Source organism: Brucella pituitosa, assembly GCF_003049685.1.
GTDB classification, from domain to species: domain Bacteria; phylum Pseudomonadota; class Alphaproteobacteria; order Rhizobiales; family Rhizobiaceae; genus Brucella; species Brucella pituitosa.
The window spans coordinates 2035001-2147244 of record NZ_PYSY02000001.1 but is presented as its reverse complement, the minus strand read 5'-3'; the positions used below and the strand labels follow the sequence as shown (position 1 = coordinate 2147244).

The following is a 112244-nucleotide window of genomic DNA, read 5'->3' as shown; positions in this document are numbered from 1 at the left end:
GGCCGGTTTTTTGCACGCGCATGGCCATATCCGGCACATCAAAACGTGCATTCAGCTTCCAGCAAGGCTGTCGGCCTTGCGAAACCTCCACGAGCGCTGTGCCAATGCGGAAGCGGTCGCCGATTGCAACATTATGCTCGGTCAGTCCGGTCGTTGAAATATTCTCGCCAAAAGCGCCAGATGCATCAAGACGAGGATTGTCACCTACGTCCTCACGCCAATCATCATAATGATCGTGGGGATAGTGATGGACGGCTTTTTCCGGACCGCCATGCACTTTTTTGTCGCCTTGCTCATCGCATTCGAGACCGTCACGAAGAAGCTTTGCAGGACCGGAAACGGGCTTCTTATCAATGCCGCTCGGCGCCTGTCGTTCTCCCAAAGGAGCGATCTTTCCGGCAAGCAGTGCACTGATACGGATTTCCATTTCCACTTTCGGGGTGATCCTTATTCGCTAATGAGTTTTACCCGATCACCAACCGACACCGTCGCGCCAGCAGACATCGCATTGAGCAGGCGGAACAGTTCAAGCTTGCGCGTCGTGCCCTGCATGCGTGCGGAAAGGCTCGCCATCGTATCGCCCGGCTTCACAGTAACGACGCGAATGCGCAATGGCTTGATCGCATTCTGCTCGGCAGGGGACAGTAAGCGGAACGACTGGGTTACGGTCTGCGAAGCAGGCAGTAAGGCATTGCTCCCCTTAGGCGCTGCAGTCAGGAACCGATAAACCTTATTGTTTGCGCCGATTACCACAATATCGAACTGCCAGCGGTCGGCACTTGCGCGTGCGGTGGCGGCAGGCAGGCCATTGATTGTGATCGGACGAATCGAGCTTTCATCGAGGCCTGTTACCCAACCCGATTTGATATAATCGGTGAGGTTTGAGCCTGCGGGCAGGGATGCGCCGTCAAAACGGATTGCTACTTCACCCGGACCGCTCGCCATGACGGCATTCGCCGAATTGTCGATGGTGAAGCCTTCAGGTGCGGTGAAGGTTACGCCCAGTTTTGGATGGATGAAGGTCTGTTCACGAACATAGCCTTCATTGGGCGAGTCGCCATAAAGAAGCCCATCGATTCCGTTGAGGAAGGAATCGCGATCTGTGGTGCCAACCCCCGGTGCGCCAATGCGGCGTGCATGTCCGAGCGCAAGCTGAATGCGCTGCGGGGTGGCTGGATGGCTTGCAAGAAAGTCGAGGCTTGCATCTGTTGCGCCAGAAACTGACCGGAAATCCGTATAGGCTTCCATCGATTGCAGGAAGCGTGCGGAAGCAAACGGATCGTAGCCGGCTTCACCAATCATCTTGATGCCAATGGCGTCGGCCTGCAGTTCCTGATTGCGTGAGAACTGGGCAAGGCGCAGTTTGCCGCGAATGGTTGCTTCCCGACTTGCGCTCTCGTTATGCAGGACTTCGGTCGCGACACGTCCGGCAATCGCCGTCTCGGCTTCCTTCTCCTGACGAAGGATACCGTGGTTGGCGACGACATGGCCCATTTCGTGAGCAATGACGGCTGCAACCTCCGAGGAATCGTTGGCTAGCGCCAGCAAGCCGCGCGTCACATAAAGAAAGCCGCCGGGCAGCGCGAAAGCATTGATATTGGGACTATCGAGAATAGTGATGCGATAGGTCTGATCCGGTTTGTCGGAAACGGTCGTCAGATTGCCAACGATCTTGGCAACCATGCGCTCGAGTTTCTGATCCTTGTACTCTCCGCCATAGGTCGCGAGGATACGCGGGTGCTGTTGTGCGCCGATCTGTGCCAGACGGTCGTTACGGGTGACGTTTTCGACCGTTACCGGATTTGAGGACGGCTGAAGGCCAAGATCCTTGCTCGAATTGATCGACTGACAACCTGAAATCAAGGCAACAGCAAGCAAGCCAAGACCGATGGCTGGTTTCCGCCAATTGCGCTGCATCCGTTCTGGCAGAGAGACTGGAAGACACAGGGAGGCCCGGACACGGGTCTGTTGACGGATCAGTATTTTACCCTCGCAATTGAATCAGCGTCGATATCGTGGCGCAAATCTAGCTACAGACTGAATAGCCCACAAGAAGTAGATCAGTGTTCTAAGCCGTTCTTCAAGCTGATTGCGAACAAAATATGTCCACAACCGTAACATTCAGAGCGCGTTTCGATGAGCATGTTATCCGAAAATCGTTTCACACTTTTCGGGATGCTCCCCAACAGCGTTTCCAGTTGTGAATGGAATCACATGAAAAGCTTCATTTGAGCTTCGGTGCCTGCTCACCGATATAGTGCTTCAATGCTTCCGGTCCAGATGATGACAGCAACTCAACGGCGGGCCCTTGAGCGGAAATCCGACCATTGTCGAGAAATAGCAACAATGCGTCGAGATAAAGGGCATCTTCTGGCGTATGGGTGACCATCAACACGGTCATGGCGTTTTCCCGCTGTAATTCACGCACCAGATCCAGCATTTGGTGACGCAGCGCTGGCCCCAGTGAGGCGAATGCCTCATCAAGCAAAAGGACGGGGCGTTCACGCACCAGCGCACGCGCTATCGCCACGCGCTGACGTTCGCCGCCGGAAAGAGCTTCGGGTTTACGCTGCTCTTTCCCCCGAAGCCCGACGCGGCCAAGGGCGCTGGCAATGGCTCTCCGGTCTGCTTCACTGAGCTTCAGATTGGGCGAACGACCAAGCCCGACATTCTGCTCGACCGTCAGATGCGCAAAAAGATTGTTTTCCTGAAATACCATGGAGACGGGCCGGGATGCTGGCGGCAGGTGGGTGACATCGGTTGTGCCGATTAAAACTTGCCCAGCCTGTGGCGTCTCGAACCCTGCAATGAGGTTGAGAAATGTGGATTTTCCCGAACCACTTGGGCCGACAATCGCCGTGATAACGCCGCCCGGCACATTCACATCGAAATGCATGTTGGTTTCGCCATAGCTGAAACGAACATCTTCAAAGCGGATATTTGCCAGATTGGTCTTAGGCGGCGGGACATTCATGAACGGGGCGTTTCCTTTCGGACTGCGGCGCGATCTGCAATCATCATCAGACCAAGACATAGAAGACCGAGAATAAGCGCAAGGCCTGCTGCGTCGAATGTGCGATAGCTACCCATACGCTGAAACAGAAGATAGGGCAGATTCAGCAAGGCATCGCTGCCGAAAAGGGCGATTGTGCCCAGATCGCCGAGAGACAGCGCCATTGCAAAGGCAAAGGCCATTCCGAATGGCCTGCGGACCGACGGCCAATCGATAAGTCGCAGTCGATTAAAACCTTTGATGCCAAGCTGAGCGCAAAGCCTGTTGTGGCGCGCGGCTGATGTATCCCATGCGGGTCTTAGCAGTCGCACGGCAAATGGCATGGCCATAGCGGCATTCACGGTCACCACCATCAAGGGAGCCATTGCGAATGGGTCAGTGAAATGACGCAGCAGAATGAACCATCCCGCTCCAAGGACGATAGGTGGCATCACCAATATGAGACTGGCGCCTGTGTCAAAGAGGTTGGCGAGCCGTATGTTCCGGGTCGCCTCGCGCGCGATAACAAGTGAGAGCGAGAGGATGACGGAAAGCAGGGCAGCGGAAAAGCCGAGCGCGATGCTGGTAGAGATTGCGCGCCATACGGTTCGTTCGCTCAACAATCGCACCAGATCTGCGGCAAGGCCCGAAATGACGACACCTGAAACAGGCAGCGCCACATAAAGAAAGCCGATCACAATCGCTATAATATTGAAAACACGTTCTCGCGTAGATGGTTTGCCATAACGTCTGGCTGTCGTTGCAAGCGTGAAGCCCTCTTCTGACGGACGCCCGGTCAGACGCAGTGCCAGCAGGATCATCAATGTCAGCGCGAGCTGTGCGAGCGTGAGTGCTACAGCACGTGCCGGATCAAAATCGAAATGCAGGCTTTGGTAGATTGCGACTTCAAGCGTTGTTGCGCGAGGGCCGCCGCCCAGTGTCAGTACGGTGGTGAAGCTGGTGACGCAGAGCATGAATATGAGGCCGGTCATGCCCGGCAAGTTACGCCGGATGGCAGGCCATTCGATGAGACGAAAGCGTGGCGTGCTGTGCATACCGAGTTGCGCTGAAAGTTTCCAGTAATCGGCGGGGATCGTTTCATACGCGGCAAGAATGAGCCGGACCGCCAGTGGCATGTTGAAAAACACATGCGCAATAAGAATGCCGGTGATGCCGTAAATATCGGGCGAGACCGGGTAGCCAGCCGATTGCGAAAGCTGCGCAATGAAACCATTGCGACCATAAATGCTGGTGATGCCAAGCACAGTCACAAGGGCGGGCAGCGCCAGCGGCAGAGCAAAGAGACGCAGAATGAAGCTGCGTCCCGGAAAGCTCGCTTCCGAGTAAAGCGCGCGCGCCACAGGAATTGCGAACAGCACGGATAGAAGGCTTGATGCTGCCGCTTGCAGGATCGTGAAACGGGCTACCCGCAGTAGGTAGCTATCGAAATAGACGTCAGTGCTGAAGCCACTGGCTTCCATCGCCAGAGCCAGCAGCGAGCCGCCGACCAGAACTGCCAGAAAGCCAAGCGCCAGTATGCCTGCGAGTGGTTTGATCGCAGGCATTTGTCTTGGATGGCCGATGGTCAGCGGTTTGCTCATTTGCTGGAGGCTGCAAGCCATTCATCAACCCAAGCTTTGCGGTTTTTCGCAACTTCATCGGCTGGGATCAGAAGTGTTTTTTCAGGCTTTGGCAGCTTGTCGAAAGCCGGAGCAAGTGGCTGTGAAGTCTTGCCTGCCGGATACATCCAGTTGGTTTCAGGGATCACATCCTGAAAACCGGGACCAGTCATGAAGGTAAGAAACTTCTGAGCCAGTGGGTTTTTCGCACCGGTTGTGGTCTGTGCAGCAAGTTCAATCTGAAGGTAATTGCCTTCCGGATAGGCCAGTGCCTTGTAGCGCTCGGTGTTTTCCGCAATCATGTGATAGGCAGGCGACGTTGTGTAAGAGAGCACCATCGGCGCTTCGCCCTTGGTGAAGAGACCATAGGCTTCCGACCAGCCCGGTGTAACCGTCAGGATGCGCTTTTGCAGTTTTTCCCAGGCTTCACCCGCCTGATCGCCATAGACCGATTTGATCCACAGCAGAATGCCAAGGCCGGGTGTTGATGTCCGCGGGTCCTGAATGACGATTTTCTGTGACGGATCACCTTCGATCAGTTCTTTCAGGCTTTGCGGCGGGTTGGGCAGTTTTTCGGAATCATAGACGATAGCGAAGTAGCCATAATCATAAGGCACGAAAGCATCGTCCTTGAAGTCACCCGGCACTTTGACATTGGACAGATCAATGCCACTTGGCGCGAAATAGCCGGTGGCATGTGCTTCTGTTGTCAGGTTCGTGTCGAGACCGAGCACGATGTCGGCTTTTGTATTACCGCCTTCGAGCTTCAGACGGTTGAGAAGGGCGACACCGTCAGCTGATGCAATCCATTCCAGTTCGCAATCGCATTCCTTCTCAAAATTTTCCTTCACCTTGGGACCTGGACCCCATTCGGAAACGAAACTGTCATAGGTGTAAATGGTGAGCTTATCTTTTGCCTGAGCGTGAGGCGCAAAGGCGAAAGCCGCAGAGAGCGATAAGGTGAGCAGAGATAAAAGCCGCATAACGGCAAGTCCTTTCTTTTATTTAAAGGATTGAGCGCCGTTATCGATAAATCGGGCAGCATCTAATCCCTCCGCCGGTACAAGCCGGATCAGGTTCAGCGGGTTAGCCGGAGTGCGGCTTCTCAGCCATTCAATGGTTGAATGGCACCCCGTTAGAGCGAGGTCGACAATAGTGCCTTGCAAACAGAAGGGCAAGAGATGGCGATGATCAAGATGCAGGCTTTCGAGGACAAATGCCACGTGTTATGAGCGACTTATGAGCACATTTGTTATTCTTCTCGGCGGCGATCTCGTCGTCACTGAACGTTTGAAACGGCAGATAGCTGGTGCACGGGTTCTTGCCGCGGACGGCGGTATGCGCCATGCGGAAGCCCTTGGTGTTGAGCCTGAGCTTTGGTTGGGAGACTTCGATTCGACCTCGGGAGCATTGAAAGAAAAATATGCGCATGTGCCGCAAAGAGCCTTCCCCGCTGCCAAGGATATGACGGACGGTGAACTTGCACTTGAGGAAGCCTTTGAACGCGGAGCGAAGAAGGTCATTCTCTGTGGTGCATTTGGTGGCTCGCGCACGGATCACACGCTTCTGCATCTGACGATGGCGACGGCGCAGGTGGCAAAAGGCAGAGACATTCTTCTGTCGAGCGGGGTTGAGGAAGCATGGCCATTGGTTGCGGGAGACCATGTTTATGATTTCCCGGACGGCACGTCATTTAGTGTTGTGAATTTCTGCACCGTTGAAGGGTTTTCAATCACAAATGCCGAGTGGCCGTTAGACAATGTGACCTTGCCGTTCGGGTCGTCATGGACGGTATCCAATATTGTACGTGGAACTCTTTGTGTTTCCGCACGTTCAGGCCTTGCGATACTTGTAGCGAACTTGAGTGAGGAGGCTCATTTTCAGGGCAGCTGCTAACCTTAAAAATTGAAACTGCTTGACGCTGACAGTCGAAACGTATTGTAAATGGATCAAGCGGGTATGATCTGCTTTACGCCGAAATTGGGGACGCAAAGTCGGTGTTGGTGTAACTCTAGTAGGAGATTGTTTCATGAAATCACGTCTTTCCATGATTGCAATCGTCGGTGCGCTTGCGTTCTCAACGGCAGCATGCACGACGGCTGAACAGCGTACCGCTGGTTATGGTGTTGGTGGTGCTGCTCTTGGTGCGCTCGCTGGTGGCGCAATTGGTGGTAACGGTCGCGGTGCTCTGACCGGCGCTGCCATTGGTGCTGTCGGTGGTACGCTTCTCGGTGCTGCGACAACCCGTAACAATGTTCAGTATTGCCGTTACCGCGATAATTACGGCCGCGTTTACGAAGCGCCTTGTAACTAAGACGCTATCGACCGTTTAGCGGTATCAAAGTTTAAAGAACAGGCCGGGGAAACCCGGCCTGTTCGTTTTTTGACGGTTCTATTTGACAGAATGATTTTTGTCCCCGACAAGCAGGGCGGAATTTTCAACCGCTTTTTTCAAAGAGAACCATGGCACCTCCGCTTCTTCGCCTCGACCAGATCAAGCTCACCTTTGGCGGGACACCGCTTTTGGAGGAAGCTGCCCTTTCTGTGAGTGAGGGCGACCGCATTGCGCTGGTCGGCCGAAATGGTTCAGGCAAGTCCACTTTGCTGAAAATCGCGGCCAGCATGGTCGAGCCAACCTCGGGCGAAGTCTTCAAGCATCCGGGCGCGACGGTGCGTTATCTCCCGCAAGTGCCGGATCTCGATGGTTTTGCCAATGTGCGCGCTTATGTCGAAGCTGGTCTTGGACCGGCGGATGATCCGCATCGTGTAACTTACCTTCTTGAGCATCTGGGCCTGACCGGCGAAGAAAAGCCCGATCATCTGTCCGGTGGTGAGGCACGCCGTGCGGCCCTTGCACGCGTGATCGCGCCACAGCCTGACGTGCTGTTGCTGGATGAGCCGACGAACCATCTCGATCTTAACACCATCGAATGGCTCGAAGACGAGCTGCGTCAGATTCGTTCGGCCATCGTGCTGATCTCGCACGACCGCCGTTTTCTCGAAAATGTCAGCCGTTCGACGGTGTGGCTTGATCGCGGTATTACGCGTCGTATCGATCAGGGCTTTGGGCATTTTGAAGAATGGCGCGATAAGGTTCTTGAAGAAGAAGAGCGCGATCATCACAAGCTTGGCCGTCAGATTGCGCGCGAAGAGAATTGGCTGCGCTATGGCGTAACAGCACGTCGCAAGCGCAATATGCGCCGTCTTGGCGAGTTGCACTCGATGCGCTCGGAGTTTCGTAATCATCGCAAGGCGCAAGGCACTGCTGTTCTTGCAGCAAGCGATTCCAAGGAATCCGGCAAGCTTGTCATTGAAGCGAAAAAGCTCAACAAAGCTTATGATGAGCGCGTACTGGTCCGAGATTTTTCGACTCGTGTTCAACGCGGTGACCGGATCGGGCTTGTTGGTCCTAACGGGGCAGGCAAGACCACACTTTTGTCAATGCTTACTGGCAAGCTTCAGCCCGATTCAGGCACTTTGCGCCTTGGTGTCAATCTCGAAATGGCCGAGCTTGATCAGAAGCGTGAAAGCCTCAATCTGGACGATACACTGGCGCATTATCTGACCGATGGTCGCGGCGAAAGCCTCATCGTCAACGGTGAGCAGCGCCATGTCGTTTCTTACATGAAGGACTTTCTTTTCCAGCCTGAACAGATACGTACGCCGATCCGAGAACTGTCAGGTGGTGAAAGAGCGCGTCTCATGCTGGCGCGTGTTCTGGCAAGACCGGCCAATCTGCTGATCCTCGATGAGCCGACCAACGATCTTGATATGGAAACGCTCGATCTTTTGCAGGAACTGGTTGCAGGCTTTCCGGGCACAGTCATTCTCGTCAGCCATGATCGTGATTTTCTTGATCGTACCGTGACCTCAGTGATTGCGCCAGAAGGTGATGGTAACTGGCTTGAATATGCCGGCGGCTATGCCGATATGATGGCCCAACGCAAAGAGCAGGCCTTGGCACGACGCAATGTGAAGGCAGCTGCCGCACGCGCCGACGACAAGGCTGACGACAAGGGCAATGAGGCTGTGCAGCCCAAGCGCGAGGAAAAGCGCAAGCTTTCCTACAAGCAGAAATTTGCACTTGAAAGCCTGCCCGGCAAAATGGATGTGCTGGCTAAGGAAATCACTGTGCTGGAAGGGAAGCTGGCCGATCCGCAGCTTTACGCCAAAGACCCGACGCTTTTTGCTAAGACCGCCGATCTTCTCGAAAAAAAGCGTTCTGAACATTCAGCCATGGAAGAAGAATGGCTGGAACTTGAAATGTTGAGAGAAGAGATCGAGGGATAGTTTCTTATCCCTCGACGACAGATTCTAGGCACTTGCCTTGTTGAGCAGCGCGATAGCTTCTGCATCCAGTTTGATCTGCGTTGCATCGATCAGTTCACCAAGCTGAGCAGAACGCGTTGCGCTGGCAATCGGTGCTGTGATCGCCGGATGAGCGATCAGCCAGGCAATCGCAATCTGCGCAGGGGTGGCATCATTTGCACGGGCCACCTGGTCGAGCGCCGCAATGATACGCGACCCACGATCGGTGAGGTATTTTTCGACGGCCGCGCCGCGCGCACTCTGTCCAAGATCATCCTTTGAACGGTATTTACCCGTCAGGAAGCCGGATGCGAGCGAGTAATAGGGAATGACGCCCAGCTCATTATCGCGGCAGATGGCTTCAAGCCCGCTTTCAAAATCAGAACGATCATAGAGATTGTAAAGCGGCTGCAACGTTTCATAGCGTGGCAGATTGTGTTTGCTCGACGTATCAAGCGCCTCAGCAAGACGTTGCGGCGTGAGGTTGGATGCGCCGATAGCGCGCACCTTGCCCGCTGCGATGAGCTCTTTATAGGTTCCCAGTACATCCTCGAAGGGTGTTTCCGGATCATCCCAGTGGGACTGATAAAGATCGATATAGTCGGTTTGCAGCCGCTTGAGGGAGGCGTCGACGGCTTTGCGGATATAGCTGGGAGAAAGGCCTTTTTCGTCCGGCCCCATTTCTGAGCCGACCTTGGTAGCGATAACGACTTTATGGCGCAGGCCGCGGGATTTCAGCCAGTTTCCGATAATGGTTTCGGATTCTCCGCCAACATTGCCGGTCGCCCATGCGGAATAGACATCCGCTGTGTCGATGAAATTAAGTCCTGCGTCGACAAAACGGTCGAGAAGCGAAAATGACGTTGCTTCGTCGACCGTCCATCCAAATACGTTGCCGCCAAAACAAAGCGGCGAAACCTCGAGTTCAGTACGTCCGAGCTTTCTAAACTCCATGGACCCTATCCCCTTCCTGAGCATACGGTTCCTCACGGACCCGCAGGGTTACGATTTCAGGAAGAGAGTTGGGCCCTTAAAGTCAGCCCATGCCCAATGCATCCATATAAAGCTGGAGCATGGCTTCTTCTTCCTGACGTTCATGGTCTTCTTTTTTACGCAGACGAATAATGGTCCTTACGACCTTGCTGTCAAACCCCGAACCCTTCAATTCCGCGTAAACTTCCTTGATATCGTCGCCGATGGTCTTTTTTTCTTCTTCAAGACGCTCAATGCGCTCGATGAAAGCACGCAACTGGCCAACAGCAATTGTCTGGGCTTCGCTGGTAATGTCGTCGCTCACGGGTTTCTCCAATTCAAAGTCGATTATGAATGCAAGCAATAGCGGTTTGTTTCGACACGCGTATCGTCACCGGAAAGCCGGTTCCAACTTTTCTGCGACATGCTGTAGAGGAACAGCGCGGTTGTCGAAAGTCTGAAACGTTTTTCCTGCGAGTCGCAGGCAAAATTAAGAGGCTTTGCGGCCATTTATCGTCTTTTGGCTGTGGATAGCGGGTAAAGGCGATTAATCGATAGGCCCTGTTCGCGAACCAAAATGCCGGATTTCATGGATTTCCGGCAGTGCGTTGATGGCGCTGAGCATCGGCGCCAGTCGCTCGGCCCACTCGGTCGCGCCAGCTTTTTCTGCAATCAGATCCTGTCGTACTTCAATGAGCACATGTGCATAGCCGCGGCTGGTTGCATGACGATACATGGCATCGTTTTTCAACGCGCCATTATATGGCTCGTTGTCACCGACGATGAGGCCGGGTTCGTCGCGTAGCATAGAAAGGAGCGGAGTAATCGCGCGCGGATCGGAATCCCATAGAAGACCGATGTGCCATGGCCGATCCTTGCCACGCCAGTTTGGCGTGAAGGAATGGATGGAAACAACAAAAGGCGCTTTGCCACTCGCAAGTGCGACCTGGGTGCTCACGGATGCGACTGCGTCATGATAGGGACGGTAGAAGTTATCGAGGCGTTTTTCGCGCTCGTCCGCTGTCATCGGATAATTGCCGGAAATGACCGCGCCGTCCGACAATTGCATGATGAGGGTCGGGTCATCTTCACCGCGATTGGGATCAATCAGCAGGCGCGAAAAACCGCCCATGACCGCAGGCGCACCAATCTTTTCTGCCAGTTGCCGTGTTAATTCCTCAACGCCGATATCATAGGCGATATGTCGTTCAAACTCGCTTTGGTCCAGACCCAGACTGCCATATTCAGTCGGCAAATCGCGGCGTGCATGATCGGCGGTCAGAAGGAGGCCGAGGCTGAGATCGCCATTGATCTGGTGGACGGGGGAAAAGGACGGGTCAGACGACATCGGAGCAGCTTCTTGAGTAGGATTTTTGTCATAAATCACAAGTAGTTTCAGCTCTGTCACGAGAAAGTCGAGATTGCAACGCTCATTCTCAAAAGAAAAAGGAAGCAGTTTCCGGCTCGATGCATGGGTGCGAATCTAATCGTTTAAATTGCGCTGAAATCGCTATGCAGTTTGATTGGAAATGCTGTAACTGATTTGTTCTCTCCGGGATTGCGTTGACATCAAAGGTGAAACTGCCGAAAAGAGAGCGACCGAAAGAGGATTTCCTTGCGTGAGACAAAAGCGATTGCGGGCTGAAGGAGTTCGGCGAATGCGACTTCCACTTTTCTTAGGTTTGTTCTCCAGCGTGCTTATCGGTACACTGGGTATAACATCTTTGGAAGCGCGTGCTGATTTTCGAGTATGTAACTCAACCCAGAACCTGGTTGGTGTCGCCATTGGCTATAGAGCCAAGACAGGCTGGGTAACTGAGGGCTGGTGGCATATTGACGGTTCGACCTGCAAGACGCTGCTCGAAGGACCGCTCTCGTCGCGCTTTTACTATCTTTACGCTGAAGATTCCCAGAGTGGCGGCCGCTGGGAAGGCAAAGTGAACATGTGTGTTGCGGAAAAGGAATTCCGTATCACGGGTGTTCAGGATTGTTTTGCGCGGGGGTTCCAGCGCAATGGCTTCCAGGAATACGATACCGGGGAACAATCGAGCTGGATGGTACAGCTTACCGACGAAACGCCGTTAGAAAACTCCACAGTTACAGGAACTAATAATCAATGAAGCGCAACCGCAAGGTCAAGATTCTCGCCACACTCGGCCCGGCGTCCGGCGAGGAATCTGTCATCCGTCAGCTTTTTGAAGCCGGAGCAGACGTCTTCCGTATCAACATGAGTCATGCCGATCATGACACGATGCGTACGCTTGTTAAGCGCATCCGTAATGTCGAAAAAGAACTTGGCCGTCCTATTGGAATTCTGGCGGATCTTCAGGGACCCAAGCTGCGCGTTGGCAAGTTCAAGAATACCAAGGTTACGCTCGTCGCGGGTCAGACCTTCACGCTCGACAACAATGAAGAGCTCGGCGACGAAACCCGCGTTTATCTTCCGCATCCGGAAATTCTGGAAGCTGTCGAGCCTGGCCATCGCCTTCTCATCGACGACGGTAAGCTGGAACTGATCGCCGAAGCCAGTGATGGCAAGTCGATTCGTTGTAAGGTTATCGCCGGAACCAGCATTTCTGATCGCAAGGGCGTTAGCCTTCCGGATACGACGCTGGGTGTCGGCGCGCTGACCGAGAAGGACTACAAGGATTTCGAGGCCGTTCTGAAGGAAGAAATCGACTGGGTTGCCCTGTCGTTCATTCAGCGTCCTGAAGATCTGATCGAAGCCCGCAAGTTCTCTGGCGGCAAGGTCAGTCTGATGTCGAAGATCGAAAAGCCGCAGGCCGTGACCCGTCTCGATGAGATCATCGAACTCTCCGACGCTATCATGGTTGCGCGTGGTGACCTTGGCGTTGAAATGCCGCTGGAAAGCGTTCCGGGCATTCAGAAGCAGATGATCCGCAGGGCACGCCGCGCTGGTAAGCCGGTTGTGGTTGCAACGCAGATGCTTGAATCGATGATCACCGCACCGGTTCCGACCCGCGCTGAAGTGTCGGACGTTGCAACTGCTGTATTTGAAGGCGCTGATGCTGTCATGCTTTCGGCAGAATCCGCTTCCGGTCAGTATCCGGTTGAAGCCGTCGCAACGATGAACCGCATCGCCGAGAAGGTTGAGCGCGAGCCGACCTATCCGGGCATTCTCGATGCGCAGCGAGCGATCCCTGAACCAACTGGCGCTGACGCGATTTCACTTGCGGCTCGTCAGATTGCAGAAACGCTGAACCTGTCGGCAATCGTCACTTATACAGCTTCTGGTACGACAGGTCTTCGTGCGGCGCGTGAGCGTCCGCGTACGCCAATCATCGCGCTTTCGCCGGTTGTTGACACCGCACGTCGTCTTTCGGTTGTCTGGGGCCTGCATTGCGTCGTTACTGAAGATGCACATGATCTGGAAGATATGGTCGATCACGCTTGTCAGGTTGCCTTCAAGGAAGAATTTGGCAAGGCTGGTGATCGTCTGATCATTACCGCAGGCGTACCATTCGGAACGCCGGGTGCGACCAATCTCCTGCGCATCGCCTATATCGGTGCTGACGGTCAGTCTACAGACTAAACTGGCGGTATTCGGCTTCTGGTGGCCTGCAAATGACTTGATTTTTCGCTTCCGGTGCTCACGTACGTTAGAGCGCGTTTCGATCTGATTGGATCAGATCGGCGCTCTAATCATTTATTTTTACGCGCATCTTTTCCGAAAACCGTTTCACACTTTTCGGGATGCGCTCTAAGTACGCTGCGCGCCGGTTCTCAAATCCCACCATTTTCGGCTCACCATAGTCCCGAATCCCATCCAGTTGGGTGCCTTATGAAAGCAACAAAAACGCGCTCTGAAAAGAGCGCGTTTTTGTTTGACCTAGAGCATGTCTCCCGAAAGCGGGAACCGGTTTCGGGATAAAGACACGCTTAAAGACAAACAGATAGAGCATTTCCAACGATTCAATCAAAACAGGAAATGCTCTATTGAGGGAAAATCAGGTGCGGGTGTCGCTCAACTCTTCGGTGAGATCGAAGAAGCTCTTCTGAGCGTCGCGCATCATCGGATTGATCTGCAGTGCCTGTTCATAGGCCCGCATTGCCTGTTCTTTCAGTCCGCGTGCGCGCAGAATATCTGCCATGCCGGTGAGCGCCCCATAATGGCGTGGCTCAAGCTCCAGCGTACGATTGATGTCATACATGGCGTGGGCATAGTCGTTACGCAGGTAATAGACCGTCGCACGACGGTTCCATGCCTCAGCATAGTCCGGATCGATTGCTATGGCTTCATTCAGGAAATCGAGTGCTGAAGTGTAGCGCTTTTCAAGCATAGCGCTACTTGCCCATTGCACGAGTAGGTCTACCGTAGCGCTGCCTGACTGCGACCAGATTTGATTGATCTGAACGGTGATGCGGCGCGCCTTTGTCTCGTCGGATGTGCGCTTGAGATCAGCAAAAAGCTTGTCGAGGCGCTCTTCAGGCGTTTCCCGCTGTGGCTTTTGTTCGCTGTCAGCGCCAACCTGAACAGACAGGATAGGGGCTGTGAGCGATGGCTTTGTTGTACCAGCAAGGGCAGGGCTTGTAACAAGCAAAGCTGCGCCAAAGGCTGACAAAAGCGAGAGGTAACCCAGATGTGCAAAAACGTTCCGCATGCACATAATCTTTATCATGCGCAGCGAAACGTCAAATGCAAAATCAAAAATAAGATTAGCCCTGACGAGCCTTGAAGCGCGGAGCAGTCTTATTGATGATGTAAACGCGGCCCTTGCGGCGAACGAGCTGGCAGTCACGATGACGAGCCTTGAGCGCCTTGAGCGAATTCTTGATCTTCATGTCAATCACCGGTCTTGGTTGGCCCATCGACAGGACATGCCGCCGGGCTGCATAAAAACAGGCGCCCAAGGCGCCAATTGGTTACAGGCAGTATTCCTGCCCGAAGGGTTGGCCGAAATACACAATATTCCAGCCAAATGTCAACTCCTGCGCGGCAGATTCACGAAGCTCTGTTCTGAAAATCTTGCCGCAGAGGCCTGATAGCAGGGGAATCGGATGGATTCCCCTATATTACTCAACTTGCGCGGGGCTTTATACGGGTCACATGGCCCATTTTACGACCCGGGCGAGCTTCCTTCTTGCCGTAGAGATGCAGCACTGCATTCGATTCTGCGAGAATCGCTGGCACCTGCTCAATATCGTCGCCGATCAGATTCTCCATTACACAGTCCGAATGGCGAACTGCATCGCCCAATGGAAGCCCTGCGACTGCACGAATATGCTGTTCGAATTGCGAAATGGCGCAAGCGGCCTCTGTCCAGTGACCGGAATTATGCACGCGTGGCGCAAACTCATTGGCAAGCAGGGTGCCGTCCGCAAGAACGAAGAACTCGAGGCCGAGCACACCGACATAATCGAGTGCGTGCAGAAGCGTTTCGGCGGCCATGCTCGCAGCTTCGGCAGTTTTCTCAGAGATGGCAGCCGGAACGGTTGAAGTTGCCAGAATGCCGTCCTTGTGGACGTTCTCAGTGATATCGAAAATCGCAACATTGCCGCTGCGGTCGCGGGCTGCGATAACCGAAACCTCACGTTCAAACGAAATAAAGCCTTCAAGGATAGCAGGCGCGTGCTTGATAGCTTCCAGTGCCTTGCGGGCTTCGTCTTCGTTGAGTGAGGTCAGGCGAACCTGTCCCTTGCCATCATAACCCAGTCGACGGGTTTTCAGAATTCCGCGTTCACCAAGCGCACCAAGAGCTGCAATGAGCGTTTCTTCATCATCGACCAGACGCCAAGGCGCGGTTTCGATGTCGCTCTCATTGAGGAACTGCTTTTCGGTAAAGCGATCCTGCGAGATTTCAAGTGCCGCAGGTGGAGGGAAGACGAGGGCCGATTCTGCAAGTTTGTCGGCGGCTGAAACCGGCACATTCTCAAATTCATAGGTGATGACGTCGGAAGCCGCTGCGAGTGCTGCAAGGGCTGCCGGATCATCATAAGCTGCAACGATCTGGCGATTTGCCACCTGTGCCGCAGGACAATCGGCCTGCGGTTCCAGAATGATGGTCTCATATCCGAGGCGTGCAGCCGCCATTGCCAGCATGCGGCCGAGCTGACCACCGCCAATGATACCGATTGTCGACCCTGCTTTCAGGCCTGCTTTCAGTGCTGAATGTGCCATATCAGACCTCATCGGATGGACGTTCTGCAACACTTTCGGTCTGCGCTGTGCGCCATTCGTCCAAACGTACTGCGAGTGCATCGTCATAAAGTGCGAGAACGGCTGCGGAGAGAAGCGCTGCATTCACAGCACCTGCGCGGCCGATAGCCAGAGTGCCGACGGGAATGCCCGCAGGCATCTGGACAATCGAAAGAAGCGAGTCCTGGCCCGAAAGGGCTTTGGATTGCACGGGCACGCCAAATACCGGAAGAGACGTCATGGCCGCGGCCATACCCGGAAGATGAGCTGCTCCGCCAGCACCGGCGATCACGACCTTGAAGCCCTCGGCCTTTGCACCTTTGGCGAAAGCGACAAGGCGGTCTGGTGTGCGATGCGCAGAGACGATGCGGGCGTCAAAGGAGATGCCAAGAGCCTCCAGTGTGTCTGCTGCATGGCGCATGGTTTCCCAATCGGACTGGCTGCCCATGATGATGGCGACGTCTGCACTCACGCTCATTGATCTTTCCTGCTCCGCTTCCGTAGTTCGGTCGTTGGTATACTAAAAACAAAGCCGGGCGGACCCCGGCTGTAAGCTCTTTGTTATCTAAAGCTCAGGCGATGATGTCAGGAATGACGTGATCTTCCATTTCCTGCAGCTTGTCTTTGATAGCGAGCTTTTCCTTTTTCATACGCTGAATGCGCAGCTGATCGCAGCCCACCTGCATCATCGCGTTGATGGCTGCATCGAAATCCGCGTGTTCCTGTTTCAGACGTGCGACGGCCAATCTGATTTCGGCCTGTTCCTGATCGGACATGCGGTTTGCCCCGTATTGTTCAGAATAATATTACGGGCCGTACCAGCGCGGCACAGACCCGTTTCGAGAGCAGCCCTTATCACATTTTTCGTGATTGGAAAATGCTACCACGACAAATTCGACTTTCGACCTCACTCATGCCAAAGTGTCATGGTTCTGTCATGAGCGGCTGTCAACGGGCTGCGGTTCATGACAGTCGGGACTGCGTAACTGGCCCGAAAAAACAGGAGTATTTTGGGTCTTTGCGCAGTGTGAGCGGGTGAAGCTTTGCGGTTGGCAGGTACTTCGCGCACGGTTTCATCCTTTGGGAAATCAATCAAAGGAGAAATGATGATGGCTATAGAGTCCCATCTTGCCACGCTCGAAAAAAAGCACGGCGCTCTGGAGCAGGAAATTTCCGATGCCATGGCGTCACCGGCAATGGACAATCTTCACGTTGCATCTCTCAAGCGTAAAAAGCTCGTGCTCAAGGAGCAGATTGAAAAACTGAGAACCCAAGTCACTCGACATTAAAGTAACCCGTCAATAGAGCGCCGTGCGCCCTGTTGGGCGCACAAAGGTCGCTCTCACAGTTTAACTATGCAGTAGAGCGTGTTTCGATCGAGTAGGGTCGCTACCCTAAGATTTTGAAATCCGGAAGCTCTGCAAGCAGTACGCAATCGCCATTGGTGACGGCCAATAGGACGGTACTGTTGAAGATGTTGGCGGCTGTGCATCAGCCGCCGAGCATCCTCCCGCATCCAATATTAGACGAATTTAACAGCACTATGAAAAGCAGCGATTATTCGCTGCTTTTTTGTTGGCTATTCCCAGAAGACCCTAACGCGTGTCGCGCTTTAAGTATTTGTTTTTACGCATGTCGTTAACGGAAAAACGGTCCCCACTTTTCCGCGACATGCTCTAGTTTTCCGTCTCGGCTCTTGGGTCGAGATTCATCGCTTCAGGTGTTGCGCTTTTGACTGATGGCATGCTTTTGAACTGTTCTTTTTCGGCCTTTGGTACTGAGGCGCGCCTGCGTGACCGGAATAGCGCATAGCCTGTGATCGAGATGTGGGCGAGGGCAGTTATGGCGAAAAGACCGGACGGCCAGAAGATGTCCATTGCGGCTGCCGCCAGCAGCGGCCCAAGCATGGTGCCGAAACCGTAAAGCAGCAGCAGGCCACTTGATACTTTCACGAAGCTTTCAGACGAAGCGTGATCGTTCGCATGGGCGACGGCGACCGGATAGAGCGCATAGGCGAGCGCGCCGTAGCAGCCCGTCATGATGATAATGATTTTACCGTTTGATGGCCCGATTATGAAAGCCATGAGCCCGACGAGAGCTGCAAGTGATGCAACGCCCGCCAAGACATAGCGCCGGTCAACGAGGTCGGAAATGCGCCCAACCGGAATTTGCATCAAAGCGCCGGCGGCGATGGTAACGCTGACCATCAAGGCGATTTCCGTAGTCGAAATGCCGGATTTCGCGCCAAACACAGCACCCAGCGTGCCCCATGCGCCATTGGCAATACCGATCAGGATACAACCCACGAAGGCTGCGGGTGAATTGCGGTAAAGCGCTTTGAGATCAAGTTGGACCTCGGTAAGCGGTTTTGGACTGACAGCCGTCGACATGGCCGTTGGGATCAGCGCCAGACAGAAGAGAATACCGGTGATCATAAACAGATGATCGCTGCGGATATCGCCGTTCGCTACCATCATCTGGCCGCTCATCGTGGCACCGTAGTTGACCATCATATAAAGGCCAAAAATCTTGCCGCGGGATTCATTGGTGGCGCGCTCATTGAGCCAACTTTCGATCACCATGAATGCACCAGCCATGGAGAAGCCGGTAAAGGTGCGCAAAATAATCCACGATATCGCATCAATATAAATGCCGGACAGGAGGGCGATGACAGCCGCAGACGATGCAAAACAACCGAAAGCGCGGACATGACCGACGCGTCGCACCAGACGGGGTGCAAACAGGCAGCCAGCGACGAAACCGCCCGCCCATGTTGTGCCGAGCAAACCAAGAGATGCAACGGAGAAGCCTTCAAGGCCGCCGCGCAATGGCAGCAGCAGACCATGGAGACCGGAGGCCATCAGAAGAAAGGCTGTGCCACAAAGTAGCGCCAGAACCTGAATGTAAATACGCAAGATCACGTTCCCGGGATTTTATGAAGTCGCATGAGACGCGACTTCGCTCTATCGTTGATGATCAGGCTGAGACGATATCTCAGCGGAAAAGCGCTTCGGCGGCAGCGCGGCTGTCGCCTTTTCTATGCCTTTCAGCCTTCAGGCGCTCAATTTCGGATTGTAGCAAAGTGATGCGTTGGTCGATCTCCAGGACCGAAAGCAGAGATAGCTCATCTTCACTCAGAACCACACTGTCGCGCGGCTTGCTTGCATCTTCGTCGATACCGCTCATGGCCTTCCTCCGGAGTCTATGACGGAACTATAAGGGCAGAAAAGATTTAACACCTTGAATCTTCGCATATATATTTCAAGAAATCGATGATGATTTCCCTAATGAAATGCGTTGCACTCGACGTGAGGCATTTCTGCGACGCATAAAGGGTAATCCCGTTGCGGACCAATCGGCGCCATGGGCGATTTGAACAGGAGTTTAATCATGATGGCCGAACTGCCTTCCCAGATGACAGCAATCGAAATTGCGGGCCCGGGTGGCGCGCATATGTTGCGCCCGATCCAGCGTTCGGTGCCTGAACCAAAAGCAGGGGAAGTTCTGGTTCGGATACGTGCAGCGGGCGTCAATCGCCCTGATGTGCTTCAGCGTGAAGGACACTATGCGCCACCGGCGGGTGCATCGGATATTCCGGGGCTTGAGATTGCGGGGGATATTGTTGCGCTTGGCGAAGGCGTCGAGCGCTACAAGATCGGCGATCAGATTGTGGCGCTGCTTGCTGGTGGCGGCTATGCCGAATATGCGGTTGTACATGAAACCAACGCGCTGCCTCTGCCTTCCGGCTATGGCTATATTGAAGCCGCCGCAATCCCCGAAACCTTTTTCACTGTCTGGCATAATGTGTTTGAGCGTGGGGGCCTGAAAGAAGGCGAGACATTGCTGATTCACGGTGGTTCATCGGGCATCGGAACAACAGCTATTCAGCTCGGCAAAGCATTCGGTGCCAATGTGATTGTTACAGCAGGTTCGGTCGACAAGTGCGAGGCCTGTCTGAAGCTTGGCGCGGACAGGGCCGTGAACTATCGCGACGAGGACTTCGTAACGGCCGTCAAAGATGCGACCAAAGGCAAAGGTGCCGATGTCATTCTCGATATGGTGGGCGGCGACTATGTGGATCGCAATTACAAGGCCGCAGCAGACGATGGACGCATTGTACAGATTGCGTTTCTGAATGGTGCCAAAGCGACAGCAAATTTTGCACTTCTGATGACGAAACGCCTAACCCATACCGGTTCGACATTACGTCCGCGGTCTGTGGGCTTCAAAGCAGAGATTGCGCGGGAACTGGAGGTAAAAGTCTGGCCGCTTCTGGCAGCACGCAGCGTCTCGCCAGTCATGGATATGATTTTTCCGCTCAAAGACGCATGGCGGGCACATGATCGGATGGAAGGTGGTCAGCATATCGGCAAAATCGTCCTCGACGTAGCATGATGCCGGAGACGCTTTTTTGTATCCGATAGAGAATAGGGGATGTGGTGGAAGCGCTTTCTTGCTCTATGGTCAAAAAAAATATATATAGGCCGTGATTTCCCGGAATTTGTGGTTTTTCCCACGTCCCGCGCCACCGGAGCGGACGAACAGAAGGATTATATCTAATGGCCACCCAGCTTCTTATGCCGAAGGCAACGGCCGTCTGGCTCGTCGATAATACGGCTTTGTCTTTTGATCAGATTGCTGCTTTCTGCAAGCTGCATCCGCTTGAGGTGAAGGCAATTGCTGACGGTGAAGCTTCGCAGGGCATCAAGGGGCTTGATCCAGTTATCACCGGCCAGATTTCGCGCGAAGAAATTGCCAAGGGTGAAAAGGACCCTTATCACCGCCTGAAGCTTTCCGACCCGAAGGTGCGCGTACCGGAAGCCAAGCGCAAGGGACCACGTTACACGCCGCTTTCCAAGCGTCAGGACCGTCCAAATGCGATTCTCTGGCTGGTGCGTAACCATCCTGAACTGAAAGATGCGCAGGTTTCCCGTCTGATCGGCACGACTAAGTCGACCATCGAACAGATTCGCAACCGCAGCCACTGGAATTCAGCCAATCTGACGGCGATGGATCCTGTGACGCTCGGCCTTTGCACACAGATCGACCTCGATCTTGAGGTCGAACGTGCAGCACGCAATCGCCCGGCACAGGAATCTGATAGCACATTGCTGCCAGCATCTGCGACCGAAAACTTCGATTATCGTGATGAGGCGCCTGAAGAGGAAGAGCTGGATGCGGACAAGGTATTCGCAAAGCTCTCTTCGCTGAAGAGCTCAAACACCGACGAAGACGAAGAATAAGCTTTCTTCGACAAGACAAAAAAACCCGCCGATCTGGCGGGTTTTTTTAGAGCACAATTCCTTAAACTTGGATCAGTTTAAGGTAAAATTATGCTCCAATTTTAAAGCGTTAGAGCGGCCTTTGCACGCCCAATAGGGCGCCCGGGGCTCTAATCCTTGAATGCGTTGTATTCACTGAGTTCCATGAGACGGTAGAAATCGGCAAGTGTCTTGCCGCGTTCGGAACGGAATGTGCGACCTGCATTGCCAGCCGTAAGAATACGGTCTGTGCGGAAAGTGCGGAAAGCGTTGCGCAACTCGCACCAGCCAATCACTGTCCAGACCTTGCCCCAGAACCAAAGGCCCAGCGGACGAATATCGCGCTCGCTCTCTTTCGCTTCGAGGTCGCGATAGCGGATATTGAGAACTGTGCCTTCATCGACAGCACGTTCGACCGCATCAATGATGCGGCGTTCGCTTACGCTGATGCTGGCCGAGGGCGCGTGAATCTGAGTGCCGGTAATACGGGCGCGTTCTTCCTTGGGCAGAACGGCCTCGATTTTTACCAGCGCTTCTTCAGCGCCGCGCGCCATGGAAACGCCGCCCCAGGCGCGGATCAGGCGCGCACCTGCCACAAGCGCCACGATTTCATCGCGCGTGAACATGAGCGGCGGCAGTTCAAATCCTTGGCGCAAAATATAGCCGACACCCGCCTCGCCATCGATGGGCACCCCGGTCGATTGCAGGTCGGCTATGTCGCGATAAATGGTACGTTCGGAGACTTCAAGCCGTTCGGCAAGTTGGCGCGCGGTGACAAGTCTGCCACCGCGCAGGTGCTGAACAATCTGGAAAAGGCGGTCTGCGCGGCGCATTCCGGGTTCATTCTCCGTTGCATTGTTTGGCTTCGCGCTGTTCCAGATAGCGATCTGGCCAGCCCATATCCTTACGCAGGTCAAGCGGAAGATTGTCGAGCGCGCGTTGTGTGAGGATGAAGCGTCGACGTTCGTCCTGTCTGCGCATGTATTCTTTCAGAACTGCGAGCAGTGGTGCGATTGCGAGTGCCATGGTGAATCCCTCTTCTCTGGTGTGGCAAACCCGAAATTCGTCTCGTCATAATGTAAGCGTTGGAACGAATTTCGGGTTTGAAGCCACACCAGCGGCCTATCAAATCCATCACACTAGAAATGCACTATGACACAGGGCTCCTGACAGCTATCTGTCAGGATGATTGCATTATTATCATCCTAATATTAGTACGCCGCAATGACCTGATCAGGCTTTAAATCGTGGTACGGCGGTATTGCTGAGCGGCAGGCGGCCACCATCCGCATAGATCGTCTGGCCGGTGACATAGCTCGAATCACGAGATGCCAGAAACGATGCAATCGCTGCGATTTCAGAGGCTTGACCGATTCGCCCAAGTGGTGTGCGCTCGATGATCTTTTTGCGCGCTTCGGCATCGGTGTTTACGGCCGACAGCATATCAGTTTCGATGGAGCCCGGACCAATTGCATTGACCCGAATCCCCCATTTGGCAAGTGCCACTGCCATCGTGCGTGTCAGCTGGTTCATGCCGCCTTTGGAGACGGAATAGGCAAGCTGTTCCGGTAAGCCGAATATCGCATTGATCGATGACATGTTGATGATGCTGCCAGCGTCTCCCCCTGCTTCAACGCGGGCGACCATGCGTTTGGCGACAGCTTGACCGCAGAGAAAAGCCCCCTTGAGATTGACGCGCATCACGCGGTCGAAGTCGTCTTCCTTGAGATCGAGAAACTCAGCCTGATGCACGATGCCTGCATTGTTGACGAGGATATCAATCTCACCAAGATTGGTGGCGGTATAGGTCATGAGATTATGGATATCGAGTTTGTCGCCAACATCACAAGCGATGGCGAGAACCTTGCCATACTGTTCCAGATCCCTGACGGCCTTTGATGCTCCTGCACCGTCGACGTCCGACACAACAACGCTCGCACCATCCATGAGGAAACGCTTGGCAATGGCATAGCCAATACCGCGGGCAGCACCCGTGACGATTGCCACCTTGCCTTCTAACTGCATCAATCAATCTCCGAATTTTGCGGGAGAGTGGACCGGCGATTTTCGCCGGTCAAGAGTATGAAGCGCGATTAAAAAGTTCAGGCAAAGGCCAGACCGATATGCCGCTCCCGCAGAACCGAGCTGATCTCATCCAGAATTGCCGGGTCATCAATGGTGGCAGGCATTTTCCAATCGTCACCGTCTGCGATTTTCTGTATCGTTGATCGCAATATCTTTCCCGAGCGGGTCTTGGGCAGGCGCTTTACGGTCAAAGCCAGCCGGAAAGCGGCAACAGGGCCGATGACATCGCGAATCATGCTGATGCATTCTTTTTCGACCTCGTGCGTATCGCGGTCGATATTGGATTTCAGCACGAGGAAGCCGCAGGGCACCTGTCCCTTGACGGAATCAGAAATGCCGAGCACCGCACATTCGGCAACATCGGGATGGCTGGAAAGCACTTCCTCCATGGCACCCGTCGAAAGACGGTGGCCCGCGACATTGATGATGTCGTCGGTGCGGCTCATGATATAGAGATAGCCATCTTCATCCATGTAGCCAGCGTCGGCCGTTTTGTAATAGCCGGGGAACTCGTTGAGATAGGCTTTGCGGAAGCGATCATCAGCGTTCCAGAGCGTCGGCAGACAGCCGGGCGGCAATGGCAACTTGATCAGGATATTGCCGAGTTGGCCGCGCTCCACTTCGTGGCCTGCATCATCGAGCACCCGAATATCATAACCGGGCAGGCAGACCGCAGGCGAGCCATATTTGGTTTCGAGCAGTCCAAGACCAAGTGGGTTGGCAACCATCGGCCAGCCGCTTTCCGTCTGCCACCAGTGATCAATTACCGGACAGCCGAGCAGATTTTCCGCCCAGTGGATCGTGTCAGGATCAGCGCGTTCGCCAGCAAGATACAGGGCGCGGAATTTGGAAAGATCGTAGCGGCGCACGAAATTGCCGTCCGCATCTTCCTTCTTGATAGCGCGCAAGGCGGTGGGTGCGGTGAACATCACTTCAACGCCATGTTCAGCGATAATGCGCCAATAGGTTCCGGCATCGGGTGTTCCGATGGGTTTGCCTTCGAAAAGGATACTGGTCGCGCCTGCAATCAGTGGCGCATAGACGATATAGGAATGGCCGACCACCCAACCGACATCGGATGCTGCCCAGAACACTTGCCCCGACTCAATACCGAAGACATGTTTCAACGACCATGCGAGCGCCACCATATGTCCGCCATTGTCGCGTACCACGCCTTTGGGTTCGCCGGTGGTGCCTGATGTATAAAGCACATAGAGCGGATCAGTGGCTGCTACCGAAGTACATGGCACATGGCGGTCACGTGCAGCATCGATTGCCGTTCGATAATCGATATCGCGACCATCAATGAGATTGTGCAGATGCTGTTCGCGCTGGAGGATGATGCAATGGCCGACCTTGTGTCGGGCAGTTGCAATCGCCTTGTCTAGCATCGCCTGATAGGGCACGACGCGCGTGGGTTCGATGCCGCATGAACCGGCAATGATCATTACCGGCTTTGCATCATCGATACGGGTCGCAAGTTCGTTGGCGGCAAAGCCACCGAAGACCACCGAATGCACGGCTCCGATTCGGGCACAGGCCAGCATGGCGATGGCTGCTTCCGGCACCATCGGCATATATATGAGAATGCGGTCGCCTTTCGTCACACCATTATCAAGCATGACTGCCGAGAGGGCTTCCACCTCTTCGAGCAATTCGGAATAGGTGAATTTGCGCGCTGAGTTTGTGACAGGGCTATCATAGATGAGTGCCACCCGATCGCCGCGCCCATTGGCGACATGGCGGTCGAGCGCGTTGTAACACGTGTTGCATTCAGCACCTTTGAACCAGCGGCCGTACACACCTTCATCGCTTGCGAGAACCTGATCCCATGGCTTGAACCAGTCGATGGCTCTGGCTGCTTCAGCCCAGAAGCCTTCAGGGTCATTCTGCCATGCGGCGTAGGTTTCGGCATATTTCGATGTCATGCTGTTCCTCCCAGAAGCACACGCTCTATCGGACCAGATGATCCTCCAAAGCGTCGCGATAACGTGCTGGATGAAAGCGCAAGACAGGCCAATTTGACCCTGTCTCCTCCACGCGCTTTTCATCTCCTCCGGTGGCTAGTGTATGCTGACGATTAAAGCCTCGTCCATGAAACTTAAGATGAATAAGTATATCACAACCACTGCATAAATTGACGAGGCTTGCAGGATGCTGATCGCTGGGCCACAAGGGGGCCACAAGGGGGAATGAGAGGTGTTTTGTGACCAAAGTCCTGCCTGTGCTGCTCATGGTCCTCATGGGCTTGCACATCATCAAGCCACTTGGCTTGCCGGGTTTGAAGAAGCGTGGCGATTTCTGGAAGATCGCGGCGTTTGCGATATTTGCCATGGCGATGGCGGTCGGGTTTCATTTCGCTGAAAACTAAAAGGCCCGGTCGGCTCATGCTCTAAACCGGGCCTTTTATCATGCAGCATAGTTCAGGCTGCTTTTTCGAGATCTTTCTTCCAGCCGCCGGTTGCAGCAAGACCGTTCATCTTGGCGCGATGAGCAAAGGCGCGCTGGCCAGCGGCAACATTCTCATCCTTGCCGCTCCATGCTTCCAGTGAAGCTGCTTGCAGCGCGCGCCCATAGGAGAAGGTCATCTTCCACGGCATGTCGAAGCTTGCATTCATTGCCGACAAATGTGCGGTTGCTTCTTCGCCGGTCTGACCGCCGGAAAGAAAGGCAATGCCTGGCACGGCAGCAGGGACCGTGTTGCGGAAGCAGCGAACAGTCTTTTCGGCCACTTCTTCAACAGAGGCTTTGCGCGCTTTCTTGCCGTCGATAACCATGTTCGGTTTCAGGATCATGCCTTCGAGCCTGACGCGTGCGTCGTAGAGTTCGGTGAAGACGGTCTTGAGCACCCATTCGGTGACTTCGTAGCAGCGGTCGATGGAATGATCGCCCGGCTTGCCATCCATCAGCACTTCCGGCTCAACGATCGGCACGATGCCTGCTTCCTGACAGAGCGCTGCGTAACGGGCGAGGGCCTGTGCGTTTTGCTTGACCGCTGCCCATGTCGGCAGCCCATCAGAAATCGAGATTACGGCGCGCCATTTCGCAAAGCGGGCGCCAAAGCCATAATATTCGTTGAGGCGTTCACGCAACCCGTCGAGACCTTCGGTGATGGTTTCACCCTCAAAGCCTGCAAGTGGCTTGGCACCGGCATCCACCTTGATGCCCGGCACAGCACCTGCCTTGCGAATGAGATCGACAAGCGGCGTGCCATCCTTGGCTTTCTGACGGATGGTTTCATCGTAAAGAATGACGCCGGAAATGTAGTTTTTCATCGCCTCATCAGAACGAAACAGCATCTCGCGATAATCGCGGCGTGATTCCTCAGTTGAGGCGAGGCCAATGCTTTCAAACCGTTTTGCAATGGTGCCGGAGCTTTCGTCCGCAGCCAGAATTCCCTTGCCGTTTGCGACGAGTGCAATTGCAATATCTTCAAGACGTTCGGTCATATGTAAGCTCCTTTAAACCCTTACGGGGCCAATTATGGGAAGCTCAACAAAGAGCTTCAGCTGCTCTCAAGGCACATAATCATTGTCGATAGCAGAAGAGTTGGGTCAACAAAATGGCAGTACAAGTTGTTGAAACGATTGAAATTTTTTCAAACGATTTAGCCGAGGCAAGTTTTCTTGCCGACTGTCAGAACTCTGCTCCAATTCGCATGCAGAACGAATATTCCAGATTCGACAGACGAATATGCGATTTCATCGCGATTTGGTTTTGACATGACGCCTGAGAATCCCATCTAAAGGATATCAATTAAAAGGAGGAGAGATGCGAAGTGCCCTACTAAGCCTGCCATTCATTCTGGCTGCATCGATGATCGCCCTTCCGGCTCAGACCGCGTTTGCGGAGAGCATCAATGCAGGAAGCAGGGAAGCCACCACTGAATTGCCTTTCAATGTCGCAGCAGTGGCGGAATTTGACACACCATGGGCGATTGCATTTCTGCCGGGCGGCAAACTGATCCTCACCGAGAAGGGCGGCAAGATTTTTGTCGTAACCGGAAAGGGTGAGAAGACGGAAGTTTCAGGCGTGCCGGAGGTTTTGTTCAGCGGCCAGAACGGTTTGCTGGATGTTATTCCTGCGCCTGATTTTGCCAAGAGTAAGGCGATCTATTTCACCTATGTCATGCCTGAAAATGGTGGAGGCGCGCTCATATTGGCGCGTGCTACGCTGTCCGAAAGTAAGGGCAAGGCAGAGCTTAAGGATCTCAAGGCAATCTGGCAGCAGGGCACGGCCGCCAAGGGCGGGCAGCCCGGCGGCAAGATCGCGTTTGCGCCTGATAAAAAGCATCTGTTCCTGTCGGTTGGCGATCGCATGTCGCCCGCAACCGCACAGGATGACAATGCGCCGATGGGCAAGATCCTGCGTATGAACCTCGATGGTTCTGTGCCAAAGGATAATCCGATGGCTTCCGAAGGCGGCGTCAAGGCCCTGACATGGTCAACGGGTCATCGCAATCCTTATGGGCTTGCTTTCGCGCCTGACGGCAAATTGTGGGAACATGAGATGGGGCCGCGTGGCGGTGACGAGTTCAATCTCATCAAGCCCGGTCTTAATTACGGATGGCCGGTGGTCTCCAACGGCGATAATTATAGCGGCCGACCGATCCCGCGCCACAGCACGCGGCCAGAGTTTGAAGCACCGATGCTGTTTTGGACACCGGTGATCTCGCCGGGCGGACTGGCATTCTACAAGGGCAAGATGTTTGCCGACTGGAATGGCTCTGCGCTGATCGCTGGCCTTTCGTCGATGGCGCTGATCCGTGTGACGATCAACAGCGATGGTCAGCCGAACGAAACCGAACGCTTTGCCATGGAAAATCGCATCCGTGACGTAGCCGTTGGACCAGATGGTGCGATCTGGGTGATCGAGGATGACAATCCGGGTAGGTTGTTAAAACTGACGCCTAAGCCATAAAGAAAAAGGCCGCTGGTTTCAGCGGCCTCTCTTTTTTACTTCTTCAGCACATCAACGCCGGGAAGTGGTTTGCCTTCCATCCATTCAAGGAAAGCGCCGCCAGCGGTCGAGATATAGGTGAAGTCGTCGGCAACGCCTGCATGATTGAGTGCCGCAACGGTGTCGCCGCCGCCGCCGACCGATACCAGCTTGCCAGCCTTGGTGCGGGCAGCAACATGCTTGGCGGTCTTGACCGTTGCTGTATCGAATGGACGCAGCTCAAACGCGCCGAGCGGACCGTTCCAGACGAGCGTTGCTGCATCATCGATGGCCGAGGCGATCAGATCAGTCGAAAGTGCGCCTGCGTCGAGAATCATGCCGTCGCTTGGCACGGCATCGACACCATAGGTCTGGTTTGGCGTGTCGGCAGCAAAGTGCCAGCCTACAACCGCATCAACCGGCAGGATGATAGCGCATTTGGTCTTTTCAGCCTTGGCCATGATTTCGCGTGCGGTATGGGCAAGGTCATGCTCGCAAAGCGATTTGCCGACATCGTGGCCCTGTGCTGCGAGGAAGGTGTTGGCCATGCCGCCGCCGATCACCAGTGCATCGACCTTTTCAATCAGGTTCGAGAGCAGGTCGAGCTTGGTGGAAACCTTGGCGCCGCCAACGATTGCCACAACCGGACGTGCTGGCTGGCCGAGGCCCTTTTCAAGCGCTTCAAGTTCTGCCTGCATGGCGCGGCCTGCATAGGCTGGCAGCACATGTGCCAGACCTTCGGTCGAAGCGTGGGCGCGGTGCGCCGCCGAGAAGGCGTCGTTGACATAGATGTCGCCATTGGCTGCGAGTGCTGCGACAAACTCCGGATCGTTCTTTTCTTCGCCCTTGTGGAAGCGGGTGTTTTCTAGAAGCAGAACATCACCGTCTTTCAGCGCATCGACTGCGGCCTTTGCCTTGTCACCAATACTGTCTTCCGCAAAATGCACGCTATGACCGAGCACTTTCGCCAGCGGTTTGACGACATGCTTCAACGAGTTTTCATCGGAAGCAACGCCTTTTGGACGACCGAAATGGGCGAGCAGAATAACCTTGGCGCCCTTCTTCGACAGTTCCGAAATAGTTGGAACGATGCGTTCGATACGGGTGAGGTCGGTTACCTCGCCGTTAGCCATCGGCACGTTGAGGTCAACACGAACCAGAACGCGCTTTGATTTGACATCGGCATCATCGAGGGTACGGAAACTCATGATATTTCTCCCGGGCCTTTTTCCGGTCGCCTGCAGGTCTTCGTCTTTCAGACAGGCAGGCGCTGGAACAGGGTTGGGTAATCAGTGACAAGCCCGTCTTCATCGACAGGCAATTCAGCGGTGAACGTGCGATCAGCGGCAGCGTAACGGTAAAGCTTGCCTTCCTTAAGACAGGTATATCGTTGGCTGTCGCGCAACGGGCGGAAATTATTGAACGGTACGTAAAGCATGTCGAGCTGCACTGTTCCGCTTTCGGGCGTCAGGCCCAGACGGCGGATAGGCAAGCTATTGGTGAAGGGTGTCCCTGCCAGATCAATGTCTATGCAACCATCAAACTCGGGTAGTGCGTCTCCGGCCATCGTGGTCCAGTGCCCATTTCCATCGGATTTGAGTTCGAGCCTTAAGCCGGATGTCGTTTCGATGAGGAAATGGAATACGCGCCAGTCGCTCGCGCAATCGATGCTATAACGGGCACCGTAGGGAACATCGCCACGCTCGCCGATAAGAACGCCAGTGGCGTTGAAAGTGTTACCGGCGGGCGTGATATTGAGATGTTCGAGCCCTTCTCCTTCCAGCGAACGCCAGCGCGCAACGGTGGGGAGAAGGGAGCGAAACATTGAAGCTGCTTAGATCAGCTTGCCGAAAGCGACTGCAGTGTCGCTCATGCGGCTCGAGAAGCCCCATTCATTGTCGTACCACGACAGGATGCGCACCATGGTGCCGTCCATGACCTTGGTCTGGTCGGTGTGGAAGATCGATGAATGCGAATCGTGGTTGAAGTCGTGCGAAACCAGTGGCTCATCGGTGTAACCAAGGATGCCCTTGAGGCGGCCATTGGCTGCTTCGCGGATCGCATTGTTGATTTCTTCAACAGTGGTCGTGCGCTTGGCAACGAAGGTCAGGTCAACAACCGAGACATTCGGGGTTGGAACGCGGATTGCAACGCCGTCGAGCTTGCCTTTCAATTCTGGCAGAACCAGACCAACAGCCTTTGCAGCACCCGTCGAGGTCGGGATCATGGAAAGAGCTGCTGCGCGAGCGCGGTAAAGATCCTTATGCATGGTGTCCAGCGTCGGCTGGTCGCCAGTGTAGGAGTGGATCGTGGTCATGAAGCCCTTTTCGATGCCGATGACATCGTTGAGAACCTGAGCCACTGGCGCAAGGCAGTTGGTGGTGCAGGAAGCATTGGAAATGACCAGGTGGTCCTTCGTCAGCTTGTCGTGGTTGACGCCGTAGACGACCGTGAGGTCAGCACCGTCGGCAGGAGCCGAAACGATGACGCGCTTGGCGCCTGCTTCAAGATGAAGAGCAGCCTTGTCGCGTGCTGTGAAAATGCCGGTGCATTCCAGAGCGATATCGACGCCTTCTTCCTTCCACGGCAATTCAGCCGGGTTGCGAACAGCGTGTACCTTGATTGGACCGTAACCAACGTCGATGGTGTCGCCAACGACTTTTACTTCCTTTGGAAAACGACCATGAACGCTGTCATAGCGCAGAAGATGCGCATTTGTTTCTACAGGGCCGAGATCGTTGATTGCAACGACCTGAATGTCGGTGCGGCCCGATTCGACGATAGCGCGAAGGACATTGCGGCCGATGCGGCCAAAACCGTTGATTGCGACGCGAACTGCCATTTTCTCTAAATCTCCCGAAAGGGTTCTGCATATGCAGTGGCTTGATAAAACAGTTGAACGCGTTTGGGAACGCCTCAACTGGAAACATAAACGCCGGCGTGTTTAACGCCGGCGTTTGATAATTATGCGGCGGCGTTGAGTTTCTTTTCCGCAGCTTCAGCAGCATGTTCAGCAGTAATGCCGAAATGCTTGTAGAGATCGTTGATCTCGCCAGAAGCGCCGAAGCCCTTCATGCCGATGAAGATGCCGTTTTCGCCGATGAAGCGTTCCCAGCCGAGGCCGAGCGCTGCTTCGATAGCGATCTTGACCGGTGCATCGCCGAGTGTTGCCTTCTTATATGCATCGCTCTGCTCTTCGAACAGTTCAAAGCAAGGAACGGAAACAACGCGGGTTGCGATGCCCTTGCCTTCGAGAAGGTCGCGAGCCTTGAGTGCGATTTCCACTTCCGAACCGGTTGCGAAGATCGTGACCTTGGCGTCGTTGCTTGCAGCTGCAAGTTCGTATGCGCCGAATGCGGAGAGGTTTTCTTCGCGATGTTCGGTACGCACGACTGGCAGGTTCTGACGGGTCAGAGCCAGCGTCGAAGGGGTCTTTGTCGACTTGAGGGCAAGCTGCCAGCATTCTGCTGCTTCCACTGCGTCTGCCGGACGGAAGACGTTGTGGTTTGGAATTGCGCGCAGAACAGCCAGATGTTCGACCGGCTGGTGGGTAGGACCATCCTCGCCAAGACCAATGGAATCATGGGTCATGACATAGACGACGCGGATGCCCATCAGCGACGACAGACGCATTGCCGGACGGCAATAGTCCGAGAAGGTCAGGAAGGTGCCGGAGTAAGGAATGACGCCGCCATGCAGTGTCATGCCGTTCATCGCAGCAGCCATGCCGTGTTCGCGGATACCGTAGTGGATGTAACGGCCACCGTAGTTTTCTGGCGTAACAGCCTTGGTCTGGCTGGTCTTGGTGTTGTTGGAACCGGTGAGGTCGGCTGAGCCGCCGATGGTTTCAGGAACAACGCCATTGATGACTTCCAGGGCCATTTCCGACGATTTACGGGTCGCAACCTTCGGCTTTTCAGCGGAAAGCTTCTTCTTATATTCGTTGATTGCGTCGTCGAAGTTTGCAGGCAGATCGCCACGCATGCGGCGTTCGAATTCTGCACGGGTTTCAGCATCGACATTTGCGAGACGCTTTTCCCATTCCTGACGCTTCTTGGCAGCGTTCAGTCCAGCAACGCGCCATGCGTCGAGAACCTCAGCAGGAACCACAAATGGTTCTGCCGACCAGCCAAGTGCCTTACGGGTCGCAGCGATTTCTTCTGCGCCGAGTGGCGAACCGTGGACCTTGTTCGTGCCAGCCTTGTTTGGCGAACCGAAGCCAATGGTGGTCTTGCACGCGATGAGCGTTGGCTTTTCCGAAACCTTGGCCAGTTCGATAGCCTTGGCAATCGCATCCTGATCATGGCCGTCAACAGCAAGCGTATTCCAGCCGGAAGCGGCGAAACGTGCAGGCTGGTCGGTGTTATCGGAAAGGGAAACGGCACCATCGATGGTGATGTTGTTGTCATCCCAGAAGACGATGAGCTTGTTAAGCTTCAGATGACCGGCAAGCGCGATGGCTTCCTGGCTGATGCCTTCCATGAGGCAGCCGTCACCAGCGATCACATAGGTGTAGTGGTCAACAAGGCTATCGCCGAACTGCGCGTTCAGGATGCGCTCGGACAGTGCCATGCCGACAGCATTGGCAATACCCTGACCAAGTGGGCCGGTTGTGGTCTCGATGCCTGCGGCATGACCATATTCCGGGTGGCCTGCGGTGCGCGAGCCCAGCTGACGGAAATTCTTGATTTCGTCGATGGTGATGTCTTCGTAGCCCGAGAGGAAGAGCAGCGAATAAAGAAGCATTGAGCCGTGACCTGCTGACAGCACGAAACGGTCGCGATCTGGCCAATGTGGGTTCTGCGGGTCGTGCGACAGGAAGCGCGTATAGAGCGTTGTCGCGATGTCGGCTGCGCCCATCGGCAGGCCGGGATGGCCTGAATTAGCTTTCTCGACCGCATCGATCGAGAGAAAGCGGATGGCATTGGCCAGCTGGTTTTGCTTGTCGGAATTCGTCATGGTCTCAGCCGTCTTTCCAGAGTGGTTTTAACGGGGTTGCGGCGATGCCTCGGGACTGAAGCACGAGCTCCTTATACTAAACGATTTAATCAATTTAAACCGATTAAATTCTGTAGATGCTCGTGCGACAGAAGGCTTTGGGACACATAGCACCTGTTACCGAGGAGTCAACAAAACGATGACTTTTGAACGATAAACAGTCTGCGATTGCCTGGGGGAAGCGGGCAATTTATGGGCTATTCATCACTGAAAAGCCTTTTTTGAGCGGATAACGGTGCATGAACGGCCAGTCTGGCTCGTCATTTGTTGCTTATCGGGCGGTCGATTATTACAGTCTTTTCAAAGATGCCCGTCCGGCAGGCGCGATTCGATGTCTGTGATCTGGCATTGGAAAGGATATGGATGGCACCCGAAACGACCCTCAGGCAGGTCCTTGAACGGCTGGAAAAGGCACTCAATACGCTTGAACAAGCGGTGGACCTGCGGCTGGACAAGGAAGGCGATTTCGCCGAAGCCGAGGAAGAGGTGCAGCGCATGAACGCTGACCGCAGCCGTCTTGCTCAGGAACTCGATCAGTCTGAGGCGCGCGCGGAACGGCTGGAAGCCGCAAATCGCGAAGTCTCACGTCGTCTTGTGACGGCTATGGAGACCATACGCGCCGTTCTGGATCGATAGGGGAATAAGCATGGCGACTGTTACCGTTACAATCGACGGCAAAGCTTATCGCATGGCCTGTGACGAAGGGCAGGAGGAGCATCTCTCCGGTCTGGCTGATCGTTTCGACCAGTATGTTACCCATCTCAAGTCGTCTTTCGGAGAAATCGGCGATCTGCGTTTGACGGTGATGGCTGGCATCATGGTGATGGATGAGCTTGCTGAAACGCAAAAGCGCATCAAAGGCCTTGAAACCGAGATTGAAACCTTGCGTCGATCCCGCGATGAGGCGCTGACCAGTGCTGACAAGAACGATGCGGCGATTACTGGCATGCTTTCGGATGTGGCCGCTCGTCTGGAACAGGTTGCCTCGCGCATTGCGCCGCGCCCAAGCTCTTCGTAAAGAAAATATAATAGCTCATAACAAGGAAGCTACTGGCGCTCACCTCTGACAGGGCCTATATAGGTTGTCGGCGTACTGCGCTTCCCGACAGGTGTTACAGCATCCCCGGGGCCTTATTGATCTCTAAGGGAGCTGTCCCTGTGAAGGCCTGTGGGCTTTCGCATATGGCGCCCACCTACGTTGTAGGTTCCCGGGATCAATCACAACCATCGGTCGTCGTGGTCGCCACTTTCCTTTTACTTATGCATTTTTCCTAACTTATGCGTTGTTCGGCCCAAAGTTGCCTCGCGCTTTTGGCACGAATGCTCTAAAACGCGTTATCCTTCAAAGATATGTGCGTTTTTCGATGAATTCTTCTCCTCCCAATTCACCCGGTTTTTTTGAACGTTTGCGCGTTGCTGTTCCAGTGGCAGTGGCTTACGGGCTGATGCTCTATATCCTGATCTGGGTGAACACGGCGCGGGAATGGATGCCGTTCATCGGCGGGCTTATGCTTTTGCCGATGGCGATATCGAGCCTTGCTTCTAGCCTCAGTGATCCACGTGCAGAAAAAGGCCTGTGGCGCCATGTAAGAATGGGCTGGATGATTATCGGCGGCCTGGTTGTTGTCAGCATGGTTGGGTTCAGAGAAGGTGGCATCTGCGTGGTGATGGCCTCGCCATTCTTCTGCGTTTTCTCTGCACTGGGTTCCTGGGTGACGCTTTCGCTTATTCGTCGTTTCCGCACACCGCGCTCCACGATGCTTGTGGTCGCGCTGCCGTTGCTGTTTTACCCGCTTGAACCATTGCTGAAATATGAGCCGCATGATGGGGCTGTGACGACGATCATCGATATTGCAGCGCCGCCGGAAGTGGTGTGGCGGCAGACTGTCGAGATCCGCGATGTTCGTCAGGACGAGCTGTCATGGACATTCAGCCATGGCATTGTTGGCGTTCCGCAGCCTGTGGATGCGCGCCTTGAGGGCAAGGGAATCGGTGCCGTACGTCAGCTGGAATGGACGCGGGGCGTCAAGTTTCAGGAAATCGTGACGCGCTGGGAAGAGAACAGGCTTCTGGCGTGGGATTTTCGTTTTTTACCTGATTCGATCCCGGCGGCTGTCGAGGCCCATATTGATGTGAACAGCGACTATCTCAAGCTTGCCAATGGCGACTATCGCCTTGAGCCTCTGCCCAACGGTCACACGCGTCTCACACTCACCACCCGCTATCAGATTGCGACGCCGATCAATTTCTATTGTGACCTGTGGGGCAAGGTTTTCCTGAATGATTTTCATGGTGTTGTGCTGAAGGTCATACGGGATCGTTCAGAGCGGATTGCAGCTGCTTCTTGACGGATGCCGTCATTCCGGTTCCACTAGCAAAGTAACTGGAGGGCGCTGTAATGAACGATGACGGACAGCAGCAGGGTGACAACAAGCAAGTGCTGAGGCGTATGGTGCTGTCGCGCCGCGACTCACTTGACCCCCGGTTTCGCTACGAGGCTTCCTTGTCGGCTGCGAAAAGGGCCGAAACGGCCATCGTAGCTCTCAAAGGCATGATGATCGCAGGTTATTGGCCTATCCGTTCCGAGATCGATCCACGTCCGTTGTTGTCTTTCATGCGTGAAAAGGGTGTAAGGCTCTGCCTGCCTGTCGTGCTCGATAAAGAGACCATCGCTTTCCGTGAGTTTCTACCCGATGCTGAACTGGTTCAAACCGGGTTTGGGACTATGGGGCCAGACAAAAACGCTCCGCTGGTCGATCCTGCGATCATGCTTATGCCGTTGGCCGGTTTTGACAGCCGCGGTCATCGGCTGGGGTATGGCGCCGGACATTATGACCGGGCGCTGGCGCGCTTTGCCGAGCGTGGTCTGGAGCCGCTGTTGGTCGGAATGGCGTTTGACTGTCAGGAGGTGCCGCGTGTGCCCAATGAGCCGCACGACATTGCTCTTCACCATATACTGACCGAGACCGGCTTGCGCTCATTCAATCAGGGCTGATAAAGACGCATTTATGAGATTACTTTTTCTTGGTGACATGGTGGGCCGGTCGGGGCGCACGGCGGTCTATGAAAAGCTGCCGGGGCTGATTTCTGATCTCAAGCTGGATTTTGTGATCGTCAACGGTGAAAACGCCGCTGGCGGCTTCGGCATTACCGAAGAGATTTTCCACGACACGATCCGCGCGGGCGCGGATGTGGTGACGACGGGAAATCATGTATGGGATCAGCGTGAGGCGCTGGACTTCTCCAAGCGTGAAGACCGTTTTCTGCGTCCGGCCAATTTTCCGAAAGGAACGGCTGGTAAGGGCGAGGGGCTTTACATCGCCAAGAACGGAGCGCGCGTGCTGGTTTCCAACGTGATGGGCCGTGTGTTCATGCATCCGGACCTCGATGATCCTTTCATCGCTGCCGAGAAGATTCTTGAAGCCTGCCCGCTCGGTGAACAGGCGGATGCGGTATTTTTCGATTTTCATGCGGAAGCAACCAGCGAAAAGCAATGCTTCGGCCATTTTGTCGATGGCCGTGCCAGCGCTGTTGTTGGAACGCATACCCATGTACCGACCGCGGATTGCCAGATCCTGCGCAACGGTACGGCCTATATGTCTGATGCAGGCATGTGCGGCGATTATGACTCATCGCTTGGTATGGACAAGGAAGAGCCGCTCAACCGCTTTCTGTCGAAGGTGCCCAAAGGTCGTTTTGAAGCGGCCAGCGGGCCGGCCACGATTTGCGGTGTCGGGATAGAGATATCGGATCGTACAGGACTTGCAGAAAAAGCGGCCCCTCTGCGTATCGGCGCAAGGCTTGAAGAGACCATTCCATCGTTCTGGAAATAAAGCATTTGAGCCAAAAGCGGGAACCGCTGTAACGCTTCATTTTTTGCTGATTTACGAAGTTATCGTCAATCGGGCTGCTGATTGCAGATAGGTGATCGCCGCCGGTTGAACGTTTTTGCGGAGTTCCTATTTCCTGGCGATGAGCTTTCGTAAGGGGACACGACTCAATGGAATTTTTTGCCGAGCATCTGGCATTTCTTTCAAGCCCAGGCGGATGGGCCGCACTGATCACGCTGGTGACGATGGAAGTCGTCCTTGGCATCGACAATCTTATTTTCATATCGATTCTGACCAATAAGCTTCCTGCCGAGCTGCAATCCAAAGCACGGCGCATTGGCATTGGTGCAGCGCTCATTTTGCGTCTGGCATTGCTGTTTACGATCTCGATCATCGTGCAGCTTAAAGAACCAGTCTTCCACGCTTTCGATCATGGTTTCTCCTGGCGCGATATTATTCTGATCGCCGGTGGTCTTTTCCTCGTGTGGAAAGCGACCAAGGAAATCCACCATACTGTCGATCCGGAAGACGGCAAGGAGAACATCGGCGGCAAAGTCGTTCAGCTGACGATGGGAGCTGCCATCGTGCAGATATTGATCCTCGATCTGGTGTTCTCAGTCGATTCGATCATTACCGCCGTCGGTATGACCGACGAGATTGCAATCATGGTGATTGCAGTGCTTGCCGCTGTTACCGTCATGCTGCTTGCTGCTGACCCGCTGTCGCGGTTCATTGCCAACAATCCGACCATTGTGATGCTGGCGCTCGGCTTCCTGTTGATGATCGGTATGACGCTGATCGCCGATGGCTTCGGCTTCCATGTGCCAAAGGGCTATATCTATGCGGCTATGGGCTTCTCGGCGCTGGTCGAAGCTCTCAATATGCTCGCCCGGCGTAAGCGAAAACAGGGATAGTTGTCTGAAATGAAAAGCCGCCCTTTGATGAAAAGGGCGGCTTTGCTTTATCTTATGGCAATTTTGACATTCGCATAGTTGTCGGTGACAGAAATGCGCGTGCAAAGATCAGACCATTCGCAGGAGCGGCAGGCTTTGCGGAGGCTGCCTTCGGCAAAGGCTGCGCGCATCTGAGCGAGCTTCTCTGTGTTGAGGTCAAACAATGTACCTGCAGAGAGCTTTGTGCCCAACAGATCGGACACTGCCTCAAGCGCCAGCTTGTCACGAAAGACGACGCTTCTGTTGAAGCAGTGACAATCACCTTCGCAAAGCAGAGGTTGGCAAATATCGTCAGGCCCAGTGATGAGCTCGATATCTTCTCCATGCATGATCCGCCCGGCAATCGTGTCATAATTTTCCACGAAAGCCGGACTGTAGCCTTTGCCTATATAGGTCAGCATGCAAAGAAGATGGTGGCCGCGCAGGCGCACAGTCATCGTTTCGTATCAGGCCTTCGCCGATGCTTTGAGAATTGCAGCACCGAGCGCCGACTTAATGAGCGCGCCGATGAGGAATGGCGTTACGCCAAACGCAACAGCCTTTTCAATGCCGATAGCGCCTGCAAGCCACGCTGCACCCAGTGCGAGGCAGAGAAGGTTTGCAGCGAGAAACGATACGAAAGCAAGACCAACGCGTTTGCCGTTCCAGCCACGTTCTGCCAGATAGCCTGTCATGGCTGCGATGATCGGAAACGAGACGAGATAGCCCGCCGTCGGGCCAGCAAAATGCTGAACACCGCCTGCTCCACCAGCCAGGACAGGCAAGCCGATCATGGCTTCGCCGAGCCATGCCAGAACGGTAATGAGGCCAAGACGCCAGCCATATAGCGCACCAATCAGTGGAACGATCAGCGTTTGCAGCGTGATCGGAACCGGAATCATCGGCACCGCGACCTGTGATGAAATCGCCAGAACCAATGTGCCGAATGCAACAGCTGCGAGACGCATTGCCGGTGAACGGGATTCCAGATTGAGTGGGCTGAACGTTGCGCGGGATTGCGTGATGTTTATCATAGCGTCCTCAAATTATAGATAAAAACTAGATTCGATCTATTTAAACTCCTGCGAAATGGTGGGTTTGGCAAGTGCGAAATTCATAAAATATATAAATCGCCATTCCCGAGGCTTAAGCATCGGGAATACAAGGAACAATTGACGTGTTTTTGAATTGGTCAGCCGACGATAGCAAAGGAATCGCGTGTTTTGCCGGAAGCAGTCTTGACCGGACGATGGCCAATCCACTGCACATGACGGGCAAGAATCGTGGCTGCAACGTCGACATCGTTTTGCCGGAGTGCTGTTAGAATCGCGCGATGATCGTGATCTGTCCGGGTTTCCCATTCCGAGCGCCAGGTGGCAAACAGAAAACGCGCACTGGCCGCGTGAAGATCATCTATGGCGGCGAGCAGGCGGGGCATTTTGCAAGGTTCGAGAATCAATCGGTGAAATCGACGATTGGCATCTTCCCAGCTTTTCACATCGCGCGATTTATCGCCCTCAAGGGTTGCCTGTTCTGCAGCATCGAGTGTGGCGCGGGTGATATGAGGGGCCGCGTGACGCAGTGCCAGGACTTCCAGTGCTGCCCGCATTTCGGCTACTTCATGGAGTTCGCTGATATCAAATGACGCAACACGCACACCCCGGCGCGGTTCCGAAACGGCAAGTCCTTGCGCCTCAAGCCGCCGAAAAGCCTCGCGCACAGGCACATGGCTGGTCTCAAATTCTTCGGCAATATGATCCTGCCGCAGTTTGCTGCCCGGCTCGATCTCGCCCGCAATGATACGGTCCGCGAGGATGCGGCTGATGCGGACGGCTATGGTTTCGCCGGGAGTATCACTGGAGCGCTGATTCATGATTTTATAGATAATTTGTTTGCAACATCACGTCGAGGCTTAAGTGCATTATCGACATAGGAAACAGCAAATTAGCGCTTTTGCTGGACGAATGAGGCTCAATTCCTTATAACGCGCGCATTCTGCACGGAAAGCACGGTGGCCCGAGCTGTGGCCTGCCCTATTCTCATGTGACGCTTTCTCCGTGCGCTTCATTAGAACAGAACAGGGGTGCCATGGCTGGCCATTCACAGTTTAAGAATATCATGCATCGCAAAGGGCGCCAGGATGCCGTGCGGTCGAAAATGTTTTCCAAGCTCGGACGCGAAATTACTGTCGCGGCCAAGCAGGGTCTGCCTGACCCATTGATGAACCCGCGCCTGCGTCTGGCAATTCAGAACGCCAAGGCGCAGTCGATGCCGAAAGACAATATCGAGCGCGCCATCAAGAAGGCCGCCGGCAATGACGGTGAAAACTATGATGAAGTGCGCTACGAGGGCCGCGGCCCGGGCGGCGTTATGGTCATCGTTGAAGCGCTGACTGACAACCGTAATCGCACCGCATCCAATGTTCGTGCTGCTTTCACCAAGTCGGGTGGCGCGCTGGGCGAAACCGGCTCTGCAGCTTTCATGTTCGATCGCGTTGGCGAGATCGTTTACAAGATTGCTGTTGGCGATGCCGACAAGGTCATGGAAGCGGCTATTGAAGCGGGTGCCGATGACGTTCAGTCCGGCGAAGAAGAGCATGTGATCCTCTGCGCCTTTGAAGACATCGGTGAAGTGTCCAAGGCCCTCGAAGCCTCATTGGGTGAAGCCGAATCGATCAAGACGATCTGGAAGCCACAGACCAATACTGAACTCGATGAGGAAAAGGCACGTTCCGTCCTCAAGCTTCTCAATGTTCTCGAAGATGATGATGACGTTCAGAATGTCTACAGCAACTTTGAAGTCAGCGATGAAGTTATGGAAAAGCTGAGCGCCTGATTTTAAGCTACAGCACACGAGATGAAAACTCCCGGCTTGTCCGGGAGTTTTTTATTGGGCGCGTTTCTTGAAATTCGGACAACAAAAAACCTCGCTAGAGCGAGGTTTTTCGTAAGTTCATCAATGACGGTATTAGATACCGAGATTGCCGAAACGGTTCTTGAACTTGGTTACGCGGCCGCCGCGATCAAGCAGGGTCTGCGAACCACCGGTCCAGGCTGGGTGCGTGGTCGGGTCGATATCGAGGTTCATCGTATCGCCTTCTTTGCCCCAGGTCGAGCGGGTCGAGTATTCGGTGCCATCGGTCATCACGACCTTGATGGTGTGGTAGTCGGGATGGATATCAGCTTTCATCTTCTCAATCCTGAAAGTCTGGGAAGAAAAGCCCAGCTCTAATGTTTAAAACTGCGGCACTTTCGCCCAATGGCAGATATGAAGACCCGTTACTTGCAGGCAACGGCTTCCAAAAGGGTTGGCGAGCCTATACATCAGGCGCACAGCAATAACAAGGGCGCAATCTCAAGAATGGCCAGCAGAGACAGTCAAATTCGCATGAATCCCGATTTCGATGCACAGGAAGGCCGTAAACGCCGCTCGCTGAAGCCTCTGAAGCGTATGGTTCCCTTCCTCTCGCGCTATAAGATTCTGGTGGTGGGCGCTCTTTTCTCGCTGGTTCTGGCTGCCGTGACGACGCTTGCTGTACCAGTCGCTGTGCGCCGGATGATCGATCACGGTTTCACGGGCGCTAATGCGATCTTCGTCAATAATTATTTCGGCATGCTTGTGGCACTGGCGCTCATTTTGGCCGTTGCCTCGGGGCTTCGCTATTTCTTTGTTATCTCGCTCGGCGAACGCGTGGTGGCTGACTTGCGCAATGCGGTGTTCTCGCACGTCACCAGTCTTTCGCCGGAATTCTTTGATCGCTCGCAATCGGGCGAAATCGTATCGCGCCTGTCGGTCGATACCACGCAGATCAAGTCAGTTGTTGGCGCGACCGCTTCTGTTGCACTGCGGAACCTTATTCTCGGCATCGGCGCGCTCATCATGATGGTGATCACAAGCCCGAAGCTCTCTGCGCTGGTGATCGGAGCCATTCCGCTGATCGTTATCCCGCTGATTGCTTTTGGTCGCTCTGTGCGCCGTCGCTCACGCATGACGCAGGATATGCTTGCCCATGCCAATGCCTATGCGAGCGAACAAATTGGTGCCATGCGCACTTTGCAGGCCTTCACCAATGAAAATATGGTGGTGGGCCGCTTTGCGGGCGCTGTCGAAAAGGCCTATCAGGCCGCACGCTCCTCGATCAAGGCACGCGCAATCCTGACCGGGTTTGCTATTTTCCTGATTTTTTCCAGTGTTGTCGCCGTCCTTTGGTTCGGTTCGCGTGATGTGCTGTCCGGCACTATGACGGCGGGTACATTGGGTCAGTTCGTTCTCTATGCTGTTTTTGCGGCCAGCGCATTCGGTGCACTTTCGGAAGTGGGCGGTGAACTCGCGCAGGCGGCTGGAGCCACAGAGCGTCTTGCAGAGATTCTCGATGAGAATCCCGATATTGCAGCGCCTTTGAAGCCAGTCGCATTGCCAGAACCGCCGCGCGGGGAATTAAGCTTCGATAAGGTGCATTTCTCTTATCCGACACGTCCTGATGCTCCTTCACTCAATGGCGTGAGCTTTACTGTAAAGCCCGGTGAGACGGTTGCGATCGTTGGGCCATCAGGTGCAGGTAAAAGCACGATCTTCTCGCTGGTGATGCGCTATTACGATCCACAGGCAGGTTCTGTGCTGATGGACGGTGTGGTGCTGCCTGAAGCGGATCCTGTCGCTGTGCGTGCGCGTATTGCTGTGGTGCCACAGGATGTAGCAATCTTTGCAACCAGCATTCGTGAGAATATTGGTTTTGGCAGGCCGGGTGCGAGCGACGCCGACATTGAAGCGGCCGCGAAAGCCGCTTTGGCGCATGATTTCATTCTGGCGCTGGACAAGGGCTATGACACAGAGGTTGGTGAGCGCGGTGTCACGCTTTCCGGTGGTCAGCGTCAGCGCATTGCCATAGCGCGCGCTATCTTGCGAGCTGCGCCAATCTTGCTGCTTGATGAAGCGACGTCTGCGCTGGATGCAGAAAGTGAAATGCTGGTGCAAAAGGCGCTTGATAGTCTGATGGATAATCGCACGACGCTTGTCGTGGCTCACCGTCTGGCGACCGTGCTTAAAGCCGACCGTATTCTGGTGCTCGATAAGGGCCAGATCGTGGAAGAAGGCACGCATCAGACTCTTGTTGCACAGGGCGGCATTTATGCGCGCCTCGCCAAGCTGCAGTTTGAGGCCGGCGCAGGCGTTTTCGGCAAATGAAAAGGGGGCCATTGAGCCCCCTTACTTATTTTGCGCTCATCTTATCCGAAAACCGCTTCACACTTTTCGGGATGCGCTCTTTTATCTCTCAGTGAGTTTCAGCTCGATACGGCGGTTTCTGGCGCGGGCATCGGGCGCGTCTGAACTATCGAGTGGCTGATATTCGCCAAAGCCGGCTGCGACAAGCCTGTTGGCTGGAACGCCGTTAGCGATCAGATATTTCACCACAGCCGTCGCACGAGCCGAAGAAAGTTCCCAGTTGTCACGGAAGCGACCCATGCCTGTGAGCGGTACGTTATCGGTATGCCCATCAACACGCAGAACCCAGTTGATGTCGTCCGGGATTTCCTGATTGAGCGTGATAACCGCATCAGCGAGCTTTTTCATTTCGTCCTGCCCCGCAGGGTTGAGGTCAGACGAACCAGTCGGGAAAAGCACCTCTGACTGGAACACGAAACGGTCGCCGACAATGCGGATGTTTTCCTTGTCCGACAGGATCGCACGCAGGCGGCCGAAGAAATCAGAGCGATAGCGGTTAAGTTCCTGCACGCGCTGCGCCAGCGCCACATTGAGGCGGCGGCCAAGGTCGGCAATCTTGGCATTCGATTCGCGGTCACGCGATTCGGAAGCGTTGAGCGCATCTTCAAGTGCTGCAATCTGGCGCCGAAGAGCGGAAATCTGCTGATTGAGCAGTTCCACCTGCGAAAGCGCCTGCGCGCTGACCTGCTTTTCCGAATCAAGGCTCTGGCTGAGTTCGCCTGCGCGCTTTTCTGCAGCTGCACCTGCGCCGGTTCCTTCATTGAGCAAAGCCTGCAGGCGCGAACGCTCGCTTTCAGCGCCTGAAAGCGAAGCTTGCAGGTTGGCAATCGTGTCCTGCATATCCTGCGAATTGCTTTTTTCGAGCGACAGTAGCTGCGTCAGTTCCTGTATCTGGCTGTTGAGACGTGCAAGGGCGCTGTCCTTGCTGTCGACATCGCGGCTTAACAGAAACTGCCCCAGCACGAAGACCGTCAGCAGGAACATAATGGCCAGAAGCAGGGTCGTCAGCGCATCAACAAAGCCGGGCCAGTAATCGACATGACGCTGTGGGCGGCGGTTACGAGCAAGAGCCATGATGATTACTCCGGTCGCTTGCTGTCGGTCGGACGCTCATTTGCGGCTTTCGAGCCGATGGCTTTGTTGAGACGGTCGAGCGTCTCGCGGATGGCTTTTTGTTCTTCCGCCTGCTTTTCGACCCAGTCGCGCATCATCTGCTGTTCGCTGCGCATGCTTTTGACGAGCCCCTGAATGCCTTCAGCCAGATTGGCGAGGGCTGCCGATGTGCGCTGGCTGGAGGCTTCCCCGCCTTGCAGATTTTGCACGTGTTCGGCGAGGTTGCGCATACCACCGATATTCTCTTCCGGCGTCAGATCGGAGTTAAGATCCGTGACCGACGAAAGCCAGTTTTCAAGTTCGGTGTAGAAGCGGTTCTGCGCGCGTCCTGCTTGCAGATCAAGAAAGCCCAGGATTAGCGAGCCGGAAAGGCCAAAGAGCGAGGATGAGAACGCGGTGCCCATACCTGAAAGCGGTGCTTGCAAACCGGCTTTGAGCGAATCGAGTACATCGGTTGTGCTGCCGGAGCCTGGATCAAGCGACTGAATGGTCTTACCGATGGAGCCGACTGTCTCAAGCAGCCCCCAGAAAGTGCCAAGCAGGCCGAGGAACACCAGAAGGCCGATCAGATAGCGCGATATATCGCGGCTTTCATCAAGGCGTGTGGCAATCGAATCAAGGATGGAGCGCATAGACGCGGTTGTGAGCGCCATGGATTGCCTGCGCCCGATCAAAGCACGCATGGGAGCAAGCAACACGGGTGGGCGCGTGGCTCCGTCGCGTTCACCATCGCGGAATGAATTGACCCAGCGGATTTCTGGGAGCAATCGCAGCACCTGCCCGAATGCCAGCAGGATGCCTATGAGCAGAACACCGAAAATCAGGCCATTGAGACCGGGATTGGTGACGAAGAATGTGTGGATCTGCCGCATGAGCACCGCTGCCAGAAATGCAACGATGATGAGAAAGATCACCATGGAGAGAATGACAATTCTCGGGCTGCTCAGGCGGTAGGGGTCATAGTCCCGCGCATCGTCCAGTCGTTCCCGTGAAAGTCTCAAATCGCTCATGCGTTTCGCTCCATGGATATCCTTAGGGATAGCTTTGTGACCGCGAGCCTACTGCATAATTGGTTGGAGCGGAATCGCCTGGCGCGAAAAAATAATGCGCCCCGGTTGTATCATCGGGGCGCATTACAGATCTCGAAAGACTGGTCACATTAGATTGGTTTGTTGACCGTCTTGAGCAATGCCTTTTGTATAATTTCATTGCCAGCAACAATGGTCTTGGTGCCGAAGATATCCTGACCGCCGTTCTTATCGGAGATAAAGCCGCCAGCTTCACGGATCATCAGCATGCCTGCGCCGAGATCCCACGGATGCATGCCATCTTCCCAGAAACCGTCAAGCCGGCCTGCAGCAACATAGGCCAGATCAAGGGCAACAGCGCCCATGCGGCGAATGCCAGCTGTTTCGGCCATGACATTGCGCAGTTCGACGAGGTAATGGCCGTGATGGCCGCGTCCCAGATGCGGAATGCCGGTGCCGATCACGCAATCAACCAGCTTGGAACGGGCTGCAACACGCAGACGACGATCATTGAGGAACACGCCGCCGCCGCGCTCGGCAGTGTAGAGTTCGTCCATCGCTGGATTGTAAATGACGCCAGCAACGATCTGACCCTGACGCTCGAGAGCGATAGAGACTGCGAAAACTGGAATACCGTGCAGGAAGTTGGTGGTGCCGTCGAGTGGATCAACCAGCCAGCGATGCTGACCGTCCTTGGATTCGACCTCACCCGATTCTTCCATCAGGAAGCCGAAATCCGGGCGGGCGCGACTCAATTCCGTGTAGATGATCTTTTCCGCTTTGCGGTCGGCCTGGCTGACGTAGTCGCCGGGGCCTTTAAGGGAAACCTGAAGATTCTGGACTTCGCCGAAGTCGCGCGCGAGGCTGCGGCCGGCCTTCATAGCGGCCTGTACCATGACATTGAGAAGGGCTGAGCGGGCCATTTCTTTTATCCTTTTTGGCGTGATCCCGAAACGTGGCTTCCAGCTGGATCACACAGTTATAGTAGACATCTTGATGCTTCGGACGCGGAGGCGCCTGAAAACAATCGGGGAATTGAGTAATCTGAGAAAGAACAGTCACAGTTTAGAGCGCATCTTGTCCGAAAACCGCTTCGCACTTTTCGGGATGCGCTCTAGCTGTGACAAAACATGCGGCGCCTGAAACAAGCGCCGCATGTTGATAAGCGTGTTTATGCGCGGCTGATGTATGTCAGTTCGCTGGTGTCAACGATCACGCGTTCGCCAGAAGCGATGAATGGCGGAACGAGGATGCGGATACCGTTTTCAAGCACAGCTGGCTTGTATGAAGAAGCAGCAGTCTGACCTTTGACAACTGGATCGGCTTCGACGATTGCAAGTGTCACCTGTTCCGGAAGACGAATGCCGATTGGCTTTTCTTCGTAGAGTTCAACGGTGACCATCATGCCGTCCTGAAGGAAGGCTGCGCGGTCGCCAACGAAATCTTTCAGAAGTTCGAGCTGCTCATAGGATTCGGTGTCCATGAAAATCAGCGCTTCGCCCTGTTCGTAAAGGAACGAAAAGTCCTTCTGTTCCAGACGGACGCGCTCAACAGTTTCAGCAGCGCGAAAACGTTCATTGAGCTTGGTGCCGGTGATGAGGTTCTTCAGTTCAACCTGATTATAGGCACCGCCTTTGCCAGGCTTGACGGCATTGGTCTTGACCGCAGCCCACAGGCCGCCATCATGCTCGATGACATTGCCGGGGCGGATTTCGTTACCATTGATCTTCATGAGCTTAATCCGGGAATAAATGTGAAAACTGTTGCGGCCCGGCGCATCACGACAGAAAGGCAATCTCCCGCTTTTTTTCGGGGATTGCGTCCATCTTTAACTCGAACCACGATAATAGGGTCTCCAAGACCATAAAACGAGGCTTTGTGCAAGCCTGAGCACGCATTCAGCTTATTTTGAATCCCGAAATCAGCGTCAAATTCGTCAAATAGGTGGTGACTTTTCGGGTCTTTTCGATCACGCAGCTCTGGATTTCATCGCAATTTCTTGGGGCTTGATACCAAAATCTGCCCTACGTCTGAACACAAGTTCTTTCTGTGAGACCGCAGGAGATTTGATTTGCTGCGGCCGTTTAGTCCTCTCAAGTGGGCGAGGTACAGTACCTACGTCTATGAGGCCGGCGAGAAGGCTTATGAAAGCCAGTAAGGTCAGCTCCTGGGGAATGGGTCAAAAGGCAAAGAATGAAAAAGCGCGTCCCTTATGGTGACGCGCTTTTTTGCATTTTTAAACGTGAACGATGCCCGATATCACCGGACGCGAAGATTGTTAGCGGTCTGGATCGCTTCCTTGAGTTGCTCGTCCGACAAACCATCCATCATGTCATTGAGATCGGGCGAATGGAAACCGGCGCGCTGTGCGATGACATACCAGGCGGCAGATTTTACCAGATCACCATCTGTGCCGATGCCATCACGATAAAGGCGGGCGAGCCATGCCTGTGCCAACACCATACCGCGTTGGGCGGCAATCTGCATCCAGCCAAAGCCTTGTTCGTAATTGCGGTCGCCACCGCGGCCTTCGATCAGCCAACGCCCCAGATCATATTGTGCGGTGTCATAGCCCTTGCGCGCTGCAAGAAGCAGATATTCACGCGCCTTCTTGTCATCCTTTGAAATTTTGTCAGTGCCGTTGGCGTAAACTTGGCTGATTGCATATTCTGCATCGGGCAGTTTTGCTGCGGCCGCCTTTTCAAACCAAGGGAAGGCCTGATCGATTCCTGCCTTGCCGGATGCCTTCATCATGACAAGCTGGCCGTAATTGAACTGTGCCATCGCATTGCCGCCTTCGGCAGCTTTTTGCATCAGTTGAGTAGCTTTGGCGGTGTCTTTCTGAATGTATTGGCCCTGAAGCAAGAGGGCAGCGTAGCGAAACTGAGCTTCGTTAACGCCATTTTCTGCAGCCTTGGCATACCATTCGGCAGCTTTCTTCTGATCGGCAGGCACACCCAGCCCCCGGGCGTAGATTTCAGCGATAAGAGTTTGCGATGCCGGGTCGCCTTTTTCGGCCTGTGGCTTGGCGAGATTAAAGGCCGTCAAATAAAGCCCGCGCTGATAAGCGCCAAAAGCTTCATCGGCAGGTTTGTCGCCGAACCTGCTGGGATCGATGTGAGGCAAGGTGTTTGTGGACGCGGGCTGCGGCAGCATCTTTGGCTTTTCCGCAGGCTTGTCGCTTTTACCGTCATGTTTTTTTTGCGCGCCCGCCGGTTCGTCTGCAGCCATTGCAGCAGGAACGGACGCAACAAAGATCAAAACCGTGGCGAGAAGAATTCTGCTCTTCATGGGGCGTACAAAACCTTGGCGGATTTAGTTTTCGAAGCGAGGGGCATTTTCATCAAGAAGCCGGTTGGCTTCCGCTACGGCCTTTGCAGGGTCTTCTGCTTCAAAGACTGCACGTCCAAGGGCCACAAAATCAGCACCGGTCTGGGATGCTTCAATAACGCTTTCTACAGTGTTGCCGGCCTGTGCAACACTTGGAATCTCAACCAGTTCGGCCCACCAGCCGGCCAGTGCCAGATTGCGCGGGTGAGCTTCTGGCTTGTTATCCGCGCCAATCTTGCCAAAGAAAACGTAATCGGGCTGTAATTCACCAATTTCCATAGCGCTGTGACGATCACGAAGATTGCCTGTTCCAACGATGAATTTTGGTGTGTGCTTTTCGATGGCTTCAGCAAGCTCGGCTGCCTTACCTTCGATGTGAATGCCATCGGCACCGACGCGGCCAGCGATACGTGTATCGTTGAGAATGATTGCAGCAGCGCCTTTTTCCTGAATAACGGCAACGGCCTTTTGGGCAGATGCCTGAAACGTCGCTTCATCCAGATCGCCGCCGTCGAGAATCACGCTCGCAACATCGCCACCCGAAAGCGCTGCAGATAGGAGTTTTGCCAGTGCATCACCATTCGAGATCGGTGGTGCAACCAGCAAAAGGCGGCAGCGTTCGTTATCTTTTGTAGCAGTTGGCGCGTTCATAAACCAAACCTAGCGAAAAATGTTGATGGAATTCGGGCATAAAGTAAGAGGAGTTCGTTGAACAGCCCCTTTGCATTTATGGGGTATTTGCGGGCCAGTGTTCGGGGGCGATGAAAGCCTCGTGTTGGCATTATGTTATCCACTGGAACGAAAGTTGATTGGAACCAACCGGGTTCTGCCGGAATTACCAGTTATATAGGCGGCAATGAGTGCTGCGCTATTGCAGACGAAAAACAAACGGCAGGCAGGCGAAATGACGAATGAAACGGCGAAAATAGTGCCAAAGATTCGCGATACACGCATCGACGTGTTTCGTGCTTTGGCCCTGCTTACGATTTTCATCAATCATGTACCCGGAACGATTTTCGAGCACTTCACGCATAAGAATCTCGGCTTTTCCGATTCTGCCGAAGCTTTTGTTCTGATTTCAGGCATGGCTGTAGCCTTGGCCTATGGCGGCAAGTTTGCGCCGGGCAATCGTCTCGTGCTGACATTGAAAATGTGGCGCCGTGCGTGTGTGCTTTATACGGCCCACATTATGACGACGCTTGCAACGATTGGTATTTTTGCTGCCGCTGCCATTTTCCTCAAGCATCGTGAGCTTCTGACCCAGATCAATATCGGGCCGCTGGTCAAGCAGCCGGTTGAAGCTCTGCTTGGCCTCGTCACGCTTGGACATCAGCTCGGCTACAACAACATTCTCTCGATGTATGCCGTCATGCTTCTTATGACGCCGCTACTGCTTCTGCTTGCACGCATCAGCCTTTCGCTGATGGTCGCTGTGTCTGGTACGGTATGGTTGCTGTCGGGTCTGTATGGTGTGGCCCCTATCAACTATCCGACCGGAGGTGTCTGGTTCCTTAATCCTTTGTCGTGGCAGTTTCTGTTTGCCATTGGTATTGCTGGTACGATCCATGTTCGTCGCGGCGGTAAGCTGCCGACACATCCTGCGCTGATTACAGTTGCTGTCGGTTACCTGGTACTCTCGCTTGCTTGGGTTCGTATTCCGCTTTGGGGTATCGACGCTTCGATGGGTATGCCGGCAGTTCTGACCGGTTTCGACAAGACTTTCCTTTCGGCTCCGCGTCTTCTGCATGTGCTGGCGATGGCTTATCTGATCGCGGTTGTTCCGACACTGAACAGCATTGCGCGGACGTCTCCGGATAATCCGCTCGCTATTCTAGGCAAGCATTCGCTGCCTGTCTTCATTGCCGGTACGCTGCTGGCGATGGTTGCACAGGTGATGAAGCTCGTTAATCCGGGTGGCCTGCCATATGACACATTGCTGATCGCAACCGGTGTCGTGATGCAATTCGCACTGGCTTATTATCTTGAGTGGCTGCCGACTATCGGTTGGGGCAAGAAGCCAGCGGCAAAGTCTGTAGCGGCCGAAGGAACCAAGGTTCCTGCTGCTTCAAACCCAAAGCCTGCTTTACAGCACGGTTAATAAGCCAGTTTCAAAAGCCGCTTTCGGGCGGCTTTTTCGTTTGGGATGCGCTATACGAACGGTGATTTTCCACAGCGCACCCGCGATATTAACTCTTCATTAATCTTAATAGCGTTAAATGGTTTACATCCAGTTCGGCTGGATTCTTACCGAGTGGTTTAGCCACTCTGTTTGACGCCTCCCCTGTTAAACTCCTGAGAGCCGCCTTTGCGGCTCTTTTTTTATGCTTTTCCGGGGAATCACAGCGTATGTGCGCGACTTCTCTATTCGGCTCTTTGCAAGCTTCATTTAAAACCTCCCAAAAAATATTAACCGAACGTTAAACATAAACTTGCGCGACCGTGCATGAAGGTGCAATTTGTCGTGGACTTGTCTAATGCAGCTGTTCCGTCCCAGCTCTCCTCATGGTCGAACGACTGTTCAGTAATTTTCATTCGCATTCAAGTGACGAGAATGCGAGCAACAGAATGTCCGCCCGTTGTGCGGTCATGTAAGGTGGCAGAGCAGTGATTAGCGAACAGGGACAGATGCCGGGTAACATGATCAGCCTTGCTGAACGCATGGTGTTCTCGGATTCCTTCAAGCCGATTTACAGTGAAGGCATGGATATGGTCGAGGAAGCTGCGAGCTATCTCGACGGTGAGGGCCGCGAAGAAGCGCGCAATCTCTCGCGCGTTGCCGCGACGCTTTATGCTGCCGAATCGATGCGCATGACCACCCGTCTGATGCAGGTTGCTTCCTGGCTCCTGTTGCAGCGCGCTGCCCGCAACGGTGAAATGTCCCGCCAGCAGGTAGCGGCTGAGAAGGCTAAGGTTCGTCTTGATACGCCTTCAGCCGGTGATGTCGCTCCGGGCTGGAATGAACTTCCATTCGCATTCATTGAGCTCATCGAACGCTCGATCCGCCTTCAGGCGCGTGTCCGCCGCATGGATCGCAATGTATATGGTGAAGTCGTTTCCCTGCAAAGCGCTCCGCGTGGCAATCCGGTGTCGGATCAGATCGTACTGCTCAAGACGGCTTTTGGCGCTTCCTAAGATTTCGCTTTTGATAGCCTGCAAATGGCGTTCTTTTGCGCTTCCGGTGCTCATGTACCTTTAAGTACACTGCGCTCCGGTTCTCAAAGAACACCATTTTCGACTCATCAAAGCCAAAATCTGCGCAGGCGACCTGCATCATCTGATGCGTATGTTTCTCTTTTGTTCACATTTATGCTGTCAAGTGAACCTGTCTGAGGATAGGGTTCACTTATGAAAGAAACGATTCGCATCATTGGCATTGATCCGGGGCTCCGCCGTACCGGTTGGGGCGTTGTCGAATCGCTTGGAAATTCCCTGCATTTCATTGGCTCTGGCACTGTGACGTCTAATGCCGAGATGGATCTGGCTTCGCGGCTTTGCCAGCTGCATGAGGGGCTGTCCAAAGTTCTGCATGAATTCATGCCGCATGAAGCAGCGGTTGAGCATACATTCGTCAACAAGGATGCGACGGCCACGCTGAAGCTCGGGCAAGCGCGCGGTATTGCACTTCTGGCACCGGCACAGGTGGGGCTTCCTGTTGCGGAATATGCGCCCAATGCCGTCAAGAAGGCGGTCATTGGTGTCGGCCATGGCGAAAAACAGCAGATTCATATGATGGTGAAGGTTCTGATGCCGCGTGCAACATTCGATACAAGCGATGCTGCCGATGCGCTCGCCATTGCCATTTGCCATGCACATCACCGTCAGAGCATTGTCAGCGCACGCAGAATGCAGGCGCTTCTAAGTTAACGCGTATCTTGTTCCGAAAACCGTTACACACTTTTCGGGATGCGCTGGCAGCGGGGTAAAATCAGAATGATCGGCAAGCTTAAGGGCGTGATCGATGAAATCGCTGAGGATCATGCCGTTATCGACGTGCATGGTGTCGGCTATGTTGCCTTTTGTTCCGCTCGAACGCTCGGTAATCTGGGTGGGGCAGGCGAGGCGGCTATTCTGTTTATCGAGACCTATGTGCGTGAGGACATGATCCGCCTTTATGGTTTCGGATCGCAGCTTGAGCGCGAATGGTTTCGTCTGTTGCAGAATGTGCAGGGTGTGGGTGCCAAGGTGGCGCTTGCCGTGCTTGGAACATTGACGCCGCCTGAGCTTGCCAATGCCATTGCGCTGCGTGATCTCGCAATGGTTTCACGTGCGCCGGGTGTTGGCAAAAAGGTGGCCGAACGCATTGTTACTGAATTGAAGAACAAGGCACCTGCTTTTGCGGGTGATGCAAGCGGGACTATCGGTCTCAAGCAGGAGCTCGGCGCAGGTGCAGCCCCTGCTCCCGTAACTGATGCTGTTTCAGCACTTTCCAATTTAGGATATTCACGCGATCAGGCGGCGAACGCTGTGGCTGCAGCCTTGAGGGAAGCTGGTGATGATGCCGATTCGGCCAAGCTCATTCGTCTTGGCCTTAAGGAGCTGTCGCGGTGAACTACTTGTCTCGACTTAGCGATCGTGCGAGGAGGGAGCCATGAGCGACCGTAATCCTCTTATCGATGCTGACCTGCGTGGCGAAGACGCCGACAGCACATTGCGCCCACAAACGCTTAACGATTTTGTCGGGCAGGCGGCGGCGCGCGCCAATCTCAAGGTGTTTATCGAAGCCGCCAAGGTTCGCGGCGAAGCGCTCGATCATGTGCTCTTCGTCGGGCCTCCGGGACTGGGCAAAACGACGCTCGCGCAAATCATGGCCAAGGAACTTGGCGTCAATTTCCGCTCGACCTCTGGTCCAGTGATTGCGAAGGCCGGTGATCTGGCAGCACTTCTCACCAATCTTGAAGACCGCGATGTGCTCTTCATTGATGAAATTCATCGTCTTAGCCCGGCTGTTGAGGAAATTCTCTATCCGGCGATGGAAGATTTCCAGCTCGATCTCATCATTGGTGAAGGTCCTGCGGCGCGTTCGGTCAAGATCGATCTGGCGAAATTCACGCTGGTTGCTGCAACGACACGTCTTGGGCTGCTGACCACGCCTTTGCGGGATCGTTTCGGTATTCCGGTCAGGCTCAATTTCTATACTGTTGAAGAGCTCGAATATATTGTGCGCCGTGGTGCACGCATCATGCAGATGGGCATTTCGCCTGATGGCGCGCTGGAAGTCGCGCGCCGTTCGCGTGGGACACCGCGTATTGCAGGCCGTCTGTTGCGCCGAGTGCGCGATTTTGCGCTGGTCGCGGGCGTCGATGTAATTGATCGCAAGATTGCCGATGAAGCTTTGTCGCGGCTTGAAGTGGATAATCGTGGCTTTGATCAGCTTGACCGGCGTTATCTCGATATGATCGCGCGGAATTTTGGCGGCGGTCCGGTCGGAATTGAAACCATTGCAGCCGGCTTGTCTGAACCGCGTGATGCCATCGAAGACATTATCGAACCCTATATGATCCAGCAGGGATTTTTGCAGCGCACGCCGCGCGGGCGTGTTCTGACTGCACTCGCCTGGCAACATATGGGACTGGCAGCACCTGCCGAAGTGGCCCAGCAATCGCAGTTCGGCCTTTTCATGGAAGACGAATAGTTATGGATCATGCGCAGGTTGCGGGCGAACTGAAAGACGGGACCCATCATCTCTATGCCCGTATCTATTATGCCGATACGGATTTCTCGGGCTTCGTTTATCACGGTCGCTATCTCGAATTTTACGAGCGCGGCCGCACCGATTTCCTGCGTCTCCAGGATGTTCACCATATCGAGCTTGCTGAAGGTTCGCTGGGCGAGGAAATGGTCTGGGTCGTTCGCCGCATGGAGATCGACTACAAATCACCTGCGAAAATGGATGATCTGATCTTGGTGGAAACCCGTGTCAGCGAAATTCGCGGGGCACGGGTCATCATGGCGCAGAAGATCACCTGTGACGGCCGATTGCTGTCAGAAGCCAAGGTTGAAGCGGTCATGATTACCAAACAGGGCCATCCCCGCCGTATTCCGGATGAATGGCGCGAAGCTTTTCAGAAAGCTGACTGAGTTTTTTGAGTGCCCTGCAATAATTAACGGGCAAGCTCGTCTTCTCAGCAAATGCTAACGCATCTTTAACCATAATATTCCATTAATGATGATGACGGAATCGGTTGAAGGGCCGGGTTGAAGCGTAGCGCCTTCCTTTCACCAAAATTAACCGTAACAAGCGCTGTGAGGATTTAAAGTTGAAATCCGAAATGGCGGTTGTGGCGTAGAGCGTCAGCATATCCGTCAGGGTGTGCAAAAAGCTCGTTAGATAAAGCTGCGCAGGTTGAGGCGTTCGGAAAGCGGACGTTTCTTGAATAATTTGCGATGCCGCCCGGTCAAGAGGCCGGGCGTTTGGATTCGAGGACGGTAGATCGATGGAAAATGTTGCGCTCGCGGCCCCTGCCGCCGATATTACCCTCTGGGGCCTGTTCATGCAGGCGGGCTGGGTCGTTAAGCTGGTTATGCTTGGTCTCGTGGTCGCCTCGGTCTGGACATGGGCTATCATCGTGGACAAAATTGTTGCTTATGGACGCGCGCGTCGCGCGATTGATCGCTTTGAACAGGCGTTCTGGTCCGGGCAGTCGCTGGAAGAATTATACCGCAATCTCAATGATCGCCGAACCACTGGCATGGCGTCGATTTTCATGGCTGCCATGCGCGAGTGGAAAAAGTCGTTTGAGAAGGGTGCGCGCTCTCCGATTGCACTTCAGATGCGTATCGACAAGGCTATGGATGTGGCTCTGGCGCGAGAAAGCGACAAGCTGGAATCGCGCTTAGGCTTTCTTGCGACAATCGGTTCTGCTGCTCCCTTTATCGGCCTGTTCGGTACGGTTGTCGGTATTATGACGTCGTTCCAGGCAATTGCTGCATCGAAGAACACCAATCTCGCGGTCGTGGCACCGGGTATCGCGGAAGCGCTGCTTGCAACAGCTATTGGTCTGCTTGCCGCTATCCCTGCTGTTATCGCCTACAACAAGCTTTCGAGCGATGCGGGTAAGGTCAATGGTCGGCTTGAAGGCTTTGCGGACGAGTTCTCTGCCATACTGTCGCGCCAAATTGATGAGAAGCTGACGCCGCGCAGCTAAAACATGTCGCGGAAAAGTGGGAACCGGTTTTCCGATAACGACATGCGTGAAAACAAAAAATAGAGCGTTCCAGCATCAAAGTTAAATCGAGCCTTCGGGAATATTGAAATGGGCATGTCGGTTGGAAATCAGGGAATGCAGTCAGGCGGACGCCGCAGGCGTGGTCGCAAGAAGGCATTGATGAGTGAAATCAACGTTACGCCATTCGTGGACGTGATGCTGGTGCTGCTTATCATCTTCATGGTCTCTGCTCCGCTTTTGACAGTCGGCGTGCCTATCGATCTGCCGGATACGCAGGCGAAAGCCATGAATGCTGACACACAGCCGATCACTGTATCGGTGAACAGTGAAGGCCAGATCTATCTGCAGGAAACTGAAATTCCGCTTGATGAAGTTGTTGCCAAACTTCAGGCTATTGCCAAGACCGGTTATGAAGAGCGCATTTTCGTGCGCGGTGACAAGTCTGCCGATTACGGCACTGTCATGAAGGTCATGGCTCGCATTTCCGCCGCCGGTTTCAAGAATATCGGCCTTGTGACACTCCAGGAGCAGGATAGCTGACGCCATCATGAAGGCTGGCCTGACATCTTCTGTAGCGCTCCATACCGTCGTTATCGCGCTGGGGCTCTTCTCCTTTTCCTCGCCGAAGGCATTCGACGTGCAGGATTCGGAGTCGTTTCCGGTCGACATCGTGCCGATCGAATCGATTACCCAGATCCAGCAGGGCGATAAGACTGCGCCGATGAAGGAAAAGTCGGCGCCTGTTCCGACGAAAAAACCACAGACCGTGCCTGATGCTCAGAATGTTGGCGATCAGGAAGTCGATACCCAAACACCGCCACGGCCTGAAAACAAGGCCAAGCCGATTGAAGCGGCTGAGGAACCCAAAGCGCAGCCGGAGCCGGTCAAGAAGCCGGAACCGAAGCCTGATCCAAAGCCTGAACCTAAGCCACAGGACAAGCCAACGCCGGTTCCTGCGACTGAAGTGCAAACAAAGCCTGAAGAAAAGCAGGACGTGAAGCCTGATCCCGTGGCGGAAGCCATTGAGAAACAGGCCGAAGCACCGGATCAGACCGCGCCGAAATTGCCGGACAATGTTCCAGCACCGCAGGCAAAGCCAAAACCGCCACAGGCGCAGACCGCCAAGACGCCGGATCGCAAGCCAACAGAAGATCAGAAGAAGTCTCAAACGGCTTCTCAGACATCACAGTCGAAGAATGACGCGATTGCCGATGAGGTTGCAGCTCTTCTGAACAAGCAGAAGGCGTCTGGCGGCGGCGCAAAGCGTTCGACCGATCAGGCATCGCTGGGCGGCAAGAAGAATACTGGCGGCTCCAAGCTGAGCCAGAGTGAAATGGATGCCCTGCGTGGTGCGATTTCCAAGTGCTGGAACGTGCCTGCCGGTGTGGCAGATGCGCCTGGTCTTGTTGTGACGGTCAAGATGCAACTTAATCAGGACGGCTCAATTCAAGGCACCCCGCAGGTAACTTCTGGTGGTGGTGGCGATGGTGTGGGCCGTGCGGCAGCTGAAAGCGCCAAGCGGGCTGTGGCTCGCTGCGCACCATACAATCTGCCTGCAGACAAATATGATTCATGGTCGGAAGTAATCGTCAACTTCGACCCGAGCGAAATGTTCTGATCAGCTTGGCTGGTCACTCCCTAACGAATGCCTGAATGAGGCCCGCCAATAAGGCCCCTCAATAAGGTCTCTGCATAGTTCCCTAGGAGTTATGCAGCAAATCTAAACTGTTAGAGCGACCTTTGTGCGCCCAATAGGGCGCACGGCGCTCTAAGGACAAAAGAGGTCCCTGAAGACATGAAGATCGGCATCATGAAAACAAAGATCCGGACAGTTTTTTTCGGCTTTCGCCTGTATGATTGCTGCAAGCCTTGTTGCTACCATGCCTGCGCGCGCGGTAGTGGAAATCAACATCAACAAGGGTGTGGTAGAGCCATTACCGGTAGCGATCACCGATTTCCTATCGGGCGATCAGCTCGGAGCGAATATCACATCGGTCATTGCGGCAGATCTTGAACGTTCGGGCCTTTTCGCACCGATCAACAAGAATGCATTCATTGAAAAGATTTCCAACCCGGACGCAACGCCGCGTTTTGAAGATTGGAAAGTCATCAATGCACAGGCACTGGTCACGGGCCGTATCACCAAGCAGCCGGATGGCAGGCTTAAGGCTGAATTCCGTCTTTGGGATACGTTTGGTGGTCAGCAGCTGATCGGTCAGCAGTTTTTCACAACACCGGATAACTGGCGTCGTGTTGCTCACATCATCGCGGATGCGATCTATGAGCGCCTGACCGGTGAAAAGGGTTACTTCGATACGCGTATTGTTTTCGTTGATGAATCGGGTCCAGCACAGAAGCGCGTAAAGCGTTTGGCTATCATGGATCAGGACGGCGCCAATGTGCGTTATCTGTCCGATGGCCGTGATATGGCGCTGACGCCACGCTTCTCGCCTAATCGTCAGGAAGTCACTTACATGTCGTTTGCTGGTGGTCAGCCGCGTGTTTATCTGCTGCAGCTTGAAACAGGTCAGCGTGAACTCGTCGGTAACTTCCCGGGCATGTCGATTGCACCGCGCTTTTCGCCTGACGGCCAGAAGGTTGTGATGAGCCTCCTGCAGGATGACGGTAGCGCGAACGTCTATACAATGGACTTGCGAAACCGGACCACAACGCGTCTCACCAACAGCCAGGCGATTGATACCAGCGCATCTTATTCCCCAGACGGTTCACAGATCGTATTTTCATCTGATCGTGGCGGACGCCCACAGCTCTATGTCATGGGTGCTGACGGTTCCAATCCGCGCCGTATCTCGGCAGGTGACGGCAGCTACTCGACGCCGGTGTGGTCGCCGCGCGGTGATTTGATCGCCTTCACAAAGCAGTCGCAGGGACAGTTCTCCATCGGCGTCATGAAGACCGATGGTTCGGGCGAACGTCTGTTGACTTCGGGCTTTCATAATGAAGGTCCGACCTGGGCTCCGAACGGCCGTGTCCTGATGTTCTTCCGCAAGGCAGCAGGTGCCGGTGGCCCACGGCTCTTTACGATTGATCTGACTGGCCGCAACGAACGCCAGATCCAGACCCCGAACTTCGGTTCCGATCCGGCCTGGTCGCCGCTGCTCGAGTAGTCTGTTGAGCGTAGCTAACAAGTTTGAAGGCGCGAAACGCAGGTTTCGCGCCTTTTTTTATGGCAAATTGCCATAATCCGGGTCCGTGGGCCGTGTTTCTGCCGCATTTAGCCATCACTGGCTAAAAACAGAATTGCTGCCGGGAAAACCGGTTTGCATCTGGCCGAAAGAAATTGTTAACCATACTTCTTGAGCCTGCTTTAACCTAAATATGATTATTGGTTGGTTACGCAGGAACATCAAATCTTAAGGAGCTCCGGCCCATGCGCCGTTTCCAGTCGATTGCACGTAGCCCTATCGCTATTGCCCTTTTCATGACGCTTGCCGTTGCCGGTTGTGCGTCCAAGAAGAACCTTCCGAACAATGCCGGTGATCTTGGCTTGGCTGGTGGCGCTGCAACGCCCGGCTCTTCGCAGGATTTCACCGTGAATGTCGGCGACCGTATTCTGTTCGATCTCGATTCTTCGCTGATCCGCGCTGATGCGCAGCAGACCTTGTCGAAGCAGGCCCAGTGGCTGCAGCGTTATCCGCAGTACTCGGTCACCGTCGAAGGCCATGCCGACGAACGCGGTACACGTGAGTACAACCTTGCACTCGGTCAGCGCCGTGCAGCTGCAACCCGCGACTTCCTCGCGGCTCGTGGTGTTCCAACCAGCCGCATGCGTACCGTTTCCTACGGTAACGAACGTCCAATCGCCGTTTGCGATAGCGACTCCTGCTGGTCTCAGAACCGCCGCGCTGTTACCGTTCTCAACGGTGCTGGCAGCTAAGTTTCAGCAATTAGCCTGAACCTAATCCGGAAAAAGCGGCCTTTGGGCCGCTTTTTTTGCTTCAGCTTCAGACCCCGACTATTGGTGGTTTCGACAAATTTTGGCCGAAGTCAGCAGTGTCATAGGGAAAGCATCTTTGCTTTTTATGGATTTTCTCTAAAAAGCTGAGAGAGCCGTGAGAAATTGGGTGTTCAGATAATATTCAGGCACGATGCCTGATCATCCTGCACATAACCATGATTATCGCGGTTCAAGATTTTAGGGTACATGAGCGATAGGGGCAAAAAGGAATGAGGAAACCAATGAGAAAAGTGACGCTGGCAATTGCCATGCTGCCGCTTTTGGCAAGTGCTCCGGTTCTGGCGGCATCTGTTTCTTCGCAGCAAGGGCAAATCCAGCTGGCGCAGGCGGGTGATCCCGGCGGTGGGCAGTTTTCGCAGCAGGTCTGCAATCTCGCGCATCAGAATGCGCAGTCCTATGCTCGCATCCTGCAGCTCCGCGATAAGATGCTAAAGATCCAGCGCGATAACGAAACCCGCTTCCAGGCACTGGAAAAGGGTCGGGGCGGCGCGCAGAACCATGTCAGCATCGGCTCGACCGCGATACTTGACGATGCCATGCGCGATAGCGGCGGCGCGGGCGGGCAGGGCGGATATCAGAGCCCGGGCTTGCAGCAGGAGCTGATCCGCAATCTCACCGGTAAGGTCGAGGATGTCGATGCGCAAATTGCTTTCACGAACGAGCAGTTGCAGAAGACGCAGGACGACAATGAGTTCCGCTTCGAAGAGCTGGAAAAGAAGAAGGGTGGCGGAGCCGCAGCGCAGGCAAGTGCGGGCCAGAACGCCCCTGTCGCGCCTCCACCCGGAAGCGATCTCTGCACGCAAGGCATGGCAAATCCTGCAGCCATTGCAGACACACTCGGTGCCCGTGCTGAAGCGATGAACTTCCAGGTCCTTGAACTGCAGGACCAGATGCAGAAAATGCAGGAAGAAAACGAACGCCGTTTCCAGGCATTGGAAAATGGAGATCGTGCGGATGCTGGCGGCGCGCCAAATGATGGTGGCAACACATCACTGGCAAGTGCTGCTCCCGCTGGAAACCCCGATGACGGGGTTTCTGGAAGCACTGCGCAAGACGGTAATTTGGGTTCTTCTTCTCAAACGGCGGCCAATGATCCATCGGGCGCCGATTCCATGGCTATTGGTTCGGGTTCCGCTCAACAGGGCAACCCTCAGCGTGGGGAGCCGCCGAGAACGCTTGGCTCCATCCGGTTTGACAACAATGGCAATGTAATCGGCGAAACGATGAATGTTGAGCCACGCCCGGTAGAACAAGGTGCTGCACTTCCTGCTGGTGAAGCGGTTGCGTCTCTTCCGACCGATGACAATCCAAATTCGCTGTATCAGGCTGCTTATCAGTACCTGATGTCTGGCGACTATAAGGCTGCGGAGACTGGTTTCCGCGAGCACATTAAGCGTTATCCTGCTGATCCGACAACGGCGGAAGCACGGTACTGGCATGGTGAATCGCTTTATGGTCAGTCACGTTTCCCGGAAGCAGCAACGGTCTTTATCGACACGCAGCGCGATTACCCGGATTCAAAGCGTGCGCCGGAGAATATGTTCAAGCTCGGCATGACGCTTGAAAAAATGGACAACCATGATGTTGCTTGCGCGACTTTCAAGCAGATTCCTGACCGCTATCCGAATGCGGCGCCCGCAATTTTGAAGCGGGTAACGGATGAGCGCACGCGTATTAAATGCTGACCGCGGAGATCATTTGTGGGGCTTTCCCCGACCGAAATTTTCAAACCTTTCGGACTTGAGAACGCCAAAGGAATTGTGGCTGCCGTTTCAGGCGGGAGCGATTCACTGGCGCTTTTGTTCCTTTTGAAAGAGTATCTCACGACGCTGGATAGTCCGCCGTCTCTGACTGCAGTTACCATCGATCATCGTTTGCGCGACGAATCGGCCAACGAAGCCGAGGATGTGGGGCGTCTTTGCAATGTGCATGGCATTGCTCATCGTGTCCTGGCTTGGGATGACCCGAAGCCTAAAAGCGGTGTCGCTGCTGCTGCCCGTTCTGCACGCTACCGGCTTCTGGTGCAGGCCGCCCAAGAGGCGGGCGCAGATTTTATCGCCACCGGGCATACACGCGACGACCAGATCGAAACATTTCTGATGCGGAGGGAACGCAGTTCCCATTCGGAAGCACGTGGACTTGCGGCAATGGCTTCACGCTCGTGGCTGGAAAACTCTGTCGAGCTGATCAGACCACTGCTCGATGAGCCGCGAGCGGAGTTGCGTCAGGAGTTGATAAAGCGAAATGTCGTGTGGATTGATGATCCGAGTAACGTAAACACGAATTACGAACGCCCGCGTGTGCGGCTGACGTCTGCTGCTGAGGCTGATCCTGATTTGGTGCTCGCCCAGATCGCGCTCGCAAGCGCTGCTCGTAAACGCGATAATGCAGCTCTGATTGCAGTACTGGCTAATCCTGATTCTGTGACTATGAGCCCGCTTGGCACGATCACTGTCGGTGCCACTATCTATGCGGCCTTGCCGGAAAATGTGCGGCGGCTGTTTTCAGGTCTGCTTGCTTCCATTGCCGGTGGTCGGCGCTTTTTGCCCGGTGATGCTGAACGATCCCGCATTGAGAGAGTTTTATCCGGGCAGGAAAAAAGTGATCGGATGACGGTTTTCGGAGCGCTGGTTGAACTGGGCAAGAAGGGGCAACCACACCGCTTCAGGCGTGAGCGGCGCAACCTTCCTGTCATGCGTCTTGACCCCGGTCAGCGGATCATTTGGGATGGGCGTTATCGGTTCACCAATGAGGGCGCGCATTCATTTGATATCGGCGCTCCTGAACGGCAGGAGCTTATCGATTTTATAAAGAACACAGGGCGGGAGATTGATTCGAGCCAACGGGAAGCCTTGCTGGTACTCCCGGCCTTATATGAAAACGGCAAGCTCTCGCAGCTTCCTGCAATGAATGGGCAGAAACTGCCCATAGGAATCAGTGTCGAACGGCATTTCGCGATCTTCGATCATGTGTTGCCGGGTTACGATTTTGGGCTGGCAAATGCCGTTGAAAAGCAGTTTGGTCGTGAATGTCCTAATTTTTATAAACCAGAATGACAAGAATCGAAGACGAGGCGGCTCTCGCGCCTTGGCAAGGCCTTCCTTCGATCCTATGTTAAGTCGAAACATCGTCCCGTTCTCGCGGGATGGCCGTGGTATCGATTGGACCCGTTATGAATCCGAACTATCGCAACTTCGCCCTTTGGGCGATCATTGCTCTGCTCTTGATCGCGCTGTTCAACCTGTTCCAGAGTCCTGGCCAGCGCACCAATTCCCGTGAAGTTTCCTATTCCCAGTTTATCGACGACGTTTCCAACGGGCGCGTAAAGTCGGTAACAATTACTGGTGAGCGGATCAGCGGTACGTTTGCCGATAACGGCTCGACATTCCAGACCTATTCACCGGGTGATACCGGACTGGTTTCCCGTCTCGAGGAAAAGGGCGTGGCCATCACTGCCCGTCCTGAAAGCGACGGTTCCAGCTCGCTCTTGGGTATCCTTCTGTCCTGGCTGCCGATGATCCTTATTCTGGGTGTTTGGATTTTCTTCATGCGCCAGATGCAAGGCGGTTCGCGCGGTGCGATGGGCTTTGGCAAGTCCAAGGCCAAGCTTCTGACCGAAGCGCATGGCCGTGTGACCTTTCAGGACGTAGCAGGTGTTGAAGAAGCCAAGCAGGATCTGGAAGAAATCGTAGAATTCCTGCGTGATCCGCAGAAGTTCCAGCGTCTGGGCGGTAAGATTCCACGCGGCGTTCTGCTCGTTGGACCTCCCGGAACCGGTAAGACGCTTCTTGCGCGTTCCGTTGCTGGCGAAGCCAATGTGCCGTTCTTTACGATTTCTGGTTCTGACTTTGTTGAAATGTTTGTCGGTGTTGGTGCAAGCCGCGTCCGTGACATGTTCGAACAGGCCAAGAAGAATGCGCCTTGCATCATCTTCATCGACGAAATCGATGCGGTTGGTCGCCACCGTGGTGCCGGTCTTGGCGGCGGCAACGACGAACGCGAACAGACGCTGAACCAGCTTCTGGTCGAAATGGATGGTTTTGAAGCAAACGAATCAATCATTCTGATTGCTGCAACCAACCGTCCCGACGTTCTTGACCCAGCGCTTCTTCGTCCGGGCCGTTTCGACCGTCAGGTCGTGGTCCCGAACCCGGATATCGTTGGTCGCGAGCAGATCCTGAAAGTGCATGTGCGTAATGTTCCGCTTGCACCGAATGTTGATCTTAAGGTGATTGCACGCGGTACGCCGGGCTTCTCTGGTGCTGATCTTGCCAATCTCGTGAACGAATCTGCCTTGATGGCGGCACGTCGCAACAAGCGCCTTGTGACCATGCAGGAGTTCGAAGACGCCAAGGACAAGATCATGATGGGTGCGGAACGCCGCTCTGCCATGACGCCGGAAGAAAAGGCCAATACGGCTTACCACGAAGCAGGCCACGCTATTGTAGCGATGAACGTTCCGAGTTCTGATCCGGTCCATAAGGCAACCATCATTCCGCGCGGTCGTGCACTGGGTATGGTGATGCAGTTGCCGGAGGGTGATCGTTATTCGGCGACCTATACCTGGATGGTTTCGCGTCTGGCGATCATGATGGGTGGTCGTGTGGCCGAAGAGCTGAAGTTCGGCAAGGAAAACATCACCTCTGGTGCTTCCTCCGATATTCAACAGGCTACCAAGCTCGCTCGTTCGATGGTGACCCAGTGGGGTTATTCCGACAAGCTCGGTCGCGTGGCTTATGGCGACAATCAGGAAGAAGTTTTCCTTGGCCATTCGGTTTCGCGCACGCAGAATGTTTCGGAAGAAACCGCACAGATCATCGATGCCGAAGTGCGTCGCCTGATCGACGAAGCCTATGCTGATGCAACTCGTATCCTGACCGAAAAGCGTGAGGACTGGATTGCTCTTGCAGAAGGTCTGCTCGAATATGAAACGCTGAGCGGTGATGAAATCAAGGAACTGATTGCTGGCAACAAGCCATCGCGTGATCAGGGTAGTGATACACCGTCCCGCGGTTCGGGTGTGCCTAAGGCTGGCAGTGCGCGCAAGCGCAAGGGTGAGGAACCGGGCAATGAGCCGGGCATAGAGCCTAACCCGCAGCCGCAATAAGCATCTTTGCAAATTTTGAAAGCCGGGCAGTTTGCCCGGCTTTTCTCTTTTGTGGGTATAAAATCCATAACAAGGCTCGGTTAAGGATTTCGGCGCATCATGAGCACAATGTGGGGCATGAGGCTTTGATGCGATCTGGTTCCCCGAAAGGTGAAATTGCAATGTCGGGTGGTTTTGCGCTAATAACGCAGACAATCGATTACCGGACTAAAAGGTTCGGCTGCCATTGCTGTCTCACTGGTTTAACAGCGACTGATATTTGATTGCTTCGAGATGGCTCTATGGCGCAACGCAAGGCTAAAAATATGACACGCAAATATTTTGGAACAGACGGCATTCGCGGCAAGGCAAACAGCTTTCCGATGACGCCTGATATTGCCATGAAAGTTGGTATGGCAGTTGGGCACATCTTCCGTCGCAAGGGCCAGGCGTCGCGCGTTGTGATCGGCAAGGATACCCGTCGTTCCGGCTATATGCTGGAGAACGCTTTGGTGGCTGGTTTCACTGCCGCTGGCATGGACGTCTTTCTGCTCGGGCCAATTCCGACACCGGCTGTTGCCATGTTGTGCCGCTCATTGCGTGCCGATATCGGCGTGATGATTTCCGCCTCGCATAATCCGTTCTTTGACAATGGCATCAAGCTTTTTGGCCCCGATGGCTTCAAGCTTTCTGATGAGATCGAATTGCAGATCGAAAGCCTGATCGATAGCGATCTCTCAGCGCATCTCGCGACCCATGGTGAAGTGGGCAAGGCAAAGCGCGTTGATGGCGATATTTATCGCTATATCGAATTTGCGAAGCGCACGCTGCCGCGCAATATATCGCTCAATGGTCTGCGTGTGGTGGTCGATTGCGCCAATGGTGCGGGCTACAAGGTAGCGCCTTCGGCCCTCTGGGAACTTGGTGCAGAAGTCATCACCATCAATGATGAGCCGAACGGTATCAACATCAATGAGGATTGCGGTTCAACCCATCCCATCGGTTTGATGAAGAAGGTGCATGAAGTGCGGGCCGATGTCGGTATTGCGCTTGATGGCGATGCGGATCGCGTTCTGCTCGTTGATGAAAATGGAACTGTGATTGATGGCGACCAGCTTTTGGCAGTGATTGCCGAATCATGGGCTCGGTCTGACCGCCTGCAAGGCGGCGGTATCGTTGCGACCATCATGTCCAACCTTGGTCTCGAACGCTTCCTGCATGATCACAATATGACGCTTGCGCGTACCAAGGTCGGTGATCGTTATGTGGTCGAGCATATGCGTGAGCATGGCTTCAATGTGGGTGGCGAGCAGTCAGGACATATTGTTCTGTCGGATTTTGCCACGACCGGCGATGGGCTGGTTTCTGCCCTGCAGATTCTTGCGGTTGCGCAGGAGGAAAACAAGCCACTGAGCGAGCTGTGCCGCAAGTTTGAACCCGTGCCACAGCTTCTCAAGAATGTCCGCACCACTGGTGGTAAGCCGCTCGAGAACAAGAAGGTCAAGAGTGCGATTGACGAAGCTACTGAACGTCTTGGCGCTCAGGGGCGTCTGGTCATTCGTCCATCGGGAACCGAGCCGCTTATCCGCGTGATGGCGGAAGGGGATGATCGCATTCTCGTCGAAAAGGTCGTGAACGATATTATCAGTGTGATTTCTTCGGAAAGTGCAGCGGCCTGATTAAAGCATTTCCAGCAAAAAGTGCGAAGCGGTTTTGCGTAGGATAATGCGAAAAAACAAATAGTTACAGCGGCTTCAACGATTCAGTCTTAACTGGAACCGCTGTAAGCCGAAGGCATTTGAAACACAAAAAGCGCGGAATTTTCCGCGCTTTTTTGTTGCTGATATACCCTGCCGCATACTTTAGAAAAGCTTAATAAATGTAGTTAAAAAACAAGGTTAAGTTGTATTTAACTTTTCCTGAATAATCTGCCCCTGAATACTCGGTTCCGACGCGGTTGCGGCGTGACAAATCGATGGGGCAGATAAATGAACAGTCTTATTAGAAATTTGTGTGCTGGTTTGGCCGCATCGGCAGCCTTGATGGCTTCAGGTTCTCTTGGCTTGGCGGCGGACTATATTGAACCCGTACCGGAAGTGGTTGTCGCTCCCCCAGCCGTCGGAGGCTGGTATCTGCGTGGCGATGTGGGCTACTCAGCGGCGAAATTCCGTGGTGCCAGCTATACGCTGCCGGGCGGTGGTGGCTGCAATACCTGTGGTGAAGGCGATCCGCAGATCCATGGCGGCAAGCTGAAGGGCTCGTTCCTGCTTGGCGGTGGTGTTGGTTATCAGGTGACCGATTACTTCCGCACGGATTTGACGCTCGACTACATGACCCGTGCGAAGTTCACCAGCGACCGCGATGAAAGCCAGATGTCTGCACTGTCGCTTCTGGCCAATGCTTATGTTGATCTCGGCAATTTCGGTGGTGTGACGCCTTACGTCGGTGCCGGTATCGGTGGTACCCGCGTGAAGTGGGATGATCTTGTTGATACGACGAATGGTGGCGTACTGTCCGGTGACGCAAACTGGCGCTTCACCTATGCTCTCATGGCCGGTGCCTCGGTTGATCTGACCCAAAACCTTAAGCTCGATGCTGGTTATCGTTATCGCCACATCAATGGCGGCAAGATGTTTAATGGTGCTTACGGTGTTGGCGACGGCTATGACAAAGGCATGAATGTCCACGATGTACGCGTCGGCCTTCGTTATATGTTCGGCGGCTGATCGTAACTCATTGATTGAAACGAAGGCTCGGGTGACCGGGCCTTTTTCTTTTTGTTTCCAAAAATACTGTCCAAACTGCACATAAGTTATTTTTGTTACTATTTTTCGTTTTTAAAATTTCAGTTTGCGCATACAAGGCCGCAAGAAATTAGTGTTGCCTGAAAAATAAAAGTTAGACTGTGCGCAGTCTGAAGGGAGAGAAATGAAAGCCCTCGTAGCTTTGTCAGATTTCGTCGGACGCTCATTTGCCGTCTGGATTATCGTCTTTGCCGTACTTGGTTTCCTGCTGCCATCGACGTTCAGCGTGTTTGCGCCGTGGATCGTCGTGTTGCTCGGCATCATCATGTTTGGCATGGGCCTTACGATTTCGACCAAGGATTTCGCGGAAGTTGCCAAACGGCCGTTTGAAGTACTAATCGGTGTTTTTGCCCAGTTCCTGATTATGCCGCTTCTTGCTGTTTTGCTGACGCGCATTATCCCGATGTCACCGGAAGTCGCTGCGGGTGTCATTCTAGTTGGTTGTTGCCCGGGCGGCACCGCAAGCAATGTGATGACCTATCTCAGCAAAGGCGATGTTGCGCTCAGCGTTGCTTGCACCAGTGTGACGACCTTGCTCGCACCGCTTGTCACGCCGTTTCTGGTCTGGTTCTTTGCCAGCCAGTATCTTCCGGTCGATGCGATGAGCATGTTCGTCAGCATCCTCAAGGTTATTCTCGTGCCGCTCGCGCTTGGCTTCATTCTGCAAAAGCTGATGCCAGGTCTTGTGAAGGCAGCAGTTCCAATGCTGCCGCTGGTGTCGGTTATCGGTATCGTTCTGATTGTCGCTGCTGTTGTTGCGGTCAACAAGGTAGCCATCGCCCAGTCCGGTGCACTCATCTTCGCGGTCGTCGTTTTGCATAACGGCTTTGGTTTGCTGTTGGGTTATTTCGCGGCACGCGCCGCTGGTCTGTCGCTTGCCAAACGCAAGGCAATCAGCATTGAAGTTGGCATGCAGAACAGCGGTCTGGGCGCAGCACTTGCGAATGCGCATTTCTCGCCATTGGCGGCTGTTCCGAGTGCCGTTTTCAGTGTGTGGCATAATGTTTCCGGTGCGCTCATCGCAAGCTATTATGCACGTATGCATGAAAAGCCCTCCAGGAAGTAAATCTTGAGGCATTTAAACCCGCCGGGGCGACCTCGGCGGGTTCTGCAAAAATAACTTTCACGCCATATTGTGAAAATTTTGCTTTCCGGTATTTTCGTCAGCGGGCCACGCCTCCCCAACGAGGCGCGTGCTATCTGTGAGGATAGGAAACAAAATGACGACGATTGCGAAGCCGGCAGTTCGCCCGGCTAACCCTAATTTTTCATCTGGTCCCTGTGCAAAACGCCCCGGTTGGTCGCTTCAAGCGCTCGCCGATGCGCCGCTTGGCCGTTCGCACCGTGCGAAAATCGGCAAGAACAAGCTGAAAGAAGCCATCGACCTTACCCGCGAAATTCTCGGCGTTCCGGCTGATTACCGCATTGGCATCGTGCCTGCATCCGATACGGGTGCGGTGGAAATGGCCTTGTGGTCGCTGCTTGGTGAGCGCGGCGTTGATATGGTTGCGTGGGAAAGCTTCGGCTCCGGCTGGGTCACAGACGTGATTAAGCAGCTTAAGCTCGAAGACACCCGCACCTTTGTTGCGCCTTATGGTGAGCTGGTCGATTTTGCCGAAGTTGATTTTGACCGCGACGTTGTTTTCACATGGAATGGTACGACTTCTGGCGTTCGCGTACCGAATGCGGATTTCATTCCGGCAAATCGCAAGGGTCTGACCATTTGCGATGCGACGTCGGCTGCTTTTGCACAACGCCTTGATTTCGCAAAGCTCGATGTTGTTACCTTCTCCTGGCAGAAAGTGCTGGGCGGTGAGGGCGCGCATGGCATTCTCATTCTCTCCCCACGTGCTGTTGCGCGTCTGGAAAGCTATAAGCCAGCATGGCCGCTGCCAAAGATTTTCCGCCTGACTTCTGGCGGCAAGCTGATCGAAGGCATTTTTGTTGGCGAAACCATCAACACCCCTTCGATGCTCTGCGTTGAAGATTATCTTGATGCACTGAGCTGGGCGCGTTCCGTCGGCGGTCTCGAGGGTCTTGTCGGGCGTGCGGATGCAAACTTCGCCGTACTCAATGCCTTCATTGAGAAGACGCCGTGGATTGCCAATCTGGCGCAAAAGCCAGAAACGCGCTCCAACACGTCTGTTTGCCTGACCATCGTTGATCCGGAAGTGACTGCACTTTCGGCGGATCAGCAGGCAGCTTTCGCCAAGGGCATTGTTTCAGCACTCGAAAAAGAAGGCGTTGCCTTCGATATCGGTGCGTATCGCGACGCTCCTTCGGGATTGCGTATCTGGGCGGGTGCGACGGTAGAGGCTTCTGATCTTGAAGCTCTGACGGCTTGGCTCGACTGGGCCTTTGTCGCACAGAAGGCCGCGCTGAAAGCCGCCGCCTAATTCGGGGAAATGCATGAATTCGTGGTCGCGTTGGGGCGATCACGGTCAGCATTCCATTTGTCGCGATGCATGGTCCAAACACAAAGCCGCTACATAGATTTTGCAGGGCATTGCTGGACATGCTCGATTAAAGATTACTTGAAGGAGGCCCTTATGGCACCTCGCGTACTCGTATCCGATAAATTGTCGCCTACCGCCGTTCAGATTTTCAAAGACCGCGGCGTTGAAGTTGATTACCTGCCAGATCTTGGCAAGGACAAGGAAAAGCTGCTTGAAATCATCGGCCAGTATGATGGCCTTGCTATCCGCTCCGCCACCAAGGCAACGGAAAAGCTGATTGCAGCAGCAACGAAGCTCAAGGTTATTGGTCGCGCCGGTATTGGTGTGGACAATGTTGATATTCCCGCAGCATCGCGCCGCGGTATCATTGTGATGAACACTCCTTTCGGTAATTCCATCACCACGGCGGAACACGCAATTGCACTGATGTTTGCAGTTGCGCGTCAGCTCCCCGAGGCTGACGTTTCCACACGCGCTGGCAAGTGGGAAAAGAACCGTTTCATGGGTGTTGAAATCACCGGCAAAACGCTCGGTGTTGTCGGTTGCGGCAATATCGGTGCGGTGGTTGCAGCGCGTGGTATCGGCCTCAGGATGCATGTTGTTGCGTTTGATCCGTTTCTATCGGAAGCGCGGGCGCAGGAACTAGGCGTTGAAAAGCTTGAGCTGGATGAGCTTCTGGCGCGTGCTGATTTCATCACGCTGCATACACCACTAACCGACAAGACACGTGGCATCATCAATGCAGACGCACTTGCAAAGACCAAGCCAGGCGTTCGGATTATCAATTGCGCGCGCGGTGGTCTGATCGTTGAAAAAGATCTGGTGGAAGCTTTGAAATCGGGTCACGTGGCAGGTGCTGGTATCGATGTTTTCGAAGCCGAGCCTGCAACAGAGAACGAATTATTCAATCTGCCCAATGTGGTCTGCACACCGCATCTTGGTGCCTCGACTTCCGAGGCACAGGAAAATGTGGCGATCCAGGTGGCCGAACAGATGTCGGATTATCTCGTCAAGGGCGCGGTATCCAATGCCATCAACATGCCGTCGATCACAGCGGAAGAAGCGCCGCGTCTCAAGCCGTTCGTCAAGCTCGCAGAGGTTCTGGGTGCCTTTGTCGGTCAGGTGACGGACGAGCCTATTCAGGAAGTGGAAGTGCTTTTTGATGGTGCGACTGCGGCCATGAACACGCGCGCTCTGGTCAGTGCGGCTCTTGCCGGTCTGATCCGCCCGCAGGTAGCTGATGTGAACATGGTTTCTGCACCAATCATGGTGAAGGAACGTGGGATCATCGTTTCCGAGATCAAACGCGACAAGTCCGGTATCTTTGACGGCTATATCAAGCTGACTGTCAAGACCACTGAACGTGAGCGTTCGATTGCCGGAACCTGCTTCTCTGACGGCAAGGCACGCTTCATTCAGATCAAGGGAATCAACCTTGATGCCGAAGTCGGTCCACACATGCTTTATGTCACCAATGTCGACATTCCAGGCATGATCGGCCTGCTCGGAACGATCTGCGGTAAGCACAATGTAAACATCGCGAACTTCTCTCTCGGACGTAACCATCCCGGTGGCGATGCCATTGCGATGCTCTATGTCGATGACAGGATTCCACAGGCAGTACTTGACGAACTCATTGCTCAAGAGGCAATCAAGGCGGCAAGACCTTTGGAATTCAACATCGAGGAAGCTTGAGCAACATGACGGACGGGATTGAACAGGCAGAATGGCGACGCATGCAAGCGCCGGATATGGCGGGTGTAACGGCTGTGGCCAATGTCGTTCATCCCGACTTCTTCGAGGATGAGGCGGTCTTCCGGGACCGCTTCAGCATTTATCCGGCTGGTTGTTTTGTACTGGTGCACGGCAACGAAATTCTTGGTTATGGCATCAGCCATCCATGGAAACTTGATTCGGTTCCCGCCCTTAATTCGGTGTTGGGTGAACTGCCCAATGACATCAGTACTTATTACATTCACGATATTGCACTTCTGCCTGAAGTCCGTTCAGGCGGGCAGGCATCACGTGTTGTCGAACTGATGGCAGCGCAGGCTGAGCGTGACGGCTTTGTCACCATGGCACTCGTCGCCGTTAATGGCTCGCAGGGGTTCTGGGAAAAGAAGGGTTTTGTTATCCGCGACGTGCCTGCACTCGAAGAAAAGCTCAAAGGCTATTCGGATGAGGCGCTTTATATGGTCCGCGCCGGTTAGATCGTAGATATTCCGGATCAGGCGGTCTGCAAATGGCGTTCTTCTGCGCTTCCGGTGCTCATGTACCCAAAAGTACACTCCGCTCCGGTTCTCGAAGAACACCATTTTCACCTCGCCATATCCGAAATCTCAGACGATCTGACGCTATCTTTCCACGTCTTGGTGAAAATATTCGTATTTTTTGCATGTAAAGAGTCGCGTAAGCGGGATTCAGTCTGTATAGAGACGAGGGATCAGCACCTCGCGTCAAACTGTCGGGGCTGCTTGCGATCCTTGGGTTATATTTACGGCTGAGATGCCGGACCGAGGAGTTTTCTCAATGGCTAATGTGGTTGTCGTCGGGTCGCAATGGGGCGACGAGGGCAAGGGAAAGATCGTGGACTGGTTGTCCGAGCGCGCCGATGTGATCGTGCGCTATCAGGGCGGTCATAACGCGGGTCATACGCTTGTCATCGATGGCGTCAGCTACAAGCTTTCGCTTCTGCCATCCGGCCTTGTGCGCGGCAAGCTGAGCGTGATTGGCAATGGTGTTGTGGTTGATCCGCATCATTTCGTCATGGAAGTCGAAAAGCTGCGCGGTCAGGGCATCGAAATCACGCCTGAAGTTCTGCGCATCGCAGAAAATGCACCGCTGATTCTCTCCATTCATCGCGAACTTGACGCTATGCGCGAAGGTTCCAATTCAGGCCTCAAGATCGGCACCACCAAGCGTGGTATCGGCCCTGCTTATGAAGACAAGGTTGGCCGTCGCGCAATCCGCGTCATTGACTTGACTGAGCCGGAAACGCTTGAGCCAAAGGTTGAGCGTCTGCTCACTCATCACAACCTGCTGCGTCGTGGCATGGGCCTTGAAGAAATCTCGGTTAAGACCATTCTTGAAGAGCTGACTTCGGTTGCCGACAAGATCCTGCCTTACATCGATCAGGTCTGGCGCGTTCTCGACGAACGCCGTAAGGCTGGCGCCCGCATTCTTTTCGAAGGTGCGCAGGGCGCACTGCTCGATAACGACCACGGCACTTATCCGTTTGTGACTTCGTCCAACACAGTTGCCGGTCAGGCAGCTGCCGGTTCGGGTCTTGGCCCAACAGCAATTGGTTATGTTCTCGGCATTACCAAGGCTTACACCACCCGCGTTGGCGAGGGTCCATTCCCGACAGAACTTAATGACGAAATCGGCGAGTTTCTTGGCACCAAGGGCCATGAATTTGGCGTGGTAACGGGTCGTAAGCGTCGTTGCGGCTGGTTTGATGCGGTGATCGTTCGCCAGACGGTTCGCACGTCCGGCATCACGGGTATTGCGCTGACCAAGCTCGACGTTCTCGACGGTCTTGAAGAAATCAAGATTTGCGTTGCTTATGAACTCGACGGCAAGCGTATTGATTATCTGCCGTCTTCGATGGGCGCGCAGGCTCGCGTTAAGCCAATTTATGAAACGCTGCCAGGCTGGTCGGAAACGACTGCCGGTGCACGTTCGTGGAACGATCTTCCGGCGCAGGCTGTCAAATATGTCCGCCACATCGAAGAGCTGATCGGTGCTCCGGTTGCCATGCTCTCGACCAGCCCGGAGCGTGAAGACACAATCCTCGTAACCGATCCGTTTCATGATTGATTGATCTTAAGTTCTCATACAGAGAAAATGCCCGGTTTGCTGTTATGGCTGACCGGGTATTTTTTTAAGGTTTTTTCGCGATCATTTTGAAAGGGCTTACTTAATCGTTGCTCTGGGCTTTGCTTTCCATTGATTATTGTGATTATTGAGACATTTATTGCATCTCGTACTCGCGGAAACTGGGTAAGACGGCATGGCAGATTTTGTAGCGGTTCTGAAAAAGACAATCGATGCGCAGGCAGACAAATCGCCTGAACTGCGCCAGCGTGTCTATGCAAAGGCGCGCGCGACGATTGAGCAGAAGCTTGTGACGGCAAATGCCTCGCAAGTTGTGGCTGTTCGTCAACGCAAGATTCTCGAAGACGCTATTGACGAAGTCGAGGCGTTTTACGCTCCGCCAGCATCGACGCCTGTGGTTGAAGAACCGCAGACCGATCCGCTGGAAGATTTTCTGCACGAATCAACGCGTTCGACACGAATGTCATCCTATGATGATGAGGGCCCGGTTCCGACTGAGCGCCGCTATTCCGACAGCGATGTCGATGGTGACGATGATACTGCGCCGGTCCATTCCCGTAACAATGATGACTGGGCAGTTGAGCGTGATCGGGATGGTTCGGACGACACGGCATATGCCCGCCGCGGGGAATATGCAGATCGTGATGTACGGAAAGAAAAGCGTTCCTATGCTGGATTGATTATTGGTCTTGTTGCTCTTCTGGCCGTTGGTGCCGGAGGTTATGTCGTATGGACCAACAAGGACAAGTTGCAGGAACTTGCTTCAAGTCTTGGTCGCAGCGATGCGCCTGCAAGCGGAGATACCGGAACTGTGCAGCAACAGCCTGCAGAGCAGACCCCGCCCGCTGGGCAGACCGCAGGTAACGAACAGCCGTCAGGTGAACAGACGCCGCCGACATCACCTGAAGAACAGAAGATGACGCAGCGCCTCATGCCGGACGGCAGTGAGACGGATGAAGGCCCATCAGGTGGTCAGGCTGGTGTTGGCGAAGGCAAATCGACTGCCGCTTCAACGTCAGCGCCTGAGCAAACCAATACGCAGAATCAGCCGCAATCTCAGCAGGCTGTCGCTGTTGGCCAGCAGGCGCTTCTCTATGAAGAACGCGGCGGTACGGAAACCGGTTCGGTCGAGCGTGGCAACGTTGTCTGGTCTGAGATCGAGGAAAGCCCGAGTGAGGGCGAACCAGCAGCGCCTGCCATTCGCGCAAGCGTCTCGATGCCTGACAGCAAGGTTGAGCTGAAGATGACGATCCGCAAAAATACGGATCAGTCGATTCCTGCCAGCCATCTGATTGAAATGGTCTTCACTGTGCCGGAAAATTTCGTTGGCGGTGTCGTCGACAATGTTCAGCGCATTACGTTCAAGGATACTGAACAGGCAGCGGGCAACCCGCTGATTGCTGTACCGTCCAAGATCGCGGATAATTTCTTCATTATCTGGCTCAATGACGCAAAGACCGCACAGGATACGAATCTTTCGCTGATGCGTCGTCTGCAGTGGATTGATATTCCGGTTTCCTACCGCAATGGTCGCCGTGCTTTGATCAGCCTCGAAAAGGGTGTTCCGGGCGAGAAAGTCTTTAACGACGTTCTGGGTGCCAGCTAAGAATCGGAACAACGAATCAAAAAAGGCCGCTTTAAGCGGCCTTTTTCTTTGAGAGCGGCTGATTATTTCTTTTCAGAGAATGCCTTGATCGCCTTGGCGACTTCGTTCGCTGCAGTTTCAGCCGTGTCAAAGCCACCGAGTTCTACGACCTTACGGCCTTCTGGAAGCTGCTTGTAGACGCGGAAGAAGGCTTCAAGGCGCTGCTGTTCGATCTTTGGCAGATCTGAGAGTTCCTTGATGTTGTCGTAGGTCGGATCGATTTTCGAGGTCGGTACAGCCACGATCTTGTCGTCGGTTTCGCCACCGTCGATCATCTTGAGCACACCGATTGGGCGGACCTTGATGATAGCGCCCGGAACGATGGGCTCACGCGTGTAGACGAGGGCATCGAGCGGATCACCGTCGCCAGCGAGCGTGCTGGTGATCGAACCGTAATTGGCCGGATAGATGACAGGCATCGACTGGTAGCGATCGACAACGATGTGACCGGTCTTGTCGTCAATTTCGTACTTGGTGAAGCTGCCCTGAGGAATTTCAATAGCAGTGAAGAACTCTTTCCCATCCTGTTCTTTCTGAGGATAGTCGAGATAAGAGACATATTCAGATGCAGATACCGCAGTCGCAGCGGTGAGAGCGAGAGCTGCAGCGAGCAGGAGCTTTTTCATGGGATGACCTTCAGGCTTGGGTGAAATACACCTGTTGCCTAAAGCCATTGCATCACAGTTATTTGGCGTTTTTTTATCGGTTTCGTGACAGTCGCCAGAGATCGGCGAGTAAAGAGCGCGCATTTCGACTTTGCCCAAAAATCCGCTCGTTGATTTTGTTATGCGTTCAAAAGCAAACTGCCGCAAAATGGAGCGATCCATTTGCGGCAGGGATTGGTTTCAAAGAGCGCTGAATTTTAGGCGTGTGCTTCCTCGACATGGTTCAACGCCTTCTGCTGCTTGATGGCTGCAGCCTTGACTGCAGCCTGCACCTTTTCAAATGCACGAACCTCGATCTGACGCACACGTTCGCGACTGATGCCGAATTCGCCGGAAAGGTCTTCCAATGTCATTGGATCTTCCGACAAGCGGCGTGCCACAAAAATACGGCGTTCGCGTTCGTTGAGCGTATCCATCGCCTGTTCGAGCAGCGAGCGGCGGCTTTCCAGCTCGTCCTGTTCAATCAGGACCTGTTCCTGACTGCTGCTGTCATCGACCAGCCAGTCCTGCCATTCGCCTGATTCACCTTCACTCGCGCGCAGAGGCGCATTGAGCGACGCATCACCGGACAGACGACGGTTCATCGAAACCACTTCGTCTTCGCTGACCTGCAACTTGGTCGCGATCTGCTTTACCTGATCCGGGTTGAGATCGCCGTCATCAAGCGCCTGAATTTTGCTCTTCATCTTGCGCAGATTGAAAAACAGGCGCTTCTGATTGGCAGTCGTGCCCATCTTCACAAGGCTCCACGAGCGCAGGATATATTCCTGGATCGAAGCCTTGATCCACCACATTGCATAAGTTGCAAGGCGGAAGCCGCGTTCTGGTTCAAAGCGCTTGACTGCCTGCATCAGGCCGACATTGCCTTCAGAGATCACTTCGCCGATCGGCAGGCCATAGCCGCGATAGCCCATTGCAATCTTCGCAACGAGGCGAAGATGGCTTGTTACCAGCTTATGGGCGGCTTTCGGATCGGTATGTTCATGATAACGCTTCGCCAGCATATATTCTTCTTGCGGCTGAAGCATTGGGAAACGACGAATTTCTTCAAGATAACGGGTAAGGCCACCGTCACCGGATGTGATGCTGGGGAGATTAACCTGGGCCATAGAGCACCCTCCTTTATAATTTCAGGCTCCCATGTGGCGAACCTGTCGCGGGGGCTGCCTCCTGCACTTCCCTCACGCGAGCCTCCATATATAGGCACGATTTTGGCAAAAACACGATCTTTAAACTCATGAAACAATCTGTCACTAGAATGTGAACAGCAAGGGAGCATATGCGTCGATGATGCCGCAATAGGCGTTCTTGCTCAGACAGTTCCATGAGTGGCCTAAAACGAGCCCTATATTCTTTACAGACTTATATAGAGTAGCTGCGGAAACTTTCCAGAAGGTGCTCCATATCTTCCGGCATTGCGGCTTCAAAGCGCATCAGCTCTTCTGTTGCAGGATGTGTGAAAGCGAGAAGCCAGGCGTGCAGCGCCTGCCGGTGGAAGCCGTGTACGGCGTTCTTTAGCGGTTCTGGCAGCTTATTGGCTTTAGTTTTGTAGGCGCTGCCATAATCCATGTCGCCGACAAGCGGATGGCCGATATGGGCCATGTGAACGCGTATCTGATGCGTGCGGCCTGTTTCAAGGCGGCATTCGACCAGCGAAGCAAGCGAGGTCGCATCTTCCTGCGGTGCAAATTTCTCTATTGTTGAATAATGAGTTACTGCGTGCCGCGCATCTTCGCGTTCTTCTTTCACGACAGCTTGTTTGGTGCGATCGCGATGGGAGCGACCAAGATGCGCATCAATCACACCTTGCGGGCGCTCAGTCATGCCCCAGACGAGTGCAAGGTAAGCGCGTTCGAGATCACCCGTGCGGCCATGGTCAGCAAACTGTTCGCTCAGGTGGCGATGCGAAAGATCGTTTTTGGCGACGACCATGACACCGCTTGTGTCCTTATCCAGACGATGAACGATACCCGGACGGCGAATTCCTCCAATGCCGGACAAGCTATCGCCACAATGATATATGAGGGCATTAACAAGCGTTCCCGTCCAGTTGCCGTTGCCCGGATGGACAACAAGGCCAGCTGGCTTGTTGATGACGATGAGATCATCGTCTTCATAGAGAATATCCAGCGGGATGTTCTCGCCTTGCGGGTCGGCAGGTTCAGGCTCTGGCAGCACGATGGCAATCTTCATGCCTTCGCGCAGCTTTTGTTTTGCGCCGCTGGCGGGAACACCATCGAGGGTCACGTGACCCTCAGCAATCAGGGACTGGACGCGACTGCGGGAGAGTTCCGGCCCCAATGCTGCGGCCAGCCACTGGTCTAATCTTTTGCCCGCAGCGTCTAGGTCGGCAATTAGTTCTTTCAATTGTCTCTTCCCTTCGTTATCACGCGCCCACGCGGGTGCATGAACCGGAGTCATTTAATGCAGGATCCACACTATCCCCGATATCAGAATCAGCAGGATTCAGGATATCAGGACTATCAGCAGGGTTATTATCCGGAACCGCAACAGCCGGAACCCCCGCTTGATCCAGCGATGGAGAAAGTCCGTCGCAAGATGATCCGTCTGCTTGCAGTTTCCATCGGTGTCATGTTGATTGGTCTTATGGCTGTGCTTGTCGCAGTTGTCTACAAGATCAATCGCGCGCCAGACGCCAGCGAAACAGAAGCTGCGCGTTCAGACATTCCGGGACAGGCTGCAATTGCACCCTCGCTGCCTGAGCCAGTCAAGCTGATTGAATCGCAGATTGAGCTTGCGCCGGGCACACGCCTGTTGTCGCAGAGCCTTTCCGGTCAGCAGCTTTCGCTGGAAACTTTGCTGCCAGATGGCGGTACTGAGATTATCGTTTACGATTATCGCGAGTCCCGTATCGTGGGCCGCATCAAGCTCGGCAATGTCGAGTAATTATGAGTTCGAGGGCGGCAGTTCTGTCGCCCTTTCAATTTCAGTCGGCATTGCGCTTTTGACCTGTCAGGTCTATATCAGCGAAAGCTACTTGGCTCTGCGCCCATCGTCTAGCGGTTAGGACGGCGCCCTCTCACGGCGCAAACAGGGGTTCGATTCCCCTTGGGCGTACCAGCAAAATCAATCATTTAGCCGTCATCCGATGAAAGTTTTCCAATAACCGTCGATAAGCGGTTTCTGAGAATGGATATAGCTGTGTCTTTATGTCCGTTTAGGCGGTAGGGCGCGACAATCTCTTATTCGGTTGCCTATCAGTAAATCTCGATTTTTTATTGCGCGCGAAACGCCGACAGGGGGGCTGCATAAGATTGTGCAGATCTCCTCCCTAATATTTAGGAGGCCTCGTAAAACTCGATAAAGCATCCGAAACAGTGCTTCTGTCTTTGGCCTATTTGTGAGCCTTTCATAATCACTGACTATAGTGCAACTTGAGTGCGGCACCCAAATAGATACGAGAGGATAGACCGACATGAGTGATAAACCAACGAACAACCCTTTCGATGGCCCTCAAATGCAGGACACCCATTATCATCACGCTGATATGTCGGGTACGAATTTTGACGGCGTAAATCTAACAGGGGCACGGTTCTATGCTGTTTTAAGCAAAGCAAAATTCAATGATGTGAATTTAAGCGAGGCAGAGTTTGACGATGTCAATCTGACAGCAGTGCGTTTTAATAATGTCAACATGTCCAGCTCCACCATTACAAACGCCAACATGACGGGCTTGAATATCAGCGGCGTTACATTGGTGGATGCCAACATCACAGATGCGGATCTGACCGGAATGCGTATCAATGGCGTTCTCGTTTCCTCGCTTTTCGAGGCTTACGAACAAGCCAAATCCGGTGAGGACTAGGACGCATAGAGGTTCCCACCGCTGGCAGAAAGCTGATGGCTCAAATCTGCACTATGTCTTAGTAAAGGGTATCACAACCCTGCGGCGTCTGGTCTGTGTCCGCAGCGGTTAATATGGCTGCATCGGGTCAACGTGAATGTTGCCGTCATTGTATACTTGGATTTTCAAATCGGGGTTGCCTTTGATGATTTCATACTCAACCCCTTGCCGCATTTTCCATTGATAGCCCTTTTCAGGGCGGCCCGAAGAAACAGGTTCCCATTTCATTTCCGAAATTGGTTTGCCTTCACCCCACCTGTTTTCTTTGCTGGCGAATACTTTGCTCGGAGTGTCGCCCTTATCTCGCAGGTTGAAATCGTAATAATTCTTACGGTCTTGCAATAGGATTGCTTTTGCATTTGTCAGCTTAACACCCTTATTATCGACCTTATCTTTCTCGCTGATATGAGCGCTGTAGCTGTCAATAAGCTTGGGTGCTGCTGTCTGCTGTGGAACCGCGGCAATATGTGCCGAACTGCTTTCTTTGGATTTGTCGCTTGTTGTGCATGCCGTGACCGATGCAACCGCGCAGATGCTTACAATGATTGGAATAAATCGCTTCATGGTTGCCCCCTGTTTGCCGCAAGCTGGCAGAGGCGCGGCGGGTGGTCAAGCACAACCTTAAATGAAATTTTACCCGGCATCAGTTATTCACGCGCCAGTTAAATCAACGGGGTTTGGGTAAATGGATATGGCACCGTTAATAGGCATTGCTTCAATTAAATAGGCCCTTTTTTGCGAATTGACGTTGGTTCAATTTGGCGAAACGCTTGTGCTTACAGACTGATGTAACCCACCCCTCCTGCATTCCGTGCAAACGTTGCTTAGAGCGGGTTTCAATCTGATTGAATCAGATTGCGCTCTAACTTTTTGTTTTAACGCGCATCTTTTCCGGAAACCGTTTCACACTTTTCGGGATGCGCTCTAAAGAGTTGGATAAATGGCATTAAGCCATTACAAGTCTACTCCTGATCAAAGACATTCGACGACAGTTTAAGAGTTGAACACTGAGGGTGAAAATGCGTCATACGAAATACTCCGCTGTCTTGTGCGCTGCTTTAGGGATTTACGCGTTCCCCCAGGTGCCAGCGCTAGCTCAAGCAGGGTTTGACTGCGGAAAAGCTTCGACGGCAATGGAAAAGGCAATTTGTTCCAAGCCAGACATTGCCGAAGCGGATCGCGCTATGTCGATTGCTTATTCTGCACTGATTGAAAGAGCCGATCCTACATTGAAGGAAGCACTTCGCAACGATCAGAGCGCCTTTATCAAGATTCGGGCTGAAGCATTTGAAAGCAATCTGTCTAATCTGGAAAATAGGCTGACCGGCTTGCTGGACCGGACAGACATGCGTGCAGAATTCCTCAATTGGATTTCAGTCACAGATAACTCGTCTCTTGAAGGCAACTGGAGCAATGCATGGGGTGCCATTGAGGTAGAAAAGAAACCATCAGGCCAACTTGCTGTGAATGTCAATGTTGCAGATCAGGCCAATGGGACCTGGGTGTGCAGTTTCGAGGGTGTGATTGAGCAGAAATCGGCTGGTGAAGCCGAATTTAAGGGTGAGGGCGGTCCTCTGGTGTTACGTCTGGAAGGGGCAACGCTGAATATTCCGACCCCGTTCTGCGATGAGTCTACGTCAGGTGGCTTTGGCACCGCAGCCGGCACCTATTTTCGAGTGGGCGCACCATAGGTGGTGGCGACTGCTTATGATGGTGCCTTCGGCTATCGGGCCTTATCCAGTTGAGATTCTAAGGTTTGAGTAGTGGCCCGCATAAGGCTGATGGTTCGGAAACATATTCGGGGAATTGACTGGGCATGGATCAGGCAAAACCTATCAGGAAGCGAAACTGGTGCTTCTCGGCGATTGCATCCCTGATCTTTGGCGCAATAACCGCTTTCATTTTCTATTATCTCGCTTTCTTCGGCGTCGGTAACGACGGATATCTGGTCGTATTCTGCGTCTATACCGCGCCAGTGGGGATCATATTCGGTCTCTGGGGTTTGTTTTATTGGCGCAGCTTTGTGGCATTCATCGGCATTGTTCTGAGCCTCTCACCGCTCGCCTATTTGTGAATTTTCAGTTGTGAGATTTGCGCATTCTTCTGAAAGGAAGTGAGGCGGCACAGGCGCAGGATAAAATGGTCTGGGGAGATGTTCTCCATTCCAGTTGCAAAAATTTGCAACTGGAGCATTGCCGGTGCATAATCCGGGCATGAGTGAATCGTACAAAAAACCCGATTATGAGCAGGAGTTGAGGCAGGCTGGTGTCCGCATTACACGACCACGCCGGATCATCCTCAACATATTGACCGAGACGGAAGATCACCCGGATGCGCTGGAGATTTTTCGGCGCGCGGTTGAGATTGATAATAGCATTTCGCTATCGACCGTTTACCGAACTATGAAACTGCTGGAAGAACTGGGTGCTATTCACCGCCATGCCTTTGCTGGCGGGCCGTCTCGGTTCGAGCAGGCAAGCGGCGCCCATCATGACCATATCATCGATATGGATAGTGGCGATGTGGTCGAATTCCGCTCCGACAAGATTGAAAAATTGCAGGAAGAAATCGCCCGCTCGCTGGGATATGAGATTGTTCATCATCGCCTCGAACTTTATTGCAAAAAAATAAAATCCTGAGGGAACCAAATCCCTCAACCGGCGTTTTTGGGATATGGAGACTGCAACCCGCCCCGCAAGCAGACTTCATTGTTCGCTTCAATCTCCCCGTATGAAGTGGACAGCGAGAATGCCGCGCAGACGCCCCCCGTTTATGCAGCTGGCGTTCCGCATATTCAGAGTTAAGCCGTTGTGGTCAGGACCATGACGGCTTTTCTTTTGTCGCGTGGAATGGATTGATGTGCCGGATCGGCCTGAATGCTTAGGCTTGTTTTTAAGAATCGAATTGTTCTGCGGGAACCGTAAGAGAATAGACAGCCCCTGCGCCATCCACGCGGTACTCAGCATGGCCACCCACCGCAGAGGGAACAATGCGTTGCAGAACGGCACTGCCAAAGCGTGGATCATGTTGATAGACTTCGGGCATGGACGGATTGGTTTCTTCCCAATGAAAAACCAGCTCTTCGTCGCCTTTTTCCGTGCGTTGGATTTTTGCAGAGATGACGACGCGACCGTAAGGGATCGAAAGCCCACCAAAAGATGTCGCATTGATGATCAGCTCATGCAGAGCAAGCCCCACATGCAATGCAGCTCCGGGAAACAGATAAGGATTGTCACTTTCGATGATCAGGCGCTCGTCGTTAATGTCGATATATTTCTCGATTTGCGAGCGAACAAGATCCAGGAACAATGCGCCATGCCAATTGGAATCAGTCACCAGATCCTGGGAATAGGAAAGCGACTGGATACGGCCGCGGAATTTTAAAAGGAAGTCATCGACAGAATCGGTGAAACGAGCCGTTTGGCTGGCGATGCTCTGCACAATGGCGAGCAGATTTTTGGAGCGGTGACTGACCTCACGCAACAATGTTTTCAGCACTTGTTCGCGGCGTTTCAACTCGCTGATTTCAAGGGCCGTGGTGACCAGCCCAAGTACATTACCACCAGAATCACGATCACAATCAATGTGAAATTCTATCCAGCGAAGCTTGTCGCCATCATTGATGGCCAGTTCGACATTCTGTGCGATTCCGGTTTCAAGTGCTGTGCGCTTGGCGTGATCAAGCCGTGACATGGATGTAGAGAAGATAAAATCGCAGTCCTGCCCGCCGGCCTTCCATTTTTCCTGCCAGTAGGAAGGGATGTTTTCACCCCAGGCGTAGCGGAGATCAGGTGTTTGATAGAGAACGCAAACATTGCTGTTCCGCACGGCCCTTAATAATGCGCGCAAACGTGAAGCATCCGGCTCTGTTTCATTGAGAGATGGGTTTGCTGCTGTCATGAATGCCTCAACTGCCGCCCGTGGTAGAATGAAAACGATTTGGTGATCGATAAAATTGCGTTCTGAAATGATGAGTTCAATAATGTCTGATTGTTGTGAAAACGACTGATTGCGCCATTGGCCAGAACCAAAGAGGGGGCCAGAGCCGAAAAAGGGGCCAGAGCCACAAAACGACGCGATCTTTTCAGAAGCTGACGGAGGGCTGAAATCAGCCCCCTATCAGCGGTGTTCTTTCTCTCCGTTACGCTTTGCGGATCGCCGAAGCAATCAGCGATATGACGAGCAGCGCAAGGAATACGAAGAACAGAATCTGTGCAATACCGGCTGATGCACCAGCGATGCCGCCAAAGCCCAAGGCACCTGCTACCAGAGCCACGACGAGAAAAACGACAGCGTAATAAAGCATTTTGGGTCTCCTCTTCATTGATTGAAAGGGAAACGTCCGGTGTATGCCTTTGGTTCCTCGGAATAGACAATTTGCAGGTCCAGACCCAAAATAATCACGCGTTTTCAAGCGGATGATTGTCTGCTGAAAGCCAATGCCCCTGAAAAGACTTCTCCTTTACAGGGCGCATCGACTGACGGACTCTACGTCGTGGTTTCAGGCTGCGACCTGAGCGGCTTCCTCAAAAAACAGGGCTTGGCTGATAAGCGCCTTGACCATGTCGGGATTGAACGGCTTCGTCACAAGGAAGGTCGGCTCTGGCCGCTCACCCGTGAGCAGGCGTTCTGGGAAGGCTGTGATGAAGATCACTGGAACAGTATCATCCTGAAGGATTTCATTGACCGCATCGATGCCCGAGCTTCCGTCTGCCAGCTGAATATCTGCAAGCACCATGCGCGGCTTTTCTCGCTTGTAAAGCGCGAGTGCTTCGTCCTTGGTGCGCGCAATGCCAACCACTTCATGACCCAGACTTTCGACCATCTGTTCAATGTCCATGGCAATCAGCGGTTCATCTTCGATAATCATGATGCGGGTCGCGACCTGCTTTGAGATTTCAGTGGAAGCAGCGGCCAGAATCCGGCCAAACTCACCTTCTTCCAATTCGAGAATCTCAGCTGCCTCACGGTCATTGAAGCCTTCGACTGCGACGAGCAGAAATGCCTGGCGGGGCAGAGGGGCGATGTGGGACAAGTTCCGTGCTGCCTGCTTTTCCCATGCAAATTCAGAAGCAGGTTCCGGTATCTGGATGGACGCCGTTTTATAGAGATTGCAGAACAGCCGATAAAGGGCAATCCGGTCGGCGGATGCGGGCGGGAAGATGCTGATATCGGCGATCAATGCTTCCAATGTAGCTGCTACATAGGCATCACCTGATGCCTGCGAACCCGTCAGGGCGCGTGAAAAACGGCGAAGATAGGGAAGGTGCGGCGCAATACGCGTCGATAACGTCATGGTTCTTGGACTCCTCAGTGCCGCAATTCTTGTTTTTCTAACACTTACTGTCAGGCCTGAATGCCTTTGGAGAATGTTATAGAGCGCGGCATTATGGTACGAAAACGTCACCGTTTGAAAATAGTTCCACGAGAAAGTGACAATTCGGGGAACTTTTTGAGAGTGGGCGCATTTAGCCTGTGAATGCTGGGGCTTGGTATTATTGAAACAGGGCTTAATGCCTAGAATGAACAAGAGATGACGAACAAGAAAAACCTTCAAGCGAACGGAGCCCAGATACGGCTCAATGGGCGCGTCCGGAAGGACATTTTGGGGCCGAACTGTGAGGTCGGGTTAAAACTCAAGGCGCTTTATACTTCGATACAGGACGAGACAATTCCAGATCGTTTTCTCGATCTTTTGGAAAAACTCGATCAGGCTGAACAGGAGAGTACGCGTGAGCAGAGCACAGGTTCCGTCGGCTGAGGAGATGGCGCAATTCAAGCGTGAACTTCTGGCATCGTTGCCGAGTCTGCGTGCGTTTGCAATTTCGCTGATCGGTCAGCATGACCGGGCTGACGATCTCGTTCAGGATACAATAATGAAAGCCTGGGCCAAGCAGGAATCCTTTGAGTTGGGTACCAACATCAAGGCTTGGCTGTTTACGATCCTTCGTAATGAATTTTACACGCAAATGCGCAAGCGCGGTCGTGAAGTGCAGGACACGGATGGTGTGTTCAGTGAACAGCTTGCAGTGCATCCCTCACAATATGGCACGCTGGATTTGCAGGATTTCAAGGCAGCTCTCGAGCAGTTACCAGATGATCAGCGTGAAGCAATCATTCTGATTGGTGCGTCGGGCTTTGCCTACGAGGAAGCTGCCGAAATTTGCGGATGTGCTGTCGGCACGATCAAAAGCCGTGTCAGCCGGGCCCGCACGCGCCTGCAGGAGATATTGCAGATTGAAGGTGACGCAGACTACGGACCTGATGCCAACTCCTCCCGCGTGACTTTGAGAAGCTTTGCTTAGGTTCTGTGGAGGATTCGTTTTGAAGCGTGGTATGGATGAAAATAGCACAGGTTTAGGAGCAAAACTGGGCCATTTTCACCATATCCCTTTAGGAGGTGGCGGATTTTCTCTCTGAATGCGTCGAGCAGCCCTTGTGGAGATACACTCCACGGCGTCCTGTTCTCCTGTTCAGAAACAGAATCCGTCTCACGCCACGCCCAAAAACCTAAATCCCCTCAGACCCTAGAGTAGTTCCGACGCAAAACCGCTTCACACTTTTGCTGGAAATGCTCTGAGCGCTTTTTAAGCATTAGCTACTTGAAGATTTCTCTCTACTAATATTTGCTTGTAAAGCCAGTGCCGGTGATCCGTAGCGATCGTCAGCGCTGGTTTGCGGCTTCAAAACGTTGCAGCGCCATCTGTTTCAGGCGTCCTGGCGCGTGAGGCTTAAGCGTAATAGTTCTATTGTGGATTGACCTTTGGCATCAGCCTTTTCAAATCGTCTTTTAAAGCCTTCCGTTCGGCCGATAGCATTCATCGTGTCGCTTAGTCTGGTCCTGTTGTCGGCGCTGATAACACTGTTCCTTTCCTATGGCGTTAACAGTCAGGTCGTTGATATTTCGAAGAATTTCGAACTGCGCGAGCAAGTCAGCCGCGTCACGCGTATCGCCTATAATATTGAGATGAGCCGCCGCGGTTATCTTCTGACCCTGGATGATGCCTATCTCGAGCTTTACCAACACTCTATCGTCAATATTGATCAAACGCTCTCCGATCTTGCTTTGTTGACGGAAGGCAATCCGCAACAGGATGTGCGCGTCAAAAAGATCAGGGCGCTGGTCGAGCGTGCACATGATGATGTGCGAACCACAGTCAATCTTGCCAAGGCAGGCAAGGTTCAGGAAGCTATCGAAAAAGTGCGCGGTGATGAGGGCAGGCTCCTCATGGACCAGCTTTCTGATACCGTATCGCAGTTCATTGCCACTGAAGAACAGGAACTTGCCGAGCGTAACGCCCATATTCACCAGATGCGTTACTGGCTGACAGCGACTTCGATTGTCGCGCTTGCCTCTGCCGTTATGCTGAGTTTTTTGCTTTTCTCACGCGTTCAGCGCGCAGCACGGGTTCTTTTTGAAGGGCAGTCAGCCTTGCTGTCGGAAAAAGAACTTCTCGAACAGCGGGTGAGTGAGCGGACAGCCGAGTTGGAGAAAGAACGCGCCATCGCTGAAAGGGAGCGTCAGCGCGTCGAGATTCTTTTGCAGGATTCCAACCATCGTATCGGCAATTCCCTTGCCACTGTTTCATCGTTGCTTGGATTGCAATTGCGACAGACGCGCAGTGAAGAAGCGCGCTCTGCCCTTTCTGCCGCCCGTGATCGTGTGCAAACGGTTTCTACCGCTCACCGCAGGCTTCGTCTTGGCGAAGATATGGAATCGACGCGTATCGACGAATTCCTGGAAACCGTTATCGAGGATATTCGCAATGCTATCGGTGAAGACCGCAAGATCAGTTTTCAGACTGATTTTGCGCCGCTCGATCTCAAGGCCCGTGACGTCACGACCGTTGGCATTATTTTGGGCGAACTTATCACCAATGCCGTCAAGCACGCCTTCAAAGGGCGGCAAGAGGGGCAGATTGCGGTGAGCTTCAGATATGATGGTGAAACCGGAATACCGGCACTGATCGTTGAAGATAACGGCGTTGGCTGGCTGAGAGGCGACGCTGAGAACGCCAAAGAGCAGACCGGGCTCGGGACGCTGGTCGTCGAGCAGCTTTGCATGCAGTTCGGTGAAAAGCCTGTCTATGAAATCTCGGAAAGCGGTTCTGGCACACGTGTTATTGTGCGGCTTTCCTCACTCGCTAAAGCAAAAGAAGATCGGGAAAGCGAAGTCGCCGGATAGCAGAGGACAGCAACAAAAAAGCAGCTCTCGTTTATCACAGGAGCTGCTTTTTTGATTAGCGCTTCTTCTTGTCTGAAAGCAGGCTGACGAGCGCGATTCCCACGAGCGGCAACGCTACTGCCAGTATCGGACGTTTCAGAATAGAGGGGACTGTCGCAATTGCAGCGGTTGCCATCAGAGCCGATTTGTCTGCCTCAATACGCTGCTTGCGTTTTTTCTCTTCTGCAGCGGCCTGAATTTTCAGAACAGCGAGAATCAGCAGAGCAAGGATCAACGACAGGCCTGCAAGAATAAGCGCTGCAATCGGCCCGCCGTAATTTTCTGCCAGCGTCAGAAAGGCCGCGACGCAAAGAAACACAACAGCGATAAGGCCGAAGACAGCGATCACCGCTCCAAAAATGGCGGCACGCTTGGCTCGTCCGGTGAGGAGTTTTAGTTCGTCACCGGCAAGGGCTGTCACGACTGGCGCTAAAAGTTTCAGCATGGCGCGTATCAGCGACGCGAAAGGAGGGCGAGCAGATAACCGACGCCCAGAGCAGTCGCGAGCGACGCAATTGGCCGGGCGCGAATCGTCTCGGTCAGCTGAGCTTCGACGTCCTGCGCCTTGTTTTTGAGGTCGCCAACCACGTCTTCGCTTTGCACATATGCGCTTTTGTAGGTTTCCTTGGCAGTGCGCTTCGCATCGCGGACGGTTTGTGAGCCGAGATTAGCCAAGGTGGCAGCAATGGCTGCAATATCTTCCTTGAGTTGTTCGACCTGTGACTGAAGGTCTTCGGTTGTCGAATCCGTCAGTGCTTCTTCGAGTTTTTCCTCGATCTTCCGCGTATTTGTTGTTCCGCGCGCCATGTCAGGCCTCCTGTTCGATCTCTGGTCTGCAACATATGTTGCTCAACCGGGATAACGTTATTCAGGCCCAATGGTTGCATGCAAAGCCGCCGGTCAGCAACTCAATGCGTGACCTACTGCTCGTCATGGTAAATTTCGGCGAGTGTCGGTAGCAGCCTTAAGCAAGCAGGAGGTAGGCAGCACCAAGCAGGGTTATGAAAGCCAGACCGTAATGGGATGGTTTCAACAGCCGCTGCTGCACAGGCAATGGGTCGTCATTGCCTGCCATGGCTGTGCGCGCTGCATTTTCGAGGGTCTGAATGTCCTTGAACATCATTGGCATATCCTCCCGCAGACCCATGCAAACCATCAGGCGTGCCGGGTTTGTCCATCTTGTCTATATCACGTCTGATTTGAAGTTTTTATGCAACAGGTATTTCTTCTGCAGTTCTGCTCATTTTTGGGGGCGCTCATGTGGGAAAATATAACAAAATTCAAAACATGACTTGCATCATCAGGTTAATGGGAGTTAAGAAAAGGCCCGATAAGCGGCGCGACGGTCTGCATGAACGATCAGTCATGAGCGCTCGGACCTGAACAATCAAAAGGCGATCAAGATGACTGGTTTCTGGCGAAAAGGCTTCACGGCTGCGGCGATGGGCGTGGGGCTGCTGGCATTTGCGGGTTCTGCACTTGCGCAAGGCGCGTCCGAGCCTGTTACCAATAATCCGGCTGCAACAAGTCCAGCACCGGCAACGCCCGCGCCAAGCGCGCCTGCTGCAAGCGAGCCGACAACACCGGCACCTGCACCGAACAATGCGATACCGGCCACAGAACAGCCAGCTGCTGCATCTTCAACGATCCCATCAAATGAGCCTGCCGCAGCTCAACAGGCAACGCCTGAAGCAGCGCAGCCTGTGACATCTGCGGGGGAGCCACCTGCATTCGTCTTGCCACATGATCTTTCGCCTTGGGGCATGTTCATGGCCGCCGACTGGGTGGTCAAATCTGTCATGATCGGCCTCGCACTTGCATCGCTTGCAACCTGGACGGTTTGGGTTGCCAAATCTCTTGAACTTGCTGGTGCACGCAGCCGCGCCAAGCGTGCCATGAAGGTGATCGGCCATTCGGCGACGCTTTCTGAGGCTGTCCGATCTCTGGATGGTGCGAAAGGCCCTGCCGCAATTCTGGTGCGCGCTGCCGAAGATGAAGTTCGTCTCTCCGGCCCGGCATTGGCGCGTGCAGGCGGTGAAGGTCTTAAAGAACGCGTCTCTTCGCGCCTGTCGCGTATAGAAGCAAAGGCTGGTCGTCGTCTTTCCAAAGGCACAGGCATTCTGGCAACCATCGGGTCGGTTGCACCTTTCGTCGGTCTGTTTGGTACTGTCTGGGGCATCATGAACTCGTTCATCGGTATCAGCCAGGCACAGACGACCAACCTCGCCGTCGTCGCTCCCGGTATTGCGGAAGCATTGCTTGCAACGGCTATCGGCCTTGTGGCGGCTATCCCTGCTGTTGTGATCTACAACGTGTTCGCCCGTGCGATCACAGGTTATCGTCAGCTTCTGGCGGATGCGTCTGCCGGTGTTGAGCGCCTTGTGAGCCGCGATCTCGACTTCAAGACTGCAGGTGTGCCGGAAGGCAAGCTGCACGCTGCGGAGTAACGTTCATGGCTGGCAAAATTCGCGAAGGCGATGGCGACGATCTGGAGCTGAACCACGAGATTAACGTGACGCCGTTCATTGACGTCATGCTGGTTCTGTTGATCATCTTCATGGTTGCAGCACCTTTGGCAACGGTCGACATCAATGTAGACCTTCCGGCATCAAGCGCAACACCTGCACCACGCCCGGACAAGCCGATTTATGTAACGCTCAAAGAAGACCTGACCGTCAGCGTTGGCAATGACACGGTGGTTCGTGAAGGTCTCGGACCCAAGCTCGACATCGTGTCGGAAAAAAACAAGGAAGCCCGCGTCTTCCTGCGTGCCGACAAGAATGTTGGTTATGGTGAGCTGATGCGTGTGATGAACCTGCTGCGTGAAGCAGGTTATCTCAAGATCGCGCTTGTCGGACTTGAAACACTTGGAGCTGCCACGCCCGATGGTTCCGCGCCTGCGTCAGCTCCAGCTCCGGCTACCCAGGGAGCTCAGTAAATGGACAGACTCCCGCCCGAACATCCCCCTATAAAGAATGTGGCGTCGACCGACAGCCATCATCATTCCTTCTGGCACGATGCAGGGCGCTGGATCGGTGCGGGTATTATCGTGCTTAGTGTTCATGCTGCTGGCGCTTATGCTGTGCACTTGACGAAAGAGGAAGATCAGCCGGATGGCGCGCAGGTCGCGGCCATGGTGATCGAACTTGCACCTGAACCTGAAGCTCCGATGGAAGAGGTGGCTTCTGAGGCTCCACAGCAGGAAACAGCTGCAGAACCTGAAGAGCAGGTTGAGCCTGAGCCGGTACCGGAAGAAATCAAGGAACCGGAGCCTGAGCCGGAACCCGTGCCCGAAGAAATCAAGGAACCGGAAGAAGTGATTCCGGATGTGGTCGAAGCGCCTAAGCCTGAAGTGGCTGTGCCGCTGCCGATTGAAAAGCCTGAACCAAAGCCTGAAAAGAAAGTTGAAAAGCCTAAGCCTGAAAAGCCTAAGCCGGTGCAGAAGGTTGAAAAGCCCAAGCCCAAGAAGGCTGAAAAGGCCAAGGAAACCAAACAGGCCAGTGCGCCGCATATGGATGCCGATAACGGCGCCAAGGCTGCAGCCAATCGCCGTGGTGAGAATAATGCTTCTGCAGGCGTTAGTTCGGCCAAATGGACGTCCAAATTGCAGGCCCATATGGCACGTAATGTTCGCTTCCTGCAGCGCAAAGCGAGCAGGAACTCCAAGGGGCTTGTCCAGGTGACGTTCGTCATCGATCCATCTGGCAATGTGCTTTCCGCACGTCTTGCCGGTTCGTCGGGAGATCCGACAGTGGATCAGCTGGCGTTGGAAGCGGCGCGGCGGGCTTCTCCGGTTCCTGCGCCGCCGGCAGCAATGGCCAAAGCCCGGATGCCGATTACCTTGCCACTACTCTTCAAGTAAGCCAGCGTCATCTCTCAAAAAGCCGGTCTGTTTTCAGACCGGCTTTTTAACTTTTTGCTCTGTGGTTCGGTAATTTATTCAGATGACAGCGCCACCGCTGGAAGAAGCCGGGAGGCTTTGCGTGCTGGCAGGAAGCCAAACACCAGCCCCGTGGCAAAGGCACAGGCAAAGGCGAGAAGCACAGGGCCTGCACTGAAACCAACAGGCATACCGGCCCAGGATATGACTGCCGCCGTACCGACACCAAGGATAACACCAACCGCACCGCCAATCGCCGAGACGGTCAGTGCTTCGGTAATGAACTGAAGCAGAATGTCGCGGCGACGTGCACCTGTTGCCATGCGGACGCCGATCTCTCGCGTGCGCTCGGTCACGCTGACCAGCATGATATTCATGACACCAATCCCGCCGACTAGAAGCGAAATTGCTGCCACCGACCCCAGAAACAGGGTCATGGTCGATCCCATGGCTGCTGCATCATCGCGAATCGACGACATATTGGTGATCATAGTGTCCCGCTGCTTGTGGCGGTGATCCAGCAACTCCTGAATTTGATCCTGTGTCGTATCGATCAGATCGGCATCTTTCACCTGAACCGTTATCGTGCGGACATATTTCTGGCCGAACAGCCGCAGATTTCCGGTCGAAAGTGGGACAATTACCACGTCGTCCTGATCGGAGCCGCCAAAGCCTGCGCCTTTGGATTCAAGAGTTCCGATCACCTGAAAGGGTATTTTCTGGATCAGAATATATTGGCCAATGGGGTTTGATCCATCCGGGAACAGCGTCTTGACTACTGTGGAGCCCAGTACCGCGACGGGGGCATAGGTTTCCATATCATGGGCGGTGATAAAGTCGCCGGTTGCAACCTTCCAGGATTTCGCCTCGGTGAACGCCGCAACGGTGCCATTGGCTTGCGATTGATAATCGACATTGCCGCGCCGGAGCGTAACGCTGCCAGTCACTTCCGGAACAGCCGCTTTTACATTTGGCAACTGCAGGATAGCATCAGCATCTTCCGGCACCAGTGTTGCCACGGACCCTGAACCTCGAAAGCCGGGCATGGATGGCCGGATGAGCACCAGATCGGTGCCCATTGCATTGATGCGATCGAGGATAGAGTTTTGCGCACCCGTGCCGATTGCAAGCATGGTGACGACGGAACTCACGCCGATGATGATACCAAGCAAGGTCAGGATCGTGCGGAAAATATTGGCACGCAGGGCGCGCATCGCCATTTTAACCGCTTCAGAAATATCGGCGATCTGCGCGCCGCCGCTTTCAGTCATTTGCTGGAGAGTTTTGGGCGCATCGCCTTCCGGCATTTCACGCTTGGTCGTGTCGGACAGGATTTGACCATCACGGATTTCGATCAGCCGGTCTGCCCGTTCCGCAACCTCGCGGGCGTGGGTGATGACGATGATCGTGTGACCCTGTTCATGCATGGAGCGAAGCAGTGCCATGACATCTTCGCCACTCTGGCTGTCGAGTGCGCCTGTTGGCTCATCCGCGAGAATGATGCGTCCACCATTCATCAATGCACGCGCTATGGAGACGCGCTGCTGCTGACCACCGGAAAGCTGATTGGGACGATGGTCCAAACGGTCGCCAAGCTTCAGCGAACCGAGAAGTTCGGCTGCACGCTCATGGCGTTCAGCGGCAGGCATGCCAGCATAGATCGCCGGAACTTCAACGTTTTCCTGCGCTGTCGATGTTGCAATGAGGTTGTAGCTCTGGAAGACGAAGCCGAAAGTACGACGGCGCAACGCGGCCAACTCGTCTGCATCAAGGGTTGATACATCTTCGCCATCCAGCAGATATTCGCCGCCGCTGGGGCTGTCGAGACAGCCCAGAATATTCATGAGTGTCGACTTGCCCGATCCGGATGCGCCCTTGATGGCGACAAACTCACCGGCGCGTATATCAAGCGTAATGCCATGCAGAACCTCAACCGCGAGATCGCCATTGTGGTAGGTCTTGCGGATATCCTGCAGCCTGATGAGGGGCGCTTCGTTCATGGTTTCGTTCATGGCTGACCCCATCAGAAGAACATGCCGCCGGGCCTGCGATTGCGCTGGGTCGAGCCTGCTGTCGCCGAGGCAGAGGTGACGACCACTTTGTCCCCTTCTTCAAGCCCGCTCTTGATTTCGGCCTGTACGCGGTTGCGAACACCGACTTCAACGGTGCGCTCCGTGGTAGAGCCGCTTTTATCGACAACCTGAACAGTTGTCTGTGGTTTGCCTGAGCCTTCACGCTTGGAATTAAGCGCTGCGGTCGGGACAATCAGCACATTGTCGGCGTGATCGAGAACGAAATAGACCTGTGTACTCATATTGATCATGAGTTCACCAGTTGGGTTGGGAACGTCGAACAGCGCATAATAGAGAACGACATTGTTGTCGGTCTGTGGCGTTGGCTTGATCTGACGCAGCGTGCCGGTAAACCGTTTGTCGGGCTGGCCCAGCAACGTGAAATAAACTGGCATATCAGGTTTCAGCTTGCTGATATCGGCTTCCGAGACCTGCGCCTCGACCGTCATCACCTTGAGGTCCGCAACCGTGACCACTGTCGGTGCGCTCTGCACCGCGTTCAGCGTTTCGCCTTCCTTGGCGCTTTGGTCGACGACTGTGCCAGCCATCGGGCTGTAAATCTTGGTATAACCGAGATCGACCTTGTCACTGGCAAGCTGTGCTTCCTGCTGGCGGATTTGTGCGCTCAGGGCTTTCACATCAGCGTCTGCCATGGCGAGATCGGCATCAGCCTGATCGATGGTTGACTGAGAAGCATTTCGGCTTGCGAGCAATGAACGTTGACGGGCAGCGTTCGATTTTTTCAGCGTCAGTTGCGCCTGCTTGCTCAAAAGCTGAGCTTTGAGATTATCGAGCTGTGCGCTGGCGATTTCCACCTTCTTTTCAAAGGGCGATGGGTCGATTTCAGCAATCAGATCGCCTTGTTTGACCTCATCGCCAACTTCGACCTTGACGCTTTTAAGCTGGCCGGAAACCTGCGCGCCAACATTAATACTGCGCAGCGCGCTCAGCGTACCAACCGCTGTGATCGAGTTTTCGATGTTTCCGCGTTCTACGGTCTCGGCCAGATAGGTGCTTTTCTGGCTGCTGGCTTCTCGTCCGCTCAGGAAATACCAGCCCGTACCCAAGGCAACGGCTGCTATCGGCAGCCAGATCCACAAGTGGCTCCGACCACGCGGTGCGCGTTTGGCTGATGCGGTCTTCTTTTGACCTGCCGGAAGTGAATCGGTGGATTTAAGCACCCTGTAACCCCTGAGAATTCAATATAAAACAGCTGTATCAACCAGATATCTATGCTCACCCACTCAAGAATTCATCTTAATTATTTGTCATGCGCCCAATGGTCGTAGTTTTTGGGCCGGCGCTATACAGTGCTTCGGAGGCTAAAATTAAAAAAGCCGGAACGAGGTTCCGGCTTTTATCAGGATTGTTGGATCGCTCGATCAAGCTGTTCCGGTCGAACCGAAACCGCCAGCGCCGCGTGCTGTTTCGCTCATTTGTGAACGCTCTTCAATTTTTGGCTGAACGACAGGCGAGAAGACGGCCTGCGCAATGCGCATACCGCGTTCGATGCGGAAATCGTCGTCGCCGAGATTAACCAGAAGCACTTTTACTTCACCGCGATAATCAGAGTCGATTGTGCCCGGTGTGTTGAGGCAAGTGATACCATTCTTGAATGCAAGGCCCGAGCGAGGGCGGATCTGTACCTCAAAGCCTTCTGGAATTTCGAAGATGAGGCCAGTTGGCACCAAAGTCCGGCGGCCTGGCAGAAGCACAATCTGGCGGTCTTCGGCAACGGCGGCACGGAGATCCATGCCTGCAGAGCCAGAAGTTTCATAAGCGGGGAGTTCAAGGCCTTCCGCATGTTCGAGGCGGATGATGCCGAGCGTAGGCGTGGAAGAGGATGCTGCGGTCATGAGAGAGCCTTTCATACGGGAATTCAAATTGGCGACGCTCATACGTTAAATTGCACCAAAGGTGTACCGCCTATTTGACGTTTTGCAATGATAGTGCGGCACTGGATCATGCTTATACACGATGAGCTGCTGTTTTCAGGCGTTTCAATCCCGTTCCAGCGGTACGGCGGTGGTTTCTTTTATCTCTTCCATGACGAAAGAAGCCGAAACATCTGACAGCGGAACACTTGCGATCAGCCGCTGATAGAGTCGGTCATAGGCTTTGACGTCAGCAACGCGCGCTTTAAGGACATAATCCAGATCGCCGGTCATGCGATAGACACCGACGATTTCAGGAAAGCGTGCCATGGCGCTGCGAAACTTGCCCAGCCATTCGGGATCGTGGCTCGATGTGCGCACCAGAATGAAGACGGATAGGCCGCAGCCGGCCATCTCGGCATCAATCAGAGCGACACGCGCCTTGATGATCCCTGCATCTTCCATGCGCTTGACGCGCCGCCAGCAGGCGTTGCGTGAAAGATGAACGCGCTCCGACAGGGAATCAACGGACAGAGTGCCGTCAATCTGCAACTCATCCAAGATTTTGCGGTCAATTTCGTCTAAAGTGAGTTTCATATTGGGATGATTGTCTCATATAATGTTAATTATCAAGGACAAATTGAGATTTCATCTCGGATGCTTTTGCTAAAATGATTTTCCAGAAAGGCGCTTCTGGTGCCGGACAAAAGGGAACGAATTGCTCATTGACGGGAGTATTTCCAATGACGACACGTATTACACGCCTCTTCACCGAGCATCCGGAATCGGTCGATGAAACCTATTTCCAGCACATGGCCTTTGCCGGTCGTTTTTCATTCAAGCTTTTTTGCGCAGCCTTCGCAGCGCTCATCCATGCAATTTTGCCATTTTTATTCGAGAAGACTGCGAGCACGATCGTTCGCCAGCTTTATGAGCGGACACACAACCGGAGCCGGTAATTTCCGGATACAACATGTGCCGTTGGGCTGCCTATCTCGGACCTGAGACCTATCTGGAAGACATTATATCGTCTCCCTGTCATTCGCTCGTGGCGCAAAGCCATGATGCGCATGAAGCCAAAACGCGTACCAATGGTGACGGTTTCGGGGTTGCGTGGTACGGAAATCGCGACGAACCGGGGCTGTATCGGGATATTTTGCCCGCATGGTCCGATCAAAATTTACGGAGTTTGGCGCGGCAAATCCAGTCGCGCCTTTTTCTTGCGCATGTGCGAGCGTCGACTGGCGGACTAACCAGCCGGTCCAATTGCCATCCGTTTGTGTCGGGTCGTTGGAGCTTTATGCATAATGGCCAGATCGGAGATTTTGATCGTTTACGGCGCAGGCTCGAAAGTCACCTCAGCGATGACGTCTATCGTCAGAAACATGGCGCGACAGATTCGGAGCTGATCTTCCTGTTGATGCTGGAGTTTGGCCTTGATAGTGACCCTGCATTAGCCATGAAGCGGATGGTGGCAACGATTGTTGAAGAGGCCGTGCGCGTCGGTGTACCGCCGTTTCTGCGACTGACTGCGGCTTTTTCCGATGGGAATCAGCTTTATGCGATCCGCTATGCCACCGATGCTTTTGCCCCAACACTTTATACGGCGACACTGGGCAGTGCGTCCGGCATCTGTGTCGTGTCTGAACCGCTTGATGGCGAAGCAGGAAACTGGATGGCGGTTCCGGCAAACAGCTTTGTCACTGTTTCCCGGCAAGGCCGCATCGCTATTGATGTTTTCGAGAGGCCCGTTTCGCTACCGCACGATACAGTGACGGTTTAGGCGCTACCGATCAGTATGCCTGCTGCCAGAACCAGTGCGCCGCCGAATACGACCTGAAGCGCTGCGCGGAAGAACGGCGTTTCCATATAGCGGTTCTGGATGAAGGCAATTGCCCAGAGTTCGAAGAACACCAGAATCGCTGCAATCGTCGTTGCGGTCCAGAAATCGCTGATCAGGTAAGGCAGGGTATGGCCAAGGCCACCCAGTGTCGTCATGATACCGCAGGAGAGCCCACGTTTGATGGGCGAGCCTCGACCTGACAACTTGCCGTCGTCATGTACGGCTTCGGTGAAGCCCATGGAAATGCCTGCACCGACCGATGCCGAAAGGCCAATTAGAAATGTCTGCCATGTATCCTGCGTGGCAAAGGCTGCAGCGAAGATTGGTGCGAGAGTGGAGACGGAACCATCCATCAATCCGGCCAGTCCCGGCTGCACATAGGTCAGGATGAACTGTTTGCGCTCGGCGGCGCGTTCTTCATCCTGCACATCGTTCGGTGTCAGAGTCTGTTCCAGCGATTCAGCCTTGGCTTCATGCTGCTTTTCTTGTTGGGCAAGGTCGCCTAGCAGCTTGCGGGTGTCTGCATCGCTGATGCGTTTAGCGGCCTCAACATAGAATCGATAGGCCTGTTCCTCCATTTCCGACGCAGCTTCGCGCACCTTGTCGATGCCAAGCGGACGCACCAGCCAGTCCGGTTTGCGATCATAGTAACCGCTGACATGCTCGCGGCGGATCAGCGGAATCCGGTCGCCAAAGCGGGCCTTGTGCCGTTCAATCAGCGCATCGCGATGTCCGTGTTCTTCTGCTGCCATCTGCTCGAAAATTTTTGCCGATTGCGGAAACTCGTCGCGCAGGCCGTCGGCATAGGCAAGATAGATGCGTGCATCGTCCTCTTCAGAGGATATGGCAAGCGCCAGAATTTCCTGTTCGGAAAGCGAATCGAAAGGACGTCGGTCGTTGCGGAAGAATCGGCTGAGCATTTTGGGAATCCAAAGTTTAGAATAATTCTAAAATAGGCTTCGACAGATGGAAGTCAAGTCTTGCAGTGCAGAGACAATTGGCGCATTAAAACCCACCCGAAAAGATCGGACTCAAGTACTTAAACCACCAGAAAAGAATCGAATCGATGGCTTCGACGAATCTCCATGCAAGCACCGCCCCCCGACCGCTAAATCGGCAGGATTTCCGCACGCTCGGCCTTTCGGCCCTTGGCGGCGCGCTGGAGTTTTATGATTTTATCATCTTCGTATTTTTCGCGAGCGTTATCGGACATCTGTTTTTTCCGCCTGACATGCCTGACTGGCTGGTGTTGATCCAGACTTTTGGCATTTTCGCTGCCGGTTATCTGGTGCGCCCGATTGGCGGCATCGTGCTGGCGCATTTTGGCGACAAGTTTGGCCGCAAGCGTGTCTTCGCTTTCTCGGTGTTTCTGATGTCGATCTCGACATTGGCCATGGCCTGCCTGCCAACCTATGCAACGCTTGGTGTTGGCGCGCCGATCCTGCTGATCATCTTCCGCATGTTGCAGGGCGCTGCTATTGGCGGTGAAGTTCCGGGTGCATGGACCTTTGTGGCGGAGCATGTTCCCGCTAATCGTGTTGGCATGGCGTGTGGTTTCCTGTGCTCGGGCCTGACGCTCGGCATCATGATCGGCTCGCTTATTGCAACCGCCATCAACTGGATTTTCACGCCGGAAGAACTTGCCGGTTACGCATGGCGCATTCCGTTCTTCATCGGCGGTATTTTCGGGCTGTTCGCCGTTTATCTGCGCCGCTGGTTGGCTGAAACGCCGATCTTCACCGAGATGAAGAACAGCCATCTTCTCAAGGATAAGCTGCCGCTTGGCACTGTCCTGCGCAACCACATGCATGGCGTGATCATTTCCGTGCTGCTGACCTGGATTCTGTCGGCTGGCATCGTCGTCACCACATTGATGACTGCGACCTTCCTGCAGAAGCTTTATGGCTACACGCCTTTGCAGTCGCTTGCCGCCACAAGCTTCGGCACGCTGTTTCTGATGTTCGGAACGGTGAGCGCAGGCGCGATTGTTGATCGCATTGGCAGCGGCCGCTTCTTTGCGGTTGCAGGCATTTTCTTCGGTGTTGCAACTTTCGTGTTCTACACCTATGCGGCGGTTTCCCTGCCTGTTCTGTTCGCGCTTTATGCGGTGATGGGTCTTTCGGTCGGCATGGTTGGCGCGGTCCCTTATGTGATGGTGCGCGCCTTCCCGGCACCTGTTCGCTTCTCGGGCCTGTCGTTTTCCTACAATATTTCCTATGCGGTCTTTGGCGGTCTGACGCCGGTGATCGTTACTTCGCTTCTGGCGGTCAACCCGATGGCACATGCCTGGTATCTGGTGTTCATCGCGGTTCTAACCTCTGTGCTTGGCCTCTACCTGATGGCCCGAAGCGATCAGGTTGAAGGTGATATCGGTCTGACCGAGCTTTCGACCGGGACTGCCGTTCCACAGCCGAACTGATTAAAAAAGGGCCGCGAAAGCGGCCCTTTTTCTATGTTTTAAGCATGTCTTTGTCCCAAAACCGGTTCCCACTTTTGGGAGACATGCTCTAGTGTACCGCCAGTTTTGCGGCACCGATTTCCTTATCATGGACAGCGAAGCGGTCGATCATATCGCTACTTGCTTCATTAAAGCCGATCACTGAAACATCCGTACCGTTGGCACGATATTTCAGCACCACCTTGTCGAGCGCACCGACCGAGGTGATGTCCCACAGATGGGCATGGCTGACATCAATCGTCACCTTTTTTGCAGGTGATGAAAAATCGAAAGCTGCAATGAAGTTTTGTGCCGAGGCAAAGAAGATCTGGCCCTGAACGGTATAGGTGCGCTCGGTTCCATCCTCGCTCGTTGTTTCGCTCACGCGGAACATCTTTGCGACCTTTCCTGCGAAAAACACACCGGAAAGCAGCACGCCAACCAGAACACCCCTGGCAAGATCATGGGTGGAAACCACCGTTATGACGGTTGCCAGCATGACAATGGAGGACGACGGCGGGTTGCGGCGCAGATCGAGTATCGAACGCCATGAGAAAGTGCCAATCGACACCATGATCATCACGGCTACCAGAGCGGCCATCGGAATGATCCGCACAAGATCGTCGAGAACGAGAATGAGAAACAGCAGGAAAGAGCCAGCCACAAAGGTTGAAAGCCTGCCGCGACCGCCGGACGACACATTGATCACCGACTGTCCGATCATGGCGCAACCACCCATGCCGCCAATCATGGCGGATGCGATATTGCTGGTGCCCTGACCAATACATTCCTGGTTTTTGTTGCTGTTGGTATCCGTCATGTCATCGACAATCTGGGCAGTCATCAGCGATTCAAGCAGGCCGACAGCTGCCAACGTGATCGAATAGGGCAGGATGATTTGCAGCGTTTCAAGCGTCAGCGGAACTTGTGGAAGCGCGAAGATCGGCAATGCGGATGGCAATTCGCCGAGATCGCCAACCGTGCGCAGATCCATGCCGGTTGTCCATGCAAGCGTGGTGAGTACGGCAATGGCAACGAGCGGCGAGGGGATGGCTTTGGTTAAGCGCGGGAAGAGATAGATGATGGCAAGACCACCCGCGATCATCCAGTAGGTCTCAACCGGAACATGAATGAGTTCCGGAAGCTGCGCCATGAAAATGAGGATCGCCAAGGCATTGACGAAGCCGGTGATGACTGAGCGCGAGACAAAGCGCATCAGGCGTCCGAGTTTGAGAAAGCCCGCAAGGATTTGCAAAATGCCCATCAGGATCGTGGCTGCAAAGAGATATTGCAAACCGTGTTCCTTGACGAGCGAGACCATCACCACCGCAGTTGCAGCGGTCGCAGCAGAGATCATGCCGGGGCGTCCGCCGGTGATGGCAGAAACGCAAGCAATGGCGAAAGAGGCGAAGAGGCCGACCTTGGGGTCGACGCCAGCGATGACCGAAAAGCCGATGGCTTCCGGGATAAGGGCAAGCGCTACGACGATGCCGGAGAGAATATCGCCGCGAATATTGGAGAACCACTCGCGGCGGTAGGCAGCAAGACGTGTCATTGAATTGTCCGCAAATAGAAGACGAGCGTTGAGAGCCGTCCGATTCAACATGGCCGATTGTAAAAATGGGGATGTTGTTGCGTTGTCTGGCGGATAGGCGGCCAGAAGAGCCACCCGGGCTTTCACCGGGTCCTTGCGAATACGCTTGTATAAACAAAAAAAGCGCAGCAGGGCAATGGCCCGCTGCGGTTTCTATTGCACGGTGCTGATTAGAGTATCTTTTGCATGAAGGTCAGATCAAGCCAGCGTCCGAATTTCTGGCCGACCTGTTTCAGCGTGCCGCAATCCTCAAAGCCTTGCGATTTGTGCAGCGCGATGGATGCGGCATTGCCTGCTTCAATGCCTGCCACGAGCACATGGACTTGACGCTCGCGTGCTTCTTCCACAAGCTCGGCCAGAAGTGCGCGGCCGATACCGCCACCGCGTGCATCGCTTGCCACATAAACAGAGAGTTCCGATGAGTGGCGGAAACCTTCAAACGGGCGGAATGGACCATAACTCGCGTAGCCGACGACCTGTTCCTCACGTTCGGCCACCAGAACCGGAAAGCCGTCACGGTTGCGAGCTTTGAGCCATTCACGACGGTTTTCCAGATCGACGAGCGTTTCGTTCCAGATCGCAAGCGTGTTCTCGACTGCATCATTATAGATCGCAAGCAGAGCAGGGAGGTCAGCTTCATTGGCAAAGCGAATGGTGAGGGTCATTTCAGAGGCCTTTATAGAAAAGTGTGGTCGCGCAGGGGCTTCCGTCGGGATAAAGCGCATAATTCGGGATAACGCCGACGCGCTCCCAGCCAAGATGCGTGTAAATTGCTTCTGCCGGACTTCCGGTAGCGGTGTCCAAGCAGATCAGTGTCTTGTGATGATTGCGTGCTTCTCTCTCAGAGGCCTCCATCAGTTTGCGCGCAAGACCAAGGCCGCGCGCCTTGCGATGGATGAGCAGCTTTTTGAGATCGGCGCGATGCGGCTGATTTGGCATTTGAGCAAGACCAAGCTGAACCGTACCAACGATTTCGCCGTTATGTTCGGCAACCAGAAGGGCCGTGTCGCCGCTTTCGACTTCGTTGGCGATACGGTTCCAGTAGGGGATGAAACCCTGCCATTCACATGGTGCCATGAAACCAACCGATGCGCCGCCATTGACGCAATCTGTTAGGATTTCGGCAAGTGCCGGGACGGCGGCTTTGGCTTCTTCGAAATTGAGAAGGCTGATCATGCTGATTGCTTTCAAAGACTGCTGCGGCGTTCGAGTACGATTGTATAACGGGCGGTCGAGTTGCCGGGATTATGAAAGGTAATGCCTTCAACGAGCGGCATATAAAGACAGTCGCCGGTATGGAGCTGATAGGCGGTTGCTCCAACGGTGATTTCCATCTGCCCATTCAGGAGCCACAAATGCTGTGTGATGCCGGCATTGGCCGCTTGTGGTGCAAAAGTGACCTTTGCGCCTGCGGGAAATTCGACCTCGATCATGTCGATATTCGACCCCGTTGCCGGTGGCGAAACAGACCGCCGGATATAGCCCGTATCCGGATCACGCCAGACTGGTTGGCGATCATGCGTGAGCAATGGAGAGGCGGGGGCTTCCGCATCAGCAAAGAAGGCTGAGAGCGATGTGCCGAGCGCTGCACAAATGCGCGCCAGAAGCTGTGCGGTCGGGCTGGTTTCGCCACGCTCGATCCGCGAGATCATGGCGCGGCTGACACCTGACGCGTCACCAAGCGCATCCAGCGTCATACCTTGCGCAAGGCGCAGGCGACGCAGATTTTCGCCAATGGCGTTGTCGAGATGCTCATTTATATTTTCCATTATCTTAGAATTAATATCTATTATAATGGAGTCAAGCGATTTCGAAAACAGAAACGGCGGGATTTCTCCCGCCGCATTCTATCTGTCCGAATAATTCCTGATTAGCCTTGCGCTTTCAGTTCTAACCGGCGGCGATGCAGGACTGGCTCGGTGTAGCCATTTGGCTGTTCGCGGCCCTTGAAAACCAGATCGCAAGCGGCCTGAAAAGCAATCGACTTGTCGAAGTTTGCGGCCATCGGGCGATAAAGCGGATCGCCTTCATTCTGCTTGTCCACAACGGCTGCCATGCGCTTAAGCGTTTCCATGACCTGCGCTTCCGAAACCACACCATGATAGAGCCAGTTTGCGATGTGCTGTGCCGAGATACGCAGCGTTGCGCGATCTTCCATCAGGCCGACATTGTTGATGTCCGGCACTTTCGAGCAGCCAACGCCCTGATCAACCCAGCGCACGACATAGCCGAGGATGCCCTGTGCGTTGTTGTCGATTTCGTGCTGAATGTCTTCCGGCGTCCAGTTTGGACGAGGGGCGACCGGCACCGACAGAATATCGTCGAGCTTGGCACGCGGGCGGCTCTTCAGCTTTTCCTGAACGCTTGCAACATCAATCTGATGATAATGGGTTGCGTGCAGCGTTGCAGCGGTTGGCGATGGCACCCAGGCGGTGTTCGCACCAGCCTTCGGATGGGCGATTTTCTGTTCCAGCATCGCGGCCATCAGGTCCGGCATGGCCCACATGCCCTTACCGATCTGCGCATGGCCGGAAAGGCCGCATTCAAGACCGATATCGACATTCCACTGTTCATAAGCGCCGATCCAGGCGGCCTGCTTCATGTCGCCCTTGCGGATCATCGGGCCAGCTTCCATCGAGGTATGGATTTCGTCGCCAGTGCGGTCAAGGAAGCCGGTATTGATGAAGACGACGCGTTCCTTGGCAGCGCGGATCGCTTCCTTGAGGTTAACCGTGGTGCGGCGTTCCTCATCCATGATGCCGATTTTCAGTGTGTTGGGCTTCATGCCGAGCAACTCTTCGGTACGGGTGAAGATTTCGTTGGCGAAAGCCACTTCTTCCGGCCCGTGCATCTTCGGCTTGACGATATAGACCGAGCCTTCGCGCGAATTCATGTGGCGACCATTGGGGCCGATATCGTGCAGCGCGATCAGGCTGGTGAAGGCTGCATCCATTATACCTTCCGGCACTTCGTGGCCGTCGGCATCAATGATCGCCGGGTTGGTCATCAGATGGCCGACATTGCGGATGAGCATCAGCGAACGGCCCTTGAGGCTGAGTTCGGAGCCATCTGGCGCGTGATAGCTGCGGTCGCCATTGAGGCGGCGCGTCATCTGCTTGCCGTTCTTCTCGAACGTGTCTTCGAGCTTGCCATTCATCAGGCCGAGCCAGTTGCGATAAACAGCAACCTTGTCCTCCGCATCGACTGCTGCAATCGAATCTTCGCAATCCTGAATCGTGCTGACAGCAGATTCCAGAACTACATCGGCAATATGGGCCGGATCGGTCTTGCCGATCGGGCTGTCCGCATTGATTACGATATCAACATGCATGTTGTTCTTGGCCAGCAGCACATTGGTCGGTGCCGCCGCATCGCCATTATAACCCTTGAACTGGTTGGCATCCTTCAGCGCCGTTGCCGAACCGTCGGTCAGCTTGATTTCAAGCTTGCCGTCCTTGACGGCGAGACCGGCGACGTTGGCCCAGTTGCCGGTGGCAAGCGGTGCGCTTTCATCGAGGAAGTTTTTCGCCCATGCGATGACTTTTTCGCCCCGCTTCGGGTTGTAGCCTTTGCCTTTTTCCGCGCCATCATCTTCAGAGATAGCATCGGTGCCGTAAAGCGCATCATAGAGCGAACCCCAGCGTGCATTGGCAGCATTGAGCGCATAGCGGGCATTCATGACCGGAACGACAAGCTGCGGTCCGGCAATATGCATGATTTCCGGATCGACATTAGCGGTTGAGACCTTGAATTCTCCGCCTTCGGGCAGGAGATAGCCGATATCCTTCAGGAATTGCTGGTAGTCAGCCTGCGAATAGCCTTTGTCGCGATTGTCCTTGTACCAGGCATCGATCTTGGCCTGCAGGTCGTCGCGCTTTTTGAGAAGGGCGCGATTCTTCGGTGCGAGATCGCGGATGATGGCGGCGAAGCCCTTCCAGAAGGCCTGTGGTTCAACGCCAGTGCCGGGTGCGGCTTCCTTGGCCAGAAACTCCACCAGTTCAGGGGCAACGCGCAAGCCTTCTATCTCAACGTAGTTACCGGCTTTCTGAGAAACCATGGCTCTGCCTCCTTCAAAATAAACAAAATCACCGCCAGCACCCTTCAGTGCCAGCTATCATGCTGTCTTTGAACCGCTTTAGCGCGCTTTCGTCAATCAGCGCGTGGGCACATCATCTGTGACGCTGCGGCGAAAATAGTTTTTACAGCGACAGTCTTGCGCGGATATCGTCAGGCGTAAAGCCCTGTTCGCGCAAGCTGCTGAGTGCCGTATCCTTACGGCTTTTGGATAGTTTCAAACCATCATCGCCCAGCACCAGATCGTGATGATGATAAAGCGGTTCCGGCAGGCCCAGAAGCTTTTGCAGAAGCCGATGCACGGATGTTGCATGAAACAGATCGCGTCCGCGGACAATATGCGTGATGCCTTGCAGCGCATCATCCACCACAACGGATAGATGATAGCTCGTGGGGGTGTCTTTGCGGGCAATCACCACGTCGCCCCATTGCGCAGGATCTGCCTCGATAAGTCCGGTGCCGCTTTCGTTCCAGAAGAGCGCTTCGCCAGCCACCTCGAGCGCTTTCTCCATATTGAGCCGCCATGCATAGGGGGCACCGGAGACGATGCGCTCCATCTGCTCTTTTTCGCTCAAGTTTCGTTCGCCCTGCGGATAAAGCGGTGTGCCGTCAGGGTCGGCAGGCCATTCCTGCCCTTTGGCATGGGCTTCGCCGATGATCTCGCGTACCTCGGTGCGGCTCAGAAAGGCGGGATAGACGAGCCCCTTGTCGGCAAGCTTGGTCAGTGCGTTGCGATATTCGTCAAAATGCTCTGACTGGCGGCGCACCGGCTGTTCCCATTCAAGCCCAAGCCAGTGGAGATCATCGTAGATGCCTTGTTCGAGTTGAGGTGTGCAGCGAGCGGTGTCGATGTCTTCCATGCGCAGCAGAAAGCGCCCTTCGCTTGTCTGTGCCATTTGTGCATTGAGAAGTGCGGAATAGGCGTGGCCAAGATGCAATTGACCATTGGGGCTTGGAGCGAAGCGATATACGGGCTGGGTCATGATCATGTCAGTTGATTGTCATTTGATTGCATTGGTACTTTGCAGTTACAGCATCGGCCCGAAAATCGGAATCGATTTTCGGAAAGCACGATGCGTAGTTTCGATAGTTTAGAGCGTCCTTTGTGCGTCCGAATGGACGCACAAAGGACGCTCTAACTGAAATGAAAGGCCTGACGATGCGGCGGATCGATACATTGGACGATATTGAAGCCGGGCTCGAAGCGCTGGGAGTAGCTGACCCACGGTTGCTCGATATCCGCAGCCGTTCTCATGCTGTACCGCTTCGCAGGTCTCAGCCGGGCTTTGAAAGTCTTGCCTCGATTATCGTTGCACAACAGGTTTCAACGGCCAGTGCGAGCGCAATATGGGCACGGTTCAAGCAGGTGATCGATCCAATGACACCGGAGGCTTATATTGCAGGCGGGGAAGAGGCATGGCGTTTTGCCGGGCTTTCGCGCCCAAAACAGAGAACGCTGTTTGCTTTGAGTGAAGCCTTGGCAGAAGAGGCAATCGATCTGCATGGACTGTGCGATCTGCCTGCCGAAGAGGCGATCAAGGCACTGACCACTATCAAGGGCATCGGTCCATGGACTGCTGAAGTCTATCTGCTGTTTGCCGCTGGTCATCCTGATGTGTTTCCGGCGGGCGATGTGGCGCTGCAAACGGCTGTTGGTCACGCTTTTGCGCATGAAACGAGACCCGATGCAGCCGCTCTTCGTCTGCTTTCGGAAGACTGGGCGCCGTGGCGCGGTGTGGCAGCACGTTTGTTCTGGGCATATTATGCTGCGATTAAGGGGCGGGAGGCTGCGCCCCTTCTGTAAAACTTGCGTGTTTCCGGGGACATAAATGCGTTTCTGCTTCACAATGCTGTCACGTCGGGATTACATTATTTGCATCAGGTGAATGACGGCATTTCGATTCGCAGAAACTTGGTACCCTGCCTATCGCACTGCTGCCTTTTGCAAGGTTGGAGCGTCGTAGGTTGCGCCCAGAATGGACGCGCGGCGCTTCGATGAAGAGCGCAATTCCGCATGGAAAGCCATTCGCACTTTTCCTTTCGGAGTTGCTCTGAAGGAGGTGCGCCCTTGAATGTAGCCGTCTCTCCCCGAACCGTTTCGAGCAGTGGTTTGCCTGCTCTGGTTCTCAATGCGGATTATCGGCCGCTCAGCTATTACCCTTTATCGCTCTGGTCCTGGCAGGATGCGATTAAGGCAGTCTTTCTTGAACGCGTGCATATCGTGGCGGAATACGATCAGGTCGTATCCTCACCATCGTTTTCCATGCGTTTGCCGAGCGTGATCTGTCTGAAGGATTATGTGAAGCCGCCGCGCTATCCGGCGTTTACGCGCTTCAACCTGTTCCTGCGTGATCGTTTTGAATGTCAGTATTGTGGCTCACCGCATGATCTGACCTTTGATCACGTCACCCCGCGTTGCCATGGCGGCGAGACGACGTGGGAAAATGTGGTCGCCGCCTGTTCTCCCTGCAATTTGCGCAAGGGCGGCTTGATGCCGGCGAGCGCGCATATGTGGCCGCGCCAGAAGCCGGTCACGCCCACGGTGCAGGATCTGCACAATAATGGGCGCCTTTTCCCACCCAACCATCTTCACGACAGCTGGCTCGACTTTCTGTACTGGGATGTCGAACTGGAACCTTAGTGTCTGTTCCAAAAGTCGCCATGCCGGTCTGCAAATGGCAATTTGTCTGCGTTCCGATGCTCATGTACCTAAAAGTACACTCCGCTTCGATACTCGAAAATCACCATTTTCGCCACGGCCTGCCGCTTTTTGATTCAGACACATGAGCCTTTGCGAAGAAAGAAAAACTTCCTCAGAACTTGCTCTTACTTCCCACCTTTTCCAAACGCGCCATAGTAGCCAATCGCTGCAAAGAGCAGGCTTGCGACAACATTCCATCCGGCAAACGACAGGCCGAGGAAGAAGCCAGGCGCGCTGTCACATGCAGGCGGGCGGGTCGCGTTGAGATCGCCGAGCAGATTGCCTGCATCGAGTGTGACCTTCATGGTGGCCGCACTGCAATCAGCCGGACCCGGCCAGTATTTGAGTTCTACGCCTGTGTGATAGATGGCAAGCGCTAAGCCGAAGGTCATCAGCAACGCACCAATCAGGATCAGGCCGCGTGTCAGGATCGGGGGCCATTTCAGGCCGTAAGATGCCCATGCTGCCGCCAGAACCGGCACGCCTATATAATAAGGCGTGCGTTGTTCGAGGCAGAGCTTGCAGGGCATGAAGCCAGCCAGATGCTCGAAACCCAGCGCCGTGCCGACGGTTGCGGCAAGGCCAATTGTCATGATGCCTGCGGTCCATGCCTGTACTTTGCCGACCGGATTAGTGAGTGCAAACGCCATATGGGATTCCCTGAAAAGGCTTTCTTATTCTTAAGGCAAATAACTGGCTTGTCTCCAAGCAACTTATTTTGACCGAGTTTGGGCGAACTGCTCAGGCGTGAAGATATTTCACTGCAAAGAACAGCGCGATCAAGACGACTGCCACGAGACTTGCAATCAGGCCAAGGCGCTTTTCGATAAAACCACGGATTGGTTCGCCGTAGCGCTTCAATAGCCATGCTAGGAAGAAGAAGCGTGCGCCGCGCGCAATGATGGCCGATGCGATGAACAGCCAGATATTGATGCCCGCAGCACCGGACAGAATGGTGACAACCTTGATTGGTGGCAGATGTGCGAGGCCTGATGTGATGAGCATCAGAAGAATCATGTCTGCGCTGGTTGTGCCGCGCATTTGCTCAAACGTGTCGAGCTTGCCATACATTTCCAGTACTGGCTTTGCGACCTGCTCATAGGCATGATAACCGAGATACCAGCCTGCTATGCCACCGAGAACGGAAAAGATGGTTGCAACCAAAGCATAACGATAGGCCCGTTCCGGGCGTGCGAGCGCCATCGGTAGAAAGAGTACATCGGCAGGCACCAGAAACACCGAACTTTCTACGAAAGCGATGAAAGCGAGCCAATATTCGGCAGACTTTCGGGCAGCAAGCGAGATCGTCCAGTCATAGAGTCGGCGCAGCATGAAGTTTTCCGGATTTTTTGCGGGCAAACACCCAAGGGATTGTTTGCATCGTCTATAAATAAAAAAGGTGGCACGAACAATGCGTGCCACCTTTTTAAAGTCGTCCGGGTTAATTTCAGCGCTTGTAGGCGCTGCAGATATATTTGGTTTCGAGATATTCTTCGATGCCGTATTTCGAGCCTTCACGACCGAGGCCTGACTGCTTCACACCACCGAATGGCGCAACTTCATTGGAAATCAGTCCGGTGTTGTGCCCGACCATGCCATATTCAAGACCTTCGCTAACGCGGATCGCACGGCTGAAGTTCTCTGTATAGAAGTAAGCAGCCAGACCGAAGATCGTGTCGTTGGCGGCAGCGATCACTTCTTCTTCGGTGTCGAAGGCAAAGAGTGGTGCGAGCGGGCCGAAGGTTTCTTCCTTGGCAACAAGCATATCTGAGGTAACGCCGGTCAAAATGCCCGGTTCAAAGAACAGGCCACCCAGTTCCTTGCCACCCGCGATGAGCTTTGCACCTTTGGAAACCGCATCTTCAATATGCGCCTTGACCTTGGTGATGGCTTTTTCTTCGATCATCGGGCCGATGACGACGCCCGGTTCGGTGCCGTTGCCGACTTTCAGTTCTTTCACTTTCGCTGCCAGCTTTTCAGCAAACTTGTCGTAGACGCCGCGCTGAACATAGATGCGGTTGGCGCAAACGCAGGTTTGGCCAGCGTTACGATATTTCGAAATCATCGCGCCATCGACAGCAGCATCAATGTCGGCATCATCAAACACGATGAAAGGTGCGTTGCCACCAAGCTCCAGTGAAATACGCTTGATGGTCGGTGCACACTGCGCCATCAAAAGACGACCAACTTCGGTCGAGCCGGTGAAGGAAAGCTTGCGCACGATTTCATTGCTGGTGAGTTCGGCGCCGATTTCACGGGCTTTGCCTGTCACGATCTGCAGAACGCCTGCAGGAATGCCCGCCTTCTCAGCTAGCACACCGAGGGCGAGGGCCGTCAGCGGGGTGAGATCGGCAGGACGAACGATCATCGTGCAGCCAGCGGCCAGAGCAGGCGCTGCCTTGCGGGTAATCATTGCCGCGGGGAAATTCCAGGGGGTGATCGCAGCGGTCACGCCGACCGGTTGGCGGATAACAGTAAGGCGTTGGCCATTTTGCGGGGCAGGGATCGTGTCGCCATAGATGCGTTTAGCTTCCTCGGCGAACCATTCAATGAACGAGGCTGCATAAATAACTTCGCCGCGTGCTTCAGTGAGTGGCTTGCCCTGCTCCGATGTCATGATCAGTGCAATGTCATCTGCATTGGCGACAATCAGGTCGAACCATTTGCGCAGGATTCCTGCACGTTCTTTGGCGGTCTTTGCAGCCCATGCCGGAAGTGCCTTGTTCGAAGCGTTGATTGCCTCTTTAATAGTATCGACGGAGAGAGAAGGAACGGTTCCAATGACAGAGCCGTCTGCCGGGTTGGTCACGTCAATGGTTTTGCCATCGGCGGCATCAATCCAGCGGCCGTCCACAAGGCATTGCGATTTCAGCAGCGATTTATCTTTCAAGGCAATCATATCTGATGTTCCATCTCGGTGTTGCGTCAGAGGGAAGTTCAATATATTGAACTCTATACGATATACTGAATAAACCAGCCGACAGCGCCAAAGTCAATTCATCTGTCGGTTGGGTAAAGAGGGCATATGGATAAAACTGTAGGTGATGAAGAAAGTTCCTTGAAGCTGGTTCCAGCTGTGGTGAGGGCGACGCAGATTCTCGATTGTATTGCGGAGAGCCGTGATGGGCTCAAACTTTCGGATCTCGTGCGTCAGACCGGATTGCCAAAAAGCAGCGTCCATGGCCTTTGTCAGACGCTCACTCATTTGAAGTTGTTGAAGCTCAATAGTGACGGGAGCTTTACAATGGGGCCGCAA

Annotated in this window: 114 protein-coding genes, 1 tRNA gene, 1 other RNA gene, 1 pseudogene, 1 riboswitch and 1 other annotated feature (2 of these 119 running past the window's edge); of the genes and pseudogenes, 59 read left to right on the top strand and 58 right to left on the bottom strand. The window is 54.1% G+C overall.

Annotated elements, in window-relative coordinates:
- From C9380_RS10625 to thiB, 5 genes are all read right to left on the bottom strand, one after another.
- Window positions 1-427, bottom strand: partial view of an MOSC domain-containing protein gene (locus tag C9380_RS10625; RefSeq protein ID WP_128093507.1) — the 5' portion only. 263 nt of this gene lie to the left of the window's left edge; only the first 427 of its 690 coding nucleotides appear in the window; its start codon is at window positions 425-427; the stop codon falls past the left edge of the window.
- A 20-nt stretch (window positions 428-447) separates the two neighbouring features.
- Window positions 448-1917 (bottom strand): cell division protease CdlP, encoded by a 1470-nt coding sequence (cdlP, locus tag C9380_RS10620; protein ID WP_051514705.1) that lies wholly within the window; start codon window positions 1915-1917, stop codon window positions 448-450.
- A 307-nt stretch (window positions 1918-2224) separates the two neighbouring features.
- Entirely contained in the window at window positions 2225-2974 is a 750-nt protein-coding gene (gene thiQ, locus C9380_RS10615) for a thiamine ABC transporter ATP-binding protein (protein WP_128093506.1), read from the bottom strand.
- A complete protein-coding gene (thiP, locus tag C9380_RS10610; RefSeq protein WP_374844479.1) occupies window positions 2971-4614 on the bottom strand; it encodes a thiamine/thiamine pyrophosphate ABC transporter permease ThiP in 1644 nt (547 codons plus the stop codon). The genes thiQ and thiP overlap by 4 nt, the downstream gene beginning before the upstream one ends.
- Entirely contained in the window at window positions 4590-5594 is a 1005-nt protein-coding gene (gene thiB / locus C9380_RS10605) for a thiamine ABC transporter substrate binding subunit (RefSeq protein ID WP_024895765.1), read from the bottom strand. Before thiB ends, thiP begins: the two co-directional genes overlap by 25 nt.
- A 49-nt stretch (window positions 5595-5643) precedes the next feature.
- Window positions 5644-5756: riboswitch (TPP riboswitch) on the bottom strand.
- Window positions 5757-5850: 94 nt separating this feature from the next.
- On the opposite strand from thiB, the gene C9380_RS10600 reads away from it, so the two are divergent.
- The 3 genes from C9380_RS10600 (at window position 5851) to C9380_RS10590 (ending at window position 8901) form a co-directional block, all read left to right on the top strand.
- The gene (locus tag C9380_RS10600; protein ID WP_024895764.1) at window positions 5851-6507 is read left to right on the top strand and encodes a thiamine diphosphokinase; all 657 of its coding nucleotides are present in this window, start codon (window positions 5851-5853) and stop codon (window positions 6505-6507) included.
- A 133-nt stretch (window positions 6508-6640) separates the two neighbouring features.
- Window positions 6641-6925, top strand: a complete 285-nt coding sequence (locus tag C9380_RS10595; RefSeq protein WP_024895763.1) for a YMGG-like glycine zipper-containing protein — start codon at window positions 6641-6643, stop codon at window positions 6923-6925.
- Between the two features lie 149 nt (window positions 6926-7074).
- Window positions 7075-8901, top strand: coding sequence for an ABC-F family ATP-binding cassette domain-containing protein (locus tag C9380_RS10590; RefSeq protein WP_128093504.1), 1827 nt, complete (start codon window positions 7075-7077; stop codon window positions 8899-8901).
- 24 nt (window positions 8902-8925) lie between these two features.
- Here the strand turns inward: C9380_RS10590 and C9380_RS10585 are convergent, their stop codons facing one another.
- The 3 genes from C9380_RS10585 to C9380_RS10575 all read right to left on the bottom strand — a co-directional run bounded on the left by C9380_RS10585 (window position 8926) and on the right by C9380_RS10575 (window position 11239).
- Window positions 8926-9873, bottom strand: coding sequence for an aldo/keto reductase (locus C9380_RS10585; RefSeq protein ID WP_024895761.1), 948 nt, complete (start codon window positions 9871-9873; stop codon window positions 8926-8928).
- Between the two features lie 82 nt (window positions 9874-9955).
- A complete protein-coding gene (locus tag C9380_RS10580; protein WP_007876730.1) occupies window positions 9956-10216 on the bottom strand; it encodes a DUF2312 domain-containing protein in 261 nt (86 codons plus the stop codon).
- A 222-nt stretch (window positions 10217-10438) separates the two neighbouring features.
- Window positions 10439-11239: an N-formylglutamate amidohydrolase gene (locus tag C9380_RS10575; RefSeq protein ID WP_100560073.1), complete on the bottom strand. Its 801-nt coding sequence runs from the start codon at window positions 11237-11239 to the stop codon at window positions 10439-10441.
- A gap of 310 nt (window positions 11240-11549) precedes the next feature.
- Here C9380_RS10575 and C9380_RS10570 point away from each other — a divergent pair, with 310 nt between their 5' ends.
- Both C9380_RS10570 and pyk read left to right on the top strand, forming a co-directional pair.
- Window positions 11550-12011 carry a DUF1036 domain-containing protein gene (locus C9380_RS10570; RefSeq protein WP_024895759.1) on the top strand — a complete coding sequence of 154 codons (462 nt, stop codon included), beginning with the start codon at window positions 11550-11552 and terminating at the stop codon, window positions 12009-12011.
- Window positions 12008-13444 carry a pyruvate kinase gene (pyk, locus tag C9380_RS10565; protein ID WP_024895758.1) on the top strand — a complete coding sequence of 479 codons (1437 nt, stop codon included), beginning with the start codon at window positions 12008-12010 and terminating at the stop codon, window positions 13442-13444. The genes C9380_RS10570 and pyk overlap by 4 nt, the downstream gene beginning before the upstream one ends.
- A gap of 415 nt (window positions 13445-13859) precedes the next feature.
- On the opposite strand, the gene C9380_RS10560 is transcribed toward pyk, so the two are convergent.
- The 5 genes from C9380_RS10560 to C9380_RS10535 form a co-directional block, all read right to left on the bottom strand.
- Window positions 13860-14531 (bottom strand): tetratricopeptide repeat protein, encoded by a 672-nt coding sequence (locus C9380_RS10560; RefSeq protein ID WP_128093503.1) that lies wholly within the window; start codon window positions 14529-14531, stop codon window positions 13860-13862.
- A 37-nt stretch (window positions 14532-14568) separates the two neighbouring features.
- A complete protein-coding gene (ykgO, locus tag C9380_RS10555; protein ID WP_002967908.1) occupies window positions 14569-14694 on the bottom strand; it encodes a type B 50S ribosomal protein L36 in 126 nt (41 codons plus the stop codon).
- A 235-nt stretch (window positions 14695-14929) separates the two neighbouring features.
- Entirely contained in the window at window positions 14930-16030 is a 1101-nt protein-coding gene (locus C9380_RS10545) for a 5-(carboxyamino)imidazole ribonucleotide synthase (protein ID WP_100558587.1), read from the bottom strand.
- Window position 16031: 1 nt separating this feature from the next.
- Window positions 16032-16520 (bottom strand): 5-(carboxyamino)imidazole ribonucleotide mutase, encoded by a 489-nt coding sequence (gene purE / locus C9380_RS10540; RefSeq protein ID WP_024895755.1) that lies wholly within the window; start codon window positions 16518-16520, stop codon window positions 16032-16034.
- A gap of 100 nt (window positions 16521-16620) precedes the next feature.
- Entirely contained in the window at window positions 16621-16824 is a 204-nt protein-coding gene (locus tag C9380_RS10535; protein ID WP_128093502.1) for a YdcH family protein, read from the bottom strand.
- Between the two features lie 330 nt (window positions 16825-17154).
- Here C9380_RS10535 and C9380_RS10525 point away from each other — a divergent pair, with 330 nt between their 5' ends.
- A complete protein-coding gene (locus C9380_RS10525) occupies window positions 17155-17337 on the top strand; it encodes a YdcH family protein (RefSeq protein ID WP_024895753.1) in 183 nt (60 codons plus the stop codon).
- Window positions 17338-17724: 387 nt separating this feature from the next.
- On the opposite strand, the gene C9380_RS10520 is transcribed toward C9380_RS10525, so the two are convergent.
- A complete protein-coding gene (locus C9380_RS10520; protein ID WP_105706861.1) occupies window positions 17725-18963 on the bottom strand; it encodes an MFS transporter in 1239 nt (412 codons plus the stop codon).
- Window positions 18964-19042: 79 nt separating this feature from the next.
- Window positions 19043-19234, bottom strand: coding sequence for a DUF1192 domain-containing protein (locus C9380_RS10515; RefSeq protein WP_024895751.1), 192 nt, complete (start codon window positions 19232-19234; stop codon window positions 19043-19045).
- Between the two features lie 204 nt (window positions 19235-19438).
- Here C9380_RS10515 and C9380_RS10510 point away from each other — a divergent pair, with 204 nt between their 5' ends.
- On the top strand, window positions 19439-20443 hold the full coding sequence (locus C9380_RS10510; protein WP_128093501.1) for an NAD(P)H-quinone oxidoreductase: 1005 nt from the start codon (window positions 19439-19441) through the stop codon (window positions 20441-20443).
- A 164-nt stretch (window positions 20444-20607) separates the two neighbouring features.
- Entirely contained in the window at window positions 20608-21291 is a 684-nt protein-coding gene (locus C9380_RS10505; RefSeq protein ID WP_024895749.1) for a DUF1013 domain-containing protein, read from the top strand.
- 149 nt (window positions 21292-21440) lie between these two features.
- On the opposite strand, the gene C9380_RS10500 is transcribed toward C9380_RS10505, so the two are convergent.
- The 4 genes from C9380_RS10500 to C9380_RS10485 all read right to left on the bottom strand — a co-directional run bounded on the left by C9380_RS10500 (window position 21441) and on the right by C9380_RS10485 (window position 25322).
- A complete protein-coding gene (locus C9380_RS10500; protein ID WP_024895748.1) occupies window positions 21441-22142 on the bottom strand; it encodes a helix-turn-helix transcriptional regulator in 702 nt (233 codons plus the stop codon).
- Window positions 22143-22149: 7 nt separating this feature from the next.
- Window positions 22150-22335 carry a hypothetical protein gene (locus C9380_RS10495; protein WP_128093500.1) on the bottom strand — a complete coding sequence of 62 codons (186 nt, stop codon included), beginning with the start codon at window positions 22333-22335 and terminating at the stop codon, window positions 22150-22152.
- 207 nt (window positions 22336-22542) lie between these two features.
- Complete coding sequence (locus tag C9380_RS10490; RefSeq protein WP_128093499.1) at window positions 22543-23334, bottom strand: SDR family NAD(P)-dependent oxidoreductase; 792 nt, start codon at window positions 23332-23334, stop codon at window positions 22543-22545.
- 77 nt (window positions 23335-23411) lie between these two features.
- Window positions 23412-25322: a propionyl-CoA synthetase gene (locus tag C9380_RS10485; protein ID WP_128093498.1), complete on the bottom strand. Its 1911-nt coding sequence runs from the start codon at window positions 25320-25322 to the stop codon at window positions 23412-23414.
- A gap of 236 nt (window positions 25323-25558) precedes the next feature.
- On the opposite strand from C9380_RS10485, the gene C9380_RS10480 reads away from it, so the two are divergent.
- The gene (locus C9380_RS10480) at window positions 25559-25765 is read left to right on the top strand and encodes a hypothetical protein (protein WP_084486649.1); all 207 of its coding nucleotides are present in this window, start codon (window positions 25559-25561) and stop codon (window positions 25763-25765) included.
- 52 nt (window positions 25766-25817) lie between these two features.
- Here C9380_RS10480 and C9380_RS10475 read toward each other — a convergent pair whose 3' ends face one another.
- Window positions 25818-26843 (bottom strand): class I fructose-bisphosphate aldolase, encoded by a 1026-nt coding sequence (locus tag C9380_RS10475; RefSeq protein ID WP_100558590.1) that lies wholly within the window; start codon window positions 26841-26843, stop codon window positions 25818-25820.
- Window positions 26844-27165: 322 nt separating this feature from the next.
- Between C9380_RS10475 and C9380_RS10470 the strand changes: the two genes are divergently transcribed.
- Window positions 27166-28314, top strand: a complete 1149-nt coding sequence (locus C9380_RS10470; RefSeq protein ID WP_100558591.1) for a PQQ-dependent sugar dehydrogenase — start codon at window positions 27166-27168, stop codon at window positions 28312-28314.
- Between the two features lie 35 nt (window positions 28315-28349).
- Here the strand turns inward: C9380_RS10470 and C9380_RS10465 are convergent, their stop codons facing one another.
- The 4 genes from C9380_RS10465 to tkt all read right to left on the bottom strand — a co-directional run bounded on the left by C9380_RS10465 (window position 28350) and on the right by tkt (window position 33291).
- Complete coding sequence (locus C9380_RS10465) at window positions 28350-29540, bottom strand: phosphoglycerate kinase (RefSeq protein ID WP_128093497.1); 1191 nt, start codon at window positions 29538-29540, stop codon at window positions 28350-28352.
- A gap of 47 nt (window positions 29541-29587) precedes the next feature.
- The gene (locus C9380_RS10460) at window positions 29588-30157 is read right to left on the bottom strand and encodes a putative glycolipid-binding domain-containing protein (protein WP_128093496.1); all 570 of its coding nucleotides are present in this window, start codon (window positions 30155-30157) and stop codon (window positions 29588-29590) included.
- 9 nt (window positions 30158-30166) lie between these two features.
- On the bottom strand, window positions 30167-31174 hold the full coding sequence (gap, locus tag C9380_RS10455; RefSeq protein WP_024895739.1) for a type I glyceraldehyde-3-phosphate dehydrogenase: 1008 nt from the start codon (window positions 31172-31174) through the stop codon (window positions 30167-30169).
- A gap of 122 nt (window positions 31175-31296) precedes the next feature.
- A complete protein-coding gene (gene tkt / locus C9380_RS10450) occupies window positions 31297-33291 on the bottom strand; it encodes a transketolase (protein WP_100558593.1) in 1995 nt (664 codons plus the stop codon).
- 402 nt (window positions 33292-33693) lie between these two features.
- On the opposite strand from tkt, the gene C9380_RS10445 reads away from it, so the two are divergent.
- From C9380_RS10445 to C9380_RS10415, 7 genes are all read left to right on the top strand, one after another.
- On the top strand, window positions 33694-33966 hold the full coding sequence (locus C9380_RS10445) for a DUF4164 domain-containing protein (protein WP_010661399.1): 273 nt from the start codon (window positions 33694-33696) through the stop codon (window positions 33964-33966).
- A gap of 10 nt (window positions 33967-33976) precedes the next feature.
- A complete protein-coding gene (locus C9380_RS10440; protein WP_024895737.1) occupies window positions 33977-34348 on the top strand; it encodes a cell division protein ZapA in 372 nt (123 codons plus the stop codon).
- Window positions 34349-34417: 69 nt separating this feature from the next.
- Window positions 34418-34576, top strand: a non-coding RNA gene (gene ssrS, locus C9380_RS10435) — 6S RNA.
- Window positions 34577-34694: 118 nt separating this feature from the next.
- Complete coding sequence (locus C9380_RS10430; RefSeq protein WP_024895736.1) at window positions 34695-35678, top strand: SRPBCC family protein; 984 nt, start codon at window positions 34695-34697, stop codon at window positions 35676-35678.
- 50 nt (window positions 35679-35728) lie between these two features.
- Window positions 35729-36325, top strand: a complete 597-nt coding sequence (locus C9380_RS10425; RefSeq protein WP_128093495.1) for a 5-formyltetrahydrofolate cyclo-ligase — start codon at window positions 35729-35731, stop codon at window positions 36323-36325.
- A 13-nt stretch (window positions 36326-36338) separates the two neighbouring features.
- Window positions 36339-37163, top strand: coding sequence for a TIGR00282 family metallophosphoesterase (locus C9380_RS10420; protein WP_024895734.1), 825 nt, complete (start codon window positions 36339-36341; stop codon window positions 37161-37163).
- A 167-nt stretch (window positions 37164-37330) separates the two neighbouring features.
- Entirely contained in the window at window positions 37331-38074 is a 744-nt protein-coding gene (locus C9380_RS10415) for a TerC family protein (RefSeq protein ID WP_024895733.1), read from the top strand.
- Window positions 38075-38121: 47 nt separating this feature from the next.
- On the opposite strand, the gene C9380_RS10410 is transcribed toward C9380_RS10415, so the two are convergent.
- The 3 genes from C9380_RS10410 to C9380_RS10400 all read right to left on the bottom strand — a co-directional run bounded on the left by C9380_RS10410 (window position 38122) and on the right by C9380_RS10400 (window position 39965).
- On the bottom strand, window positions 38122-38550 hold the full coding sequence (locus C9380_RS10410) for a DUF1284 domain-containing protein (protein WP_128093494.1): 429 nt from the start codon (window positions 38548-38550) through the stop codon (window positions 38122-38124).
- Between the two features lie 9 nt (window positions 38551-38559).
- Window positions 38560-39126: a biotin transporter BioY gene (locus C9380_RS10405; RefSeq protein WP_128093493.1), complete on the bottom strand. Its 567-nt coding sequence runs from the start codon at window positions 39124-39126 to the stop codon at window positions 38560-38562.
- 158 nt (window positions 39127-39284) lie between these two features.
- The gene (locus tag C9380_RS10400; protein WP_024895730.1) at window positions 39285-39965 is read right to left on the bottom strand and encodes a GntR family transcriptional regulator; all 681 of its coding nucleotides are present in this window, start codon (window positions 39963-39965) and stop codon (window positions 39285-39287) included.
- Between the two features lie 215 nt (window positions 39966-40180).
- Here C9380_RS10400 and C9380_RS10395 point away from each other — a divergent pair, with 215 nt between their 5' ends.
- The gene (locus tag C9380_RS10395) at window positions 40181-40927 is read left to right on the top strand and encodes a YebC/PmpR family DNA-binding transcriptional regulator (RefSeq protein ID WP_024895729.1); all 747 of its coding nucleotides are present in this window, start codon (window positions 40181-40183) and stop codon (window positions 40925-40927) included.
- A gap of 132 nt (window positions 40928-41059) precedes the next feature.
- On the opposite strand, the gene rpmE is transcribed toward C9380_RS10395, so the two are convergent.
- Entirely contained in the window at window positions 41060-41281 is a 222-nt protein-coding gene (rpmE, locus tag C9380_RS10390; protein ID WP_024895728.1) for a 50S ribosomal protein L31, read from the bottom strand.
- A gap of 69 nt (window positions 41282-41350) precedes the next feature.
- Here rpmE and C9380_RS10385 point away from each other — a divergent pair, with 69 nt between their 5' ends.
- On the top strand, window positions 41351-43276 hold the full coding sequence (locus tag C9380_RS10385) for an ABC transporter transmembrane domain-containing protein (protein ID WP_128093492.1): 1926 nt from the start codon (window positions 41351-41353) through the stop codon (window positions 43274-43276).
- 81 nt (window positions 43277-43357) lie between these two features.
- Here C9380_RS10385 and C9380_RS10380 read toward each other — a convergent pair whose 3' ends face one another.
- The 6 genes from C9380_RS10380 to C9380_RS10355 form a co-directional block, all read right to left on the bottom strand.
- Window positions 43358-44389 carry a peptidoglycan -binding protein gene (locus tag C9380_RS10380; RefSeq protein WP_100558598.1) on the bottom strand — a complete coding sequence of 344 codons (1032 nt, stop codon included), beginning with the start codon at window positions 44387-44389 and terminating at the stop codon, window positions 43358-43360.
- A gap of 5 nt (window positions 44390-44394) precedes the next feature.
- Window positions 44395-45438 (bottom strand): MotA/TolQ/ExbB proton channel family protein, encoded by a 1044-nt coding sequence (locus C9380_RS10375; RefSeq protein WP_111787194.1) that lies wholly within the window; start codon window positions 45436-45438, stop codon window positions 44395-44397.
- A 149-nt stretch (window positions 45439-45587) separates the two neighbouring features.
- Window positions 45588-46379 (bottom strand): inositol monophosphatase family protein, encoded by a 792-nt coding sequence (locus tag C9380_RS10370; RefSeq protein WP_024895724.1) that lies wholly within the window; start codon window positions 46377-46379, stop codon window positions 45588-45590.
- 248 nt (window positions 46380-46627) lie between these two features.
- Window positions 46628-47188 (bottom strand): elongation factor P, encoded by a 561-nt coding sequence (gene efp, locus C9380_RS10365; protein ID WP_024895723.1) that lies wholly within the window; start codon window positions 47186-47188, stop codon window positions 46628-46630.
- 527 nt (window positions 47189-47715) lie between these two features.
- On the bottom strand, window positions 47716-48687 hold the full coding sequence (locus C9380_RS10360) for a tetratricopeptide repeat protein (protein ID WP_374844480.1): 972 nt from the start codon (window positions 48685-48687) through the stop codon (window positions 47716-47718).
- 84 nt (window positions 48688-48771) lie between these two features.
- Window positions 48772-49437, bottom strand: coding sequence for a thiamine phosphate synthase (locus C9380_RS10355; RefSeq protein ID WP_024895721.1), 666 nt, complete (start codon window positions 49435-49437; stop codon window positions 48772-48774).
- Between the two features lie 253 nt (window positions 49438-49690).
- On the opposite strand from C9380_RS10355, the gene C9380_RS10350 reads away from it, so the two are divergent.
- From C9380_RS10350 to C9380_RS10245, 22 genes and pseudogenes are all read left to right on the top strand, one after another.
- The gene (locus tag C9380_RS10350; protein ID WP_100560075.1) at window positions 49691-50884 is read left to right on the top strand and encodes an OpgC family protein; all 1194 of its coding nucleotides are present in this window, start codon (window positions 49691-49693) and stop codon (window positions 50882-50884) included.
- Window positions 50885-51411: 527 nt separating this feature from the next.
- Entirely contained in the window at window positions 51412-51918 is a 507-nt protein-coding gene (rcdA, locus tag C9380_RS10345) for a protease adaptor protein RcdA (protein WP_024895719.1), read from the top strand.
- A gap of 213 nt (window positions 51919-52131) precedes the next feature.
- The gene (gene ruvC / locus C9380_RS10340) at window positions 52132-52650 is read left to right on the top strand and encodes a crossover junction endodeoxyribonuclease RuvC (protein WP_024895718.1); all 519 of its coding nucleotides are present in this window, start codon (window positions 52132-52134) and stop codon (window positions 52648-52650) included.
- A gap of 66 nt (window positions 52651-52716) precedes the next feature.
- Entirely contained in the window at window positions 52717-53334 is a 618-nt protein-coding gene (gene ruvA / locus C9380_RS10335) for a Holliday junction branch migration protein RuvA (RefSeq protein ID WP_024895717.1), read from the top strand.
- Between the two features lie 40 nt (window positions 53335-53374).
- Window positions 53375-54418, top strand: coding sequence for a Holliday junction branch migration DNA helicase RuvB (ruvB, locus tag C9380_RS10330; RefSeq protein ID WP_024895716.1), 1044 nt, complete (start codon window positions 53375-53377; stop codon window positions 54416-54418).
- Window positions 54419-54420: 2 nt separating this feature from the next.
- Window positions 54421-54864 carry a YbgC/FadM family acyl-CoA thioesterase gene (locus C9380_RS10325; RefSeq protein WP_024895715.1) on the top strand — a complete coding sequence of 148 codons (444 nt, stop codon included), beginning with the start codon at window positions 54421-54423 and terminating at the stop codon, window positions 54862-54864.
- Between the two features lie 356 nt (window positions 54865-55220).
- On the top strand, window positions 55221-55931 hold the full coding sequence (gene tolQ / locus C9380_RS10320; protein ID WP_024895714.1) for a protein TolQ: 711 nt from the start codon (window positions 55221-55223) through the stop codon (window positions 55929-55931).
- A gap of 108 nt (window positions 55932-56039) precedes the next feature.
- Window positions 56040-56492 (top strand): protein TolR, encoded by a 453-nt coding sequence (tolR, locus tag C9380_RS10315; protein ID WP_024895713.1) that lies wholly within the window; start codon window positions 56040-56042, stop codon window positions 56490-56492.
- A 7-nt stretch (window positions 56493-56499) separates the two neighbouring features.
- Window positions 56500-57570: a cell envelope integrity TolA family protein gene (locus tag C9380_RS10310; protein WP_024895712.1), complete on the top strand. Its 1071-nt coding sequence runs from the start codon at window positions 56500-56502 to the stop codon at window positions 57568-57570.
- A 177-nt stretch (window positions 57571-57747) separates the two neighbouring features.
- Window positions 57748-59080: pseudogene (gene tolB, locus C9380_RS10305) on the top strand (Tol-Pal system beta propeller repeat protein TolB).
- A gap of 263 nt (window positions 59081-59343) precedes the next feature.
- Window positions 59344-59850: a peptidoglycan-associated lipoprotein Pal gene (gene pal, locus C9380_RS10300; protein ID WP_024895710.1), complete on the top strand. Its 507-nt coding sequence runs from the start codon at window positions 59344-59346 to the stop codon at window positions 59848-59850.
- A gap of 290 nt (window positions 59851-60140) precedes the next feature.
- Window positions 60141-61616, top strand: a complete 1476-nt coding sequence (gene ybgF, locus C9380_RS10295; RefSeq protein ID WP_128093490.1) for a tol-pal system protein YbgF — start codon at window positions 60141-60143, stop codon at window positions 61614-61616.
- A 15-nt stretch (window positions 61617-61631) separates the two neighbouring features.
- Entirely contained in the window at window positions 61632-62987 is a 1356-nt protein-coding gene (tilS, locus tag C9380_RS10290) for a tRNA lysidine(34) synthetase TilS (RefSeq protein ID WP_128093489.1), read from the top strand.
- A 116-nt stretch (window positions 62988-63103) separates the two neighbouring features.
- Window positions 63104-65038 (top strand): ATP-dependent zinc metalloprotease FtsH, encoded by a 1935-nt coding sequence (gene ftsH / locus C9380_RS10285; protein ID WP_024895707.1) that lies wholly within the window; start codon window positions 63104-63106, stop codon window positions 65036-65038.
- Window positions 65039-65343: 305 nt separating this feature from the next.
- Window positions 65344-66696 carry a phosphoglucosamine mutase gene (glmM, locus tag C9380_RS10280; RefSeq protein WP_181151659.1) on the top strand — a complete coding sequence of 451 codons (1353 nt, stop codon included), beginning with the start codon at window positions 65344-65346 and terminating at the stop codon, window positions 66694-66696.
- 309 nt (window positions 66697-67005) lie between these two features.
- Window positions 67006-67743, top strand: coding sequence for an outer membrane protein (locus tag C9380_RS10275; RefSeq protein WP_024895705.1), 738 nt, complete (start codon window positions 67006-67008; stop codon window positions 67741-67743).
- A 202-nt stretch (window positions 67744-67945) separates the two neighbouring features.
- The gene (locus C9380_RS10270) at window positions 67946-68887 is read left to right on the top strand and encodes a bile acid:sodium symporter family protein (protein ID WP_100558604.1); all 942 of its coding nucleotides are present in this window, start codon (window positions 67946-67948) and stop codon (window positions 68885-68887) included.
- Between the two features lie 154 nt (window positions 68888-69041).
- The gene (locus tag C9380_RS10265; protein ID WP_100558605.1) at window positions 69042-70217 is read left to right on the top strand and encodes a phosphoserine transaminase; all 1176 of its coding nucleotides are present in this window, start codon (window positions 69042-69044) and stop codon (window positions 70215-70217) included.
- A 153-nt stretch (window positions 70218-70370) separates the two neighbouring features.
- A complete protein-coding gene (serA, locus tag C9380_RS10260; protein ID WP_024895702.1) occupies window positions 70371-71972 on the top strand; it encodes a phosphoglycerate dehydrogenase in 1602 nt (533 codons plus the stop codon).
- Window positions 71973-71977: 5 nt separating this feature from the next.
- Window positions 71978-72487, top strand: coding sequence for a GNAT family N-acetyltransferase (locus C9380_RS10255; protein WP_128093488.1), 510 nt, complete (start codon window positions 71978-71980; stop codon window positions 72485-72487).
- 319 nt (window positions 72488-72806) lie between these two features.
- The gene (locus tag C9380_RS10250) at window positions 72807-74096 is read left to right on the top strand and encodes an adenylosuccinate synthase (protein ID WP_128093487.1); all 1290 of its coding nucleotides are present in this window, start codon (window positions 72807-72809) and stop codon (window positions 74094-74096) included.
- A gap of 193 nt (window positions 74097-74289) precedes the next feature.
- A complete protein-coding gene (locus C9380_RS10245) occupies window positions 74290-75720 on the top strand; it encodes a transcriptional regulator (protein WP_128093486.1) in 1431 nt (476 codons plus the stop codon).
- Window positions 75721-75782: 62 nt separating this feature from the next.
- Here the strand turns inward: C9380_RS10245 and C9380_RS10240 are convergent, their stop codons facing one another.
- The 3 genes from C9380_RS10240 to C9380_RS10230 form a co-directional block, all read right to left on the bottom strand.
- Window positions 75783-76385 (bottom strand): inorganic diphosphatase, encoded by a 603-nt coding sequence (locus C9380_RS10240; RefSeq protein WP_024895698.1) that lies wholly within the window; start codon window positions 76383-76385, stop codon window positions 75783-75785.
- 236 nt (window positions 76386-76621) lie between these two features.
- Window positions 76622-77533, bottom strand: coding sequence for an RNA polymerase sigma factor RpoH (gene rpoH / locus C9380_RS10235; RefSeq protein ID WP_024895697.1), 912 nt, complete (start codon window positions 77531-77533; stop codon window positions 76622-76624).
- Between the two features lie 253 nt (window positions 77534-77786).
- A complete protein-coding gene (locus tag C9380_RS10230; protein WP_210249786.1) occupies window positions 77787-78845 on the bottom strand; it encodes an RluA family pseudouridine synthase in 1059 nt (352 codons plus the stop codon).
- A gap of 3 nt (window positions 78846-78848) precedes the next feature.
- Between C9380_RS10230 and C9380_RS10225 the strand changes: the two genes are divergently transcribed.
- The 3 genes from C9380_RS10225 to C9380_RS10215 all read left to right on the top strand — a co-directional run bounded on the left by C9380_RS10225 (window position 78849) and on the right by C9380_RS10215 (window position 80250).
- Window positions 78849-79331 (top strand): hypothetical protein, encoded by a 483-nt coding sequence (locus C9380_RS10225; RefSeq protein ID WP_128093484.1) that lies wholly within the window; start codon window positions 78849-78851, stop codon window positions 79329-79331.
- A 99-nt stretch (window positions 79332-79430) separates the two neighbouring features.
- Window positions 79431-79505 (top strand) — tRNA-Glu (locus tag C9380_RS10220).
- Window positions 79506-79860: 355 nt separating this feature from the next.
- Window positions 79861-80250, top strand: coding sequence for a pentapeptide repeat-containing protein (locus tag C9380_RS10215; protein ID WP_100558609.1), 390 nt, complete (start codon window positions 79861-79863; stop codon window positions 80248-80250).
- 108 nt (window positions 80251-80358) lie between these two features.
- On the opposite strand, the gene C9380_RS10210 is transcribed toward C9380_RS10215, so the two are convergent.
- Entirely contained in the window at window positions 80359-80853 is a 495-nt protein-coding gene (locus C9380_RS10210) for a hypothetical protein (protein WP_100558610.1), read from the bottom strand.
- A 455-nt stretch (window positions 80854-81308) separates the two neighbouring features.
- On the opposite strand from C9380_RS10210, the gene C9380_RS10205 reads away from it, so the two are divergent.
- From C9380_RS10205 to C9380_RS10195, 3 genes are all read left to right on the top strand, one after another.
- Window positions 81309-81980 carry a lysozyme inhibitor LprI family protein gene (locus C9380_RS10205; RefSeq protein WP_128093483.1) on the top strand — a complete coding sequence of 224 codons (672 nt, stop codon included), beginning with the start codon at window positions 81309-81311 and terminating at the stop codon, window positions 81978-81980.
- 125 nt (window positions 81981-82105) lie between these two features.
- The gene (locus C9380_RS10200; protein ID WP_210348105.1) at window positions 82106-82363 is read left to right on the top strand and encodes a hypothetical protein; all 258 of its coding nucleotides are present in this window, start codon (window positions 82106-82108) and stop codon (window positions 82361-82363) included.
- Window positions 82364-82502: 139 nt separating this feature from the next.
- Window positions 82503-82928 (top strand): Fur family transcriptional regulator, encoded by a 426-nt coding sequence (locus tag C9380_RS10195; protein WP_024895691.1) that lies wholly within the window; start codon window positions 82503-82505, stop codon window positions 82926-82928.
- Window positions 82929-83181: 253 nt separating this feature from the next.
- Here C9380_RS10195 and C9380_RS10190 read toward each other — a convergent pair whose 3' ends face one another.
- The 3 genes from C9380_RS10190 to C9380_RS10180 form a co-directional block, all read right to left on the bottom strand.
- Window positions 83182-84189 (bottom strand): sensor histidine kinase, encoded by a 1008-nt coding sequence (locus C9380_RS10190; RefSeq protein WP_024895690.1) that lies wholly within the window; start codon window positions 84187-84189, stop codon window positions 83182-83184.
- Window positions 84190-84430: 241 nt separating this feature from the next.
- Window positions 84431-84595, bottom strand: a complete 165-nt coding sequence (locus C9380_RS10185; protein ID WP_024895689.1) for a DUF1328 domain-containing protein — start codon at window positions 84593-84595, stop codon at window positions 84431-84433.
- 195 nt (window positions 84596-84790) lie between these two features.
- A complete protein-coding gene (locus C9380_RS10180; RefSeq protein WP_128093482.1) occupies window positions 84791-85585 on the bottom strand; it encodes a response regulator in 795 nt (264 codons plus the stop codon).
- 237 nt (window positions 85586-85822) lie between these two features.
- Between C9380_RS10180 and C9380_RS10175 the strand changes: the two genes are divergently transcribed.
- The 3 genes from C9380_RS10175 to C9380_RS10165 all read left to right on the top strand — a co-directional run bounded on the left by C9380_RS10175 (window position 85823) and on the right by C9380_RS10165 (window position 88474).
- The gene (locus C9380_RS10175; protein ID WP_024895687.1) at window positions 85823-86050 is read left to right on the top strand and encodes a NepR family anti-sigma factor; all 228 of its coding nucleotides are present in this window, start codon (window positions 85823-85825) and stop codon (window positions 86048-86050) included.
- 4 nt (window positions 86051-86054) lie between these two features.
- On the top strand, window positions 86055-86594 hold the full coding sequence (locus C9380_RS10170) for an RNA polymerase sigma factor (protein WP_036566548.1): 540 nt from the start codon (window positions 86055-86057) through the stop codon (window positions 86592-86594).
- A gap of 458 nt (window positions 86595-87052) precedes the next feature.
- The gene (locus C9380_RS10165) at window positions 87053-88474 is read left to right on the top strand and encodes a sensor histidine kinase (RefSeq protein WP_128093481.1); all 1422 of its coding nucleotides are present in this window, start codon (window positions 87053-87055) and stop codon (window positions 88472-88474) included.
- Between the two features lie 55 nt (window positions 88475-88529).
- Here the strand turns inward: C9380_RS10165 and C9380_RS10160 are convergent, their stop codons facing one another.
- The 3 genes from C9380_RS10160 to C9380_RS26805 all read right to left on the bottom strand — a co-directional run bounded on the left by C9380_RS10160 (window position 88530) and on the right by C9380_RS26805 (window position 89636).
- Window positions 88530-88958, bottom strand: a complete 429-nt coding sequence (locus C9380_RS10160) for a phage holin family protein (RefSeq protein WP_128093480.1) — start codon at window positions 88956-88958, stop codon at window positions 88530-88532.
- 8 nt (window positions 88959-88966) lie between these two features.
- Window positions 88967-89320, bottom strand: coding sequence for a DUF883 family protein (locus C9380_RS10155; protein ID WP_024895683.1), 354 nt, complete (start codon window positions 89318-89320; stop codon window positions 88967-88969).
- Between the two features lie 157 nt (window positions 89321-89477).
- Window positions 89478-89636: a hypothetical protein gene (locus C9380_RS26805; RefSeq protein ID WP_164844641.1), complete on the bottom strand. Its 159-nt coding sequence runs from the start codon at window positions 89634-89636 to the stop codon at window positions 89478-89480.
- Window positions 89637-89916: 280 nt separating this feature from the next.
- On the opposite strand from C9380_RS26805, the gene exbB reads away from it, so the two are divergent.
- From exbB to C9380_RS10140, 3 genes are read left to right on the top strand one after another with little or no spacing between them, the layout of a single operon-like run.
- Window positions 89917-90960: a tonB-system energizer ExbB gene (gene exbB, locus C9380_RS10150; RefSeq protein WP_128093479.1), complete on the top strand. Its 1044-nt coding sequence runs from the start codon at window positions 89917-89919 to the stop codon at window positions 90958-90960.
- A gap of 5 nt (window positions 90961-90965) precedes the next feature.
- Complete coding sequence (gene exbD, locus C9380_RS10145) at window positions 90966-91451, top strand: TonB system transport protein ExbD (protein WP_024895681.1); 486 nt, start codon at window positions 90966-90968, stop codon at window positions 91449-91451.
- Window positions 91452-92375 carry an energy transducer TonB family protein gene (locus C9380_RS10140; RefSeq protein ID WP_024895680.1) on the top strand — a complete coding sequence of 308 codons (924 nt, stop codon included), beginning with the start codon at window positions 91452-91454 and terminating at the stop codon, window positions 92373-92375.
- A 74-nt stretch (window positions 92376-92449) separates the two neighbouring features.
- Here the strand turns inward: C9380_RS10140 and C9380_RS10135 are convergent, their stop codons facing one another.
- The 4 genes from C9380_RS10135 to C9380_RS10120 form a co-directional block, all read right to left on the bottom strand.
- Complete coding sequence (locus C9380_RS10135; RefSeq protein WP_128093652.1) at window positions 92450-94393, bottom strand: MacB family efflux pump subunit; 1944 nt, start codon at window positions 94391-94393, stop codon at window positions 92450-92452.
- A 23-nt stretch (window positions 94394-94416) separates the two neighbouring features.
- On the bottom strand, window positions 94417-95646 hold the full coding sequence (locus C9380_RS10130) for an efflux RND transporter periplasmic adaptor subunit (protein ID WP_128093478.1): 1230 nt from the start codon (window positions 95644-95646) through the stop codon (window positions 94417-94419).
- A 201-nt stretch (window positions 95647-95847) separates the two neighbouring features.
- Window positions 95848-96321 (bottom strand): dUTP diphosphatase, encoded by a 474-nt coding sequence (gene dut, locus C9380_RS10125; RefSeq protein WP_128093477.1) that lies wholly within the window; start codon window positions 96319-96321, stop codon window positions 95848-95850.
- Window positions 96322-96465: 144 nt separating this feature from the next.
- Window positions 96466-96936, bottom strand: a complete 471-nt coding sequence (locus C9380_RS10120) for an Lrp/AsnC family transcriptional regulator (RefSeq protein WP_105706835.1) — start codon at window positions 96934-96936, stop codon at window positions 96466-96468.
- Window positions 96937-97082: 146 nt separating this feature from the next.
- Between C9380_RS10120 and C9380_RS10115 the strand changes: the two genes are divergently transcribed.
- Both C9380_RS10115 and C9380_RS10110 read left to right on the top strand, forming a co-directional pair.
- Window positions 97083-97298: a DUF6356 family protein gene (locus C9380_RS10115; RefSeq protein ID WP_007876511.1), complete on the top strand. Its 216-nt coding sequence runs from the start codon at window positions 97083-97085 to the stop codon at window positions 97296-97298.
- A 14-nt stretch (window positions 97299-97312) separates the two neighbouring features.
- Window positions 97313-98122 carry a class II glutamine amidotransferase gene (locus C9380_RS10110; protein ID WP_024895675.1) on the top strand — a complete coding sequence of 270 codons (810 nt, stop codon included), beginning with the start codon at window positions 97313-97315 and terminating at the stop codon, window positions 98120-98122.
- On the opposite strand, the gene mbfA is transcribed toward C9380_RS10110, so the two are convergent.
- Window positions 98119-99102: an iron exporter MbfA gene (mbfA, locus tag C9380_RS10105; protein ID WP_024895674.1), complete on the bottom strand. Its 984-nt coding sequence runs from the start codon at window positions 99100-99102 to the stop codon at window positions 98119-98121. The genes C9380_RS10110 and mbfA overlap by 4 nt on opposite strands.
- 146 nt (window positions 99103-99248) lie before the next feature.
- Here mbfA and C9380_RS10100 point away from each other — a divergent pair, with 146 nt between their 5' ends.
- Window positions 99249-100601: an MFS transporter gene (locus tag C9380_RS10100; protein ID WP_024895673.1), complete on the top strand. Its 1353-nt coding sequence runs from the start codon at window positions 99249-99251 to the stop codon at window positions 100599-100601.
- 88 nt (window positions 100602-100689) lie between these two features.
- Here the strand turns inward: C9380_RS10100 and C9380_RS10095 are convergent, their stop codons facing one another.
- From C9380_RS10095 to gluQRS, 6 genes are all read right to left on the bottom strand, one after another.
- Entirely contained in the window at window positions 100690-102174 is a 1485-nt protein-coding gene (locus C9380_RS10095) for a SulP family inorganic anion transporter (RefSeq protein WP_128093476.1), read from the bottom strand.
- An 80-nt stretch (window positions 102175-102254) separates the two neighbouring features.
- Window positions 102255-102310, bottom strand: a sequence feature (sul1 is cis-regulatory element that is thought to sense ions involved in sulfur or methionine metabolism; They are found in Alphaproteobacteria).
- A 73-nt stretch (window positions 102311-102383) separates the two neighbouring features.
- Window positions 102384-102878, bottom strand: a complete 495-nt coding sequence (locus tag C9380_RS10090) for a GNAT family N-acetyltransferase (protein ID WP_128093475.1) — start codon at window positions 102876-102878, stop codon at window positions 102384-102386.
- 1 nt (window position 102879) lies between these two features.
- Window positions 102880-103395 carry a GNAT family N-acetyltransferase gene (locus C9380_RS10085; protein ID WP_374844481.1) on the bottom strand — a complete coding sequence of 172 codons (516 nt, stop codon included), beginning with the start codon at window positions 103393-103395 and terminating at the stop codon, window positions 102880-102882.
- Between the two features lie 5 nt (window positions 103396-103400).
- Complete coding sequence (locus C9380_RS10080; RefSeq protein ID WP_100560084.1) at window positions 103401-103973, bottom strand: helix-turn-helix domain-containing protein; 573 nt, start codon at window positions 103971-103973, stop codon at window positions 103401-103403.
- Window positions 103974-104083: 110 nt separating this feature from the next.
- Window positions 104084-106270: a malate synthase G gene (locus tag C9380_RS10075; protein WP_128093473.1), complete on the bottom strand. Its 2187-nt coding sequence runs from the start codon at window positions 106268-106270 to the stop codon at window positions 104084-104086.
- A 142-nt stretch (window positions 106271-106412) separates the two neighbouring features.
- Complete coding sequence (gene gluQRS, locus C9380_RS10070; RefSeq protein WP_128093472.1) at window positions 106413-107270, bottom strand: tRNA glutamyl-Q(34) synthetase GluQRS; 858 nt, start codon at window positions 107268-107270, stop codon at window positions 106413-106415.
- A 176-nt stretch (window positions 107271-107446) separates the two neighbouring features.
- On the opposite strand from gluQRS, the gene C9380_RS10065 reads away from it, so the two are divergent.
- Both C9380_RS10065 and C9380_RS10060 read left to right on the top strand, forming a co-directional pair.
- Window positions 107447-108091, top strand: coding sequence for a DNA-3-methyladenine glycosylase family protein (locus C9380_RS10065; RefSeq protein WP_128093651.1), 645 nt, complete (start codon window positions 107447-107449; stop codon window positions 108089-108091).
- Window positions 108092-108355: 264 nt separating this feature from the next.
- The gene (locus tag C9380_RS10060) at window positions 108356-108928 is read left to right on the top strand and encodes an HNH endonuclease (RefSeq protein ID WP_024895665.1); all 573 of its coding nucleotides are present in this window, start codon (window positions 108356-108358) and stop codon (window positions 108926-108928) included.
- 185 nt (window positions 108929-109113) lie between these two features.
- Here the strand turns inward: C9380_RS10060 and C9380_RS10055 are convergent, their stop codons facing one another.
- The 3 genes from C9380_RS10055 to C9380_RS10045 form a co-directional block, all read right to left on the bottom strand.
- Entirely contained in the window at window positions 109114-109638 is a 525-nt protein-coding gene (locus tag C9380_RS10055) for a disulfide bond formation protein B (protein ID WP_128093471.1), read from the bottom strand.
- A gap of 91 nt (window positions 109639-109729) precedes the next feature.
- The gene (locus C9380_RS10050) at window positions 109730-110320 is read right to left on the bottom strand and encodes a YqaA family protein (RefSeq protein WP_024895663.1); all 591 of its coding nucleotides are present in this window, start codon (window positions 110318-110320) and stop codon (window positions 109730-109732) included.
- Between the two features lie 115 nt (window positions 110321-110435).
- Window positions 110436-111887 (bottom strand): NAD-dependent succinate-semialdehyde dehydrogenase, encoded by a 1452-nt coding sequence (locus tag C9380_RS10045; RefSeq protein WP_024895662.1) that lies wholly within the window; start codon window positions 111885-111887, stop codon window positions 110436-110438.
- A 126-nt stretch (window positions 111888-112013) separates the two neighbouring features.
- Between C9380_RS10045 and C9380_RS10040 the strand changes: the two genes are divergently transcribed.
- Window positions 112014-112244: the start of an IclR family transcriptional regulator gene (locus tag C9380_RS10040; protein WP_024895661.1), read on the top strand. It continues 558 nt past the right edge of the window; the window shows 231 of its 789 coding nt (coding positions 1-231); the start codon lies at window positions 112014-112016; its stop codon lies beyond the right edge, outside the window.

Bases quoted from the DNA above. Each gene is read 5' to 3' on its own strand.
- thiP (WP_374844479.1), bottom strand. From the start codon at position 4,614: ATGGCTTGCAGCCTCCAGCAAATGAGCAAACCGCTGACCATCGGCCAT.
- C9380_RS10575 (WP_100560073.1), bottom strand. From the start codon at position 11,239: ATGTCGTCTGACCCGTCCTTTTCCCCCGTCCACCAGATCAATGGCGAT.
- C9380_RS10495 (WP_128093500.1), bottom strand. From the start codon at position 22,335: ATGGCACTCGCAATCGCACCACTGCTCGCAGTTCTGAAAGAATACATG.
- C9380_RS10445 (WP_010661399.1), top strand. From the start codon at position 33,694: ATGGCACCCGAAACGACCCTCAGGCAGGTCCTTGAACGGCTGGAAAAG.
- C9380_RS10560 (WP_128093503.1), bottom strand. From the start codon at position 14,531: ATGATAAAGATTATGTGCATGCGGAACGTTTTTGCACATCTGGGTTAC.
- C9380_RS10045 (WP_024895662.1), bottom strand. From the start codon at position 111,887: ATGATTGCCTTGAAAGATAAATCGCTGCTGAAATCGCAATGCCTTGTG.
- C9380_RS10355 (WP_024895721.1), bottom strand. From the start codon at position 49,437: ATGAACGCGCCAACTGCTACAAAAGATAACGAACGCTGCCGCCTTTTG.
- pal (WP_024895710.1), top strand. From the start codon at position 59,344: ATGCGCCGTTTCCAGTCGATTGCACGTAGCCCTATCGCTATTGCCCTT.
- ruvC (WP_024895718.1), top strand. From the start codon at position 52,132: ATGAAAGAAACGATTCGCATCATTGGCATTGATCCGGGGCTCCGCCGT.
- C9380_RS10075 (WP_128093473.1), bottom strand. From the start codon at position 106,270: ATGGTTTCTCAGAAAGCCGGTAACTACGTTGAGATAGAAGGCTTGCGC.
- C9380_RS10485 (WP_128093498.1), bottom strand. From the start codon at position 25,322: ATGACATCGAAATATGCCGAAACCTACGCCGCATGGCAGAATGACCCT.
- C9380_RS10440 (WP_024895737.1), top strand. From the start codon at position 33,977: ATGGCGACTGTTACCGTTACAATCGACGGCAAAGCTTATCGCATGGCC.
- C9380_RS10360 (WP_374844480.1), bottom strand. From the start codon at position 48,687: ATGGCTGCAGACGAACCGGCGGGCGCGCAAAAAAAACATGACGGTAAA.
- rpoH (WP_024895697.1), bottom strand. From the start codon at position 77,533: ATGGCCCAGGTTAATCTCCCCAGCATCACATCCGGTGACGGTGGCCTT.
- C9380_RS10325 (WP_024895715.1), top strand. From the start codon at position 54,421: ATGGATCATGCGCAGGTTGCGGGCGAACTGAAAGACGGGACCCATCAT.
- C9380_RS10500 (WP_024895748.1), bottom strand. From the start codon at position 22,142: ATGCGCCGCGCAGACCGCCTTTTCCAGATTGTTCAGCACCTGCGCGGT.
- glmM (WP_181151659.1), top strand. From the start codon at position 65,344: ATGACACGCAAATATTTTGGAACAGACGGCATTCGCGGCAAGGCAAAC.
- C9380_RS10400 (WP_024895730.1), bottom strand. From the start codon at position 39,965: ATGAATCAGCGCTCCAGTGATACTCCCGGCGAAACCATAGCCGTCCGC.
- cdlP (WP_051514705.1), bottom strand. From the start codon at position 1,917: ATGCAGCGCAATTGGCGGAAACCAGCCATCGGTCTTGGCTTGCTTGCT.
- C9380_RS10090 (WP_128093475.1), bottom strand. From the start codon at position 102,878: ATGACCCTCACCATTCGCTTTGCCAATGAAGCTGACCTCCCTGCTCTG.
- C9380_RS10385 (WP_128093492.1), top strand. From the start codon at position 41,351: ATGGCAGATATGAAGACCCGTTACTTGCAGGCAACGGCTTCCAAAAGG.
- dut (WP_128093477.1), bottom strand. From the start codon at position 96,321: ATGACCGCAGCATCCTCTTCCACGCCTACGCTCGGCATCATCCGCCTC.
- tkt (WP_100558593.1), bottom strand. From the start codon at position 33,291: ATGACGAATTCCGACAAGCAAAACCAGCTGGCCAATGCCATCCGCTTT.
- C9380_RS10140 (WP_024895680.1), top strand. From the start codon at position 91,452: ATGGACAGACTCCCGCCCGAACATCCCCCTATAAAGAATGTGGCGTCG.
- thiQ (WP_128093506.1), bottom strand. From the start codon at position 2,974: ATGAATGTCCCGCCGCCTAAGACCAATCTGGCAAATATCCGCTTTGAA.
- C9380_RS10255 (WP_128093488.1), top strand. From the start codon at position 71,978: ATGACGGACGGGATTGAACAGGCAGAATGGCGACGCATGCAAGCGCCG.
- mbfA (WP_024895674.1), bottom strand. From the start codon at position 99,102: ATGCTCAGCCGATTCTTCCGCAACGACCGACGTCCTTTCGATTCGCTT.
- C9380_RS10270 (WP_100558604.1), top strand. From the start codon at position 67,946: ATGAAAGCCCTCGTAGCTTTGTCAGATTTCGTCGGACGCTCATTTGCC.
- C9380_RS10215 (WP_100558609.1), top strand. From the start codon at position 79,861: ATGAGTGATAAACCAACGAACAACCCTTTCGATGGCCCTCAAATGCAG.
- C9380_RS10225 (WP_128093484.1), top strand. From the start codon at position 78,849: ATGCAGGATCCACACTATCCCCGATATCAGAATCAGCAGGATTCAGGA.
- C9380_RS10120 (WP_105706835.1), bottom strand. From the start codon at position 96,936: ATGAAACTCACTTTAGACGAAATTGACCGCAAAATCTTGGATGAGTTG.
- rcdA (WP_024895719.1), top strand. From the start codon at position 51,412: ATGCCGGGTAACATGATCAGCCTTGCTGAACGCATGGTGTTCTCGGAT.
- C9380_RS10275 (WP_024895705.1), top strand. From the start codon at position 67,006: ATGAACAGTCTTATTAGAAATTTGTGTGCTGGTTTGGCCGCATCGGCA.
- C9380_RS10430 (WP_024895736.1), top strand. From the start codon at position 34,695: ATGAATTCTTCTCCTCCCAATTCACCCGGTTTTTTTGAACGTTTGCGC.
- C9380_RS10245 (WP_128093486.1), top strand. From the start codon at position 74,290: ATGGCAGATTTTGTAGCGGTTCTGAAAAAGACAATCGATGCGCAGGCA.
- C9380_RS10600 (WP_024895764.1), top strand. From the start codon at position 5,851: ATGAGCACATTTGTTATTCTTCTCGGCGGCGATCTCGTCGTCACTGAA.
- serA (WP_024895702.1), top strand. From the start codon at position 70,371: ATGGCACCTCGCGTACTCGTATCCGATAAATTGTCGCCTACCGCCGTT.
- C9380_RS10490 (WP_128093499.1), bottom strand. From the start codon at position 23,334: ATGCAGTTAGAAGGCAAGGTGGCAATCGTCACGGGTGCTGCCCGCGGT.
- C9380_RS10470 (WP_100558591.1), top strand. From the start codon at position 27,166: ATGCGAAGTGCCCTACTAAGCCTGCCATTCATTCTGGCTGCATCGATG.
- C9380_RS10460 (WP_128093496.1), bottom strand. From the start codon at position 30,157: ATGTTTCGCTCCCTTCTCCCCACCGTTGCGCGCTGGCGTTCGCTGGAA.
- C9380_RS10585 (WP_024895761.1), bottom strand. From the start codon at position 9,873: ATGGAGTTTAGAAAGCTCGGACGTACTGAACTCGAGGTTTCGCCGCTT.
- exbD (WP_024895681.1), top strand. From the start codon at position 90,966: ATGGCTGGCAAAATTCGCGAAGGCGATGGCGACGATCTGGAGCTGAAC.
- C9380_RS10370 (WP_024895724.1), bottom strand. From the start codon at position 46,379: ATGGCCCGCTCAGCCCTTCTCAATGTCATGGTACAGGCCGCTATGAAG.
- C9380_RS10380 (WP_100558598.1), bottom strand. From the start codon at position 44,389: ATGGCTCTTGCTCGTAACCGCCGCCCACAGCGTCATGTCGATTACTGG.
- C9380_RS10135 (WP_128093652.1), bottom strand. From the start codon at position 94,393: ATGAACGAAGCGCCCCTCATCAGGCTGCAGGATATCCGCAAGACCTAC.
- C9380_RS10100 (WP_024895673.1), top strand. From the start codon at position 99,249: ATGGCTTCGACGAATCTCCATGCAAGCACCGCCCCCCGACCGCTAAAT.
- C9380_RS10195 (WP_024895691.1), top strand. From the start codon at position 82,503: ATGAGTGAATCGTACAAAAAACCCGATTATGAGCAGGAGTTGAGGCAG.
- C9380_RS10110 (WP_024895675.1), top strand. From the start codon at position 97,313: ATGTGCCGTTGGGCTGCCTATCTCGGACCTGAGACCTATCTGGAAGAC.
- thiB (WP_024895765.1), bottom strand. From the start codon at position 5,594: ATGCGGCTTTTATCTCTGCTCACCTTATCGCTCTCTGCGGCTTTCGCC.
- C9380_RS10155 (WP_024895683.1), bottom strand. From the start codon at position 89,320: ATGGCGCGCGGAACAACAAATACGCGGAAGATCGAGGAAAAACTCGAA.
- C9380_RS10590 (WP_128093504.1), top strand. From the start codon at position 7,075: ATGGCACCTCCGCTTCTTCGCCTCGACCAGATCAAGCTCACCTTTGGC.
- C9380_RS10250 (WP_128093487.1), top strand. From the start codon at position 72,807: ATGGCTAATGTGGTTGTCGTCGGGTCGCAATGGGGCGACGAGGGCAAG.
- C9380_RS10095 (WP_128093476.1), bottom strand. From the start codon at position 102,174: ATGACACGTCTTGCTGCCTACCGCCGCGAGTGGTTCTCCAATATTCGC.
- C9380_RS10185 (WP_024895689.1), bottom strand. From the start codon at position 84,595: ATGCTTTATTACGCTGTCGTTTTTCTCGTCGTGGCTCTGGTAGCAGGT.
- C9380_RS10425 (WP_128093495.1), top strand. From the start codon at position 35,729: ATGAACGATGACGGACAGCAGCAGGGTGACAACAAGCAAGTGCTGAGG.
- gluQRS (WP_128093472.1), bottom strand. From the start codon at position 107,270: ATGACCCAGCCCGTATATCGCTTCGCTCCAAGCCCCAATGGTCAATTG.
- exbB (WP_128093479.1), top strand. From the start codon at position 89,917: ATGACTGGTTTCTGGCGAAAAGGCTTCACGGCTGCGGCGATGGGCGTG.
- C9380_RS10190 (WP_024895690.1), bottom strand. From the start codon at position 84,189: ATGACAGCAGCAAACCCATCTCTCAATGAAACAGAGCCGGATGCTTCA.
- gap (WP_024895739.1), bottom strand. From the start codon at position 31,174: ATGGCAGTTCGCGTCGCAATCAACGGTTTTGGCCGCATCGGCCGCAAT.
- C9380_RS10525 (WP_024895753.1), top strand. From the start codon at position 17,155: ATGATGGCTATAGAGTCCCATCTTGCCACGCTCGAAAAAAAGCACGGC.
- C9380_RS10510 (WP_128093501.1), top strand. From the start codon at position 19,439: ATGATGGCCGAACTGCCTTCCCAGATGACAGCAATCGAAATTGCGGGC.
- tolQ (WP_024895714.1), top strand. From the start codon at position 55,221: ATGGAAAATGTTGCGCTCGCGGCCCCTGCCGCCGATATTACCCTCTGG.
- C9380_RS26805 (WP_164844641.1), bottom strand. From the start codon at position 89,636: ATGATGTTCAAGGACATTCAGACCCTCGAAAATGCAGCGCGCACAGCC.
- C9380_RS10535 (WP_128093502.1), bottom strand. From the start codon at position 16,824: ATGTCCGATCAGGAACAGGCCGAAATCAGATTGGCCGTCGCACGTCTG.
- C9380_RS10350 (WP_100560075.1), top strand. From the start codon at position 49,691: ATGACGAATGAAACGGCGAAAATAGTGCCAAAGATTCGCGATACACGC.
- C9380_RS10200 (WP_210348105.1), top strand. From the start codon at position 82,106: ATGGATCAGGCAAAACCTATCAGGAAGCGAAACTGGTGCTTCTCGGCG.
- ybgF (WP_128093490.1), top strand. From the start codon at position 60,141: ATGAGGAAACCAATGAGAAAAGTGACGCTGGCAATTGCCATGCTGCCG.
- C9380_RS10210 (WP_100558610.1), bottom strand. From the start codon at position 80,853: ATGAAGCGATTTATTCCAATCATTGTAAGCATCTGCGCGGTTGCATCG.
- pyk (WP_024895758.1), top strand. From the start codon at position 12,008: ATGAAGCGCAACCGCAAGGTCAAGATTCTCGCCACACTCGGCCCGGCG.
- C9380_RS10475 (WP_100558590.1), bottom strand. From the start codon at position 26,843: ATGACCGAACGTCTTGAAGATATTGCAATTGCACTCGTCGCAAACGGC.
- C9380_RS10065 (WP_128093651.1), top strand. From the start codon at position 107,447: ATGCGGCGGATCGATACATTGGACGATATTGAAGCCGGGCTCGAAGCG.
- C9380_RS10230 (WP_210249786.1), bottom strand. From the start codon at position 78,845: ATGACTCCGGTTCATGCACCCGCGTGGGCGCGTGATAACGAAGGGAAG.
- ykgO (WP_002967908.1), bottom strand. From the start codon at position 14,694: ATGAAGATCAAGAATTCGCTCAAGGCGCTCAAGGCTCGTCATCGTGAC.
- C9380_RS10410 (WP_128093494.1), bottom strand. From the start codon at position 38,550: ATGACTGTGCGCCTGCGCGGCCACCATCTTCTTTGCATGCTGACCTAT.
- C9380_RS10160 (WP_128093480.1), bottom strand. From the start codon at position 88,958: ATGCTGAAACTTTTAGCGCCAGTCGTGACAGCCCTTGCCGGTGACGAA.
- C9380_RS10420 (WP_024895734.1), top strand. From the start codon at position 36,339: ATGAGATTACTTTTTCTTGGTGACATGGTGGGCCGGTCGGGGCGCACG.
- C9380_RS10375 (WP_111787194.1), bottom strand. From the start codon at position 45,438: ATGAGCGATTTGAGACTTTCACGGGAACGACTGGACGATGCGCGGGAC.
- C9380_RS10395 (WP_024895729.1), top strand. From the start codon at position 40,181: ATGGCTGGCCATTCACAGTTTAAGAATATCATGCATCGCAAAGGGCGC.
- C9380_RS10050 (WP_024895663.1), bottom strand. From the start codon at position 110,320: ATGCTGCGCCGACTCTATGACTGGACGATCTCGCTTGCTGCCCGAAAG.
- C9380_RS10055 (WP_128093471.1), bottom strand. From the start codon at position 109,638: ATGGCGTTTGCACTCACTAATCCGGTCGGCAAAGTACAGGCATGGACC.
- efp (WP_024895723.1), bottom strand. From the start codon at position 47,188: ATGAAGATCAATGGTAACGAAATCCGCCCCGGCAATGTCATCGAGCAT.
- C9380_RS10310 (WP_024895712.1), top strand. From the start codon at position 56,500: ATGAAGGCTGGCCTGACATCTTCTGTAGCGCTCCATACCGTCGTTATC.
- tolR (WP_024895713.1), top strand. From the start codon at position 56,040: ATGGGCATGTCGGTTGGAAATCAGGGAATGCAGTCAGGCGGACGCCGC.
- C9380_RS10170 (WP_036566548.1), top strand. From the start codon at position 86,055: ATGGCGCAATTCAAGCGTGAACTTCTGGCATCGTTGCCGAGTCTGCGT.
- C9380_RS10175 (WP_024895687.1), top strand. From the start codon at position 85,823: ATGACGAACAAGAAAAACCTTCAAGCGAACGGAGCCCAGATACGGCTC.
- C9380_RS10505 (WP_024895749.1), top strand. From the start codon at position 20,608: ATGGCCACCCAGCTTCTTATGCCGAAGGCAACGGCCGTCTGGCTCGTC.
- C9380_RS10415 (WP_024895733.1), top strand. From the start codon at position 37,331: ATGGAATTTTTTGCCGAGCATCTGGCATTTCTTTCAAGCCCAGGCGGA.
- C9380_RS10465 (WP_128093497.1), bottom strand. From the start codon at position 29,540: ATGAGTTTCCGTACCCTCGATGATGCCGATGTCAAATCAAAGCGCGTT.
- ruvB (WP_024895716.1), top strand. From the start codon at position 53,375: ATGAGCGACCGTAATCCTCTTATCGATGCTGACCTGCGTGGCGAAGAC.
- C9380_RS10570 (WP_024895759.1), top strand. From the start codon at position 11,550: ATGCGACTTCCACTTTTCTTAGGTTTGTTCTCCAGCGTGCTTATCGGT.
- rpmE (WP_024895728.1), bottom strand. From the start codon at position 41,281: ATGAAAGCTGATATCCATCCCGACTACCACACCATCAAGGTCGTGATG.
- C9380_RS10405 (WP_128093493.1), bottom strand. From the start codon at position 39,126: ATGATAAACATCACGCAATCCCGCGCAACGTTCAGCCCACTCAATCTG.
- C9380_RS10240 (WP_024895698.1), bottom strand. From the start codon at position 76,385: ATGAAAAAGCTCCTGCTCGCTGCAGCTCTCGCTCTCACCGCTGCGACT.
- C9380_RS10205 (WP_128093483.1), top strand. From the start codon at position 81,309: ATGCGTCATACGAAATACTCCGCTGTCTTGTGCGCTGCTTTAGGGATT.
- C9380_RS10545 (WP_100558587.1), bottom strand. From the start codon at position 16,030: ATGGCACATTCAGCACTGAAAGCAGGCCTGAAAGCAGGGTCGACAATC.
- C9380_RS10180 (WP_128093482.1), bottom strand. From the start codon at position 85,585: ATGACGTTATCGACGCGTATTGCGCCGCACCTTCCCTATCTTCGCCGT.
- C9380_RS10515 (WP_024895751.1), bottom strand. From the start codon at position 19,234: ATGAGCGGTATCGACGAAGATGCAAGCAAGCCGCGCGACAGTGTGGTT.
- ruvA (WP_024895717.1), top strand. From the start codon at position 52,717: ATGATCGGCAAGCTTAAGGGCGTGATCGATGAAATCGCTGAGGATCAT.
- ftsH (WP_024895707.1), top strand. From the start codon at position 63,104: ATGAATCCGAACTATCGCAACTTCGCCCTTTGGGCGATCATTGCTCTG.
- C9380_RS10595 (WP_024895763.1), top strand. From the start codon at position 6,641: ATGAAATCACGTCTTTCCATGATTGCAATCGTCGGTGCGCTTGCGTTC.
- C9380_RS10265 (WP_100558605.1), top strand. From the start codon at position 69,042: ATGACGACGATTGCGAAGCCGGCAGTTCGCCCGGCTAACCCTAATTTT.
- C9380_RS10115 (WP_007876511.1), top strand. From the start codon at position 97,083: ATGACGACACGTATTACACGCCTCTTCACCGAGCATCCGGAATCGGTC.